This is a genomic window from Ideonella azotifigens (assembly GCF_021043325.1).
Classification (GTDB): Bacteria; Pseudomonadota; Gammaproteobacteria; order Burkholderiales; family Burkholderiaceae_C; genus Ideonella; species Ideonella azotifigens.
On record NZ_JAJNKD010000003.1, the window covers coordinates 1 to 111,605 of the forward strand.

The 111,605-nt window shown below is 68.0% G+C and carries 103 protein-coding genes, 1 tRNA gene and 1 riboswitch (1 of these 105 running past the window's edge); of the genes, 63 read left to right on the plus strand and 41 right to left on the minus strand.

Annotated elements, in window-relative coordinates:
- Nucleotides 1-270, plus strand: a 270-nt coding sequence (locus tag LRH25_RS08100) for a transposase (RefSeq protein WP_510591023.1), incomplete at its 5' end; no start/stop codon positions are given.
- A gap of 65 nt (nt 271-335) precedes the next feature.
- On the opposite strand, the gene LRH25_RS08105 is transcribed toward LRH25_RS08100, so the two are convergent.
- Nucleotides 336-731, minus strand: a complete 396-nt coding sequence (locus LRH25_RS08105; protein WP_141289342.1) for a VOC family protein — start codon at nt 729-731, stop codon at nt 336-338.
- Between the two features lie 70 nt (nt 732-801).
- On the opposite strand from LRH25_RS08105, the gene LRH25_RS08110 reads away from it, so the two are divergent.
- From LRH25_RS08110 to LRH25_RS08120, 3 genes are all read left to right on the plus strand, one after another.
- Nucleotides 802-1,251 (plus strand): CopD family protein, encoded by a 450-nt coding sequence (locus LRH25_RS08110; RefSeq protein ID WP_141289343.1) that lies wholly within the window; start codon nt 802-804, stop codon nt 1,249-1,251.
- Nucleotides 1,252-1,349: 98 nt separating this feature from the next.
- Complete coding sequence (locus tag LRH25_RS33030) at nt 1,350-2,189, plus strand: DUF5071 domain-containing protein (protein WP_141289344.1); 840 nt, start codon at nt 1,350-1,352, stop codon at nt 2,187-2,189.
- Nucleotides 2,190-2,268: 79 nt separating this feature from the next.
- Nucleotides 2,269-2,664, plus strand: a complete 396-nt coding sequence (locus LRH25_RS08120) for an ankyrin repeat domain-containing protein (RefSeq protein WP_141289345.1) — start codon at nt 2,269-2,271, stop codon at nt 2,662-2,664.
- 133 nt (nt 2,665-2,797) lie between these two features.
- Here LRH25_RS08120 and LRH25_RS08125 read toward each other — a convergent pair whose 3' ends face one another.
- The 5 genes from LRH25_RS08125 to LRH25_RS08145 are packed head-to-tail and all read right to left on the minus strand — an operon-like array spanning nt 2,798 to nt 7,761.
- A complete protein-coding gene (locus tag LRH25_RS08125) occupies nt 2,798-4,045 on the minus strand; it encodes an MFS transporter (protein WP_141289346.1) in 1,248 nt (415 codons plus the stop codon).
- Between the two features lie 10 nt (nt 4,046-4,055).
- Nucleotides 4,056-4,280 carry a 2TM domain-containing protein gene (locus LRH25_RS08130; protein ID WP_141289347.1) on the minus strand — a complete coding sequence of 75 codons (225 nt, stop codon included), beginning with the start codon at nt 4,278-4,280 and terminating at the stop codon, nt 4,056-4,058.
- A 27-nt stretch (nt 4,281-4,307) separates the two neighbouring features.
- Nucleotides 4,308-5,099 carry an alpha/beta hydrolase gene (locus LRH25_RS08135; protein WP_141289348.1) on the minus strand — a complete coding sequence of 264 codons (792 nt, stop codon included), beginning with the start codon at nt 5,097-5,099 and terminating at the stop codon, nt 4,308-4,310.
- Between the two features lie 35 nt (nt 5,100-5,134).
- On the minus strand, nt 5,135-6,310 hold the full coding sequence (locus tag LRH25_RS08140) for an SMP-30/gluconolactonase/LRE family protein (protein ID WP_231010790.1): 1,176 nt from the start codon (nt 6,308-6,310) through the stop codon (nt 5,135-5,137).
- Entirely contained in the window at nt 6,307-7,761 is a 1,455-nt protein-coding gene (locus LRH25_RS08145; protein WP_231010792.1) for a carotenoid oxygenase family protein, read from the minus strand. The genes LRH25_RS08140 and LRH25_RS08145 overlap by 4 nt, the downstream gene beginning before the upstream one ends.
- A 145-nt stretch (nt 7,762-7,906) precedes the next feature.
- Here LRH25_RS08145 and LRH25_RS08150 point away from each other — a divergent pair, with 145 nt between their 5' ends.
- Nucleotides 7,907-10,435, plus strand: coding sequence for an ATP-binding protein (locus tag LRH25_RS08150; RefSeq protein ID WP_231010801.1), 2,529 nt, complete (start codon nt 7,907-7,909; stop codon nt 10,433-10,435).
- Nucleotides 10,436-10,508: 73 nt separating this feature from the next.
- Here LRH25_RS08150 and LRH25_RS08155 read toward each other — a convergent pair whose 3' ends face one another.
- Nucleotides 10,509-10,913, minus strand: coding sequence for a VOC family protein (locus LRH25_RS08155; protein WP_141288074.1), 405 nt, complete (start codon nt 10,911-10,913; stop codon nt 10,509-10,511).
- 68 nt (nt 10,914-10,981) lie between these two features.
- Between LRH25_RS08155 and LRH25_RS08160 the strand changes: the two genes are divergently transcribed.
- Nucleotides 10,982-11,431 carry a CopD family protein gene (locus LRH25_RS08160; protein ID WP_141288075.1) on the plus strand — a complete coding sequence of 150 codons (450 nt, stop codon included), beginning with the start codon at nt 10,982-10,984 and terminating at the stop codon, nt 11,429-11,431.
- Nucleotides 11,432-11,485: 54 nt separating this feature from the next.
- On the opposite strand, the gene LRH25_RS08165 is transcribed toward LRH25_RS08160, so the two are convergent.
- The 3 genes from LRH25_RS08165 to LRH25_RS08175 all read right to left on the minus strand — a co-directional run bounded on the left by LRH25_RS08165 (nt 11,486) and on the right by LRH25_RS08175 (nt 15,047).
- The gene (locus LRH25_RS08165) at nt 11,486-13,237 is read right to left on the minus strand and encodes a tannase/feruloyl esterase family alpha/beta hydrolase (RefSeq protein WP_141288076.1); all 1,752 of its coding nucleotides are present in this window, start codon (nt 13,235-13,237) and stop codon (nt 11,486-11,488) included.
- Between the two features lie 167 nt (nt 13,238-13,404).
- A complete protein-coding gene (locus LRH25_RS08170) occupies nt 13,405-13,827 on the minus strand; it encodes an Lrp/AsnC family transcriptional regulator (RefSeq protein WP_141288077.1) in 423 nt (140 codons plus the stop codon).
- A 293-nt stretch (nt 13,828-14,120) separates the two neighbouring features.
- Nucleotides 14,121-15,047, minus strand: coding sequence for a LysR family transcriptional regulator (locus tag LRH25_RS08175; protein ID WP_141288078.1), 927 nt, complete (start codon nt 15,045-15,047; stop codon nt 14,121-14,123).
- 131 nt (nt 15,048-15,178) lie between these two features.
- Here LRH25_RS08175 and LRH25_RS08180 point away from each other — a divergent pair, with 131 nt between their 5' ends.
- Entirely contained in the window at nt 15,179-15,823 is a 645-nt protein-coding gene (locus LRH25_RS08180; RefSeq protein WP_141288079.1) for an NADPH-dependent F420 reductase, read from the plus strand.
- 28 nt (nt 15,824-15,851) lie between these two features.
- Here LRH25_RS08180 and LRH25_RS08185 read toward each other — a convergent pair whose 3' ends face one another.
- Complete coding sequence (locus tag LRH25_RS08185) at nt 15,852-16,781, minus strand: LysR family transcriptional regulator (protein WP_141288080.1); 930 nt, start codon at nt 16,779-16,781, stop codon at nt 15,852-15,854.
- A 107-nt stretch (nt 16,782-16,888) separates the two neighbouring features.
- On the opposite strand from LRH25_RS08185, the gene LRH25_RS08190 reads away from it, so the two are divergent.
- The 6 genes from LRH25_RS08190 (at nt 16,889) to LRH25_RS08215 (ending at nt 24,549) form a co-directional block, all read left to right on the plus strand.
- The gene (locus tag LRH25_RS08190; RefSeq protein ID WP_141288081.1) at nt 16,889-17,797 is read left to right on the plus strand and encodes an MBL fold metallo-hydrolase; all 909 of its coding nucleotides are present in this window, start codon (nt 16,889-16,891) and stop codon (nt 17,795-17,797) included.
- A 5-nt stretch (nt 17,798-17,802) separates the two neighbouring features.
- Nucleotides 17,803-18,492 (plus strand): DsbA family protein, encoded by a 690-nt coding sequence (locus tag LRH25_RS08195; protein ID WP_231010811.1) that lies wholly within the window; start codon nt 17,803-17,805, stop codon nt 18,490-18,492.
- Between the two features lie 13 nt (nt 18,493-18,505).
- Entirely contained in the window at nt 18,506-18,898 is a 393-nt protein-coding gene (locus LRH25_RS08200; RefSeq protein ID WP_141287793.1) for a nuclear transport factor 2 family protein, read from the plus strand.
- A gap of 651 nt (nt 18,899-19,549) precedes the next feature.
- Complete coding sequence (locus LRH25_RS08205) at nt 19,550-20,935, plus strand: leucine-rich repeat domain-containing protein (protein ID WP_231010813.1); 1,386 nt, start codon at nt 19,550-19,552, stop codon at nt 20,933-20,935.
- 271 nt (nt 20,936-21,206) lie between these two features.
- On the plus strand, nt 21,207-22,148 hold the full coding sequence (locus tag LRH25_RS08210; protein ID WP_141287796.1) for a PIN domain-containing protein: 942 nt from the start codon (nt 21,207-21,209) through the stop codon (nt 22,146-22,148).
- Nucleotides 22,138-24,549, plus strand: coding sequence for a hypothetical protein (locus LRH25_RS08215; protein ID WP_141287797.1), 2,412 nt, complete (start codon nt 22,138-22,140; stop codon nt 24,547-24,549). The genes LRH25_RS08210 and LRH25_RS08215 overlap by 11 nt, the downstream gene beginning before the upstream one ends.
- A gap of 367 nt (nt 24,550-24,916) precedes the next feature.
- Here LRH25_RS08215 and LRH25_RS08220 read toward each other — a convergent pair whose 3' ends face one another.
- Nucleotides 24,917-27,232, minus strand: a complete 2,316-nt coding sequence (locus LRH25_RS08220) for an ATP-dependent DNA helicase (RefSeq protein ID WP_141287798.1) — start codon at nt 27,230-27,232, stop codon at nt 24,917-24,919.
- A gap of 4 nt (nt 27,233-27,236) precedes the next feature.
- Complete coding sequence (locus LRH25_RS08225) at nt 27,237-28,043, minus strand: hypothetical protein (protein WP_231011121.1); 807 nt, start codon at nt 28,041-28,043, stop codon at nt 27,237-27,239.
- Between the two features lie 260 nt (nt 28,044-28,303).
- On the opposite strand from LRH25_RS08225, the gene LRH25_RS08230 reads away from it, so the two are divergent.
- From LRH25_RS08230 to LRH25_RS08255, 6 genes are all read left to right on the plus strand, one after another.
- Nucleotides 28,304-30,205: a sigma-54-dependent Fis family transcriptional regulator gene (locus LRH25_RS08230; RefSeq protein WP_231010815.1), complete on the plus strand. Its 1,902-nt coding sequence runs from the start codon at nt 28,304-28,306 to the stop codon at nt 30,203-30,205.
- Between the two features lie 148 nt (nt 30,206-30,353).
- Nucleotides 30,354-32,171, plus strand: a complete 1,818-nt coding sequence (locus LRH25_RS08235; RefSeq protein ID WP_141287147.1) for an NAD(P)/FAD-dependent oxidoreductase — start codon at nt 30,354-30,356, stop codon at nt 32,169-32,171.
- Nucleotides 32,172-32,447: 276 nt separating this feature from the next.
- The gene (locus tag LRH25_RS08240) at nt 32,448-32,663 is read left to right on the plus strand and encodes a hypothetical protein (RefSeq protein ID WP_141287149.1); all 216 of its coding nucleotides are present in this window, start codon (nt 32,448-32,450) and stop codon (nt 32,661-32,663) included.
- Between the two features lie 117 nt (nt 32,664-32,780).
- Nucleotides 32,781-33,125: a hypothetical protein gene (locus tag LRH25_RS08245; protein ID WP_141287151.1), complete on the plus strand. Its 345-nt coding sequence runs from the start codon at nt 32,781-32,783 to the stop codon at nt 33,123-33,125.
- A 158-nt stretch (nt 33,126-33,283) separates the two neighbouring features.
- Nucleotides 33,284-34,603: an MFS transporter gene (locus tag LRH25_RS08250; RefSeq protein ID WP_141287153.1), complete on the plus strand. Its 1,320-nt coding sequence runs from the start codon at nt 33,284-33,286 to the stop codon at nt 34,601-34,603.
- Between the two features lie 70 nt (nt 34,604-34,673).
- Complete coding sequence (locus LRH25_RS08255) at nt 34,674-35,369, plus strand: substrate-binding domain-containing protein (protein ID WP_231010816.1); 696 nt, start codon at nt 34,674-34,676, stop codon at nt 35,367-35,369.
- 103 nt (nt 35,370-35,472) lie between these two features.
- Here LRH25_RS08255 and LRH25_RS08260 read toward each other — a convergent pair whose 3' ends face one another.
- Nucleotides 35,473-36,291, minus strand: a complete 819-nt coding sequence (locus tag LRH25_RS08260; RefSeq protein ID WP_141287155.1) for an alpha/beta fold hydrolase — start codon at nt 36,289-36,291, stop codon at nt 35,473-35,475.
- Nucleotides 36,292-36,323: 32 nt separating this feature from the next.
- Nucleotides 36,324-36,599, minus strand: coding sequence for a DUF4242 domain-containing protein (locus tag LRH25_RS08265; protein ID WP_141287157.1), 276 nt, complete (start codon nt 36,597-36,599; stop codon nt 36,324-36,326).
- A gap of 222 nt (nt 36,600-36,821) precedes the next feature.
- Here LRH25_RS08265 and LRH25_RS08270 point away from each other — a divergent pair, with 222 nt between their 5' ends.
- The 5 genes from LRH25_RS08270 to LRH25_RS08290 all read left to right on the plus strand — a co-directional run bounded on the left by LRH25_RS08270 (nt 36,822) and on the right by LRH25_RS08290 (nt 40,534).
- Nucleotides 36,822-37,886 carry a GlxA family transcriptional regulator gene (locus LRH25_RS08270; RefSeq protein ID WP_141287159.1) on the plus strand — a complete coding sequence of 355 codons (1,065 nt, stop codon included), beginning with the start codon at nt 36,822-36,824 and terminating at the stop codon, nt 37,884-37,886.
- A gap of 211 nt (nt 37,887-38,097) precedes the next feature.
- The gene (locus LRH25_RS08275) at nt 38,098-38,409 is read left to right on the plus strand and encodes a BufA1 family periplasmic bufferin-type metallophore (RefSeq protein ID WP_141287161.1); all 312 of its coding nucleotides are present in this window, start codon (nt 38,098-38,100) and stop codon (nt 38,407-38,409) included.
- 4 nt (nt 38,410-38,413) lie between these two features.
- Nucleotides 38,414-39,319, plus strand: a complete 906-nt coding sequence (gene bufB / locus LRH25_RS08280) for an MNIO family bufferin maturase (RefSeq protein WP_231010819.1) — start codon at nt 38,414-38,416, stop codon at nt 39,317-39,319.
- A complete protein-coding gene (locus LRH25_RS08285) occupies nt 39,267-40,061 on the plus strand; it encodes an HvfC/BufC N-terminal domain-containing protein (protein ID WP_141287165.1) in 795 nt (264 codons plus the stop codon). The genes bufB and LRH25_RS08285 overlap by 53 nt, the downstream gene beginning before the upstream one ends.
- 20 nt (nt 40,062-40,081) lie before the next feature.
- A complete protein-coding gene (locus tag LRH25_RS08290) occupies nt 40,082-40,534 on the plus strand; it encodes a DoxX family protein (RefSeq protein ID WP_231010821.1) in 453 nt (150 codons plus the stop codon).
- 19 nt (nt 40,535-40,553) lie between these two features.
- Here LRH25_RS08290 and LRH25_RS08295 read toward each other — a convergent pair whose 3' ends face one another.
- The gene (locus LRH25_RS08295; protein WP_231011122.1) at nt 40,554-41,741 is read right to left on the minus strand and encodes an MFS transporter; all 1,188 of its coding nucleotides are present in this window, start codon (nt 41,739-41,741) and stop codon (nt 40,554-40,556) included.
- A gap of 93 nt (nt 41,742-41,834) precedes the next feature.
- Between LRH25_RS08295 and gcvA the strand changes: the two genes are divergently transcribed.
- Both gcvA and LRH25_RS08305 read left to right on the plus strand, forming a co-directional pair.
- Complete coding sequence (gene gcvA / locus LRH25_RS08300) at nt 41,835-42,782, plus strand: transcriptional regulator GcvA (protein ID WP_141289702.1); 948 nt, start codon at nt 41,835-41,837, stop codon at nt 42,780-42,782.
- 126 nt (nt 42,783-42,908) lie between these two features.
- Entirely contained in the window at nt 42,909-43,880 is a 972-nt protein-coding gene (locus LRH25_RS08305; protein WP_141289701.1) for a Bug family tripartite tricarboxylate transporter substrate binding protein, read from the plus strand.
- A gap of 29 nt (nt 43,881-43,909) precedes the next feature.
- On the opposite strand, the gene LRH25_RS08310 is transcribed toward LRH25_RS08305, so the two are convergent.
- The gene (locus tag LRH25_RS08310) at nt 43,910-44,815 is read right to left on the minus strand and encodes a LysR family transcriptional regulator (protein WP_141289700.1); all 906 of its coding nucleotides are present in this window, start codon (nt 44,813-44,815) and stop codon (nt 43,910-43,912) included.
- Between the two features lie 120 nt (nt 44,816-44,935).
- On the opposite strand from LRH25_RS08310, the gene LRH25_RS08315 reads away from it, so the two are divergent.
- Nucleotides 44,936-46,237, plus strand: coding sequence for a gallate dioxygenase (locus tag LRH25_RS08315; protein WP_141289699.1), 1,302 nt, complete (start codon nt 44,936-44,938; stop codon nt 46,235-46,237).
- Between the two features lie 36 nt (nt 46,238-46,273).
- On the opposite strand, the gene LRH25_RS08320 is transcribed toward LRH25_RS08315, so the two are convergent.
- Entirely contained in the window at nt 46,274-48,016 is a 1,743-nt protein-coding gene (locus tag LRH25_RS08320) for a tannase/feruloyl esterase family alpha/beta hydrolase (protein WP_231010823.1), read from the minus strand.
- A gap of 225 nt (nt 48,017-48,241) precedes the next feature.
- Here LRH25_RS08320 and LRH25_RS08325 point away from each other — a divergent pair, with 225 nt between their 5' ends.
- Nucleotides 48,242-49,342: a porin gene (locus tag LRH25_RS08325; RefSeq protein WP_141287772.1), complete on the plus strand. Its 1,101-nt coding sequence runs from the start codon at nt 48,242-48,244 to the stop codon at nt 49,340-49,342.
- Nucleotides 49,343-49,396: 54 nt separating this feature from the next.
- Entirely contained in the window at nt 49,397-50,494 is a 1,098-nt protein-coding gene (locus LRH25_RS08330; RefSeq protein ID WP_141287773.1) for an NAD(P)/FAD-dependent oxidoreductase, read from the plus strand.
- 112 nt (nt 50,495-50,606) lie between these two features.
- Here LRH25_RS08330 and LRH25_RS08335 read toward each other — a convergent pair whose 3' ends face one another.
- The 4 genes from LRH25_RS08335 to LRH25_RS08350 all read right to left on the minus strand — a co-directional run bounded on the left by LRH25_RS08335 (nt 50,607) and on the right by LRH25_RS08350 (nt 52,228).
- On the minus strand, nt 50,607-50,813 hold the full coding sequence (locus tag LRH25_RS08335) for a hypothetical protein (protein ID WP_141287774.1): 207 nt from the start codon (nt 50,811-50,813) through the stop codon (nt 50,607-50,609).
- A 162-nt stretch (nt 50,814-50,975) separates the two neighbouring features.
- Nucleotides 50,976-51,233 carry a hypothetical protein gene (locus LRH25_RS08340; RefSeq protein ID WP_141287775.1) on the minus strand — a complete coding sequence of 86 codons (258 nt, stop codon included), beginning with the start codon at nt 51,231-51,233 and terminating at the stop codon, nt 50,976-50,978.
- 399 nt (nt 51,234-51,632) lie between these two features.
- Nucleotides 51,633-51,703: transfer RNA gene (locus tag LRH25_RS08345), tRNA-His, on the minus strand.
- Between the two features lie 363 nt (nt 51,704-52,066).
- Complete coding sequence (locus LRH25_RS08350; RefSeq protein ID WP_231010825.1) at nt 52,067-52,228, minus strand: hypothetical protein; 162 nt, start codon at nt 52,226-52,228, stop codon at nt 52,067-52,069.
- 187 nt (nt 52,229-52,415) lie between these two features.
- Here LRH25_RS08350 and LRH25_RS08355 point away from each other — a divergent pair, with 187 nt between their 5' ends.
- Entirely contained in the window at nt 52,416-52,778 is a 363-nt protein-coding gene (locus LRH25_RS08355; protein WP_141287776.1) for a hypothetical protein, read from the plus strand.
- Between the two features lie 9 nt (nt 52,779-52,787).
- On the opposite strand, the gene LRH25_RS08360 is transcribed toward LRH25_RS08355, so the two are convergent.
- Entirely contained in the window at nt 52,788-53,015 is a 228-nt protein-coding gene (locus LRH25_RS08360; RefSeq protein ID WP_141287777.1) for a hypothetical protein, read from the minus strand.
- Nucleotides 53,016-53,295: 280 nt separating this feature from the next.
- Nucleotides 53,296-53,535, minus strand: a complete 240-nt coding sequence (locus LRH25_RS08365) for a hypothetical protein (RefSeq protein ID WP_141287778.1) — start codon at nt 53,533-53,535, stop codon at nt 53,296-53,298.
- Between the two features lie 455 nt (nt 53,536-53,990).
- Between LRH25_RS08365 and LRH25_RS08370 the strand changes: the two genes are divergently transcribed.
- From LRH25_RS08370 to LRH25_RS08395, 6 genes are all read left to right on the plus strand, one after another.
- Nucleotides 53,991-54,209 carry a DUF3563 family protein gene (locus LRH25_RS08370; protein ID WP_141287779.1) on the plus strand — a complete coding sequence of 73 codons (219 nt, stop codon included), beginning with the start codon at nt 53,991-53,993 and terminating at the stop codon, nt 54,207-54,209.
- A 191-nt stretch (nt 54,210-54,400) separates the two neighbouring features.
- A riboswitch (glycine riboswitch) is annotated at nt 54,401-54,526 on the plus strand.
- A 52-nt stretch (nt 54,527-54,578) separates the two neighbouring features.
- On the plus strand, nt 54,579-55,907 hold the full coding sequence (locus LRH25_RS08375) for a D-amino acid dehydrogenase (protein ID WP_343997028.1): 1,329 nt from the start codon (nt 54,579-54,581) through the stop codon (nt 55,905-55,907).
- A gap of 37 nt (nt 55,908-55,944) precedes the next feature.
- Nucleotides 55,945-56,571, plus strand: coding sequence for a LysE family translocator (locus tag LRH25_RS08380; RefSeq protein WP_231010828.1), 627 nt, complete (start codon nt 55,945-55,947; stop codon nt 56,569-56,571).
- A 202-nt stretch (nt 56,572-56,773) separates the two neighbouring features.
- On the plus strand, nt 56,774-59,023 hold the full coding sequence (locus tag LRH25_RS08385) for a M1 family metallopeptidase (RefSeq protein WP_231010835.1): 2,250 nt from the start codon (nt 56,774-56,776) through the stop codon (nt 59,021-59,023).
- The gene (locus LRH25_RS08390; RefSeq protein WP_141290157.1) at nt 59,020-59,931 is read left to right on the plus strand and encodes a hypothetical protein; all 912 of its coding nucleotides are present in this window, start codon (nt 59,020-59,022) and stop codon (nt 59,929-59,931) included. The genes LRH25_RS08385 and LRH25_RS08390 overlap by 4 nt, the downstream gene beginning before the upstream one ends.
- A 143-nt stretch (nt 59,932-60,074) precedes the next feature.
- Nucleotides 60,075-60,791, plus strand: coding sequence for a YoaK family protein (locus LRH25_RS08395; protein WP_231010837.1), 717 nt, complete (start codon nt 60,075-60,077; stop codon nt 60,789-60,791).
- 15 nt (nt 60,792-60,806) lie between these two features.
- On the opposite strand, the gene LRH25_RS08400 is transcribed toward LRH25_RS08395, so the two are convergent.
- Nucleotides 60,807-62,078 (minus strand): MFS transporter, encoded by a 1,272-nt coding sequence (locus LRH25_RS08400; protein ID WP_231010838.1) that lies wholly within the window; start codon nt 62,076-62,078, stop codon nt 60,807-60,809.
- 65 nt (nt 62,079-62,143) lie between these two features.
- Nucleotides 62,144-63,277: an FAD-dependent oxidoreductase gene (locus LRH25_RS08405; protein ID WP_141287919.1), complete on the minus strand. Its 1,134-nt coding sequence runs from the start codon at nt 63,275-63,277 to the stop codon at nt 62,144-62,146.
- 102 nt (nt 63,278-63,379) lie between these two features.
- Between LRH25_RS08405 and LRH25_RS08410 the strand changes: the two genes are divergently transcribed.
- Nucleotides 63,380-64,060, plus strand: coding sequence for a TetR/AcrR family transcriptional regulator (locus LRH25_RS08410; RefSeq protein WP_141287918.1), 681 nt, complete (start codon nt 63,380-63,382; stop codon nt 64,058-64,060).
- Between the two features lie 19 nt (nt 64,061-64,079).
- Here LRH25_RS08410 and LRH25_RS08415 read toward each other — a convergent pair whose 3' ends face one another.
- The 4 genes from LRH25_RS08415 to LRH25_RS08430 all read right to left on the minus strand — a co-directional run bounded on the left by LRH25_RS08415 (nt 64,080) and on the right by LRH25_RS08430 (nt 67,278).
- Nucleotides 64,080-65,411, minus strand: a complete 1,332-nt coding sequence (locus tag LRH25_RS08415) for a dicarboxylate/amino acid:cation symporter (protein ID WP_141287917.1) — start codon at nt 65,409-65,411, stop codon at nt 64,080-64,082.
- A 77-nt stretch (nt 65,412-65,488) separates the two neighbouring features.
- A complete protein-coding gene (locus tag LRH25_RS08420; protein ID WP_170200881.1) occupies nt 65,489-65,665 on the minus strand; it encodes a hypothetical protein in 177 nt (58 codons plus the stop codon).
- Nucleotides 65,666-65,790: 125 nt separating this feature from the next.
- Nucleotides 65,791-66,321: a DUF1203 domain-containing protein gene (locus tag LRH25_RS08425; protein WP_211361395.1), complete on the minus strand. Its 531-nt coding sequence runs from the start codon at nt 66,319-66,321 to the stop codon at nt 65,791-65,793.
- A 183-nt stretch (nt 66,322-66,504) separates the two neighbouring features.
- The gene (locus LRH25_RS08430) at nt 66,505-67,278 is read right to left on the minus strand and encodes a GntR family transcriptional regulator (RefSeq protein WP_141287916.1); all 774 of its coding nucleotides are present in this window, start codon (nt 67,276-67,278) and stop codon (nt 66,505-66,507) included.
- 129 nt (nt 67,279-67,407) lie between these two features.
- Between LRH25_RS08430 and LRH25_RS08435 the strand changes: the two genes are divergently transcribed.
- The 4 genes from LRH25_RS08435 to LRH25_RS08450 are packed head-to-tail and all read left to right on the plus strand — an operon-like array spanning nt 67,408 to nt 72,397.
- On the plus strand, nt 67,408-68,205 hold the full coding sequence (locus tag LRH25_RS08435) for an ABC transporter ATP-binding protein (RefSeq protein WP_141287915.1): 798 nt from the start codon (nt 67,408-67,410) through the stop codon (nt 68,203-68,205).
- Entirely contained in the window at nt 68,202-69,197 is a 996-nt protein-coding gene (locus LRH25_RS08440) for an ABC transporter substrate-binding protein (RefSeq protein ID WP_141287914.1), read from the plus strand. Before LRH25_RS08435 ends, LRH25_RS08440 begins: the two co-directional genes overlap by 4 nt.
- Nucleotides 69,198-69,222: 25 nt before the next feature.
- The gene (locus LRH25_RS08445; RefSeq protein WP_231010840.1) at nt 69,223-70,017 is read left to right on the plus strand and encodes an ABC transporter permease; all 795 of its coding nucleotides are present in this window, start codon (nt 69,223-69,225) and stop codon (nt 70,015-70,017) included.
- Nucleotides 70,018-70,027: 10 nt separating this feature from the next.
- Nucleotides 70,028-72,397: a hypothetical protein gene (locus tag LRH25_RS08450; protein ID WP_231010848.1), complete on the plus strand. Its 2,370-nt coding sequence runs from the start codon at nt 70,028-70,030 to the stop codon at nt 72,395-72,397.
- Nucleotides 72,398-72,515: 118 nt separating this feature from the next.
- Here LRH25_RS08450 and LRH25_RS08455 read toward each other — a convergent pair whose 3' ends face one another.
- Both LRH25_RS08455 and LRH25_RS08460 read right to left on the minus strand, forming a co-directional pair.
- A complete protein-coding gene (locus tag LRH25_RS08455) occupies nt 72,516-74,408 on the minus strand; it encodes a caspase family protein (protein WP_141289287.1) in 1,893 nt (630 codons plus the stop codon).
- A complete protein-coding gene (locus LRH25_RS08460) occupies nt 74,405-75,040 on the minus strand; it encodes a hypothetical protein (protein ID WP_141289286.1) in 636 nt (211 codons plus the stop codon). Before LRH25_RS08460 ends, LRH25_RS08455 begins: the two co-directional genes overlap by 4 nt.
- 184 nt (nt 75,041-75,224) lie before the next feature.
- Between LRH25_RS08460 and LRH25_RS08465 the strand changes: the two genes are divergently transcribed.
- Both LRH25_RS08465 and LRH25_RS08470 read left to right on the plus strand, forming a co-directional pair.
- Nucleotides 75,225-75,998: a DUF5984 family protein gene (locus tag LRH25_RS08465; RefSeq protein WP_231010850.1), complete on the plus strand. Its 774-nt coding sequence runs from the start codon at nt 75,225-75,227 to the stop codon at nt 75,996-75,998.
- A 219-nt stretch (nt 75,999-76,217) separates the two neighbouring features.
- Nucleotides 76,218-76,742: a GNAT family N-acetyltransferase gene (locus LRH25_RS08470; protein ID WP_141289284.1), complete on the plus strand. Its 525-nt coding sequence runs from the start codon at nt 76,218-76,220 to the stop codon at nt 76,740-76,742.
- A 113-nt stretch (nt 76,743-76,855) separates the two neighbouring features.
- Here the strand turns inward: LRH25_RS08470 and LRH25_RS08475 are convergent, their stop codons facing one another.
- Both LRH25_RS08475 and LRH25_RS08480 read right to left on the minus strand, forming a co-directional pair.
- Nucleotides 76,856-77,626, minus strand: coding sequence for an SDR family oxidoreductase (locus tag LRH25_RS08475; protein WP_231010852.1), 771 nt, complete (start codon nt 77,624-77,626; stop codon nt 76,856-76,858).
- Between the two features lie 124 nt (nt 77,627-77,750).
- Nucleotides 77,751-78,698 carry a LysR family transcriptional regulator gene (locus tag LRH25_RS08480; RefSeq protein WP_141288191.1) on the minus strand — a complete coding sequence of 316 codons (948 nt, stop codon included), beginning with the start codon at nt 78,696-78,698 and terminating at the stop codon, nt 77,751-77,753.
- Between the two features lie 56 nt (nt 78,699-78,754).
- Between LRH25_RS08480 and LRH25_RS08485 the strand changes: the two genes are divergently transcribed.
- Entirely contained in the window at nt 78,755-79,264 is a 510-nt protein-coding gene (locus tag LRH25_RS08485) for a RidA family protein (RefSeq protein WP_141288190.1), read from the plus strand.
- 159 nt (nt 79,265-79,423) lie between these two features.
- On the opposite strand, the gene LRH25_RS08490 is transcribed toward LRH25_RS08485, so the two are convergent.
- A complete protein-coding gene (locus tag LRH25_RS08490) occupies nt 79,424-80,512 on the minus strand; it encodes a porin (RefSeq protein ID WP_141288189.1) in 1,089 nt (362 codons plus the stop codon).
- 354 nt (nt 80,513-80,866) lie between these two features.
- On the opposite strand from LRH25_RS08490, the gene LRH25_RS08495 reads away from it, so the two are divergent.
- The 5 genes from LRH25_RS08495 (at nt 80,867) to LRH25_RS08515 (ending at nt 85,519) form a co-directional block, all read left to right on the plus strand.
- A complete protein-coding gene (locus LRH25_RS08495; RefSeq protein WP_141288188.1) occupies nt 80,867-81,691 on the plus strand; it encodes an NAD-dependent epimerase/dehydratase family protein in 825 nt (274 codons plus the stop codon).
- 5 nt (nt 81,692-81,696) lie between these two features.
- Nucleotides 81,697-82,599: an SMP-30/gluconolactonase/LRE family protein gene (locus tag LRH25_RS08500; RefSeq protein WP_141288187.1), complete on the plus strand. Its 903-nt coding sequence runs from the start codon at nt 81,697-81,699 to the stop codon at nt 82,597-82,599.
- A gap of 67 nt (nt 82,600-82,666) precedes the next feature.
- Nucleotides 82,667-83,638, plus strand: coding sequence for a TRAP transporter substrate-binding protein (locus LRH25_RS08505; RefSeq protein WP_141288186.1), 972 nt, complete (start codon nt 82,667-82,669; stop codon nt 83,636-83,638).
- 118 nt (nt 83,639-83,756) lie between these two features.
- Nucleotides 83,757-84,245 (plus strand): TRAP transporter small permease, encoded by a 489-nt coding sequence (locus LRH25_RS08510; protein ID WP_141288192.1) that lies wholly within the window; start codon nt 83,757-83,759, stop codon nt 84,243-84,245.
- Entirely contained in the window at nt 84,236-85,519 is a 1,284-nt protein-coding gene (locus LRH25_RS08515) for a TRAP transporter large permease (RefSeq protein ID WP_141288185.1), read from the plus strand. The genes LRH25_RS08510 and LRH25_RS08515 overlap by 10 nt, the downstream gene beginning before the upstream one ends.
- 113 nt (nt 85,520-85,632) lie before the next feature.
- On the opposite strand, the gene LRH25_RS08520 is transcribed toward LRH25_RS08515, so the two are convergent.
- The 4 genes from LRH25_RS08520 to LRH25_RS08535 all read right to left on the minus strand — a co-directional run bounded on the left by LRH25_RS08520 (nt 85,633) and on the right by LRH25_RS08535 (nt 88,071).
- The gene (locus tag LRH25_RS08520) at nt 85,633-86,175 is read right to left on the minus strand and encodes a DUF3455 domain-containing protein (protein WP_231010854.1); all 543 of its coding nucleotides are present in this window, start codon (nt 86,173-86,175) and stop codon (nt 85,633-85,635) included.
- Nucleotides 86,176-86,239: 64 nt separating this feature from the next.
- Nucleotides 86,240-87,046 carry an alpha/beta fold hydrolase gene (locus LRH25_RS08525; RefSeq protein ID WP_141290758.1) on the minus strand — a complete coding sequence of 269 codons (807 nt, stop codon included), beginning with the start codon at nt 87,044-87,046 and terminating at the stop codon, nt 86,240-86,242.
- Nucleotides 87,047-87,049: 3 nt separating this feature from the next.
- On the minus strand, nt 87,050-87,457 hold the full coding sequence (locus LRH25_RS08530; protein WP_141290760.1) for a VOC family protein: 408 nt from the start codon (nt 87,455-87,457) through the stop codon (nt 87,050-87,052).
- A gap of 44 nt (nt 87,458-87,501) precedes the next feature.
- Nucleotides 87,502-88,071: a GNAT family N-acetyltransferase gene (locus tag LRH25_RS08535; RefSeq protein WP_141290762.1), complete on the minus strand. Its 570-nt coding sequence runs from the start codon at nt 88,069-88,071 to the stop codon at nt 87,502-87,504.
- A 303-nt stretch (nt 88,072-88,374) separates the two neighbouring features.
- Between LRH25_RS08535 and LRH25_RS08540 the strand changes: the two genes are divergently transcribed.
- The 13 genes from LRH25_RS08540 to LRH25_RS08600 all read left to right on the plus strand — a co-directional run bounded on the left by LRH25_RS08540 (nt 88,375) and on the right by LRH25_RS08600 (nt 109,397).
- The gene (locus tag LRH25_RS08540) at nt 88,375-92,280 is read left to right on the plus strand and encodes an acyltransferase domain-containing protein (protein WP_231010862.1); all 3,906 of its coding nucleotides are present in this window, start codon (nt 88,375-88,377) and stop codon (nt 92,278-92,280) included.
- On the plus strand, nt 92,273-95,590 hold the full coding sequence (locus LRH25_RS08545; RefSeq protein ID WP_231010864.1) for a polyketide synthase family protein: 3,318 nt from the start codon (nt 92,273-92,275) through the stop codon (nt 95,588-95,590). The genes LRH25_RS08540 and LRH25_RS08545 overlap by 8 nt, the downstream gene beginning before the upstream one ends.
- Nucleotides 95,587-97,155, plus strand: a complete 1,569-nt coding sequence (locus tag LRH25_RS08550) for a class I adenylate-forming enzyme family protein (RefSeq protein ID WP_231010873.1) — start codon at nt 95,587-95,589, stop codon at nt 97,153-97,155. Before LRH25_RS08545 ends, LRH25_RS08550 begins: the two co-directional genes overlap by 4 nt.
- Entirely contained in the window at nt 97,152-97,841 is a 690-nt protein-coding gene (locus LRH25_RS08555; protein WP_231010876.1) for a methyltransferase family protein, read from the plus strand. The genes LRH25_RS08550 and LRH25_RS08555 overlap by 4 nt, the downstream gene beginning before the upstream one ends.
- Before the next feature lie 25 nt (nt 97,842-97,866).
- The gene (locus LRH25_RS08560; protein WP_231010879.1) at nt 97,867-98,517 is read left to right on the plus strand and encodes a methyltransferase family protein; all 651 of its coding nucleotides are present in this window, start codon (nt 97,867-97,869) and stop codon (nt 98,515-98,517) included.
- Nucleotides 98,514-99,503 carry an NAD-dependent epimerase/dehydratase family protein gene (locus LRH25_RS08565; protein ID WP_231010888.1) on the plus strand — a complete coding sequence of 330 codons (990 nt, stop codon included), beginning with the start codon at nt 98,514-98,516 and terminating at the stop codon, nt 99,501-99,503. The genes LRH25_RS08560 and LRH25_RS08565 overlap by 4 nt, the downstream gene beginning before the upstream one ends.
- A 10-nt stretch (nt 99,504-99,513) precedes the next feature.
- A complete protein-coding gene (locus LRH25_RS08570; protein WP_231010890.1) occupies nt 99,514-102,297 on the plus strand; it encodes a PEP/pyruvate-binding domain-containing protein in 2,784 nt (927 codons plus the stop codon).
- Nucleotides 102,294-103,220, plus strand: a complete 927-nt coding sequence (locus tag LRH25_RS08575) for a UbiA prenyltransferase family protein (protein WP_231010892.1) — start codon at nt 102,294-102,296, stop codon at nt 103,218-103,220. The genes LRH25_RS08570 and LRH25_RS08575 overlap by 4 nt, the downstream gene beginning before the upstream one ends.
- Before the next feature lie 126 nt (nt 103,221-103,346).
- Nucleotides 103,347-104,567 carry an alanine transaminase gene (gene alaC, locus LRH25_RS08580; RefSeq protein WP_141289867.1) on the plus strand — a complete coding sequence of 407 codons (1,221 nt, stop codon included), beginning with the start codon at nt 103,347-103,349 and terminating at the stop codon, nt 104,565-104,567.
- A gap of 517 nt (nt 104,568-105,084) precedes the next feature.
- Nucleotides 105,085-106,200: a S41 family peptidase gene (locus LRH25_RS08585; RefSeq protein WP_141289866.1), complete on the plus strand. Its 1,116-nt coding sequence runs from the start codon at nt 105,085-105,087 to the stop codon at nt 106,198-106,200.
- Between the two features lie 597 nt (nt 106,201-106,797).
- Nucleotides 106,798-107,397 (plus strand): TetR/AcrR family transcriptional regulator, encoded by a 600-nt coding sequence (locus LRH25_RS08590; RefSeq protein ID WP_141289865.1) that lies wholly within the window; start codon nt 106,798-106,800, stop codon nt 107,395-107,397.
- A gap of 4 nt (nt 107,398-107,401) precedes the next feature.
- The gene (locus LRH25_RS08595; protein WP_231010894.1) at nt 107,402-108,163 is read left to right on the plus strand and encodes a Rossmann-fold NAD(P)-binding domain-containing protein; all 762 of its coding nucleotides are present in this window, start codon (nt 107,402-107,404) and stop codon (nt 108,161-108,163) included.
- The gene (locus LRH25_RS08600; protein ID WP_231010896.1) at nt 108,156-109,397 is read left to right on the plus strand and encodes an MBL fold metallo-hydrolase; all 1,242 of its coding nucleotides are present in this window, start codon (nt 108,156-108,158) and stop codon (nt 109,395-109,397) included. The genes LRH25_RS08595 and LRH25_RS08600 overlap by 8 nt, the downstream gene beginning before the upstream one ends.
- 3 nt (nt 109,398-109,400) lie before the next feature.
- Here the strand turns inward: LRH25_RS08600 and LRH25_RS08605 are convergent, their stop codons facing one another.
- Entirely contained in the window at nt 109,401-110,312 is a 912-nt protein-coding gene (locus LRH25_RS08605; RefSeq protein ID WP_231010897.1) for a LysR family transcriptional regulator, read from the minus strand.
- Between the two features lie 94 nt (nt 110,313-110,406).
- Here LRH25_RS08605 and LRH25_RS08610 point away from each other — a divergent pair, with 94 nt between their 5' ends.
- Nucleotides 110,407-111,396: an MBL fold metallo-hydrolase gene (locus LRH25_RS08610; RefSeq protein WP_141290028.1), complete on the plus strand. Its 990-nt coding sequence runs from the start codon at nt 110,407-110,409 to the stop codon at nt 111,394-111,396.
- Nucleotides 111,397-111,596: 200 nt separating this feature from the next.
- On the opposite strand, the gene LRH25_RS08615 is transcribed toward LRH25_RS08610, so the two are convergent.
- Nucleotides 111,597-111,605, minus strand: the 3' end of a protein-coding gene (locus LRH25_RS08615) for a LysR family transcriptional regulator (protein WP_141290029.1). It continues 918 nt past the right edge of the window; only the last 9 of its 927 coding nucleotides appear in the window; its start codon lies beyond the right edge, outside the window; it ends in the stop codon at nt 111,597-111,599.

Genomic DNA, 111,605 nt, shown 5'->3' on the forward strand with positions numbered 1-111,605 from the left:
AAGCGGCGCCAGGCCATCGAGCCGCTGATCGGCCACACCAAGGCCGACCACCGCATGGACCGGTGCTGGCTCAAGGGTGCGGAGGGCGACGCGCTGCATGCGGTGCTGTGCGCGGCGGGCTTCAACATCCGCTGGCTGCTGCGGGCCATTGCCCGGCTGGGCCTCGGCGGCCTTCTGTTGGCCCTGACCGCGCTGGCGCTGTATGCGGCGGCCATGGCCAACCTGCTGCGTCACCCGCGTTCTGGCTTCGATGCCCCGTCCGCAAAGTGACCGCTGCGGCTCAAGGAATCAAATGACTGCTGTCGCTGCGCTTGAAATGGATTTTGCAGGGCCGACTAAGAAGCTTCCGTCTCATGGCACGCCACCCCGATCTTGTTGCCTTCCGGGTCGCGCAAATAGGCGCCGTAGTAATCCGGGTGGTAGTGCGGCCGCAGGCCCGGTTCGCCTTCGCAGGTGCCGCCGCTCGCCAGGCCGATGGCATGCGCTTGGCGCACCGCCTCGGTGCTGGGCGCGAGGAAGGCCACCATCTGGCCGTTGCCGGGGGCATGGGTGCCGTCGTGTGGCGCGGCAATCACGAACAGCGGGCGGGGCTGGCCGGGCACCTGCCAGCCAGCCCAGGGGCGCGAGGGATCGACGAAGCGCTGCTGCAGGCCCAGCGAGGCCAGCAGCGGCCGGTAGAAGGCCAGGGCGCGCTCGAAGTCCTGCACGCCTGTGAAGTGGTGGGAAAACATGGCGCCATCTTGCCAGCCGCGGGCCGGCAACAATGCGGCTCCTGCCAACGCTTGCGAAGAGACCGCCGCCATGCTTCATCAATCACTGCTTCTGCTGCATTTGCTGGCGGCCATGGCCTGGATGGGCGGCATGTTCTTCGCCTACTTCTGCCTGCGCCCGGCGGCCGCCGAGGTGCTGGAGCCGCCCCGCCGACTGCCGCTGTGGGTGGCGACCTTCTCGCGTTTCCTGTCTTTCATGGCGGTGGCCGTGCTGCTGTTGCTGGGCTCCGGGTTGGCGATGCTGCTGCCGGTGGGCTTTCGCGCCGCGCCGCCGGGCTGGCATGCCATGTTCACGCTGGGCCTGGTGATGGCCGCGGTGTTTGCCTACCTGTACCTGCTGCTGTTCCCCAGGCTGCGGGCGTTCTGCGATGCCTCGGCCTGGCCGGCTGCGGCGCAGGTGCTGAGCCGCATCCGCCAGCTGGTGGCGCTGAACCTCAGCCTGGGCATGCTGGTTGTGGTGGCGGCGGTCTCGGCGCGCTGAGCCGCCTTCCGGCGTGGACGAAGGTGGCAGGGCTGGCAACTCCTCACTCCATCGGGGCGCCGCTGGGCCCCGATGAATTCAAAACTTAGGCGGCCCGAGTGATCCCAAACAAGGTCTGTCCCGTCGTCTTTCGACCTGCAGGAGAAGCCCTCAAGGTTCTCGCGTTTCGACATCCGCTCGCCGGCTTTCAACTGGTCAAAGGAACCATCGAGCCAGGTGAGTCGGTACAAGCGGCGGCGCTTCGCGAACTGGCGGAGGAGTCGGGGATCGCCGCTGCCGAAACGGTGCGGAGTCTGGGCACATGGCAGTCGGGATTTCAGGGGCAGGTCTGGGAGTTCATTGAGTGCGCATCGCTACTGTCTCTTCCGGACTCGTGGACCCACGAGGCCGCGGATGATGGCGGGCACCTTTTTGAATTCTTCTGGCATCCGTTGGCCGAGGCCGCGGAATCATCGCAGTGGCACCTGGTCTTCATAGGCGCACTTGAGGTCATCCGGAATGCTGCTAACTGTTCCATGGGACGCGTCACGTTGTCGGCCAGTTCAAACTTTGCCAATCTGGATCTGGAAAATCCATTGCCGCGCCACAAGTCCGACCTGTTTGCGGCTGAGGCAGCAGTCAGGCTTGGCTGGCCTTCGGTGAAGCCGATGGCCATGCAACTGTTGATGTGGCTGCAAGACATCAACTGGCCCGTCGCTCAAGTGCTCGCGCCATTTTTTGAGCGCATCGGCGCTGACTTGGCTCCGCATGTTGGGCAGATTCTCCAGACCCAGGATGATGTCTGGAAGTACTACGTTATCTCGGCGGTCGTCGCCCGCTCCAAGCCACTTGCCGAAGCTCTCGAGGGCGAACTGCGCCGGATCGTCCAGTGCCCAACCGATTCGGAGCACACAGAGGAGGTCGACCGCGTCGCCGCTGAAGCTTTGGCGCAACTTTGAAACACATGAATGATCTTCCCGTCACGGCGATTGCTTCTGCCGAGACGCAGGCCGCTTCTTGTATCGAACATGCCGCACCATGAGTGACACACCACAATCCTGGTACGCGTTGCGTGATGCGCTCTACGCGGGCGACTTCGACGCTGCGGCCCATCTTCTGGACATGCAGCCGGCCTTGCTGCACCACACCGATGGCATCGGCGAGACCGTGCTTCACTTTTTGGCCGTGGAGAACGCTCTGGACGGTGTGGTGTGGCTTCACGCCCGAGGCGCTGATCTCGACACCAAGAATAAGTTCGGCACGCCGGCGCTGTTCGAGGTCGCGTCGCTGGAATACAAGGACTTGTTCGATTGGTTCCTGGCCAATGGGGCCGACGTCAAGGCCCTCGACGCTGAGGGGCAAGACATCGTGCAGCACCTCCTGGAGTTCGACCGTCAAGACATGGCCGAATGGGTCCGCGGCCGCGGTACCTGACCCTGCAGCCGAGCGCGAGGCAGGCCACCTTCTGGCCTTTGCTTGGCGCATGGGTACCGTCGTGCTGCGCGGCAATGCTGGACAGGGGCCGGCCTGGGACCGCGGACGTATCATCTCGCGTGAGGGTGGCCGCCTACAGCGGATAAAGCGCGCGCGCCGGCTGGCCGTCGGAGGGCTTGCGCGCCACCAGCAAAAACAGCAGCAACCCCGCCAGCGTCAGCGCGAAGCCGGCCCAGACGGCGGACAGCAGGCCGTGGCCTTGGGCGATGGTCTGGCCGCCGGCCCAGGCGCCGATGGCGTTGGCCACGTTCAGGGCGGCGAGGTTCATCGCGCCCATCAGCGTTGGGGCGTCGGGCGCGGCCTGGGTGAGGCGGATCTGGATGGTGGGGATGGCGACCATCATCGTGGCGCCCACGGCGAGCATGCCGGCCATCAGCACCCAGGGGTTCTGACCGCCCACGGCCAGCAGCGCCAGCGCGATGAGCGCGCTGCCGAAGCCCGCCGTCAAACCCTGCGAAGGGTGGCGGTCCGACAGCCAGCCGCCGAAGACGTTGCCTGCCGTCATGCCGACGCCGAACAGGCCCAGCGCGATGGGGATCCAGGACGCGTCCAGCCCGGCGCCATCCGTCACGAAGGGGCCGATGAAGGTGTAGACCGCGAAGATGCTGGCCACGCCCAGCGCGGCCACGGCCACCATGGCCCACACGGCCGGGCGGTTCAGGGCCCGCAGTTCCTGCAGCACCGGCCCGCCATCCAGCGCGCTGGAGCGTGGCACCAGCAGCCACAGCGCCAGGAAGGACAGCACGCCCAGCGCCGACACCGCCAGGTAGGCATTTCGCCAGCCCAGTGTCTGGCCCAGCAGCGTTGCCAGCGGCGAGCCGAAGATGGTGGCCACGGTGAGTCCGGTCATCACCATGGCAAACGCCCGGCCGCCCTGGCCAGGGCCGACGATGTAGGACGCGACCACGGCGCCGGCACCGAAGTACGCGCCCTGCGGAATGCCGCTCACGAAGCGGGCCAGCGCGAAGCTGCCCAGGCCGGTGGCCAGCGCTGATAGCAGGTTGCCGACGATGAAGATCGCCATCAGGGCCAGCAGCAGATGCTTGCGGTTGAGCTTGGCGGCCAGGATGGTGATGGCCGGGCCGCCCAGCACCACGCCGAAGGCATAGGCCTCGATGGCGTGGGTGGCGCTGGCGAGGTCCAGCCCCAGGCTGGCGGCGAACAGCTGCAGGATGCCCATGCTGGCGAACTCGGACGTGCCGATGCAGAAGGTGCCCAGTGCCAGGGCCAGCAGGGTGAGCCGGCGGCGGCGCAGCTGGCGGGCGTCGGTGCAATGGGCCTTGGTGGCCCGGCATTGCGGCTCATAGGCTTCGTTGAACATGCTGGTCCTCCTAGCGTCTGGCGCTTCCAAACTCGTTGCGAGCCCCTGCACCCAGCACGGCCCACCCATGGGCCACCAGGCCGATGCCCCAGCCCGGCAGCACCCACAGCACCCAGTACGGCGGGCCCGTCCAGAGCAGGTTGATGCCGGCCAGCAGGGCCATGCCCAGCACGAACACCAGCGCATGCACACCGAAGCCGCGCCGTCTTTCAGAAGGGCTGCCGTGTCGTCTCATGTCGGGCTCCTGTCGTGCGCGCTGCGCTCAGCGGACCAGGGCGCGTGCGGCCTCGTCGATGGCCTCGGCCACCGCCACGGGCTGCGAGACATACGCGGCGTGGCTGCCGCGCACCTCCTTGACGGCCGCATTCGCGCGGCCGGCCATCTTGCGTTGCGCGGCCGGCGGGATGATGCGGTCCTCGGTGGACAGCACGTACCAGCTGCTGTGCGTGCGCCAGGCCGGCTGGGTGATCCTGGCCTCGAAGGCCGCTGCGGCCGGCGGGATCTGCGCGGCAGCGAGGAAGGCGGCCTGCGCCGGTGGCAGGTCCTGCGCGAAGGCCTGCGGGAAGATGTTGGCGTCGAAGAACAGGTAGCCATCTTCTGACGGCTGCACCGGTGGCGCGGCACCACCGTCGAGCAGTGAGGTGACCGATTCGCCCGCGTCCGGAACGAAGGCCGACACGTAGACCAGACCCGCCACGTTCGGCACGTTGCCGGCTTCGGTGATCACCACGCCGCCGTAGGAGTGGCCCACCAGCAGGGCCGGGCCGTTCTGCCGCGCCATCACGCGGTGCACGGCCGCCACGTCGGCCGCCAGCGAGGTCAGCGGGTTCTGCACGATGCTGACGGCGTAGCCCTTGGCACGCAGGATCTCATGCACACCTTGCCAGCCCGAGCCGTCGGCCCAGGCACCATGAACGAGGACGATGTTTTTCACTTTGGCTTTCTCCTGGGTGGGTTGGGTTTGCTGTGCCGAGGCGGGGGCGACCGCCAGCAGCGGGAGGGCGAGCAGCGCCATCAGGCGCAACAAGCGATGGAGGCGGTTGAAATGCGTCATGTCAAGGGCTCCTTGTTGGGGGTTGAGAAACAGGCTCAGCGCGCGAGCCAGCCGATGGCCGGTGCATGCAGGCTGTGGATGTAGAGACGCTGGGCGGTCTCGGTGGCGCCTGTGGTTTGCGGGTAGGCACCGGTCGGGTCTTGCAGGTCCTCGACGACGCGGCCGTCTTCGGTGATGGCAAAGACGTGGCCATAGGGCTGGCCCAGCGGCAGCCAGGCGCGCGGCAGCCGCAGCAGCAGCTTGCGCAGGAAGGGGTGTTGCGCGAGGCTGTCGGCCGCCGGGTTGCGCGGCTTGAACAGGCCCACCCAGATGCGACCTTCGCGGCCGCGCATCAGGTTGTCCGGGTAGCCGGGCAGGTTGTCCAGCAGCACGCGGGCCTGCGGCGTGCCTTGTTGCACGTCCAGGTCGCGCGCGGCCAGGTCCAGCTTCCAGACCCGGTAGCGGCCGGTCTCGGCGACGAACAGCGACTGCCCGTCCGCCGAGAGTGCCAGGCCGTTGGCAAACGAGAAGCCCCGGGCGACCACGTGCGTGCTGCGTGCCACCGGGTCGTAGGCCAGCACGCGGCCGGTGGCGGCCTGCTCCAGGATGTCCAGCACGCTGGCCTCGTAGGTGCCGCCCCATTGCGACGGCGCGAAGCGGCCCGAGGCATCGGTGAAATACACCGTGCCGTCCGGTGCCACCACCACCGAGTTGGCATAGCGGATCGGGTCGTCCGGGCCCACGTGGTCGGCCAGCACTTCCACCTTGCCGTCCGTGCCGATGGCGAGCAGCCCGCGCATCGCATCGGCGGCCAGCAGCCGGCCCTGGCGGTCGAAGTCGAAGCCCAGCACCCGCCCGCCCGTGCGGGCCAGCACCTCGCGCTGGCCGCCATCGGCGTCCATGCGCAGCAGCGTGCCGCTGGTCATCGCGGCGTAGAGCTTGCCGTCCGGCCCGAACGCGATGTGCTCGGGGCCGTACTCGGTGCCGATGGCGATGGTGTGCAACCCGGCCAGCCGCGTGTTCGCGGCATGTGGCCCCACGTAGCCAGGTGGCGTGGGCGCCACCCAAGCCACCGGCTCGGCCGGCACTGGCCACAGGCAGAGGTAGGCCACGGCGGCGGCCACGACCAACGCGATCGCGCCGGCCAGCCGCCTGCCCGCAGACCCGTGCTGGGTCGGCAGCGGTGGGCGCAGGCCGGGCCCGCGCGCAGCCCCGGTGTTCGCGGCGCTCATGTGTTGGCCCCCTGTGCGTGGACGAAGGAGCCGTGGAAGCCCAGCGGGATGGCCGCAGGCACCTCCACCGAGGCCAGCAGCGCCATCGTGCGGGCGTCCAGGATGGCCAGCGCCGAGCTGCGCTGCTGCTGGCTGCAGCCCACCGAGAGCAGCACGCCGTCGTCCTCGTCGGTGCCGCCGGGCCGGGCGACGAACACCGGCTCGCCGTAGATGCGTTCGCCATCGCTGAAGCTGCGGCCCATGCCGCTGTGCAGGTCCACCTTGACGATGGACGAGGCATAGCCGCCGCTGCCGTCATTTGTCGCGGGGCCATCGGCCGCGCCCCAGGCGAAGCGGTAGTCGCTGCCGCTGTGCCGGTGGTAGTGGATGCAGGGGAACTCGAAGCCGGCTTCGCTCAGCGTCTGCAGCTCGGCGCGTGGCTGGCCCGGCCGCATCGTGATGCGCACCAGCGAGGGCCGCAGGTCCGGCAGCCGCTCGACCATGCGGGCTACGCGCAGGTCTTCCATGATCGCGGCGTCCGGATAGGCCAGCACGTCCAGCACCGTCTCGCTGCCACGCTCGAAGGCGTTGACGGTGTGGAAGACGAACATCGCGTCGGTTTCGTATTCGGTCGTGGCACCGGTCGCGCGGTCCATCACCACCAGCCGCGTGCCGTCCTGCGGGCGCCACTCGAAGTGGTCGATGTAGCCGCGGTTGGACCACAGCATGGCCAGCGGCTTGACCGAGAAGGGGTGGGCCAGCAGCACCGCGCGCGAGGGCGTGAGGCCGAAGGAATGCAGGTAGGGCACGCGCTCGGTCCGCCAGGACCCGACGACCCGGCGCGTGTGCTCGCCGTCGCCATGTTCGTAGAGCGAGACGACCCCACCGCTGCTGCCGAAGTTGGTCGCCAGGTTCACGACCTGGCGCCGCGCGAAGTCGCGGTGCGGGTGTGCGCTCATCAGGTTGCCGTCCAAGCCGTCCTGCCCGTAGGGCCGCACGCCCAGCGAGCGCAGGGTGGCCGCGTCGATGCGCAGCTGCTGCGCGCCTTCGGTCATCGCGACCAGCTCGTCGCCCATCTGCACGATGTTGACATTGGTGTTGTCGGTGCTGCGCTGCACAGGCTGCAGCAGGCGCTGCCAGGGCGTGCGGCCGGTGGGTGTGCCAAACGAGGAGCGCTGCGCCCGTCCGGCCGCCACCTCGCGCGCGGCCTCGCTGTCCAGCAGGCGCGACTGGAAGCTCACGGCGCCGCTGCCGATGCGGAAAGCGTAGACCTGGCCCAGCCCGTCGAACCAGTGGCGGGCCTGCCAGTCACCTTGCGCAAACACGGCCGGGCAGGTGCGCAGCAGGTCGCCCTGCAGCCATTCGGGCACCTTGCCGGTGACGGCGGCCTCGTGCGGCCGGTGCACATCGGGCGAGCGCCGGAACGGCGCCATCGACTCGATCTCACGGAAACGGGTTTGGACCTGAGGCATGACGTCGCTGCTCCGAGCTGGGAGGACGTCGGGATTGTTTTGCCGCGTGGCGGACCGGAGCTGAAGCTATCCTGAAGCTTTCCTGATGCGCCGGGTTTCAGAGATTTAGACTCGGTGCACCCACCTTCCCCAGGAGCTTGCAACGATGCCTGCTTCGGCTGCACCGGTTCGTTATCGCTTTGGCCGCTTCGAGCTTCAGCTCGACGAGCGGCGGCTGCTGAGCGCCGGGGCCGCCGTGGCGCTGCGCCCGCTGGCGTTCGACGTGCTGACCGTGCTGGTGGAACGCGCCGGGCACCTGGTGACCAAGACCGAACTGCTGCGGCGGGTCTGGGGCCAGGTGGTGGTCGAAGAGAACGCGCTGCAGGCGCATGTTTCGGCGCTGCGCAGGGTGCTGGGGGTGCCGGCCATCGCCACCGTCAGCGGGCAGGGCTACCGGTTCACGCTGGCCGCGGCGCCGGTCGAGGCACTGTCCGCGCCGGCCACGCCGCACAACCTGCCGCACGCGTTGACGAGCTTCATCGGCCGCGAGCGCGAAATCGCCGACATCCGGCGCTGGCTGGAAAGCACGCGGCTGCTGACCTTGACTGGCGCAGGCGGGTGCGGCAAGACGCGGCTGGCGCTGGTGGTGGCCGGCGCCATGCTGGAGCAGCATCCCGATGGGGTCTGGCTGGTCGACCTGGCGCCGCTCGGTGACCCGAAGCTGGTGCCCTGGGCCGTGGCCAAGGCCCTGGCCATCCAGGCGCCACCGGGTCAGGAGATTGCCGACACGCTGATCGGCTGGCTGGCGTCGCGCTGCGTGCTGCTGGTGCTGGACAACGCGGAGCACCTGCTCGATGCCTGCGCGCAGCTGGCCGACCGGCTGCTGCGCCAGTGCGCCCGGCTCGCGCTGCTGGTCACCAGCCGCGAACGGCTGGGCATCGAGGGCGAGCTGAACTACCGGGTGCCGTCGCTGTCGATTCCAGCCGATGACGCCAGCGACGGCCTGCTGGCCAGCGAGGCCGTGCGCCTGCTGGTCGACCGCGCCAGGCTGCAGCGGCCCGACTTCGAGGCCACTGCCGCCGACGCGCCTGCGCTGGCGGCCATCTGCCGCCGCCTCGACGGCATCGCGCTCGCGATCGAGCTCGCTGCGCCGCGCGTGCGCGTGATGTCGCTGGAGGCCTTGAGCCAGCGCCTCGACGACCGTTTCCGTGTGCTGACCGAAGGTTCACGCACGGCGCTGCCGCGGCATCGCACGCTGCGCTCGCTGATCGACTGGAGCCACGAACTGCTGAGCGAGCCCGAGAAAGCCGTGCTGCGCCGCGCGTCGGTCTTTGCCGGCGGCTGGACGCTGGCGGCGGCCGAGCAGATCGCCAGCGGCGAAGGCGTGGCGCCCGGCGACCTGCTGGACCTGCTGGCCGCGCTGGTCGACAAGAACCTCGTCATCACCCAGGCGACCCAGGCGAGCGATGGCGACCCCCGGTTCAAGATGCTGGAGACGGTGCGCCACTACGCGCAGGACCGGCTGCGCGAAAGCGGCGAGGAAGTGGCGGTGCGCGACCGCCATGTCCAGTACCTGATCGGCCTGGCCGGTGCGCTGGACGGTTCGCTCGACGCGGTCTTGCAGCAGACGCTGCCGCAGCTGGATGCCGAGCAGGACAACCTGCGCGCGGCCCTGGCCTGGTGCGAAGGCGAGCCCGCCCGTGCCGTGCAGGGCCTGCGGCTCGCGAGCCTTCTCGTCACGTTCTGGCAGACGCGCGGCAACTATGGCGAGGGCGTGGGGTGGCTGGAGCGCCTGCTGGCGCTGGCGCCGGCCGACGAACGCGGCCCGGCCCGCGCGATGGCACTGCACGGGGCCGGCGCGCTGGTGGCCTTCAACGGCGACCAGGCCGCGGCGGAGGCCAGGCTGCGGGAGGCGGCCGACCTGTGGCAGCAACTGGGCGACCGCCAGCGGCTCGCGGCCTCGCTCGCCAACCTGGCGGAAGTGCTGGCCTACAGCAGCGAGCTGGTGGCGGCACGGGCCATGGCCGAGGAGGCCTTGTCGATCGCGCGCGAGTTCGGTGACCTGCGGACCATCTCGTTTGCGCTGGCCGTGCTGGCGCAATCGTCCTTGTCGTCCGGTGACCTGCCCACGGCAAGAACGTGGCTGTCGCAGTGCCTGGCGGTCGCTCGCAGCATCGGGCCGTGGAATACCGCGGCCACGCTGACGATGTGGTCGCTGCTGATGCAGGAACTCAAGGACCTCGATGCTTCGCGGGCCGCGTTGCAGGAGAGCCTGCAGGGTTTCATCGCGTTCGGCGATCGTGGCGGTGCTGCGTATGCGCGGATGCAGCTGGCGAAAGTCGCGCAGGACCTCGGGGACCTGCCCGCCGCGAGGGCGGAATTGCGCCAGGCCTTCGATGGGCTGCCGCGCGGGCAGTACAACGAGTTGCTGGAATGGCTGGACGTGTTTGCGGGCGCGCTGGAGGTGCCCGGCCACGCTGTCGCTGCAGCGGGCGTGTGGGGCTGCGTGCAGCGCCACCGGGAAGAGCGGGCCCTGTTCTCGATGCGCCCCGCGCGGCTGCAGCGCCTGCGCGAGGTCGCGCGACACGCCCTCCAGGACGACGACGCCTTCGACCGTGCCTGGCAGGAAGGCCGCAGATGGTCGCTAGAAGAGGCCCGGGAGCAAGCCCGCAGCCTGCTGGCCGTGGGGGACTGAAGCCGCCGCTGCTCGCCAAACGCCAGGCGCCAGCTGCCTCCGATGAAGCCACCCCCTGCCTGGCGGCATGGCTTCAGCTGCCGGCTTCGGCCTCCGGGGCATGGCATGCCAACCCGATCTTGTTGCCCTCCGGATCACGCAAATACGCGCCGTAGTAGTCCGGGTGATAGTGCGGCCGCAGGCCCGGCTCGCCTTCGCAAGTGCCGCCATTCGCCAGGCCAATGGCATGCGCCTGGCGCACCGCCTCGCGGCTGGGCGCGAGGAAGGCCACCATCTGGCCGTTGCCGGGGGCATGGGTGCCGTCGTGCGGTGCGGCAATGACGAACAGCGGGCGGGCTTGGCCGGGGACTTGCCAGCCGGCCCAGGGGCGTGAGGGGTCGACGAAGCGTTGCTGCAGCCCGAGCGAGGCCAGCAGGGACTGGTAGAAGGCGAGCGCGCGCTCGAAGTCCTGCACGCCGGTGAAGTGGTGGGAAAACATGGCGCCATCTTGCCAGCCGCGGGCCGGCAACAATGCGGCTCCTGTCCAACGCCTGCGAAGAGACCACCATGCTTCACCAATCACTGCTCCTGCTGCATTTGCTGGCGGCCATGGCCTGGATGGGCGGCATGTTCTTCGCCTACTTCTGCCTGCGCCCGGCGGCCGCCGAGGTGCTGGAGCCACCACGGCGGCTGCCGCTGTGGGTGGCAACCTTCTCGCGTTTCCTGCCTTTCATGGCGGTGGCCGTGCTGCTGTTGCTGGGCTCGGGGCTGGCCATGCTGCTGCCGGTGGGCTTTCGCGCCGCGCCGCCGGGCTGGCATGCCATGTTCACGCTGGGCCTGGTGATGGCCGCGGTGTTCGCCTACCTGTACCTGCTACTGCTCCCCAGGCTGCGGGCGTTCTGCGATGCCTCGGCCTGGCCGGCTGCGGCGCAGGTGCTGAACCGCATCCGCCAGCTGGTGGCGCTGAACCTCGCGTTGGGCGTGCTCGTGGTGGTGGCTGCGGTCTCGGCACGCTGAGTCGGCTGCCGCAGCCTTGAACCGAGAGGCCGGGCCCCTCGCGTTGTTACTGACTCAATCGCCGGTGTCGCAGGCGATCTGCGTGCCCAGCGCGGTGCAATGCACCTGCGGGAAGTCGGCCGAATAGAGGTAGTCGCCAGCGTTGGTGACCTTCACACCGGACTTCTTCTTCGGCGTGAAGGGCTTGAAGTTGGCCGCGTCGTTGGTGCTGCCGCTGCCGACGTAGCGCGCCACGGTCGGGTACGGATACACCGGGCGGGACACGCCGGTCGTCGCGTTGTTGGCCACCAGTGCATAGGGCGCGGTGCCGGTCTCGACCCAGGACATCATCGGCGTGAGCACGTCGAAGGTGTTCGGGCCCAGGCCGCTGCCGCAGTGGCCCATGCCGGGGAACAGGTAGAAGCGGGCGAAGTCGTCGCTGTTGGCGGTGGTGCTGGTCATGGTCTCCCAGTACTGCAGCGTGCCCTGCGGAGAGATGTGCTGGTCGGCCCAGCCGTGCCACAGCATCAGCTTGCCGCCGGCTGCGGCGAAGGGCGTGAGGTTCGGGTTGGTGGCCGAGTACAGCTGCGAGGACTTGACCGTCTTGCGGTAGGCCGGCACTTTCCATGTCAGGTCGTTGATGGTGCGCGGGGTCGACGTGGCTTCGTCCAAGTACGGCTCATTGAGGTAGGTCTTGTACAGCCAGCTGGTGACGAAGTTCTCCGAGGAGGCGGTGCCGCCCTGCGCGTCGGGCATGTAGAGCGTCCAGTCCAGCTCGGAGCCCCATTCGCTGGCGATTTCCGGTTCCAGCCGGTGGCCGGCGACGGATTTCGCGCCGTCGTGGATGCGGAAGGCAGCGTCGGCCTGGGCCTGGGTCAGGCAGCCGGATTCATTGCCGTTGTTGGCGCAGACGAGGGTGTTGGTGTCGAACTTGCAGGCCCGCGGATCGTCGATGATGCCGTCGCTGACACCATCGAGCGCGTCGCAGGCGGCCACCACCTTGGCGTGGATGTACGGCAGGTTGCCACGCAGCAGCAGGTAGGTGTTGCGCGCGGGCAGCGGGATGGTGCCTGGCGTGCTCTGGTTGGTCAGCAGCCGGTTGGCATGGTGGTACGTGTTCTGCACGTCCATGTTGTTGGCCGGCGCGCCTGCGGTGATGCCGTTGAAGTCATTGGGGTACCTTTGTGCGGACATCAGTGCCTCGCGGCCGCCGTCGGAGCAGCCGTCGAAGTACGAGTAGGTGGCCGGCTGGCCGTAGAACTGCTGGATGACCGCCTTGGCCACCTGTGCGGTGACGTGCACGCCGCGGTAGGCGAAGTCGATCGCGGCCCAGGGGTTGTTGACGATCCAGGCAGAGCCTTGCGCGCTGGTGTGGCCCATGTTGGTGGTGGCCGTCACCAGTTGGCCCTTGACCACCGGCACGCAGCCGCTGGATTGCGTGGGGGCGCCGAGGTTGTCGTTGCCGCATTCGCCGCCGCAGCCGTTCTGCACGTAGCGTTGGGTCCAGGTTGCCATCGGCAGGTTCATCACGATGGAGCTGGCGCCCGGGCTGATGACGCCGCGCACCGCGCAGTACGCGGCCGGGTTGCTGGACGACACGTCCACCAGCGTCGCGCTGCTGAAGCTGACCTGGCCGCCGTCGTCGGCCACGCCGCTGAGGTTCAGAGCCTGGAAGGCCGGCAGCGAGCACTGCATCAGCGCCGGCACGGCCGGCAGGTTGGCAATCGGCGGGGCGGCGGTGGCAGACAGCGGCAAGGCCGCCGCGAATGCCGTCGTCAGGGCCCACCAGCTTGCGGCGCGCCGGCGCAGCATCGTTGTCTTCTCCATCTGTGTCTCCTTTGTGGTTGGACTTTCCACCGCGCCAGCCGGATCGATGACTGCGGGGTGGTCGGTCGAGGAGACTCTAGCGAGCGGCCTGCCCGCCTTGAAGATGACGCGAACCGGGGCGCGATAACCGATCCATCTCGTGGAAAACAAGCATGCGCCGAAGCGCTTCAGAGCTTGTGCGTGGACAGCAGGATGCTGGTCTCGGTGCTGGAGATGCCCTCGATGGAGCGGATGGCGTTGAGCACGCTGTCGAACATCTCCAGCGTGTCGGTGCGCAACTCGGCCATCAGGTCCCAGCGGCCATTGGTGGTGTGCAGGGCGATCACGTTGGGGTGGCCACGCAGCTGGCGTCGCACTTCTTCGGCGTGGTGGCCTTCGATCTCGATGCTCATGATGGCGCGGATGCGGTGCGCCTCGGCTTCGGGCCGCAGCCGCACGGTGTAGCCGACGATGGTGCCGTCGGCCTCCAGCCTGGCGATGCGGTTCTGCACGGTGGCCCGCGCCACGCGCAGCTTCTTGGCCAGGGCCACGACCGGCAGGCGGGCGTTGTCGCGCAGCAGTGCAATCAGCTGGCGGTCGGTGTCGTCCATGGGCGGGTACGCGCGCAGCAGTTTGCGCAGATCAGATGAAACACCTGGCGAAATGTAGGGTGGACCGTGCATTCTGCAAAAGACGGGTTTGCACGCGGCAAACCTCACAGGCCGCATTGATTTCGGCCATGCCTGCAACCCTGCGTTGGGGTACCCTGTGGGCTTCAGCAAGCTGCGAAAGGAGGTGATATGTCTTCATTCTCTTGGTCCGAGAGGGATCTCCCTACGTGATGTAGCCAGGTCCCAACCGACCCGCGGGCGCTGCCTCCATGTGAGCCAGCGCCCGTGCTTTTTTAAGGCTTTGCGGCCGTGTCCGACAGCTCACCGAACTTGTCGGCCACCAGCTCGATGAACGCGGAGACGGCCGAAGGCAAGTGGCGGCGACTGGCATAGACCAGGTGCACGCCGTGTCCCCTCCGATGGAACTGCGGCAGCACCGGCAACAGGCTGCCGGCGCTCAGTTCACGGCGCGTGATCGCCGCCGGCAGCAGCGCAATGCCCAGGCCGGCCAATGCCGCCTTGCGCAAGGCCTGCGATGTGTTGCCGCTGAACCGGCCGGCCACTTGCACCTCGGTGTCGGCGCCATCGCGCGCTGAGAGCCGCCAGGTCGCACGCCCGCTCGGGTGCGCGAAGACAAGGCAGTCGTGCTTGGCCAAGTCCTGCAAGGTGGCGGGTGCGCCCCTGGCTGAGAGGTAGGCCGGGCTGGCCACCAGGCCGTCCAGCCCGGCGTCCAACACCTGGCGCGCGAAGAGCCCCGAGTCTTCCAGCACCCCGCCCCGGATGGCGACGTCGATGCGGTCTGCAATCAGGTCGGCCCGCGCGTCGCTGAGGACGAAGTCCACGCGCACCAGTGGGTGCTTGGCGAGGAAATCCGCCAGGCATTCCATTGGAAAGAAATCGAAGAACTCGGCCGGCGCCGCGACCCGCACCAGCCCGCTGGGCACCTCGTTGCCAGACATCAGTGCCTGGCCCGCATCACCCAGGGTTTCCACGGCGCTGGCGCACCGGTCGTAGAAGTCCTGACCGGCGTTCGTCAGCGACAGCTTGCGGGTGGACCGCTGCATCAACCGCGTGCCCAGCCGCGCTTCGAGTTGCTGCACCCGGCGGCTCAGGGTATTGGGCGGTATGCCCAGGCGCCGCGCGGTCTCGGCAAAGCTGCCGCTGCGCACCACTTGCACGAAGACGGCGACATCGTTCAAGTCAAGCGCGGTCGAATTCATTGCATTTCTGGATGAGTTCAATCCGATTATGCCGCCTAGTCAATCAAAGATGGCTTTTCTATGCTTCTGCCATCGCATCACGGCTTCGCGACCCGCGGCGAAGCAGAAGTCAACCAACGAAGGACAACATCATGAACATCGGCATCATCGGTTCCGGCGGCCTTGGCAGCAACGTGGCTCGGGCCTTGGCGAAAAAGGGCATCGCAGCCACCATCGCCAACCGCCGCGGACCGGCCTCACTGGCCCCGCTGGTGGCGGAACTCGGCGCCAGCATCACGGCCGGCACAGTGGCAGAAGCTGCCTCGGCCGACATCGTGCTCGTCGCCGTGCGCTGGACCGACCTGGGCACCGCGTTGACGGGTCTGCCTGCCTGGAACAAGCGCATCGTCATCGACGGCACCAACCCCGTGGAGTTCCTCGATCCGAACTCGCCCGACGCCAAGGACCCGAGCAATCCGCTGGCCGCCTATGGCATCAAGGCCATCGACCTAGGCGGCCGCTCGTCGAGCGAAGTCTTCCAGGAACACGTGCCCGGCGCCCGCGTCGTCAAGGCGCTGAATCATCTGGACGTGAACGTGCTGGCGCAGCCCGAAGTGTCCGGCGGCCAGCGCGTGCAGTTCTATGCCGGCGACGACATGGAGGCCAAGCTTGCCGTGCGCAAGGTGCTGGAAGCGATCGGCTACTTCCCTGTGGACCTCGGCTCGCTGGCAGCAGGCGGCCGTTTGTCACAGCTGCCCTTCGGCGCCCTGTCGGCAACGAACTTCATCAAGATTTGAACCTGCCGCGGGGCCGCCATCCTTGCGCTCAAGCCGGCTTTTGAGATTCCTCAATCGCCAGGTCCCAGGGCGCTCGCTCACCGGCAAAGCGCGCTGCCAGGAAGTCCACCAGCAGGCGCAGGGCCAGCGGCTGGTGCTGGCGCGACAGATAGATGGCATGGATGCCGAGCACGCCGGGCTCGTGGTCCGGCAGCAGGTGCACCAGGCGACCGGTGCGCAGCTCATCGCCCAGGTAGTAGGTCGGCAGCATGCCGATGCCGGCACCGCTGAGCACGGCCCGCCGCAGCACCGCCGTCTCGTTGGTGTGAAAACTCCAGTTGACCGGCACCGTGATCGTCTCGTTGCCTCGGGTGAAGCGGTACTGCTTGCCGATGCCGAAGGCATGGGCGATGCAGCGATGCTGGCGCAGGTCTTCTGCGCTGTGCGGCTGGCCGTGCTGCGCCAGATAGGCAGGTGAGGCGCACAGCATCGAACGGCACAGCGCCAGCGGCCGCGTGATCATCGCCGGGTCCAGCGTGTTGGTGATGCGCACCGCCAGGTCGACCCGCTCCCCCACCAGGTCGCTGGCCTTGTCGCTCACCGACAGCACGATCTCCACCTGCGCGTGCAGGCGCTGAAAGTCGACCAGGGCGGCGGTGAGCTCGGCCTCGGCAAAGGAGCTGGAACTGGTCACGCGCAGCACCCCCGCCGGCTCACGGCCGCGCTCGGCGGCGATGTGCGTGGCCTCGTCCGCCAACTCCAGCAATTGCCGGCAGGAGGGCAGGGCGGCGGCCCCGGCATCGGTCAGGCTGACCTTGCGCGTGGTCCTGTGCAGCAGGCGGGCGCCCAGCCAATCCTCGGCGGCCGAGAGGTAGCGGCTGACCATGGCCGCCGACATCTCCAGATGCTCTGCCGTCTGGGTCAGGCTGCCGCGGTCGGCCACTTCCACGAACACGCGCGCGGCGGTCAAACGATCCATTGCGTCGATCCAGGCAACAAACAATCAATTGATATGGGCTTTATCAACCATATCGCAAAAAACTAAAGTCCATTCCGTTCCTTGCTTCCACCCACGGAGATCCCACCATGTTCCAGCCCCGCAGCCTTTCCCGCGGACTCACCCGTTTCTTCCTGCCCGCCTTGACCCTGGGTGTCGTTGCCGCCGCAGCCACAGGTGCCGCTGCTCAAACTGCCGCGCCGCTGACCGTGAAGGTCTACAACGCCGATGGCAACAGCTTCAACGTCAACGCCGTGGTGGTCAGCGGCAAGACCGAGGCGATGGTGATCGACAGCGGCTTCACCCGCGCCGACGCGTTGCGCGTGGCCGCCAATGTGCTGGACAGCGGCAAGACGCTCAAGACAATCTTCATCAGCAACGCCGACCCGGATTTCTACTTCGGCGCCGAAGTGCTGAAGGCCTATTTTCCGCAGGCCCAGGTGCTGACCACCCCGGCCGTGCGCGACAAGATCCAGGCCAAGCTGGCCGGCAAGCTGGCCTTCTGGTCGCCCAAGATGGGTGCCAACGCGCCGCAGAAACCCATCGTGCCTGAGCTGCTGCAAGGCACGACCTTGAGCGTCGACGGTGAGACCCTCGAAGTGCGCGGCACCACGGGCGAGCTGGCGCATCGGCCTTATGTGTGGATTCCGTCCATCAAGACCGTTGCCGGCAACATCGCCATCTTCGGCAATCTGCATGTGTGGACGGCCGACACGCAAAAGCCCAGCGAGCGCAAGGCCTGGCTCGCGCAACTGGACGAAATGGAGGCGCTGAAGCCCGCCACCGTCGTGCCCGGCCACATGGCCGCCGGTACCGCCCTGGACGCCAGCGCGATCCGCTACACCCGCGACTACCTGCTGCGCTTCGATGCGGAAGCCGCCAAGGCCAAGACCGCGGCCGAGCTGATCGAGGCCATGAAGAAGGCCTACCCGCAGGCCGGCATGGGCTTGGCGCTGGACATCGGCGCCAAGGTCAACAAGGGCGAGATGCAGTGGTGAGCCCCATGACCGCCATCCTGCATTACGTCTACGACCCGCTGTGCGGCTGGTGCTACGGCGCCGCGCCCCTGGTGAAAGCGGCCCGCGACGTCGTCGATGTGAAGGCACACGGTGGCGGCATGATGACCGGCGCGCGCCGCCAGGCCGTGACGCCGCAGCTGCGTGGCTTCGTGATGCCGCATGACGCCAGGATCGCGCAGTTGAGCGGCCAGCCCTTCGGCGACGCCTATGCCAACGGCCTGCTGCGCGATACCACGGCGGTGTTCGATTCCGAGCCACCCACCGCCGCCATCCTCGCCGCCGAGGCCCTGGCCGGCCGCGGGCTGGACCTGCTCGCCGCGCTGCAGGTGGCGCACTATGTCGAGGGTCGCCGCATTGCGGACCGCGCGGTGCTGATCGACGTGGCCGGTGCCATCGGCCTGCCGCCCGCCCCATTCGCCGACGCGCTGGACCGGCAAACCGGCGCCGCGGTGCAAGCCCATTTCGAAGCCACCCGCAGCCTGATGGCCCAGGTCGGCGCGCAAGGCTTCCCCAGCTTCGTGCTGGACATCGGCGGTGTGATGACCCGCGTGGACGCCTCGCGCCATCTGGGCCGGCCGCAGGAGTTCCAGGACTGGCTGCGCGAGCAGACGCCGCCAACCGCCATTTCCGCCGGCCACCGCTTCGCCTGCGACGCCGACGGCTGCGCCCTCTGACCCCGGAGCGTCCATGAGAACGAACCTGCAAATCGTTGCCGACCACTGTGCTGCTTCGGCCCGCCAGGACATCGCCGGCATGATGGCCGACGTGTCGCCCGACGTCGCCTGGACCGAGATGGCCGGCTTCCCCTGCGCCGGCACCTGGATCGGCCCCGACCAGATCGTCGCCCAGGTGTTCGCCGTGCTCGGCAGCGCGTGGGAGGGCTACCGCTTCGAGCTGGAGAAACTCATCGATGGCGGCGAGCAGGTGGTGGGCGTTGGCACCTATTCAGGTACCTACCGCAAGACCGGCAAGTCGATGCAGGCGCGCGCCACCCACGTGTGGCGCCTGGCCAGCGGCAAGATCGTCGGCTTCGAGCAGTTCACCGACACCTTGCTGGTCGCGCAGGCCATGCAGGACTGAGCGGCTTTTGCCATCAGGCAGGAAACAAACGCCTGGACCTTATTCTCTTGGCCCGAGAGGGACCTCCCTACGTGATGTAGCCAGGTCCCAACCGCCCCGCGGGCGCTGCCACTTCGTGTGCCAGCGCCCGTGCTTTTTGTGGGTTCCATCTTGCCGTCGTCGTTGGCGGCCTGCGTTCACGCGCTGATGCGTCGCCGCAGGGCGGCGCTGCTGCTTCGGAGGCAGCGCTCCCAGGTTCCGAGGTTGAGCGTTGCGCCTTGAAGGCCCGGCCAGGAAGCCTTCGGCTGGGCAAGCCATCGCAGTGGCTTGTCGGCGGTGATGTCGGGGAGGTGGGTAGTCAGTGTCTGCTTGAGGCTGATCTCGGTCGTTCGACTATGGCGCTGCCAGTGATTGCTGCTTCCAGAAGCGGTCGAACGACCTGTAGCAGTCTGGCTGACAGCTTCGCCAGCGGAGCCAGCCGTTGGGCCCGGCGTTCGCATCCGGACCGGTCGAGTGGTCCGCTGATGCGTCACGCGACCGTAGCAGATCGCTGCAGACCTGCCACCCGGCGCGAGGCGTTGGCTTCAGGCTGAACTGAGTTATTCGGGATGCGCCCCCCTTAATGGCCAGTAGCATGCGGCGAACAAGACCAGTTCAGGAGGCGTGCGGCCCATGGCAGTTTTTCTCACTGACGAGCGACGCGCTCGCAGCTTGGCCAAGGGGCCGGGCGTGATTGAAACCCAGCTGCGCATCCTGCGGGCGCACCGCCAGGCGGCGCAGCCGCAGTCCGTGCAATTTGGCTTCGCCACCAACGAGCAGCGCAATGCCGAGCAGATTGCGGCGGTGCTGAACCAGTTGGGGCACCACGTCGAAGCCAAGCCCGCCACGGGCCACCTCGCTCCCCGGAGCAGCCGCTACCTGGAGCACGAAACCTGGGTTGTTGGAGGCCGTTCGGCACCGCTGATCACGGAAGAGGCGGCGCTGTCCGAGTGGGTGGCGGCGATGCAGGCGCTGGGCGAGACGCATGACTGCGTGTTCAGCCACTGGCGCTGGCCGGCACCCGACCTGCTGGCACGCAATGACGACTATTGCCTGACGGTCGACCCGTTCGATGGGCACCTCGACCTCACGATGTTCCGCTGGACCGCAGCGACCGAGGCGGCCCTGGTCGAACATGCTGTCGACTGCGTCAGCCCCGGGCGCGGCGTCCCAAGCCTCAAGGCGCTGGCTCCGCATGCCCACCAGATCAAGAAGCTGCGGAGCCCGTCGGACGAAATCTCGCTTGCCGATCTCCCGCTGCTGAGTGAATTGGAGGAGATCTGGCTGCCCAGCGCGCCGCCGGTGCATGGCGACTACCGCCAACTTACCAAGCTGAAGACCTTCTCCTGCCTCGATGCCGAAACCCTGTCACCGCAACTACTGCAGAACCCGGGCCTGCAGCGCCTGCGGCTCTACCGGCCGCGAAAGCTCAAGAGCCTGAACTTGCTGGCAGCATGCAGCCAGCTCCAGTCCCTGCATTTGCGCGGTGCGCCCCTTGCCAATCTTGCCGGCATCGAAGCCTGGCGCCAGTTGAACACCTTGAGTCTGGTGAACTGTCGAAGCCTGAGCGACATCTCCGCCCTCCGTAGCTCGGATCGGCTGGAGGTGCTGGAGGTGTTCAAGTGCCCCAAGCTCACGATGCTGCAGGGGGTCGAAGGCCTGAGAGCGCTGCGCTGGGTCTTCATGCTCGACGTAGCAGGCCCGTTCGACTCCTTTGGCGCCCTCAGGCACTGGCCGCATCTGGAGAGCGCCGAACTGCTGCTGCCGGCAACCACGGTGGACTGGGCGGCGCTCGCCGGCCACCGCGAAGCGGCCCGGATCATGCTGGACACCCAACCCGGCTTCAAGCTGCCCGACGAAGCAGAGCTCCGTCGAATCTTCGCTGCACAGGGACGTCAGGTTCGCAGCCTGCAGTTGTACCCCAAGGGTGACTGCCCCGCGGTGGAAGTGACCTTCGAGTCGCCTTACTGGCACCTGCCACAGCCGCCCGCGGGCCACAACAGGACTGCTGTGAGCTAGCGTGCGGGGCCCAGTGCTGGCTTGTTGAGCCGAGGCCATGCGAACAAGGTGGAGCCGCCGATCGCCAACGGACGACTGCAGCAGGCTGAACTGGGTCATTCAAGGTCGAAGATCCGAGCGTCCGCTACCGCAAACACCGGTAGTTGAAGCACCTAAACTGCAACAGAAACAGAGCCTCAGATTGAACCGGTGAACTTTCAAGCAGCATCAGCCTGCGGCCCTCCTATCATTCCGGTCAGGACATTCACACGCGTTCTTGCCTGCGCTGCCCATGGACCTGTTCCACGTCTATTTCGACACCAACTATCTCCACGACACCCCGTTTGGACACCCGAATTTCGTCCGCATGCTTCGCCGGGCACAGCAGGGTGTGGCGAGACTGTATCTCCCGCAGATCGCGTTGGAGGAGCGCCGCACGCAGCTTCTCGACGATTTTGATCAGCACATCGGGGCGGCGGTGACCCGGCTGAACGAGTTGAGCAAGGGTCAACTGGGCATGTTGCTCGCCGGACTGCCGAAGGTAGAGCTCATCGTGCCCACGCGAGAAGATGCGGATCGTCAGTCAGTTATCGCGTTGGCCAAATACCTGGCTGAACACAAGATCGAGGTGCTTCCTCACACTGGCGAGCATGCAGAGAAGGCTTGGCAGCGCTATTTCGGTACGAAGCCCCCCTTCAACCCGCGGGAAAAGCGTGAGAACCGTCGCAAGGATCTGCCTGACGCTTGGATCTTGGAAGCTGTGCTGGCCAACACCGATAGGCCAGGTCGTCATTGCGTTGTGACCAAAGACAAGCGACTCGCCGCGACCCTCACCGACTCTGGTGTGGAGGTCTGGGACGACCTGGAAAAGCTCGATGTCGAGATCGACGTCAAAACCGCGGTAGTGCCGATTCGCGCTGCTGCGCCGGCAGTCCAGCCTGCCGTACCGCTAGATCAGCTGCGAAGCAAGGAGTTCGTGAACCTTGATCGCATCCTGCTCGGCGTCATTGAGACCTGGAAGACGCCTGGCAAGGAGGTCCTGCTCTCTCGCCTGGAAACTCTCGGCATCCGCAGGGCCGTTGTTGAAGTTGAAGCCAAGGCCCTAGAGGTATCAGGCGCGTTGACCGACACCGGCAGCCACTGGGTGCCGACGAACCGGGAAACGGCCAAATTGGCCTCGTTGGACGCAATCGTCCAAGAACTTCTGTTGAAGGCGCTTGACCATGGATTCTGATCTGCGCCGGGCCACCCTGGCCAAGTTGATCGACAACCCGTCGCCGGCGGTAGAGAAACGTCTCAGCGAGGAACTGCGCAGCGTAGAGAACGTGCTCGCGGGTGACGCAGAGTTTGATCGGCTTCAGGACGCGCTCAAGACCCTGGCGGTTCTGGCGCCCCGGTTCCACGGCGCCGTGGTGCCGATCGTTTCGGGCTTCGTCCGGTCAGTCGCCACGCGAGTACTTCTGCACGAGGGCCAGCCCATCGAGGAGCAGGAGTACCGCTACCGATCGGCGGGCCATCTGATCCGCGAGGCGATCGAAGTTCCGAACACGATCCGGTATGCCCACATTCCGGAAGTCGTGGACTTCCTGCTCGAGTTGTCGCGCTCAGCTGACGCCGAAGTTCGCCAGAAGGCCGAGGGCGCACTGGAGGACTTCGCAAAGTTCAACCTTCATCACTTCAATAGCCTTGGCGCACAGCCGCAACTGGAAATCGTGGCTCGGCTGGGTAGTCTGGACGACGACCAGTTGCGCGATAACGCCGCAGCGGTCCGCCGTGTGTTGAATACGGTGTTGTCGTCTGCGATGGAGGGGCAGACCTGGACATACAACACGTTGACCCTTTCCCGCGGTTCAGTGCCCAGCGAGGGCGGCGTTGCCGAGATGCGACTGTCGGCGATCGAGTTGTTGAAGCGCATGTATCCGCTGAAGGCGGATGTGGCGTACAGGAAGTCGATTCTCAACGCGCTCGGTTCTGCCACCCATAGAGAGCGCGTTTCCCAGAGCGCTGAGAGCAACCGAATGTTCGAGCGAGACGCTCGCGTGGTCCTGGAGTTCATGTGCGACCTCGTACCGACAGAACCTTTGCCCGTCGTCCAGACCATCGAGCATGACGCCTATTGGGACTTCCACCATGCTCCTTCTGCCGACGTGGAAGCCGCCGCTCTGAGAGTCCGTGATGCAGTGGCGGGGCACGCCCAGTATCAGATTTACAAGAAATTGGTCGGCTTCGACGGAATCTTCGGCGACTGGGAAAAGCTGCGCTCCCACGATGAGGAATGGGACCACTCGAACACCAAGCGTCAGGAGGCAGCTCGAGCGTACGTGCAGTCGATCAACGATGAGAATCAAGCCGAATGGCATGAGCGGATTCTCGAGTTCGCCAAGACGGAGTCGGACGATCTCGCGACCTTCCCGGTGTTCTACGACTTCCTGGAGTTGCTTGCCCAGCGCAAGCCTGATCTGGTGATGGCATTGATCGAGGGCCATGAGGCGCGTATGCGCCCGTTCCTCATCCCCATGCTCATCGGGCTGCATTCGAGCTCGCGCAAGGCGGATGTTGAAGCTTTGGAGCGACGCTGGATCGTTGCTGGAGAGCATCTGATCGCAATCGCCAAATCCATGTTCAAGGACAACGGTGATCGTGTGCAGACGCTTGCCGCCATCGTCCGTCGTGCCACAGAGATAGACGATCGAGACACGCTGGCCATGTCAATGGGCGTCGCCGCAAGTTTGTACGTCCATGGATCTGAGCCGGCCAAGCAGGTGTTCATGGACGGCTTGCGTGCACTGGCGCTGCATCATGACGCGCGTTGGGCCCGCCGCTACTGGTTCGGCAGCGACTTCAGGGCGCTGGCCGTGAAATTGGAACCTCACGAACGGGCCGAGGTGTTGAGCAGTCTCAGTTCTCTGCCTGAGCTGGACTACCAGACCGAGGAGGTGCTGCGTGCCATCGGTGAGCATGACATCGAATCCATCCTGAGCTTCTTGTCCAAGCGCCTCGAAGCCGAGACCCAAGAACGTGCTGACCGTCGTGCTCAGGGTCGCAGCGCGCTGGAGGACAAGTTCGAAGCCATCCCCTATAGCCTGCACGGTTTGCAGAAGCTCCTTTCGCAACATCCAAAAGAGCTCCTGACAATGGTGCGTGAAAGCTTCAAGGATGAAGAGGCTCGCGTGATGTTCCCGTATCGAGGTGGAGGCAGGCTGCTGAAGGGCGCCTTCCCGAACTTCGAGCATCAGCTTCAGGCACCGCTGCTCAGGTTCGTCGCGAGCGGGGATGAGCAGGACCTCGAGTTCGCGCTGGCAGTACTTCGTACCTACGGCGGGAACGCGCCCATCCTGGATGTCTGCAAGGCGATCGTGAGGGTTGTGCCTGAGAACTCGCGAGCGTGGCGAGAACTGGCTGCTGCTCTGGAGACAACGGGCGGCGTTTGGGGCGAATACGGCTTGGCGGAGGCGTATGAACGCAAGCGCGACGAGCTTGCCGCATGGCTGACAGATCCAGACGACAAGGTTCGCTCATTCGCGCTATGGCTGTCTGCACAACTGGACAGCTTGAGCGCCGCTGAGCGTCAGCGCGCTGATGAGGGCATCGCGCTCAGGAAGTATCAGTACGGCGAGGGCAATCTGGACGGTTGACGCATATGCGCCCACCCTATGGCGGTTGGGATGCCAGGCGACGCAGCGCCTGTTCGCAGGAGTGAGCACAACGCTCGCTTGGAGCGAGGGTGGTCGCGCCTGTGCGCCACCGCAAGCTACCAGCACAGCACCTAATTGTGCGCTCCTAGGTCATCACGTCCAGTGGCCGCTTTATGGCAGTCAACGTGAGTACGGCTGTCCCAGCGAAGGACAGCAATCGCTGCAATTCGGCCCTTGCCCGCGGTTTGCGGTCTATCGACTCTGGTGGCAGCTCAAGCTACTACGGATTGGGTAATTTGATCTCTAATTGCCCCAATAAATCGATGATTACCCCGTTGCGCTCCGGTTACGGTTTTGCAGGCTCGGCTCAAGCCTGCGACGCCGCTGCCCTCGACCACCACCCCGGCAACAAGGCCTGCACCTCGCGCCGCGCAAACCGGTCGTCAATCAAATGCACCACGCCCTGGTCCTCCGGCGTGCGGATCACGCGGCCTGCGGCTTGCACGACCTTTTGCAGGCCGGGGTAGAGGTAGGCGTAGTCGTAGCCGGCGCCGAACAGGGTTTGCAGGCGGTGGCGGAATTGTTCGTTCACCGGGTTGACCTGGGGCAGGCCGAGGGTGGCGACGAAGGCGCCGATGAGGCGGCGGCCGGGGAGGTCGATGCCTTCCGAGAATGAACCACCCAGCACGGCGAAGCCGATGCCTTGGCCGGCTTCGGTGAAACGGGCGAGGAAATCGTGTTGCGCGGCTTCGCTCATCTGGCGGGTTTGCTGCCACTGCGGCAATTCCGGCTGCTGTGCGGCCAGCAGTTCGGCCACCTGCTGCAGGTAGTCGTAGCTGCTGAAGAAGGCCAGGTAGTTGCCGGGGCGCTCAGCATATTGCCTGGCGATGAGCGAGGCGATGGGCTGCAGCGAGGACTGGCGGTGTGGGTAGCGGGTGGAGATGTGGCGGGCGACCTGCACCTGCAGCTGCGCGGCTTCGAACGGGGCTTCGACGTCGATGAAGCGGTGGTCTTCCGGCAGGCCAAGCAGGTCGCCGTAGTAACGGGCGGGCTGCAGCGTGGCGGAGAAGAGGGTGCTGCAGTGCGCGGCGGCAAAGCGCGGGGCCAGGAAGGGGGCGGGCAGCAGGTTGCGCAGGCACAGCAGGCTGGCGGGGCCGCCACGCGGTGCCGCTGCCCCGCGCTGCCGGGTCAGGTCGAACAGCGAATGGCTGTCCATGCTTTCGGCCAAGCGGGTGAAGTGCAGGGCTTCGAAGTAGAAGGCCTGCAGCGCGGCGTCGGACTCGGCGGCGTGTTCGGCGAAGTGATCGTTCAGCACGCTGGTGGCCTGCTGCAATGCGTCCAGCAGCGGCTGGGGTGGCGTGGCCAGGCAGCGGTAGTCCTCGGCTTCGGGCGTGTCCAGCGCGGCCCAGCAGCGGCGCAGCTTGTCCAGCACGCGCTTCAGCGGCGCGCGGGCCTTGGTGGCGGGTGAGCGCCGGGCCTGGGCCAGCGTGAGTGGCTGCAGCTCGGCGGTGTACATCTTGCGGCCACGTTCGACCAGGTTGTGCGCCTCGTCCACCAGCAGCGCCACGCGCCACTGGTTGGCCTGTGTGAGGTGGTGCAGCAGCGCGCTGCTGTCGAAGTAGTAGTTGTAGTCGCCCACCACCACGTCCACCCAGCGCGCCAGCTCCTGGCTCAGGTAGTAGGGGCAGACGGCGTGCTGCTGCGCGACGCTGCGCACGCGGGCCTGGTCCAGCAGGCCGGCTTCGGCGACGGCTGCTGTGCGCGCCGCGGGAAGCCGGTCGTAGAAGCCCTTGGCCAACGGGCAGGCTTCGCCGTGGCAGGCCTGGCCGGGGTGTTCGCAGACCTTGTCGCGGGCGACAAGCTCCAGCACGCGCAGAGGTGGTGATTCAGGCACCTCTTTGGTTGGCGACAGCGCACGCAGCGCCTGCAGCGCGAGCGCGCGCCCGGAGGTCTTGGCGGACAGGAAAAACACCTTGTCCAGCTGCTGCGTGGGCGCTGCCTTCAGCAGCGGGAACAGCGTGCCCAGCGTTTTGCCGATGCCGGTGGGTGCCTGTGCCAGCAGGCAGCCGCTGGCGGCTGCCGTCTGGTAGACGGCCTTGGCCAGGGGGCGCTGGCCGCGCCGGAACTCGCCGAACGGGAAGCTGAGGCTTTGCAGCGCAGCGTCCCGCGCGGCGCGGTGCGCCAGCTGGGCTTGCGCCCACAGCAGGAAGCGCTGGCAGTGCAGTTCGAAGTGCTGGCGCAGCTCGGCGGCGCTGCAGCGCTGCAGCAGCACGGTTTCCTGCTGGCTGCCAATGTGCAGGTAGACGAGGGCAAGCTCCAGCTCGGCCAGGCCTTGCTGCGCGCACAGCAGCCAGCCGTAGACCTTGAGCTGCGCCCAGTGCAGCTGCCGGTGCGAGTCAGGCTGCAGTTCGAGCCGGGTCTTGTGGGTCTTGATCTCTTCGAGGCGCTGGCGGCGGGCATCGAAGCCATCGGCCCGGCCGCGCACTTGCAGCGTCACGCCGGCTTGCTCGTACTGGCCGCTCAGGCTGACTTCGGCCTCGTAGCCTTCGCCGCGCCGGCCGGCCACCAGCGCGTGGCCGGCAATGCCTTCGGCCGCGGTGGGTGCCGGCGTGAAGCGCAGGTCCAGGTCGCCTTGCTTGGCCGTGAATTCACACAGCTCGCGCACGGCGACGGTGTAGATCATGGGGTCACGGCTGCAGGCCCGCCGCGGGTGGGTCGCCGGCTTCGCCCAGCGTGGCCTGCGGCGCCTCGAGTTCGTCGGCCCGCAGCGGCGTGGCCTTGGCCAGGGCCAGCCAGACCGGGAAGGGCAGCGTGCAGCCCATGTGGCGGGCCGGGCGCAGCAGCTCGAAGCGGCCTTCCTTCAGGCTGCCGTGCAGCACCCAGACGCCGAATTCGCTGGGGATCTCGTTGGGCTTGGCCACGCCCGCCGGGAACACGTAGTAGCACTCGCAGCACAGCCACTGGTAGGCCTGGCGCTTGGCCTCGTGGCGCAGGTCGGACAGCAGGTCGGCACGGCTGAACTTGATCTCGTGCACCATCGGCTGCAGGTAGGCCTCGACCGAGGTGTTGCGCACCGAAAAAAGGTCGGGCCTGGCCATGCGCCAGGTGTTCTTCGCGGCCTTCTGCTGCGCTTCTTCGTCGGCCCACAGCGGCAGCGGCTCGGCGGCCAGCAGGGGGGCGGGCGCGTCGCCGGTGCCCAGGGCCGCCGCGGCAGGCGGCGGGGTTTCGATCTGGGCCCGCAGCGACAGCTCTCGCCAGACCACGCGGCCGGATGCCAGCAGGTGCTCGGCGAACTTCTGGGCCAGCCGGTCATGGCCGCTGAGCGCGCGGGTGTTCTGCTGGCGCGACTCGGCCAGCAACTGGATGCCGGCGTCGGTCAGCCGCAGCGCCTCGCGGCCATCGGCATTCACCTGCAGCACCAGCAGGCCGGCGGCCAGCAGGTCGATCTCTATGCCGTCCTTGCAGGGCCAGCCGGCCGAGCGCCAGACCTGCATCAGCCGCGTGCGGTGCACGCGGGTCAGTGAAGGCGGCGGGGGGACTGGGGCCGAAGTAGGCGGGAGGGTCATTGGCGTCGAGGGAGCCAGCAGGCTCGGCGAAGGCGGCAGCAGGGCCGCGGCGGCAATGGACAGGTCCGACATGGACACTGATTATAAATACAGTATTCCACGCTTCGCGAGCACTGCTTGGGCCGTCCCGGTCCGGAAGGTGGAAACCCCGCGTTGACAGCATCGCGGGCCGGGGCGATGGTCCCCCCATGCACTCTGCCCAACGCGAGCACATTGCCACCGTGATGCAGGTGGCCGACCTGGGGGTGCAGGCGCAGGCTGCGCTGCGCCACGAACAGGTCATCCGCGACTCCTGGCACCGCTGCGTGCACGAGCACCAGCTGGACCCGACGCGCATGCAGGAAGCGGTGATCCTGCCGCAGGGCCAGTTGCGCGAGCACCAGGACCAGATGGAGGCCTTCATCCACATCGCCCGGCGCGGGCTGGAGACGCTGTACCAGCAGGTCGCAGGCCTGGGTTATGTGGTGCTGCTGACGGACGCGCGCGGCGTGACGGTGGACTTCATCGGCGACCTGCAGATGGAGCCGGGCCTGCGCAAGGCCGGGCTGTACCTGGGTGCGGACTGGAGCGAGCAGCATGCCGGCACCTGCGGCGTGGGCACCTGCATCAGCACCGGCGAGGCGCTCACGGTGCACCTGGACGACCACTTCGACGCGACCCACATTCCGCTGACCTGCACCACCAGCCCGGTCTATGACGCGCGCGGCGAGCTGGCGGCGGTGCTGGACATCAGCGCGCTCAGCGCCGCCGGCCCCAAAGGCAGCCAGGGCCTGGCGCTGCAACTGGTGAAGCTGTACGCGCAGCAGATCGAGAGCGCGGCCTTCCTGCAGCGGCACCGGCAAGACTGGGTGCTGCGCCTGTCGGCCGCGCCGCAGTTCGTGGACGTGAACCCCGAGTACCTGCTGGCGCTGGACAGCGCCGGCCGCGTGGTGGGTCACAACCGGCGCGCGCAGCAGGCGCTGCAGGGCACGCGGCCGTTGGTCGGCCAGATGTTCGATGCGCTGTTCGAGGTCCGCTTCGAGCAGATTGGCCGCTTCGTGATGGCCCAGCCCTCGGACCAGCGCGCGGTGATGCGCAGCGGTGGCCGCGAGCTGCTGTTCCTGTCGGCCACGCCGCCACCGCCCAGGCCGGCGGCACCGCGCGGCCAGCCCGAGCGGCCGGTGCCGGCACCGCTGGCGGCGCTCTCCGCTGGCGACCCGGCTTTGGACCGGCAGATCGAGCGCGCCGCGAAGCTGGTGAACTCGCCGGTGAACCTGCTGATCACTGGCGAGACCGGCTCGGGCAAGGAGTATTTCGCCAAGGCTGTGCATGCCAGTGGCGAGCGCCGCACGCGACCCTTCGTGGCGGTGAACTGCGCGGCCATCCCGGAGAGCCTGATCGAGAGCGAGTTGTTCGGCCACCTGCCGGGCAGCTTCAGCGGCGCGGCGCCCAGGGGCAAGCGCGGGCTGATCCCCGAGGCCGATGGCGGCACGCTGTTCCTCGATGAGATTGGCGACATGCCGCTGCCCTTGCAGGCACGGCTGCTGCGCGTGCTGTCCGAGCGCGAGGTGCTGCCGGTGGGCGCCACGCGGCCAGTGCCTGTGAACATCCGCGTGATTGCCGCCACGCATGCACCGCTGGAAACGCTGGTGCGCGCTGGCCGCTTCCGCGACGACCTCTACTACCGCCTCAACGGTGCCCACATCGCCTTGCCGCCACTGCGCGAACGCAGCGATTTGCCGGCGCTGCTGACGCGCTTCCTGCACGGCCGCACGCTGCTGCCCGAGGTGCGCGCGCGCCTGCTGGCCTACGCCTGGCCGGGCAACCTGCGAGAGCTGAAGAACGTGCTGGACTGCGCCGCCAGCGTGGCCGGTGATGGGCCGATTTCGCTGCAGGACCTGCCGGAGCTGGCGAGCGTGGCGCACGTGCCGCTGCGCCCCGTCGAAGCGCATTTGCCAAACCAAGGCGACGACGCGCTGCTGCAGGAATTGCGCGCCGCGCAGTGGAACGTCAGCCTGGCCGCGCGGCGCCTGGGTGTCGCCCGCATGACGCTGTACCGCCGCATGAAACGCGCGGGCATCGTCGCGCCGAATCACCAAGGCTCAGAGTGACAGGTGTCACATCACCCGAGTGTGACAGCTGCCCCGCTGTGACACCCCAGTCGCACGCCCATTTCCTTGCTTGACAAGGACTTGCGCGCGCCCCCGCGCCGGCACGGCTCTTGAGTAACTCCTGTCCGATCGGCCCATCCCGAGGCCGATGACACAGGAGACAACTTTGACGACAGACACCCAACCGACCGCCACCGCGCAGCGCTGGCTTGCCGACTTCGGCACAGCGCTGGGGGCAGGCCACATCGACGCCGCCGTGGCGCTGTTCCAGCCCGAGGGCTACTGGCGCGACCTGGTGGCCTTCACCTGGAACATCCGAACCCAGGAAGGCGCGGGCGCGATCCGCGAGATGCTGCAGGCCCGGCTGGCCGACACGGCGCCGTCGAACTTCGCCATCGACGGCGAAGCCACCGAGGCCGACGGCGTGACCGAAGCCTGGTTCAGCTTCGAGACGAAGGTGGCGCGCGGCCGCGGCCACCTGCGGTTGAAGGAGGGCAAGGCCTGGACGCTGCTGACCACCATGGTCGAGCTGAAGGGCTTCGAGGAGAAGAAGGGCACGCGCCGCATCAAGGGCGCCGAGCACGGCGTGCACCCGGGCCGCAAGAGCTGGCTGGAGCGGCGCCAGGAGGAACAGGCGCGGCTGGGCTACGAGGATCAGCCGTATGTGGTGATCATTGGCGGCGGGCAGGGCGGCATCATCCTGGCCGCGCGGCTGCGGCGCCTGGGCGTGCCAACCATCGTGGTCGAGAAAAACGAGAAGCCGGGCGACAGCTGGCGCAAGCGCTACAAGAGCCTGTGCCTGCACGACCCGGTCTGGTACGACCACCTGCCTTACCTGCCCTTCCCGGACGACTGGCCAGTGTTCGCGCCCAAGGACAAGGTGGGCGACTGGCTGGAGATGTACGCCAAGGTGATGGAGCTGAACTACTGGGGCAGCACCGAGGCGAAAAAGGCCAGCTTCGACGAGGCCACGGGCGAGTGGACCGTGCTGGTCAACCGCGCGGGGCAGGACGTGACGCTGCGGCCCAAGCAGCTCGTCTTCGCGCTGGGCGTCTCGGGCTATGCCAACGTGCCCAAGTTGCCTGGCGCCGATGGCTTCCAGGGTGAGCAGCACCACAGCAGCCGGCACCCCGGCCCCGAGGCCTACCGGGGCAAGAAGGTGGTGGTGCTGGGCAGCAACAACAGCGCGCACGACATCTGCGCCGCGATGGTGGAGCAGGGCGTGGACGTGACCATGGTCCAGCGCAGCAGCACGCACATCGCCCCGTCGGACTCGCTGATGGAGCTGGCGCTGGGCGGGCTGTACAGCGAGCAGGCGGTGAAGAATGGCATTGACCACCACACCGGTGACCTGATCTTCGCCAGCGTGCCCTACCAGATCATGCACACCTTCCACATCCCCGTGTACGAGGAGATGAAGCGGCGCAATGCCGATCTCTACGGGCGGCTGGAACAGGCCGGCTTCATGCTGGACTTCGGCGACGACGGCTCGGGCCTGTTCATGAAGTACCTGCGTCGTGGCTCGGGCTACTACATCGACGTGGGCGCCAGCGAGCTGGTGGCCAACGGCAGCGTGAAGCTGAAGAGCCGCACGACCATCGAGCACATCAACGCCAGGAGCGTCACATTGACCGACGGCACCGAGCTGCCGGCCGACCTGATCGTCTACGCCACCGGCTACGGTTCGATGAACCAGTTCCTGGCCGACCTGGTGTCGCCCGAGGTGGCCAACAAGGTGGGCAAGGTCTGGGGCCTGGGCAGCGGCACCACCAAGGACCCGGGCCCCTGGGAAGGCGAGCTGCGCAACATGTGGAAACCCACGCAGCAGCCCAACCTGTGGATCCACGGCGGCAACCTGCACCAGAGCCGGCACTATTCGCAGTTCCTGTCGCTGCAGCTGAAGGCCCGTTACGAGAGACTGGACACCCCCGTCCACGGGCTGGCGCGGGTGCACCACCTGCGCTGAATCCAAACAGCGCACGTGCCGTTTCATGACGGCCGCAGCGCCGTGCCAGCCTCAAATCAATCGGGCTGGCACGGCGTTCTTCATTGGACCGAATGGGGCTGGGCCCGGGCATGCTTCGGGCTGTCTGCTTCGAGCTGTGGCCCTCGCAATCAGCGCGCACCTACAAGGTCGCCGCGCATCGACTGACGCTGCTGCAATCTCCGAGATCAGATGCTGGCTCCAGCCGCATCGCCGAGTTCCTCGGCGTCTTTCATCTCCCTCACTGTTTGGTTCCTCATGATTGCTTTGCAAGCCTCTATGCCTTCGGAAATGTGGAAGCTGCGCTTCCTGGCGAGCTGGCGCGAGCTGGCCGATGGCATCGCCCACGACCCGTTGGCAGACCACCAGATCGACTCGCTGCACCTGCGCTTTGGTGCGTCCTCGCCGGACAGCGCCGCCAGCCGGCTGTATTTCGAAGCCAGCCAGCAGCGCCGGATCGCCGAACTGTCGTGAAAGGCCTGACAGCCTGCGCGTGGCCACCGATTCAGGCGGCTTGGCAGGCCTGTCGCGGCACTTTCTCAAGGTCTGGGAAAATCGCGGATTCCTTCCCAACGAAAGACCCCGCACAAGATGGCTTTGGTTCAAACAAGAAACCTCACCGGCCTGGCCCTTGAGTACGCCCTTGGTGTTCACCTCTCGTACCCGGTTGGCTACCAGTTCGACACAAAAGGCTTCAGCCTCTACATCGAAGATGAACGCGGCCAGCGCCAGCCCTGGGCTGCCAGCAAGGACAGGCAGATCCGGGCGCTCTGCAAGGAAGTCACCGCCTACCACCTCGCCGGAGAGTGGAACGCCAAGCACGCACACAGCGACCTGAAGGTCGAAGGCGCCCGCGATCAGCAGACCGCGGAACTGCGTTGCGTTCTGCTGGCCGTCGGCGTGCAGTCTTTCGATACACCCCGCGAGCTGCTGTAGCCGCTGCGATAACGCGCCGTTATTGCGGTCTCCTCCCAGGCATCTTCTGTCGCCACACCCCGTTGCCTAGACTCCGCGCCGGCTTGCCGAAGGTCGGCAGCGCGGACAACAAGGTGGCCCGTCCAGCAGTTTCGGGCCGCCCATTGATGGAGACGGGTGTGGCGACTTTGCGCAGTGTGGATGTCAGGCAGTTCATCAACGAACGGCCGATGTCCAGGTACCAATGGCTGATCCTGGCCTTGTGTTTCCTGGTCGTGGCGGTGGACGGGGTGGACGTTGCCATCATGGGCTTCATCGCCCCGGCGGTGCTGAAGGAATGGAGCCTCTCGAAGGCTGCGTTTGGTGTGGTCATGAGTGCAGCGCCGTTTGGCCTGGTGCTGGGCGCGCTGGTCGCGGGGCCCACGTCCGACAAGCTGGGCCGCAAGACGGTGCTCGCCGCCTCGGTCGCGGTCTTCGGCCTGTTCACGCTGTGGACGGCCGCGGCCAGCAGCGTGACCGAGATGGCGGTGCTGCGGCTGTTGACCGGCGTGGGACTGGGCGCGGCCATGCCCAATGCCTCCACGCTGCTCAGCGAATACGTGCCAGAGCGTTCGCGCTCGCTGCTGGTCACGCTGATGTTCACCGGCTTCAACCTCGGCTCTGCCGTGGTGGGCTTCATGGCCGCTGCGGTGCTGCCTTCGCACGGCTGGCGCGCGGTGCTGCAACTGGGCGGCGTGATGCCGCTGGTACTGCTGCCCTTGCTGCTGCTGTTCCTGCCCGAATCGTGCCGCTTCATGGCCGTGCGAGGCATTCGCCGCGACAGGATCGCCAAGGTGCTGGGCAAGGTCAGCGGCCAGCGTTTCGGTGAGGACGTGAGTTTTGTCTCGACCGAGTCCGTCAGCGCCATCAAGGCCCCCGTCTCGCAGCTGTTTGCCAAGGGCTACCGGCTGATGACGCCGGGCCTGTGGGTGACCTATTTCATGGGCCTGATGGTCATCTACCTGCTGACCGGCTGGCTGCCCACGCTGTTCAAGGAGTCCGGCCTGGACATGGCCGACGCCGCGCGCATCACCGCGATGTTCCAGATCGGCGGCACGGTGGGCGCCATCGTCGTCGGCTGGTTCATGGACCGCCGCAAACCCACCGCGGTGATCAGCCTGGCCTACCTGGCCGGTGCGATCAGCATCGTGGCGCTGGGGCTGACCGGCGGCGTGGGCGGCAGCCTGGCGCTGATCGTCACCCTCGTCGGCTTCTGCATGAGCGGCGCACAGACCGGACTGAACGCCTACGCCCCGTCCTGCTACCCGACGGCGGCGCGCGCCACGGGGGTGAGCTGGATGCTGGGCATGGGCCGTTTCGGCAGCATCCTGGGCTCGCTGGTGGGCGGCGTGCTGCTGGGGCTGAACTGGCAGTTCGGCGCCATCGTGATGCTGCTGGCCATTCCCGCGGCGCTGGCCGCCGTGGCGGTGCTGGGCAGCCGGCAGCGCGGGCTGGTGTAGCCTGTCGGGCTGCAAACGAAACCCGCCCGACGGCGCGCCGAGCCCCGGCAAGCGGGGCACTGGAGCCCGAATGAACTGCATTTCCTCGATGGCCACGCGGCAACTGCTGGCCGAACTGGTGGCCGACTTTGCCAGGCAGGGCGGTGCCGCCGTCCAGGTCGAATCGGTGGGTGGCGTGGACGCTGCCAAGCGCGTGCGCGCCGGCGAGGCGTTTGACCTGGTCGTGCTGGCCTCGGACGTGATCGACAAGCTGGTCGCCGAGGGCCACCTGCTGGCCGGCAGCCGGGTCGACCTGGTGCGCTCGGAAGTGGCCATCGCCGTGCAGGCGGGCGCGAGCAAGCCGGCCGTGGACAGCGAAGCTGCGTTGAAGGCCGCGGTGCTGGCGGCGCCCAGCATCAGCTATTCGACCGGCCCCAGCGGCACCGCGCTGCTGCAGTTGTTCGAGCGCTGGGGCATCACCGAGCAGCTGCAGGGCCGGCTGGTGCAGGCGCCTGCCGGCGTGCCGGTGGGCTCGCTGGTGGCGCGCGGCGAAGTGGCGCTGGGTTTCCAGCAGCTGAGCGAGCTGATCCACCTGTCCGGCATCGAGATCCTCGGCCTGATGCCGGCCCCGGTGCAGGTCGTCACCGTGTTCTCCGGTGGCGTGGGCGCCAAGGCCGCCGATCCCGCCGCAGCCCGCGAGGCGCTGCGCTTCATGGGCAGCGATGCCACAGCCGAGGCCAAGCAGCGCCAGGGCATGGCACCGGCCCATCGCATCACTCCGCCTTGATCCCCAACTTCTGAAACTGCGATGGATGCAGCGCCCCATCCCACCGCACGACCTCGTTGAAGCTTTTTCGCGGTGTGCATGTTCGCGCAGCCTGTCTTGAACGCTAATTTGCCTGAGAGATCGATCTGGCTGCTGTCAGGATCGTGTTGACGACCACCTCTGGCTTGGCTTGCGGCACGTCGTGCCCCGAATGGGTCTTCACGATGGTGGCCTGGGCCCGCTGTGCCATGAAGATCTGCGCCTTGGTCGGGATGGCGTTGTCCTCCAGGGCCACGATCTCCCACTTCGGGATCGAAGCTGGCGGGTTGACGGTGGCCGCATCCGACAAGGCCGACGCCTGGATGGGGCGCTGCACGGCGGCAGCGATGCCGATGGCGCGCGGGGACAGACCGCCTGCGTAGACCTGGCCGAAGGTGGCGGGATTGACGTAGATGTCGGTCCCGGTCGGCTCGGTGCGGGTGACGAGGTTGCTGTCGGCCAGCAGCGAGCCGGGGTACATGTAGGTCAGCGTCGCAGGCGTTTCGCCCTGCATCGGGATGTAGGCGGCCACGTAGACCAGCGCACTGACGGCAGGCACTTCTGCGGCCGCCTGGCTGATGAGGAAGCCCGCGTAGGAGTGCCCGACCAGGACGATGGAGCCCTGGATGGTCTGGAGAACGCTGGCCAGGTAGGCGGCGTCCGATCCAACGTCCCGCAACGGATTGGCCACCGCGATGACCGGATAGCCCTCCTTCTGCAGGGCAGCAATCTCGTGGCGCCAGCTCGATGAGTCGGCGAAGGCGCCATGTACCAGCACGATGGTCGGCTTGGGCGCCGATGACTGGATCACCGTGGGGGCGGCCTGCGCGGCAGGTGCGCCAGCCCCGGCCAGGATGCCTGTCGCCAGCACGGATGCCACGAGGGCTCGAATGCGCAATGTCATTGGTAAATCTCTTTCGTTGATTGAGCCGACCATCAGCCGATGCCCGTGCCGGGTTCGATCACGCTCGCCACTTCGGTGATGCGCGTGATCGGGAAACCGGCCAGGCGGGCGTGCTCGTGCAGCGTGGCCTCGCAATCGGCCTTGAACACGCAGAAGGTCTTGTCGGCGACGACAAACGACTGCTCCCACTGGGCCTTGCCGGCCAGGGCTTCGGTGGCAGCGTTGCCGGCCCGGGCCGTGCCTTTGAGTTGCTCGCTGTTCAGGGTGCCCACACCGGGCAGGTCGCGTTCGATCAGGTAGCGCTTCATGGAAGCTTTCGAGGGAAGTGAATGAGGTGCCGATGATGGGCAACGCCGCGCGGCCTGGGTAGACGGCATTCGGGACAAATGCCGGGGGCATTCGGGCTGCGCAGCGCGCATGTCGGGTTCACCCCCGATGCTTGTCCGGATCGCCTCTTCAGCCTGGCGCATTCAGCCTGCATCATGGGCACCCATGACACATCCCGCGCCAAGACCCAAACGGAGGGCCGCATGAACGATGCCGCCGCGCTTTCCATCGCCCGCCGTGCCAAGCCGGTGATCGACGTGACAGTGGTGCTGACCGAAGCCAGCTTCGCCTCCACTTCCGTCGCGCCGATCGAGATCTTCCATTCCGCCGGCACGCTGTGGAACCTCTTCCACGGCCTCAGCTCCGAGCCGCGCTTTCGCGTGAAGGTGGCGTCGGTGGACGGCGCGCGTGTCACCACGCTGTGCGCACTGGGGCTGACACCCGAATGCGGCATCGAGGACATCGAGGAGACCGACCTCATCATCCTGCCGGCCTCCGGGCTGGACGTGCAGGACCGCATCGCCCGCACCACCTCGCTGCTGCCCTGGCTGCGCAAATGGCACGACCGCGGCACCTACATCGCCGGCATCTGCACCGGTGTGGCCTTCCTGGCCGAATGCGGCCTGCTGGACGGGCGGCAGGCCACCACGCACTGGGCCGTCGCCGACACGCTGAAGGCGCGCTATCCGCAGGTGCTGTGGCGGCCGGACCAGTTCGTCACCGAAGACGGCCACGTGTTCTGCAGCGGCGGCGTGTATGCGTCCATCGACCTCAGCCTGTTCCTGGTGGACAAGTTCTGCGGCCACGAGATTGCGCTGAAGTGTGCCAAGTCGCTGCTGCTGAGCATGCCGCGCAGCAGCCAGGCCGGCTACGCGGTGCTGCCGCTCTCGCTGCCGCATGCGGACAGCAAGATCCGCGAGACCGAGGAATTTCTGCTGGCCCATCTGGCGGAAGACATGGCCACCGAGACGCTGGCCGAGCGCATCGGCATGGGCGCGCGCAGCTTCATCCGCCGCTTCAAGGCGGCCACCGGCCAGGCGCCGGGCGCGTACACGCAGGCGCTGCGCATCGCCTCGGCCAAGGAGATGCTGGAAAGCGGCAAGGTGCCGGTGGCCTTGATCGCCGAGAAGGTGGGCTATGCCGACCTCGCCTTCTTCCGCCGCCTGTTCAAGCGCCACACCGGCCTCACGCCTTCGGACTACCGCGAGCGCTTCGGCCGCATGACCTTCGAGCGCGGGGCTCTGATGCCAGGACGGCAGGCGAGCTGACGCCGCTTCCCCGCCCCCACACGGCCGCTTTTCAGCGGCCGCTTTTGTTGGTGCAGCGAACCTCGCCAGGCCGCTTGGCAGGATCGCCTCGCCAAGTCGGCAGCTTTGCCGTCTTACGAGATCGGGCGCCGGATCAGAAGATTCGCTTGCGGTGTGGGACCTGACACCCACACCGGATTCCTCTCTCACCAACTCCATTTCTGGAACCCTCATGAAGAACCGATTTTTCTCCGTCTCCCTGCTGGCTGCCGCGGCCGGCATTGCCGCTCCGGCCTTGCTGCTGTCGACCGCGCACGCGCAGGACAAGGAGTACCCGCAGGTCGTGAAGGACAACATCGCCCGCGCCACCGCGCAGCACCTGGAGAAGTGCTATGGCGTCAATGCCGTGGGCAAGAACGACTGTGCGGTGGGCAAGCACTCCTGCGCCGGCCAGGCCACGCAGGCGCGGGACCCGCAGTCCATCGTGCTGGTGCCGGCCGGTGTGTGCGCCAAGCTGGCCGGCGGCAACACGCAGGCGAACTGACGCGATGGCGGCCGCGCTTGCCCAGGCCAGCGCGAGGCGTGGTCGCGTGCCGGCTGCCGCCGGCATCGGGCTGCGCTTCCCGCATCAGTCGCAACTGCTGCAGCAACTGCCTGCCGTGGCCTGGCTGGAAGTGCACACCGAGAACTACATGGGCGGCGGTGCCGCCATCGCCGCGCTGGCCGGCATCCGACAGCACTACCCGCTGTCGCTGCACGGCGTGGGCCTGTCGCTGGGCAGCGCCGAGGGCATCGACCTGGTGCACCTGCGGCAGGTCGCCGAAGTGGCGGAGCGGGTGGCGCCCGGGCTGATCTCGGAGCACCTGAGCTGGAGCCAGGCCGGCACCACCTGGCTGCCCGACCTGCTGCCGCTGCCGATGACGGAGGAGTCGCTGGCCGTGGTCTGCCGCAACGTGGACTGCACGCAGGCGCTGCTGCGCCGTGCCATCCTGCTGGAGAACCCGTCCTCTTACCTGCGCTTTGCGCACTCGCCGATCCCGGAAGCCGAATTCCTGGCCGAGGTCTGCCGGCGTACCGGTTGCGGGCTGCTGCTGGACCTGAACAACCTGCAGGTCAGCGCGATGAACCACGGCTGGGACACCGCCGCCTACCTGCAGGCGCTGCCCACCGAGGCGGTAGGCGAGATGCACCTGGCTGGCCACAGCGTGGTGGAGATCGACGGCCACACGCTGCGCATCGACGACCACGGCTCGCCGGTGCCGCCCGAGGTCTGGGCGCTTTACCGGCAGGCGCTGCAGCGCTTCGGCCGCGTGCCCACGCTGATCGAGTGGGACACCGACTTGCCGCCACTGGCCACGCTGCTGGCCGAGGCCGACAAGGCCCAACACCTCCTGGACCACCATGCAAGCCTCATCGCCGCCCAGCCTGCGCGAACTGCAGCAGCTGTTCTCTGACGGCTTGCTGCGGCCCACCACGGCAGCCCAGGCCTCACTCAGCCGGCACCTGTGCAACGAGGGCCTGCCCGCCGCGCAGCGTCTGCAGGTCCACCGCCACACCATCCAGCAGGCCCTCACCACGTCGCTGCAGCTGATCTTCCCCGCGGTGCAAGCCCTGGTGGGCGCGGACTTCTTCGCGTTTGCCGCCACCGAGTTCGCGCACGCTCATCCGCCACGGCATGGCTGGCTGGACGACTATGGCGACGCCTTCCCGGCCTTCATCGCCGCGTTCAAGCCCGCCGCTGGCCTGCCCTACCTGGCCGAGTTGGCGCAACTGGAACGCCTGGTCAACCAGGTGCTGCGGGCGCCGGACGAGCCCCATTGCGATGCGGCCGCGCTGGCCTTGCTGGACGAGGCGGACGCGATGCTGGTGCGGTTCGCACCGCGCGCTGCGTTCCGCCTGCTGGCGGTGCGCCAGCCCATCGACCAGCTCTGGGCCGCGGTGCTGGCGGACGACTCGCAGGCCTTGCACACGCTGGACCTGGACGCCGGCCCGGCCTGGCTCTTCGTCTCGCGCGAGGCGGAAGGCCTGGTGGTGCAGCGTGTGCCAGCGCACGCGTGGCAGTTCGCCCACGCCCTGTGCCAAGGCGAACCGGTAGGCGCAGCTGCGGCCGGCGTGGCCGATGCGGCACCAGCGCTGCTGCAGGCGCATCTGCTGCGCCGGCATTTCCGAGCCTTCTTCCTCTCTTCCCAAACATGACTCAGAACCTCTTCTCACCCATGCCCGCGACACGTTCGCGCCCTGTCTACCGCTTGATTCAGCTGGTCCGTCAGCTCGACGCCGTGCCATACGCCGCGCTGGCCATCCCGCTGCGCTTGGCCGTCGCCTGGGTGTTCTGGAGCTCCGCGCTCACGCACCTGGCCAATTGGGAGACCACGCTGTTCCTGTTCGCGGACGAGTACCGCGTGCCGCTCGTGCCCCCGGAAGTGGCAGCCTGGCTGGGCGTGGCGCTGGAGGTGGCCGCACCCATCGCGCTGCTGCTGGGCCTGGGCACCCGCTTCGCCGCAGCCGCGCTGCTGGGCATGACGGCGGTGATCGAAGTCTTCGTCTACCCGCAGGCCTGGCCCACGCACCTGCAATGGGTGGCCATGCTGCTGGTGCTGCTCTGCCGCGGCCCGGGCGCGTTGTCGCTGGACGCCTGCCTCGCCCGCCGGTTCATGCGGGCGGGTTGAGGGTTCCGGCAGGGCCGAGTCAAGCGGCCTGCAGGCGCGACCGCAGCGCCATCGCCAGCGGAAAGATGGCCAGCGCGGTCAGCGCGGTCGCGAAGGTGGCGCCCTGCACGCCGATGCCGTCGCCGAGAAAGCCGTAGAGCACCGGCGCGACCGCGCCTGAGCCGATGGTGCCGGTGTAGAACAGCGCGAAAGCCCGCTCGGTCTTGTCCGGGTGCGAGAGTTCCGGCACCGTGCCGTACAGCACGGACGAGGTGCCGTTGAGCATCAGGCCCAGCAGCGGCAGCAGCACCAGCGTGGGCGCCAGCGGCGTGAACATCACCGCCACGGTCAAGGCCGCCGTGCCGCCTTCGGTCGCCAGCACGGTGCCGACCACGCCCATGCGCGCGCCCAGCCAGCCACAGAGGAATTTGCCTGCTGCACCGCCTGCGAAGACCAGTGCCAGGGCCGTGCCCACCATCGGTGTCGATGCGCCCTTGGCCTGCAGCAGGAAGGGCAGGAAGGTCAGCAGGCCCATGCGCACCGCGGTGTCGAGCACACCGATGGTGAAGAGCAGGGCGAAGCCTGTGCCGGCACCCCGGTGACCCTCGCTGGCGGGCGCCTCGGCAGCGGCCTGCTTTTGGGGGATGGCGGGCAGCAGCAGCGCAATCGCGGCGGCGGCGATGCAGCCCAACGCTGCCATCACCCACAGCGCGTGGCGCCAGGGCATCAGCGTGATCAGCAACGAGACGGCAGCGGGCAGTGCCGCCTTGCCCAGGTCACCCGAGAAGTTGTAGATGCCCAGGGGGCCACGTGCCTCCCGGCCGTAGACACGCGAGACGGCGCCCGAGGCCAGCGGATGTTGCGTGCTGGATCCGGCGCCCGAGAGCGCCAAGGCCGCGCACAGCCCGAGCAGGCTGCCCGAGGCGCCTGCCGCCGCATAGCCGGCTGCGGCCAGCAGCGTGCCAAGGGCCAGCGTCGCCCGGCTGCCCAGGCGGTGGGCCAGGCGGCCGGCCGTGAGCTGCAGGCTGGCCATGGTGCCGGCATACAGGCCACGCAGCATGGCCAAGGCCCCATAGCTCAGGCCGAAGTCGGCCTGCCATGTGGGCAGCAGCACGTAGATCATGTCGGTGTAGCCGTCATGCAGCGCATGCGCGGCACACGAGACCCACAGCACCCGGGAACGCGAAGCGGCGCTTGGCGAGGGCTGCGCCGCGGTGGACGGTGGCATCGAGGTCGAGTCAAGCATGCGGCCACTCTAGGGCCGCGCTGGCGGCGCTTCAACGGACAATATTTCGCGGCAGCCGGGAGTTAAAGTCACGCCATGAACGGCGAGCCAAGCAGCGAGGGCAGGGACAAGCTGCCGCCCTTGAATGCGCTGCGCAACTTCGAGGCGGTTGCCCGGTGCGGCAGCTTTGCCGCTGCAGCCGCCGAGCTGCACGTGACCCACTGGGCCGTGGGCAAGCAGATCCGGTTGCTGGAAGACTGGTTCGGCGTGCCCTTGTTCGAGCGCCAGGCGCGCGGCGTTGTGCTCACTGACGCAGGCGCGGCGCTGCTCAACGACGTGACCCACGCGTTCGAGCGCCTGGCCGACGGCGCTGCCCGGCTTCGCCACGCTGACATCGTGCGCCGCGTGTCGGGCACCGTGCGAGTGAACGTGCTGGCCAGTTTTGCCCTTTGCTGGCTCCTGCCGCGCCTGGCGGACTTCCATGCGCGCTACCCCGACATCGAGGTCCGGGTGTCCACCACCTCGCGCAAGCTGCGCTATGTCGGCGATGCATTCGACATCGGCGTGCGTTCCGGCAACGAGGACGGCGCCGGCCTGGTGTCACGCCCGCTGATGGCCGACCTGCGCCTGCCGGCCTGCAGCCCGGCGCTGCTGCGCCAGCGCCCCATCCAGGGCGTGGCGGACCTGCGGCAGCACACGCTGCTGCATTCCGCCAGCACACGCACGTCCTGGTCACATTGGCTGAAAGCGGCGGGCATGCCCGAGCTCCGGGTGGTTCGCCATGTCGAATACGACCATGTGTTTCTCCAGCTGGCCGCCGCTGTCGAAGGCCTGGGGGTCACGCTGGCATCGCTGCCGCTGATCGAGAGAGACATCGCGGCGGGCCGCCTGGTGTGCCCGATCGCAGCGCCCACTTGGCGCGCGCCGGACTACACCTTGGTGCTCAACCGCGACCGCGCCGGCGACGATGCCGTTGCCGCCTTCGAGCGATGGATCACGACGGTGGCCGAACAGGGTCCGGTGAACTTGCAACTGCCAGGCTGAGGCATGCCGGATCGGCATAGCAGCTATCGGGACATTGCGCTTGCTCGGGCCGAAACGGGCCACAGAATCGCCGCAGCCACCGGGCTGGCCTTGCGGCGAGCGCGGGACACAAACCCTGGAGACCTCATGACGAAGTTCAACCGCCGGCGGGCCGTGCTGGCCACCTTGGCGCTGGCCGCTGGCACCGCGGTCCGCGCCGCGGAAGCCTGGCCGAGCAAGCCCATCCATTTGATCGTCGGCTACAGCGCCGGAGGTGCGGTGGACACGATTGCCCGCGCGCTGGCGGCGCAGTTGCAGCGTGAGCTGGGCCAGCCGGTGATCGTCGAGAACAAGCCGGGGGCCGGCACCAACCTGGCGATCAAGTCGCTGATCGACAGCCCGCCTGACGGCCATGGGCTGATGCTGGCCGCCAACGCGCTGGCCGCCAACGTGACCCTGTTCCAACCTGCGCCGTATGCGCTGGACAAGGTGCAGGCGGTGTCGCTGGTCGGCCGTGTGCCGGTGGTGATCGCGGCCAATGCGCAAGGCGGTGTGGACTCGATCAAGACGCTGATCAGCCAGTCCAAGGCCAAGCCCGATTCGATCGACTACGGCTCGCCCGGCAATGGCTCGACGCCGCACCTGGCGATGGAACTCTTCGAGCGCGCTGCCGGCATCCGCCTCAGCCATGTGCCGTACAAGGGCGGGGCGCAGGCGGTGACCGACGTCATTGGCGGCCACATCCAGACCGTGGCACTGAATGCGCTGGAAGTGCTGCCACATGCCAAGGCCGGCAAGCTGAAGGTGCTGGCGGTGCTGAGCACGCAGCGCTCGGCCATCTTCCCGGAAGCGCCGACGATTGCCGAGTCCGGCTTCCCGGGTTTCGAGGCCTCGGTCTGGTACGGCCTGGTCGCACCCGTCGGCTTGCCGCCGGCGGCGGCCACGCGCCTGCATCAGGCGGTGCAACACGCATTGGCGCAGGCCGAAGTGCGGGACCGGCTGACCTCGGCCGGCGGCGACGTGGCGCCGGGCAGCACCGCGATGTTCGCCGAGCTGCTCGGCAGCGAGCAGCAGCGCTACGGCAAGCTGATCCGCGAGGCCCACATCCAGCCGGAATGAGCAGCTGAAATGAGCGACTGAAGACAGGCTCAGGGCTGCAGGCTGGTCAGGTGGTGGGCTGCGCGGTGCAGGTGCGCGAGGAAGTGGCGCACGCTGGGCTTGAGCGCAGCGTCCGAGCGGGCCAGCGCCACCAGCTTGGCTTCCAGCGGGCCTTCGGCCACCGGCACGATGTCCAGGAAATCTGCGGCGAACGGATGCGTGGCGATCTGGTGGGGCAGCAGGCCCACGCAGTTGCCGCTGGCGATGATGGACAGCAGGCCCAGCGTGGAGTTGACCACTGCGCCAGCGGGCGGCGGCTTCAGGCCGTGCATCTCGAACAGGATCTTCGCGTAGCCGGTCTCGACGTTGGCACCGGTGTAGACCCAGGGTGCATTCGCCAGGTCTGCCAGCCGGCGCGCACGCGCCAGTGGATTGCCCTTGCGCACCACCACCACCATCGAGATGGGGATCAGCGGCTCGACCGTGAACTCGCCGGGCGGCAGGTGCTCGGGCAGCGGGCCGAGCGCAATGTCCACCTCGCCCTTGCGCAGCCTCGTGAGCTGCGCGATGTAGAGCTCCTCGATGATGCGCAGCTGCACCTGCGGGAACTCCTGGCCGAAAGTGCGCAGCGTCTCGGGGACCAGCACCATCACGGCCAGCGGCACCGCGCCGATGGTCAGCTCGCCGGTCATGCGGCCATCGAGCTGCTGGATCTGGTCCACCGCCTGCGAGAGCTCGCGGTCGGCCGCCACGGCGCGCTCGTAGAGCACCATGCCTTGCGCGGTGGCAAACACACCGGTGGTGGAGCGCTGCAGCAGCGTGGTGGCCAGCTCACGTTCGAGCTCGCGGATCATCTTCGTCAGGGCCGGCTGGGACAGGTGCAGGCGGCGTGCGGCGGCGCGCAGGCTGCCTTCTTCGACGGCGGCCACCAGGGCGCGCAGGCTGGTGAGCTTCATCGGAAAATGATAACCACGCGTTATTGCGCTGTGTGTTGCGACATCTTCTGAATCGCGGGGGCGATTTGTAAAGTCCGCCGACAGTCAACACAGTGGCCGCAGTGCGCGGCAGCAGCCCTCATGGCGACCATCATCGGCGGCATTGCCGCGTCCCACACGCCGACGATCGGCTTTGCCTACGACCGCGACAAGCGCGACGACCCGGTCTGGGCGCCGATCTTCGCGGCCTTCGATCCGGTGCGGGCCTGGCTGGCCCAGCAGAAGCCCGACGTGCTGCTGTTCATCCACAACGACCACGTCACCTCGTTTTTCTTCGACCACTACTCGGCGTTTTCGCTGGGCGTGGGCGGGCAGTGGGAGGTGGCAGACGAAGGTGCCGGCGCACGCGACCTGCCAGCCATTGGCGGCGACCCGGCATTCGCGGCCCACCTCGGCCGCTCGCTGATGGCCGACGAGTTCGACATGTCCTTCTTCCAGCGCCGGCCACTGGACCACGGCTGCTTCTCGCCGCTGTCCATGTTGTGTCCTCACGAGCAGGCCGGCGGCTGGCCGGTGAAACTGGTGCCGCTACAGGTCGGCGTGCTGCAGTTCCCCATTCCCACCGCGCGCCGTTGCTTCCGCCTGGGCCAGGCGCTGCGCCGCGCCGTCGAGAGCTACCCCGAGCCGCTGCGCGTGGCCATCGTCGCCACCGGCGGCCTGTCGCACCAGGTGCATGGCGAGCGCGCCGGCTTCAACAACACCGAGTGGGACCAGCGCTTCCTCGACCTGTTCGAGCGGGACCCGGAACGCCTGGCCCAGATGACCCACGCCGAATACGCCGAGCTCGGCGGCGTCGAAGGCGCGGAAGTCATCATGTGGCTGGTGATGCGCGGTGCATTGTCCTCACAGGTGCGCTGCTTGCACCGCAGCTACTACCTGCCGTCGATGACCGGCATTGCCTCTGCCGTCTACCAGAACCTGGCGCAGCCGGCCACCGCGGCCGAGCAGCAGCGCCAGGCGGCGCACGTGAATGCGCAGCTGGCCGGCGTCGAGAAGCTGCAGGGCAGCTACCCGTTCACGCTGGAGCGCAGCGTCGGTGCCTACCGCATCAACCAATTCCTGCACGCGCTGATCGAGCCGGTGCACCGCGCCGCCTTCCTGGCCGACGAGGAGGCCGAGTTCGCGCGCGCGGGCCTGTCCGACACCGAGCGCGAGCTGCTGCGACGGCGAGACTGGCGTGGCCTGATGCACCACGGTGCGATCTTCTTCGTGCTGGAGAAACTGGGCGCGGTGATCGGCGTGTCCAACCTGCACATCTACGCCGCAATGCGCGGCCAGTCGCTGGAGGAGTTCCAGCGCACGCGCAACGCGCCGGGTGCGCTGTATTCGGTGGCCGGCAAGGAAGCCACCGGCCTGAGCTGGGCGAGCAGTCCTACCGCGTAGGGCCGCGTCGCTCAGCTCGGCGGCCGTGCCGGGCCTTCAGCGCACGCTGGGCGCGTAGGGCCGGAAGAAGTCGTCGCCACGCCAGGCCGGCAGCGCCGGCACGCTGGGCGGCAGCACGCCGCTGTAGCTGCTGGCGGTGTTGGGATCGCCCTTGCCGTCATGCACTGCCATGGCGGGGTACGGGAAGACTGGGCGCAATCGCGCGTTCGGGGCCACGGTGGTGGCAGGCGGCGCACCGGGCGCTGCGGCGGCTGGCGCTGCGCTGGCACCGGCGGCAGTGGGTTGGCCGAAGTTGCTTTTGGCCTCCTTGGGACTGGGTGCGCGGGCGACGACGGCCTGCGGCGCCACGCCGCGTTCGACCCAGTCCAGCAGCGGCGTCAGGAAGTCCACCGCACTCGGGCCTTCGCCACTGCCGCAGTGGTACACGCCGGGCAGCAGGTACAGGCGGGTGAAGGCCTCGGCCTGCGCGGCGCCCATCACGCGCTGGACGGCGTTGAGGTAGGCGACCGTGTTCAGCGGCGAGATGTGCGGGTCTGACCAGCCATGCCACAGGATCAGCTTGCCGCCGGCCTTGGCAAAGGCCGAGAGGTCGGGGTTGGTCGCGTCGAACAGCGGGCGCCGTGCGCGCAGGCGGTCGAAGGTGGCGCCGTCGAACGGCAGGTCGGCGAGGCGGAAGTCGGCTGGCGGGTCGGTCTCGAAGCTCAGGTTGCGCAGCGCGTCCAGTGCGATGCGTTCGCTGAAGATGGGCTGGCTGGCGCTCTCCGGCACGAACACGCCGGCCCAGGCCAGCTCGGAGCCCGGCATGGGGCCTGCCACGGTCAGGCGCTCGCCGGTTTCGGGGTCGCGCGGGCCGTCGTACAAGCGGCGCACGGCTTCGAGCTCGGCTTCGTTCAGGCATTTCGCACTGGCGGCCACGCCGGGTTCGCAGCGCAGCGGGGCCAGGTCCACGTAACAGGCGCGCGGGTTGGCGATCAGGCCATCGGCCTGGCCGTCGAGCTTGTCGCATTGCGCGAGCACGGCCTGGTGCAACAGCGGCAGCTTGGAGGCCACGAGTACGGCCTTGCCGTCCAGGCCGGTGTTGCTACGCGCCTGCCAGGCGTGGTACATGCTGTTCTGCACCTGGAAGTTCAGCGCGCCGGCACCGGCGATGATGCCGTCGAAGTCTTCCGGGTAGCGCTGGGCCTCGATCAAGGCTTCCCGGCCGCCGTCAGAGCAGCCGGTGAAATAGGACCTGGCGGCCGGCTTGCCGTAGAAGCTGCGGATCAACTGCTTGGCGGCCAGTGCAGTGAGGTGCACCGCGCGGTGCGCGAAGTCCGCGCGTTGCTGCGGGTCACGGCCAAAGTCACCGCTCATGCCCTGATGGCCCATGTCGGTCGAGGCGATGGCAAAGCCGCCCGCCTGCAGCGGCAGGCAGCCCTCGGCGGCGCCCACTTCCAGCGACGCGCGGCCGCACAGCCCGCCGCAGCCGACCTGCAAAAAGCGCCCGGTCCAGGTCTTCAGCGGCAGCGTCATCACGAAGCCGACGCTGGGCGCCAGCTGGCCTTCCACCGCGCAGACGAGTGCGCCGCCGTTGGTAGTTTCCCTGGCGCTGGTGACGCGGCTGCCATCCCCGCCGATGGCGCTCAGGTCCGCCTTCAACAGGCTGCTGCAAGCCTGTGCCGGCTTGAGGGGTGCAGGCTTCGCAGCAGTGGCCGCCAGGGCCTGGATGGACGCGAAGACAAGGCAGCCGAACAGCAAGGTCGATGCGGTCCTCAGACGGACAGGTAAGGGCAGGGTCATGGTGTGAGCGAGTGGCCTCAGAGGTCGGTCAGGGCTGGCCATGATTGGCGCATCAACGGGGCATGTCAACCGCCGGCACGGGTGTGGCTGACGCGATAACGCCGGGTAATTGCGCCACCGGTTCCGCCATCTTCTGACGCTGGGGCCGGCTTCCTACACTGCGGCGCTCATTCAATCAGCACGGTGGCGCCACGATCACCGCCAGCCCTACCGGAGACAGCCGACATGCATCGATCCCTGCTGAACCTGGCCGCCTTGGCCATGCTGGCCTCTGCCAGTTTCGCCACCCAGGCCCAGACCGTGACCATCTACGGCCTGCTCGACCAGTCGGTCGAACACCTGACGAACGTGGGCGCAGCCAGCACCGGCACCAACCGCCTGCCGGGCCTGACCGGCACGGTGCCTTCACGGCTGGGCTTCCGTGGCACCGAGGATCTGGGTGAGGGGTTGAAGGCGGTGTTCACGCTGGAGCAGGGCCTGGGCCTGGACACCGGCACCTTCAACCAGGGCGGGCGGGTGTTCGGCCGCCAGGCTTTCGTGGGCCTGACCGGCAACTGGGGCAGCCTGACGCTGGGCCGCCAGTACACGATGCTGTTCTGGTCGCAGCTGGATGCCGACATCCTTGGCCCCAACGCCTATGGCTCGGCCTCGCTGGACAGCTACCTGCCCAATGCGAGGGCCGACAACGCGGTGGCCTACCGCGGCACGTTCAACGGCTTTACGGTGGGCGCCACGTACAGCCTGGGCCGCGACTCTGTCAACGTGCCCAGCCCTTCGGGCACCAACTGCGCCGGCGAAAGCGCGGCCGATGCGCAAGCCTGCCGCGAATGGTCCGCGCTGGCCAAATACGACGCGCCGAACTGGGGCCTGGCGCTGGCGGTCGACCAGATCCGCGGCGGCACCGGCGCCTTTGCCAGCCTGACCAGCAGCACGCTGACCGACCGGCGCGCCACGGCAGCCGGCTGGGTCAGGTTCGACGCACTGAAGCTCGGCGCCGGCGTGATCTCGCGCCGCAACGAAGGCAGCGCCACCACGCCGCGCAGCGGGCTCTGGTATGCCGGCGCGGCCTATGCCGTGACGCCAGCCTTCACGCTGGACGGCGAGCTGTTCCGGCTGAGCTACAAGGACAGCGACAACAAGGCCACGCTCTACGCGCTGCGCGGCGCCTACAGCCTGTCCAAGCGCACGGCGATCTACGCGACAGCCGGCCGCATCGGCAACAGTGGCACGCTGGCGCTGGCGGTCAGCAATGCAGCCGCGGGCAACGGCCCGGTGGCTGGTGGTGTGCAGGTGGGCATTGCGGCGGGCGTGCGCCACGCGTTCTGACCATCGCCCCTGAACCTGCGAGACTGGGCGCCAGTCTGCAGGAACGGGTGAGTGATGGAACGAGTGGATTGCATCGTCGTCGGTGCCGGCGTGGTCGGGCTGGCCGTGGCCCGCGCGCTGGCCCTGCGTGGCTTTGAGACCGTGCTGCTTGAGCGCGAGCACTGCATTGGCAGCGGCACCAGCTCGCGCAACAGCGAGGTCATCCACGCCGGCATCTACTACCCCACCGGCTCGCTGAAAGCCGAGCTGTGCGTGCGCGGCAAGCAGCTGCTGTACCACTACTGCGCCAGCCACGGCGTGGCGCACCGGCGCTGCGGCAAGCTGATCGTTGCGACCTCGGCCGAGCAGCGCGACACGCTGGAGAAGCTGCAGGCCACTGGCCATGCCAATGGTGTGAGCGAGCTGGCGATGGTCAGCGCTGCGCAGGCGCGGGCTGCCGAGCCGCAGCTGCGATGCATGGCCGCGCTGGAGAGCAGCAGCACCGGCATCGTCGACAGCCACGGCCTGATGCTGGCGCTGCAGGGGGACTTCGAGCAGGCAGGCGGCATGCTCGCCTATGACGCGCCGGTGCTGGGCGGTGAATGCGGGGCCGAAGGCATCACGCTGCAAGTGGGCGGCGAGCAGCCGATGGCGATCCACGCGGGCCTGGTCGTCAACAGTGCTGGTCTGCACGCACAGGCGCTGGCCAGCGGCCTGGCCGGCTTCCCTGCGGAACAGGTGCCGCCGCTGTACCTGGCCAAGGGCAACTATTACAGCCTGGCCGGCCGCTCGCCGTTTTCGCGGCTGATCTACCCGGTGCCCGAGCCGGGCGGGCTGGGCGTGCACCTGACCATCGACCTCGGCGGCCAGGCCCGTTTCGGGCCGGACGTGGAATGGGTGGACACGCTGGACTACCGGGTCGACCCGGCACGCGCCGATGCGTTCTACGCGGCCATCCGGCGCTACTGGCCCGGCTTGCAGGACGGCGCCTTGCAGCCGGGCTACGCCGGCATTCGCCCGAAGATCAGCGGGCCGGGCGAGGCGGCGGCCGGCTTCCTGATCCAGGGCGAGGCCGCGCATGGCGTGCGCGGCCTGGTCAACCTGTTCGGCATCGAGTCCCCGGGGCTGACCGCTTCGCTGGCGATTGCAGAGCGGGTGCTCGCGGCGCTGTAGCGCGCAGGCGAAAAAAAGCCCCGCGGTTGCGGGGCGAATGAGTGGTCAGTGGGACCAGTCGATCAACTTGACATTCGGACAGCCACATCACACCGGCACATGGCCGGGGCGCTCAGCCGTTGATGCTGCGCTTGCCGGTGACCACGACCACCTGGGTCGGGGCGCTCGGCGTGGCCTGGGCGAACTGTTCGGCCTGGACCTGCCGGTCGGCGTAGTGGCTCAGGCTGGCCAGCACGGTCAGCGTGACGGTGGCGGCCAGTGCCAGGAAAGGGGCGCGGGTGCGAAGGCTGGTGGTGTTCATGAACGTGAAGGGGGTCATTTGGGGCTCCTTGCGGTGTGCGGTGGGTGTCGATGGATGTACTTTAGGCAGCCGCGATCCCCGCCGCGACCGTCTTGCGACAGGCGGGGCCGGCAGGTGATTGAGTTGCCTTTGCAGGCGATGAGTGGTGGCCAGCTGGCCACTGCCGTGTGGCGCAGAGCGTCAGGTGCTCAAGGGCTTGCCGGGCGGCGGCACGGCCGAGGCCGGGGCTTCCGGCGCATCGTCCAGAAACAGCGCCGGCACGGCGGCAGCCGCCTCGGGCAACTGCGCGTCAGCCAGTTGCGAGCCCTGGCGCTGGGCTTCGGCCACCTGCACCAGGCCGGCCAGCAGGCTGAAAGTCATCACCGCGGCCATCAGCAGCAGGCCACTGCCCAGGCTGTCCAGCAGGGCGTTGGCAAGGGAAGAGATCCGGGTCTTCATCGGAAACTCCTTTCAATGGTTGAACCGCCAAACCGTGGCTCACAGCCTCGGCCCGGCGCTTGTCTGCGGTGTTGCGCGCTTGCCGGTGTCGGGTGAAGCTGCGCCTCAGTCGCGGAAATAGTCCTGGCGCAGTGCGCCGTCAAAACGAGCCGCTGCGCAGGCAGCACTGCATGAAACCGGCGCGCCGAACCGCAGGGGCAGGGGTCTTGGCGCCCCAGCTTCTCCAGCAGTTCCTTGTCGCCATGCACCACCCGCGCGCCGCGCTTGACGCCGGTCTCGGACGGGTAGCCTTTGCGGCGCTTACGGGTGGGTTCGAAAGCTGAAGGCTTCAGCCGCCTGTGGGTTGTACTTCTTCATGATGTCCTCCTGTTTTTGGGGTGAAAGCGCGATGCGCTCAGGGGTGGCCGGCCGGGATCGAACCGACATCAGTGGCATCACAAGCCACGGCTCTGCCATTGAGCTACGGCCACGCCTGAGCGCACTTGGTGAAAGGTTCCGGTGACGGGTTCCGGTGCCGCCCAATCTTTGCGGCCGATTTCCGCCTTCGAAGCGTGAGCTCGACGAAGGCTTCGTGAAACATGGGTCTTCAGTCCCATCACGGTTGTGCTCCAGCGCGAACGCAAGACCCCGAAGGCTTGCGCCGTGTTCTCGCTGCACGACACGGGCGTCCCCGTGGCGCACATCCTGGCCGCTCTCACACAGAGAAAGCGCACTGCTCGGCCGTTTTGCCGAAACACACCCGTGATGGGACAGAAATTCAGAAGGTCAAAAGCAACAAGGCCCGGATCCTTTCGGATGCCGGGCCTCGATGGATTCGAGTAGGAGGCAACGCGCTATGCGCTGGCCTCGCCCGGGGGCATGTTGTGGCTGTGATCACCGGCCTGGCTGTTCAAACCGCAAACGTTTGCAGACAAGCCTGCAAACCCTGCACCCATGCCGGTGCACTGGCCCGAAAGGGGCAGCGAACGCTTGGCGATGAAGGTGGCGGAGTTCACGGTGAGACTTCGGTTGGGTTGGAACGAAAGACCTGGTGATCGGTGGAACCCGAAGGTTCCGGTGCCGTGAGCAGTGGAAGCCACTCAGCAGCGAATGGGTGAACTGTAAAGAGTCTTCACTTCTGCGTCAAGCGGGTGCGACAATCTTTGTGTTCCAGATCGTGTCTTCGCCGCCACAACCGCTTTCGTGTCAGACAACCTCACCGTGAATCGCCGCCAGAACGTGCTGGCCTTGTTTCAACGTTATGCCGAGTCGCAGATGCGGGCTGGCGTGCCGCCCAAGGGCATGGAGCAGGCCTTTGCGCAACAGCTGCAGATCAGCCCCAGCATGTGGAGCCAGATCAAGAGCAGCCGGCCCATCGGTGACAAGCTGGCGCATCAGATCGAGGTGGCGTGCGAGCAGCCGCTGGGCTGGCTGGACGGCGAGCATGTGCCGCAGTCGCCGAGTGCCGCCGAGCAGCAGTTCCTGGCCTTGGCGCAGGAAGTCTGGCGCGGCACGAATGCAGAAGGGCGCAAGCGCCTGAAGCAGTTGCTGAAGGAACTTCGCTGAGCGCTTGGCTCAGACGGCGCTGCGCTTGCCGCAGACCACGACGACCTGCACCGCGCCTTGCGAAGCGGCCTGTGCGACCAGCGCATCGTCCGCCTGGGCATTGGCGATCTGCGACATGCCGGCCAGCACGCTGAAGGTCACCATCGCGGCCAGGCTGAGGAAGCCGGTGCGGGCGGCCTTCGAGCTGGCTTGGAATTCGCGGGTGTTGACGTTGGCGGTGCTGTTGGGGGTGGTCATTTGAGGCTCCTGCTGGGCTGCAAATCGTGTTTCGATGGGTGGACTTTAGGCAGCGCCGCTTGCGCTTGCGACCGGGATGCGACGAGTTGCCGCAGCGCCTGGCCAAACTGCTGCCCGCAGGGATGAACGGCAGCGGCTGAACTGTGTGGAGAAGGTCTACCGGGACGTCTACTCAGTGGTGCGTCGACCGGCTGCTGCAGCGGCCCGCTGGCGTTCGGCGCCACAACGAAAAAGGCCCCGCAGTGCGGGGCCCTCGGCGCGGGATCGACGCGACTGGGTGTCAGACCCGCTTGCCGGTCACGACGACGATCTGCAGCGGCATTTCGTTGGCCGGCACGGCGCTGGCGAGCATCGTCGCGGCGTTGCTGCGGGCCTGGGCCAACTGCACGTCCTGGACTTGCTGGCCGGCGATGTGGGTCACGCCCGCCAGCACCGTCAGTGTGACCACGGCGGTCAGACCGGCGAAGCCGGCGCGGGCGGCGTTGGAAGCAGCGGCGAAACGGGTGGCGGTGGCGGTCATGGTGGGCTCCTGGTGCGGTTCGGGGTGTCGATGAGTGGACTTTAGGAAGCCGCGGCCTGCGGTGCGACCGGGATGCGACGAGTTGCCGGTTTGGCCGTGCAGAAGGTTCGATTTGCTGACGAAACGTCGGTGGCCGGCAGCGAATTCGCGTTTCGCGTTCTGCGATTGGGGCACTCAGTGAGCGGTGCTGGGCGGCATGTCAAAGTCATGCTGTTTGTGCATAACCCGATGCGAAGGCACTTTGGATCTGGTCTGGTGAAAAGGCGGTTTTGCCAATGAAAACAAGGCTTTGCGTCGTGAAATGCGGCCGTTTCTAGGGCCTTGTTAACCGATCCCTCGCCAGCACGATTGAGTGGAAACCCTTAGACTACATTGCATACAAAAACCAAACCGGGCTGTCCGGAGCCACCGCTCCGAGAGATGGCCCTCCATCAGCCCCAAAAAGGGTACAGACCATGACCTCCGTTCAAAACACCTACGCAACTGTCCGGCGTTTCATCGCCCAACTGACTACCCCTTCGCAACGCGGCCAGGACGCCAGCCGTGAAGACGACGAGCGCTACCTGTCGCAAGCCGTCGACATGGGCGACCTGGAGCGGCGCATTCGCCGGCTCGAGCGCGGCACCGTCGAGAGCGCGCACACGCAGCTCAGCATGATGAGCTGGAGCCACTGAATGCGTTCCGACCTGATCCTGGCGATCCTGGGCGCCTTCCGTGCGGCATTTGCCGCGCCGGTGCGTCCCGCGGCTCCCGTGCCGCGTCGCCCGCTGTAAACTGATCTTCTTCCAGGAGAAGCCGAAGCACTTGTTGCTGAAGCTGCCGAAGGCGTACCCCTCAGAACGCTCAGGCCCAAAGACTGGAACCATCTCGACAAACTGGAGAGCGTTGCACGGCAGGCCTTGAAAGCTTCGCCGATGGCAGCCGCCGAAGGGGCAAGCGCCGCGGGGAACCGCGGCGTGAATCTCTCAGGCAAAAGGACAGTGGGGGCAGTGGCCGGAATCTTGCGAGCAGATCGCAAGGCTTCGGCCACTGCCCCTTTCTTTTTGCCTGAAAGAAAGCGCTTTCCCATGAAAGTCATCGTTCTCGGCGCCGGCGTGATCGGCGTGTCCACGGCCTGGTACCTGGCGCAGGCCGGGCATGAGGTCACCGTGCTGGAGCGCAATGCTGGTGCGGCCCGCGAAACCAGCTTCGGCAACGGCGGCCAGATTTCCGTCAGCCATGCCGAGCCCTGGGCCAACCCCAGCGCGCCGCTGAAGCTGCTGAAGTGGCTGGGCAAGGAAGACGCACCGCTGCTGTTCCGCCTGCGGGCCGACCCGGCGCAGTGGCGCTGGGGCCTGAAGTTCCTGCTGGAATGCCCGGCCGCGCGCTCCAGGCGCAACATGATCCAGCTGCTGAACCTGGGCACCTACAGCCGCAGCTGCCTGCAGGCGCTGCGCGCCGAGACCGGGCTGCAGTACGACCATCTCACCAAGGGCATCCTGCACTTCTACACCAGCCAGCAGGAGTTCGACCTGGCGGTGGAGCCGGCGCGCGTGATGCGCGAACTGGGCTGCGAGCGCGAGGTGATCGGCCGCGACGAGGTCGTGAAGCTGGAGCCGGCGATGGCCCACATCGCACCGCAGCTGGCCGGCGCCACCTACACCAGTGCCGACGAATCCGGCGACGTGCACAAGTTCACCACCGGCCTGGCCGCACTCGCTGCCGAGCGCGGCGTGAAGTTCCGCTACGGTGTGCGCGTGCAGAAGCTGCGCAGCGAAGGCGGCGAGATGACCGGCGTGGAGTTCGCCAACGAAACCGGCATGTACGAGGTGCTGAGCGCCGACGCCTACGTGCTGGCCGCCGGCAGCTTCAGCCCGCAGCTGGCCAAGCAAGCCGGCCTGACGCTGGACATCTACCCGGCCAAGGGCTATTCGGCCACGTTGCCGGTGCTGGACGCCGCCAAGGCCCCGCAGGTCAGCCTGACCGACGACGAGTACAAGCTGGTCTTCTCGCGCTTCACCTCGCCCGAGGGCGACCGCCTGCGCATTGCCGGCACGGCCGAGCTGAACGGCTACGACCTGGCGCTGAACCCGGTGCGCTGCGAGGCCATCGTGCGCCGCACGCTGCAACTCTTCCCCGGCGTGAGCCGGCCCGAGCTGGCCAGCTACTGGACGGGGTTGCGTCCGGCGACACCCGGCAACGTGCCCTACATCGGCGAAAGCCGCGTGCGCAAGCTGTTCCTCAACACCGGCCACGGCACGTTGGGCTGGACCCACGGTGCGGGCTCCGGCCATGCGCTCGCGCAGCTGATCGACGGCCGCCGGCCCGAGGTCGACTTCGCCTTCTGCGGCCCGCTGCCGGCCAGGCAAAGCCTGTCGCTGCAACCGGCCTGAGTGGGGCCCGCTGTCTGTCGGCCTCTAACATTGGTCGATGGACATCTCACTTTTCAGCCAGGCCATGTTGGTCGGCCTGTCGATCGCCGCGCCGGTCGGGCCCATTGGCCTCTTGACCATCCAGCGCACGCTGGACCAGGGCCAGGCCGCCGGCCTGGCCACCGGCTTGGGCGCCGCCGCGGCGGACGCCTGCTATGGCGCACTGGGCGCGTTTGGCGTCACGCTGGTGATCGACTGGCTGGTCGGCGCGCGCGTGCCGCTGGCCCTCGTCGGCGGCGCGGTGCTGGCCTGGCTCGCATGGCGCACCTGGCAGGCGCCGGTGGCCGAGCGCGCGGCTTCAGCGCCCGGCGCCGGCAGCCTGCTGGGCTCTTTCGCCGGCACCTTCCTGCTGACGCTTTCCAACCCCGCCACCATCCTGTCCTTCCTGGCCATCTTCGGCGCGCTGGCCGGCAGCTCGGCGCAGCCGGCTTCGCCGGGCTGGATGATCCTCGGTGTGGGTTGTGGCTCGGCGCTGTGGTGGTGGCTCTTGACGGCAGTCGTCGGCCGGCTGCGCCAGCGCTTCGATGTGCGTTGGCGGCGCCGGGTGAACCAGGCCTCGGCGCTGCTGCTGCTGGGGTTTGCCCTGTGGCAGTGGGTCTCTCTGGCGCGCTGGACGCTGGGCTGAACGCTTCTGCAGTTCGTCGCGCCAGCCTGCAACTGGTCGGCGCCAGCGGCATCCTGTCGCAACCGAGGCTCATTCGGCGAAGGCCTTCCTACAGTCCGCCGCGCCGGCTGCGCGGCGCCTCGCCAGCGCGGACGCCTAACATCCGGCCTCTTGCCCAATCCCGGACTCAACCCCAACCAACTCGAAGACTGAGCTCATGCGCATGTCGAGACTCCTGACCGGACTGGCCGCCTCATCGGCGCTGGTCCTGGGTGGCCTGGCCCTGACAGGCTGCCACCCCTCCGCACCGCCGGGCGCCACCAGCGCCGCGGCGACCGCGGCGCCCGCAGCTGCCAGCGCGGCCCTCGTGCCACCGTCGCCCGACGGCATTGCGCTGGCCTCGCCACATGCGGCCATGGTGCGCGAGCCCAGTGCGCCCGGTGCCTGGGGCGGCCCACGCCAGCCCGGCGCGGCCACGCTGTCCGACCGCGTTGTGGACTACCGCATCCAGGCCAAGCTGGACCCGGAGAAACACACCATCGAAGCCCAGCAGCAGATGACCTGGCGCAACCGCAGCGACCGCGAGGTGCGCGCCGTCTACCTGCACCTGTACATGAACGGCTTCGAAGGGCAGGGCAGCACCTTCTTCAGCGAGCAGCGCAACCTCGGTTTCGGCTTTCGCAGCGAGGTGGATGCAAACGAAGGCCAGTGGGGCCACATCGAGCTGAAAAAGGTCCAGCAGGCCGGCGCTGCCGTGCCCTGGTACTTCGTGCACCCGGACAACGGCCCGGAGACCGACCACACCGTTGTGCGGCTGGACCTGCCGCAGCCGGTGGCGCCCGGTGCCAGCACCCAGCTGGACATTGACTTCTTCGACCAGTTGCCGCGCGTCATCGCGCGCACCGGCTACTTCGGCAGCTTCCACCTGGTGGGCCAGTGGTTCCCCAAGATGGCGGTGCTGGAACTGCCGGGTGAGCGCGGTGCCACCGCGCCGCGCTGGAATGCCCACGAGTTCCACCTGCACAGCGAGTTCTACGCCGACTTCGGCCAGTACGACGTGGCCATCACCGTGCCCAAGGGCGTGACGGTGGGCGCCGTGGGTGAGCTGCAGGGCGCCCCGGTGGAAAAGGACGGCTGGGTCACCCACCGCTATGTGCAGGGCGATGTGCATGACTTCGCCTTCACCGCCGACAAGCGTTTCGACACGCCGCTGGAGGCGGATTGGTCCGGCCCTGGCAGCCCTCCGGTCAAGGTGCGGGTGCTGTTCCCGCCCGAGTACGCGCACAACGCGCAGCCGGTGCTCAAGGCCACGCTGGATTCGCTGACCTACTTCTCGCAGACGCTGGGCGCCTACCCGTACAAGACGGTGACCGCCGTGGTGCCGCCGTACAACGCAGAAGAAGCGGGTGGCATGGAGTACCCCACCTTCTTCACCGCCGAGGGCTACAAGGACCTCAGCCCCGGCACTGCGAATGCCTACGGCCTGGACTTCGTGACCATCCACGAGTTTGGCCACGGCTACTTCTACGGCATCCTGGCCTCGAACGAGTTCGAGGAGCCGATGCTGGACGAAGGCATGAACGAGTTCTGGGACATGCGCATGATCCAGGGGCGCGGCCAGCTGAACTCGCTCAGCAGCCGCGGCATGCAGCGCCTGGGCGTGCGTCTGGAAGCACCGACGTTCGAGGTCGAGCGCCTCTTCTCGGTGCTGGGCGAGCCGGCGGACGGCACCGGCGAGAACAGCTGGGACCGCCTCTCCAGCAACAGCTACGGCAGCGTTTACGGCCGCAGCGCCACGGCCTTCCATGAACTGGAGACGCTCATCGGCAGCGAGGCCCTGGCGCGTTCCTTCAAGATCTACTACGACCGCTGGAAATTCCGCCACCCCGCCATTGGCGATCTCCAGGCCGCGCTGATCGAAGGCTCGGGCAAGCCCGAAGTCGTCAACCGCATCTTCGAGCAGCAGGTCTACGCGGCGCAGAAGGTGGACGACCGCGTGAGCAAGCTGGTCAGCGAAGAAGAGCGCCCGCAGCCCGGCACCGTGCAGAAAGACGGCCGCTGGGTCGAGCGCACTGAAGGTGAGATCGACGAGCAGCTGGCGCAGGACCGCAAGGCGTGGGACAAGGCCCATCCCGATGCCAAGCCCGATGCCGCAGGCCCCTTGCCCTTCCGTACCACCGTGACGCTGCGCCGTTACGGCGCCTCGGCGCCCCAGACCCTGGTGGTGCGCTTTGCCGATGGCAGCAGCGAGACCGTGCGCTGGGACGACCAGCGCCGCTGGGCCCGCTACAGCTGGGTCAAGCCGGCCAAGGCTTTGTCGGCCGAGCTCGATCCGCAGGACGAGCATGCGCTGGACACCCACCGGCTGGACAACAGCCAGGTGCTCAAGGCAGAGCCCGCGGCGGCCCGCCGCTGGGCTTATGAAATCGCGGCCCTGGTCCAAACCTTTTACGCCCTGGTGAGCACGCTATGAGTGACGCGGCTGTTTCTTCTTCCTCCGTCCGGGCCACGCTGTGCCTGGCGGCCCGGCAGGCCCTGCAATGGCGCTTGCTGCTGCTGTGGTGGGCGGGCTTGAGCCTGCCGGCACTGCTGCTGTTCCTGCCGCTGTGGCGGGCGCTGGCCTCTTTCGTGGACCATTCGTTGCGCGCGCCGCAGCTGGCCAGCGGCTTCTCGCTGCCGCTGATTGCCGAGATGGTGGTCACCTTGGTCCAGCAGGCGGGCACCGTGCTGCCCGCCGTGGGCCTGGCCGGCCTGGCGCTCACGCTGCTGCTCTCGCCCTGGCTCACCGGCCTGGCCGTGACGGCGGCGCGCCAACCGGCACCGCAAGGCTTTGGCGCGCTGCTGCGCGGCGGCCTGGCCGACTACGGCCGGCTGTTCCGCATCACGCTCTGGGCCTTGCTGCCGTTGGGCCTGGCCATTGCCATCGGTGTTGGCTTGAACAAGGCCGCCGGCCACCATGCCGAGCAGGCGGTGCTGGAAGCCTCTGCCGGCCATTGGGAGACCGCCGCCACGCTCATCGCCGTGCTGCTGGTGCTGCTGGCCAATGCCACGGTGGACGCGGGCCGCGCCCAGTTCGTTCTGCAGATGCGCAAGCGTTCGGCCGTCAAGGCCGGCTGGCGCGGCCTGCGGGTGCTGGCCCCGCGCCACTGGCGCTCGGTGCTGAGCTACCTGCTGATCACGCTGGCAGGCCTGGTGCTGCTGGCCGTCTTCAGCTGGCTTCGCCTGCAGGCCCCAGGCCTGCTGGTGCCTGCCTGGCACCTGCCCGGTTGGCTGGGCACGCTGATCGCGCTGCTGGCCGGCCAGGCAGCGGTGCTGGCGCTGGCCTGGATGCGCTGCGCCCGCCTCTTTGCGCTGGTGGCGCAGGGGCGTGCGGCTGGCTGAGGCGTTCGCGCCATGCCCCTCCCATCTGGGCGAGGGGCGCGCGGCCGCACGGGCGATGTGCGGGAAGTTGAGCGGGACAAAAATGGGCGGCATGCGTGTCTTGCGCTCTGTCTCCCTCACATTTTTCCTCGAAGGACATGCCCATGAGCGCCTTGGCACCCAGCCCCATGAGTTCAACCCGGGCCACCGCGCTGGGCGTCGGCCTGGGTTTTGTGGCGGGCCATGTGGACACGGTCGGTTTCGTCGCGCTGTTCGGCCTGTTCACCGCGCACGTCACCGGCAACTTCGTGCTGATCGGCAGCACCCTGGCGCATGCCGGCGGCAGCGTGACGCTCAAGCTGCTGGTGTTTCCCGCGTTCGTGCTGGCCGTGGCGGCTACGCGGCTGCTGAGCCTGGCACTCGGCCGCCGGGGTATGCCACTGCTGCGGCCCTTGCTGAGCCTGCAATTGCTGCTGCTTGCGGGTTTCATGGTGCTGGGCTGGGCGGCATCTCCGGTGGAACAGCCGCCGGGCGCCCTGGGCATGTGGGCCGGGGTGCTGGGCGCTGCGGCCATGGGCGTGCAGAACGCCGCGGCCAAGCTGGCACTGGGCCAACTCGTGCCCACCACGGTGATGACGGGCAACGTGACCCAGTTGGTGATCGACGCGGTGGACCTGCTGCGTGGCGCCAGCGACGCCGTGCTGCGTGAGCGCATGCGCCGCTTCGTCGGCCCCATCCTGGCCTTCACCGTGGGCGCGGTGGGCGGCGGTTTCGGCTACCTGGCGCTGGGCTTTGCCTCGCTGCTGCTGCCCATCGGGCTGCTGGCCGCACTGGCGCTGACGGAGCGCACGGCGGCCGCCGCGCCGGCAGCGCCCCGGTAGGCGCTGCTGCCAGGCTCAGCCCGCGGCACTGGCCGGCCCGGCCGCTGCCCGTTGCAGGTCGCGCTGCAGCCGCCACACCAGCGTCGCGGTCACCACCGAGGTCGCGGCCACCACGTAGCCGACGACCGGGAAGTGCAGCAGCTTGCCATCTGCACCAAAGGCCACGATGTGGCCGGCCAGCAGCGAGGCCAGGCCGCCGGCCAACTGCTGGATCGCCGCATTCACCGCATTGAACGAGCCGCGCTGCGTGGCCGCCGGCACGGCGCTCACCAGCGCCTGGAACGGGATCATGCGCGAGAAGATGCCGACGAACATCAGCACGTTGACCACGATCACCCACGGCAGCGACACCGCCTGCAGGTGGGTGTAGACCAGCACCATGACGATGGTGACGGCCGTGCCGGCCATGAACACCGGCAGCTTGCCCAGCCGGTCGGCCAGCTTGCCCACCAGCGGGCCGATGAAGATGGTGCACATGCCGGTGACCAGGTAGATCGTCGGCAGGCTTTCCAGCGGAATGCCCAGCGTGTGCACCACGAAGGCACTGCTGAAGGGCATCAGCATGAAGCCGCCGGTGGTCAGCAGCGCGGTGGTCGCGAAGGCGGTCACATGGCGCGGCTCGACAACGGTCTGCAGCAGGTGCTTCAGCGCACCGTGCTGGGCGCCTGCCTTCAGGTGGTCCGCCACCGGCCGCATGCGCCAGGCAATCACCAGCCCGCCGGCTGCGCCAAACGCGGCCATCGCAATGAAGGGCGCATGCCAATCCCAGCGGTTGGACAGGTACAGCCCCACCGGCAGGCCCAGCACCTGGCTGGCCGCAAACGCGGTCTGGATCACGCCCATCACCCGGCCACGAAGGCGCAGCTCGAACAGGTCGGTCGCAATCGCCATCACCACCGAGCCGATCACGCCGGCGAACACGCCGGTGACGATGCGCGCCATCAGCAGCGTGTGAAACGTCTGCGCCAGGCCGCACCACAGCGTGCTGGCGACAAAGCCGGCGTAGAAGAACAGCAGCAGCTTCTTGCGGTCGAAACGGTCCGCGAATCCTGCGGTCAGGATGCCGACCACGCCTGCGCTGAAGGCATAGGCCGAGACGACCAGGCCGAACTGCTCGGTCGTGATCTTCAGGTCCGGCATGATCACCGCGCCCAGCGGCGACATGATCATGAAGTCCAGGATCACCGCAAACTGCAGGCAGGCCAGCAGTCCGGCGACAAAGCGCTGGTAGCCGGTGAACAGCGGCGGTGCGGCGGCCTGTGGCGCGGAGGTGTCGGGCGGTGGCATGCGGTACCGGCTCGGGTAGTGGGTTGGCGAGGCTGGGTGATTGTGGATGCAAGCTTGCCAGCGCTCTATGTCGCACCCTTGGCCTGGTCCAGGAACTGCACCAGGCTGTGTGGCGCGGCGTCGCCCAGGCAAATGGCCAGCACTTCGGTCGAGCCCGCGGCGGCCTCGGCGCTGCGCGGGAAGAGCTTCGCCTCGTAGGCCTGCAGCGCGGCCTGCAGATCGCCGGGGCGCGCCGCGATGGCTTCACCCAACTCGGCGCCGTCGACCATCGCCAGATTCGCGCCATCGCCTGCAGGCGCCATCAGGTGCGCCGCGTCGCCCAGCAGCGTCACGCCGGGAATGCGGTCCCAGCGGTGGGCCGCGGGCAGGGCGTGGATCGGCCGCAACACCGGCGCTGTCTCGCCATCGGTGATGAGCGCGGTGAGCGCCCGGTCCCAACCGTCAAATTCCAGCGCCACGCGGGCCAGCGCGACGGAAGCATCGGCGGCCTCGACCTCCGCCACCCAGGCCATCGGCTTTTGCAGTGCCGCATAGGTGTGCAGCACGCCGTCCGGCTCGCGGTGCGCAAAGATGCCTTTGCCTGGCGCCATCGCGAACAGCGCGCCGCCGCCGACGGCTGTGGCGCTCGCCGGATGGCGGGCGTCGGCATCGGACAGGTAGGTTTCGACGAAGGTGGTGCCGATGTAGGCTGGCACAGCGGCCGATACCAATGGCCGGATCCTTGACCAGGCGCCATCGGCGCCGACGAGCAGGTCGGTTGTGACGCTGCCGCCGTGGGCGAAGCTGAGGGTGTGGCGACCATCGCCCAGTGCTTCGACCGATGTGAGCTTGTGATCCCAGCGCACCGTGCCGACGGGCAGCGAATCCAGCAGCAGGCGGCGCAGCTCGCCTCGGCGAACTTCGGGCCGGCCACCGCTGCCGTCATCGGGCTGATCCAGCAGCACCGCGCCGGTCTTGTCCAGCACGCGCGAGGCCTGGCCGCCGGGATGGATGAGCCGCACAAACGCCTCATGCAGCTTCGCGGCCTTCAATGCGAGCTGGCCGCTGTCCTCGTGAATGTCCAGCATGCCGCCTTGCGTGCGAGCGGTGGGCGAGGCCTCGGCCTCGTAGACGGCGCAGGCGATGCCGTGCACGTGCAGCACCCGGGCCAGCATCAGCCCGCCAAGCCCGGCGCCAACGATCGCGATCATGCGTGTCATCTCGAATCCTTCATGAGTGGGGCGCGACATCGGCCGACGGATGATGCGTGGAACGTCATTCCATGATGATGGAGCGCCGTTCCAGTTGTGTCAACATGCGGCATGGTCAACAAGACACGTTCTCCTCAACGGCGCGGGGACGCCCTCTCGCGGGACCGCATCATCGAAGCGGCCATCGGCCTGCTGGACAGCACCGGCGAAGCCGGGCTGACCTTCCGTGCGCTGTCAGAGCAGCTGGCGACGGGGCCTGGTGCGATCTACTGGCACATTGCCAACAAGGGCGAGCTGCTGGTGGCCGCCTGTGACGCGGTGATCGCCGCCACGCTGGCGGCTTGCGCGGACGGCGAGACGCCCGAGGCCACGGTCCGCGCGCTGGCGGTCGGCATGTTCGATGCGATGGACGCGCATCCCTGGATCGGCTCGGCACTGATCCACGCCGCCGGCCAGCTGCCGACGGTGCGCCTGTTCGAAAGCATCGGGCAGCAGGTGCAGGCACTGGGCGTACCCGCGGGCGGGCAGTGGGCGGCGGTGTCAGCGCTGTGGCACTACATCCTCGGCGTTGGCGGACAGAACGCCGCGAACCGGCGCTCGGCCCAGGCGCGCGATATCGGCCGGGAGGACTTTCTGGGCGAGGCTTCCGCAGCCTGGGCTGCGCTCGACGAGGCCAGGTACCCGTTCACACGGTCACTCGCGGAGCAACTGCGAAACCACGATGACAGCGCCGACTTCCTGGCCGGCATCGACCTGATCCTGGGCGGCATCAAGGCGCAGGCGCAGTCCTGAACACACGCCTCGCGGGCCTTCAGGGCTGTGCCGCGGTCTCCGCCTGCACAAGCTGCTCTTCTTCAGGCATCGGCACCTGCTGCACCAGCGCGGCGTCCAACTGCTGCGCGTCCAGCTGGCCGCACCACTTGGCCACCACCAGCGTGGCCACCCCATTGCCCACCAGGTTGGTCAGCGCGCGGGCTTCGCTCATGAAGCGGTCAATGCCCAGGATCAGCGCCAGCCCGGCGACCGGCACGTGGCCCACCGCGGAAAGCGTGGCCGCCAGCACGATGAAGCCCGAGCCGGTGACGCCTGCCGCACCCTTGCTGGTCAGCAGCAGCACCGCCAGCAGCGTGAGCTGCTGCAGCAGCGTCATCGGCGTGTCGGTGGCCTGGGCGATGAAGACCGCGGCCATGGTCAGGTAGATCGAGGTGCCGTCCAGGTTGAACGAATAGCCGGTCGGGATCACCAGGCCGACCACCGACTTCTCGGCGCCGGCATGTTCGAGCTTGCGCATCATGCGCGGCAGCACCGATTCGCTGGACGAAGTGCCCAGCACGATCAGCAGCTCCTCGCGGATGAAACGCACGAACTTCAGGATCGAGAAACCGTGCAGCCGGGCGACCCCGCCCAGCACCACCAGCACGAAGATCAGGCAGGTGGCGTAGAACGCGCCCATCAGCTGCGCCAGCTGCAGCAGCGAGCCCACGCCGTACTTGCCGATGGTGAAGGCCATGGCACCGAATGCGCCAATCGGCGCCAGCTTCATGATGGTGCCGACGATGGCGAACAGCACATGCGAGAGCTTGTCGATGAAGCTGAAGACGATGTTGTTCTTGCCGCCGAACTTCTGCAGCGCAAAGCCGAACAGCACCGAGAACAGCAGCACCTGCAGGATCTCGCCCTTGGCGAAGGCGTCCACCACGCTGCTGGGGATGATGGCCAGCAGGAAGTCCACCGTGCCGGTCATCTTGCCCGGGCCCACGTAGTTGGCCAGGCCCTTGGTGTCCAGCGCGTTCGGGTCCACGTGCATGCCGGCGCCTGGCTGCACCAGGTTGACGATCAGCAGCCCGATGATCAGCGCCACGGTGGACATGACCTCGAAATACAGCAGCGCCAGCCCACCGGTCTTGCCGACCTTCTTCATGTTCTCCATGCCGGCAATGCCCAGCACCACGGTGCAGAAGATGATGGGCGCGATGATCATCTTGATCAGCTTGATGAAGCCGTCGCCCAGCGGCTTCATCGCCTCGCCCCATTGCGGCTGGAAGTGGCCCAGCAGCACGCCAATCGCAATCGCGATCAGCACCTGGGCATAGAGGGAGCGGTACCAGGGCGCGCGCGGCGCAGCAGCAGCAACAAGGGGCATGGCGGTATCCGGCGAGGGCAGTGAGGGAAAACCAGGATTCTTCCGCCCCGGCACGTTTCCCGCCATGTGGCGTCTACTTAGCCCTTTTGGGCAGGGCTCTTGCCGGTCTTGCTCGCCTTGCCGGCCGTCTTGCGCACCTGGCTTGCGTTCTTCATGGCCACCGGCGCTGGCTTGCCCAGCTGCACGCTGGCCTGGCGGATCAGGTCGCGGAAGAACTCTGCCGCCGGCGTCAGCGGCAGGCTGGCGCGGCGCACGATGCAATGCCGAGCGCACTGGCTGGAAGAGGCGCCGCGCGCGCATGCGCAAAGCCTGCCCACTGGGCGCGCAGTGCCAGCAGGCGCGCCGGGCCTCCGATTCAGGCGCCTCAAATAGAGAGCGATCAAAAGCGGTCCACCCGGCACTGGAAGCAGTTGAACTTCGAGCGGATGTGCACATAGGCCACGTCAACATCCGCCAGGATGTTCTCGCAAGCCGCCGCCAGCTCACTGCCGGCTACCACTGCGCCGGTCTCGTACTTGATCCAGTCCTTGCTGTCATACCCGCGAACAAGCGCCGGCTGCAGATGGGCAAACCAAGCCGGCAGCCGGTCCGCCTCGCAGTGCGCGCAGTCCTGCGCATGCAGAAAGATCGGCCCCGTCTCCGCATATGGCTGCACCAAACCAAAAGGCCGGTACGCCAGCACCAACATCTCGTCCCCCTCGGCAATCAGCTGCAAGCAATGTCGGCAAGGATTGGCCCCACCCTGCGCCACCCGCCGCAAAGCCGCCTGCCCATTCGCATCCGGCCCGCCCTCGCGGAACTGCCGCACCTCATCACTCGAAATCCCCCGTACCCGAAATCTCATCGCATGCGCTCCTGTGTTGTATTCGCCGCTGGAGGCGATGACAGGATTGCAGCGCGTTCTGTGCATCAACGCTGGTTGGAATCGGACTCGTGATTTGGGTGACGTGGCGGCAGACGGTCTGATCGGGGTACCGCGGGCGGATCGCCGCGACGCGCGCAGGGGTGCATCTTGCTCACCAGCCACCCGTCAAGTTGCCTGCGCGACCGATCACCGGCCTCATCTGGCGTGATGAAGGCCCCACCCACCTTCTCAGGACTCGACCCGGAACGCGCTGCTCATTGTGAACGCATAGCGCTCTGGCCGGATGTAGAAGCAGGAGTGGTCGCAGCAGCGGCCGTCGCTGAGAAAGGAGCTGCGTTCCATGACCAGCAGCGCGGTGCCGGGCGGCACGGCGAGGGCTTCAGCCAGTGCTGCGTCGGCGCCGCGGGCGCTGATGGCGATGTCCGCGCGAGCCGGGCGCTCGCCCATCAACTGGGCGATCAGCGCGTAGGCGGGCTGGGCTTCCAGGGCTTGCCAGCTGAGCTGTGACAGCGCGCTGGGCAGGTGGCTGAGGCCCAGCGCAACGGGCGTGCCGTCCACGCTGTGCAGGCGCTTGAGCAGCGTGAGCTGGCGCGCCGGGGCGAAGCGCGCCGCAAGTTCGTCCGGCACTTTCACGCGGCGCTTCTCCAGCAGCTGCATTTGCGCGTCCAGCCCCTGCAGGCGCAGCGATTCATGGAAGCTGCGCAAGGTGTCCAGCCCGTGGCGGACCTGCTTGCCGGCCACATAGCTGCCCTTGCCCTGGCGCCGCACGATGCGGCCTTCGCTGGCCAGCTTGTCGAAGGCCAGGCGCACGGTGACGCGGCTGACCTGGAAGCGCTCGCCGATCTGCGCCTCCGAGGGCAGGCGGCCACTGGGTTCGAACAGCCCGGCCTCGATCTCCTCCTGCAGCCGCGCGGCGATCTGCGCATAGAGCGAGGTCGCGTTTTCGCGTTTCAGGCGGGTCCGAACTTGCGGGCTGGTGGAGGTGGCTGCAATTTCCGTCATAAGCACAGTCGCAATTCGCGTTTGGCTAACTTGCATTAGAACGTATTATTTTAAGCATCATGCAGCCCCATCCGTGTGCCTTGCATGCCACACCCCGCCTGTTGCGACCCGCTGTTTGAGACCGCACCAATGTCCTCGCCTTCACCCTCTGGTTCCGCCGCCGGGCAGCTCGCGCTGCAGGCCGTGGACTTCGCCTATGCCGACGGGCGCAGCATCTTCCGCCAGCTGTCGCTGACGGTCACGCCCGGCGAATTCGTCGTGTTGCTGGGGCCTTCGGGCTGCGGCAAGTCCACGCTGCTGAACCTGCTGTCGGGCTTCATCCAGCCGGACCGCGGCACCGTGAGCATTGACGGCGAAGCCGTGCGCCCCGAGATGGACGCGCTGGGCTATGTCTTCCAGTCGCCCAACCTGTTCCCGTGGCTGACGGTGCTGGACAACGTGCGCTTCGGCCTGCGCATGCGCGGCGACCTGACGCCTGCGGCGCAGCAGCAGCGCGCCCGCCAATACCTGGCGCTGGTGGGCCTGGCCGACGCGGCGGAGCAGTTCCCGCACCAGCTCTCGGGCGGCATGCGCCAGCGCGTGGCGCTCGCCCGTGCGCTGGCACCCGAGCCCAAGCTGCTGCTGGCCGACGAGCCTTTTGGCGCGCTGGACGCGATCACCCGCCGGCACCTGAACGAAGAGCTGCTGCGCCTGTGGAGCCAGCTCGGCCAGACGGTGGTGTTCATCACGCACGACATCGACGAAGCCGTGTTCCTGGCCGACCGCGTCGTCGTGCTCGGCCGAGCGCCGCAAGGCATCGACACCCAGCTGACCGTCGACCTGCCCCGGCCGCGCAGCTTCGCAACCACGCCCCGATTGCCGCGTTTCCTCGCCTGCCGCGAGCAGCTGATGGATCGCATTGCCCACGTCATGGAGAGAGCAGTATGAACAACCGCCGCCAATTCCTTGGGGCTGCGGCCCTGTTGTCTTTGCCCGCCTTGCCTGCGCGCGCACAACCGCGGCCGCTGCGTGTCGGCTGGGTCTATGCGATGGCCAATGCGCCGGTTGTCGTCGCCGACCAGAAGCGCTTTTTCGCCGAAGAAGGCCTGCAGGTCGAGGTCAAGCAGTTTGGCGACGGGCCGGTGCTGGAGCAGGCCATGGCAGCCGGCGAGGTGGACGTGGCCTACGTCGGCGCGCCGCCGGTCTACCAGTGGTTCTCGCGCGGGCTGGACGCGCGCATCCTGGCCAAGGTGAACTACGGCCAGGCGGCGGTGATCGCCAGCCAGGCCAGCGGCATCCGCAGCGTGGCCGAGCTGCGGGGCAAGCGGCTGGCATCGGTGGCCAAGGGCAGCGGCATGGACGTGCTGCTGCGCGGCATTGTGCTGCCCGAGCATGCCAAGCTGGACCCGGAGAAAGACCTCAGCATCCAGTCCATGCCGGTGGGTAACATGAATGCCGCGCTGGACCGCAACATGGCCGACGCGGCCTTCACCTGGGAGCCGTTTGTCAGCCAGGCCTTGCTGCGTGGCAGCAGCCGCTTGGTGCTGGATGTGAATGCGGTGCTGCCGTCCTATCCCTGGTACGTGATCGCCGCGTCAGCTGCAGCGCTGAAGGACCGCGGCCCGGAACTGGTCAAGCTGCTGCGCGCGCACCGCCGCGCCATTGCCTTCCTGCAGGGCAACGCGGCCGAGGCCGACAAGCTGATCGCCCAGACCTTCAAGCTGGAGACGGTGCAGGCGGCGGACGGCCGCACGATTGCCGCCGAGGCCATCGTGCAGGAAGCCCGCAAGCGCCTGGGCTGGGCCGACAAGCTGGAAGCGCGCGACCTGCAGTTCATCCAGCGGCTGATGGATCGCTCGCAGGAGCTGGGCTTCACCGCACGGCCGCTGAAGGTCGAGCAGGTGGTGGACCTGGGCCTGTGGCAGAAGTCGGTTGGCTGAGATGAACACCGCATCCCATCCTGCCATGCAAGCCGTCGCCACGCCTGTTGCCCGCCCTGGCCTTGCGGCGCGACTGTTCGCCCGCGTGCTGCCCTGGGCGTCCTTGCCGCTGTTGGTGCTGGCATGGACCATCGCCGCCAGCCGTGTGCCCAGCTATGTGCTGCCGCAGCCCTGGGAAGTGCTGGGCGAAGGCCTGCGCTGGCTCAAGGACGGCAGCCTGTTGAGCAACCTCGGCCACAGCCTGCTGCGCGAATTCATGGGCTTTGGCCTGGCCGCGGTGCTGGCGCTGCTGCTGGGCGTGGGGCTGGGCCTGTCGGCCAGGCTGCGCAGCTTCATGAGCCCGCTCAACAGCCTGTTCATGGCGATCCCGCCCATCGCGTGGACGCCGCTGATGATGATCTTCCTCGGCCTGGGCAATGCGTCCATCGTCGCGGTCATCGTGCTGGCGGCCATGTTCCCGATGGCGCTGACGATCCAGGACGGCGTGCAGTCCATCCAGGGCGGGCTGGTGCGCGCCGCGCGCACGCTGGGCGCCGGCCGCGCGCAGCTGCTGCGCCACGTCTACCTGCCGGCCTGCCTGCCCTGCGTGACGGCCGCGCTGCGCATCGGCTTCAGCCAGGCCTGGCGGGCGCTGGTGGCGGCCGAGATGATCGGCGCGTCACAAGGCATTGGCTGGATGGTCTCGACCGGCGGGCAGATCGGCAACAGCAGCCAGGTGCTGCTGGGCATCTGCCTGATCGGCCTGATCGCCTGGCTCACCGAGCGGCTGGTCTTCCGCCGCCTCGAAGCGCACTACACCCACTGGCTGGGCCAGTCTTGAGGAACCTGAAATGACACTCGCTTTCAACCCAGCCGATGCCGGCGACTACATCGCCCCGGTGGGCCTGTATGCGCGCAACAAGTCGCTGCCTTTCCTGGGTCGCGTGCAGTGCGAGCGCAGCCAGCTGGTGGCCGGTGAATGGACCGAGCTGACGCTGGTCTACGAAGTGGGCGGCTCGGGCCTGGCGGACGGCGCCTGGCTGAAGCTCGCGTTCAAGTTCTATTCCGATTGGGCGCTGTTCCAGACCAGCGACCCGCGCGGCGCGGACTTCGTCTCGGCCGAATACCAGGCCGGCCCACTGGTGCCGGGGCAGAGCCCGGCCACGGTGCAGCACCTGAAGGTGCGCTTCGACCAGAAGGGCCACGAGCGGCCGTTCCAGAAGGCGGTGCTGATCGACATCGTGGACGGCTACCTCAACCCCGGCGACCGCATCGTGATCCGCCTGGGCGACCGGCGGCATGGCGGGCAGGGCACGCGCGTGCAGAGCTTCGTCGAAGCCGGTTTCCGCTTCCGCATGTTCATCGACCCGCTGGGCAGCTCGAAATTCGCCGAGGTGCCGGGCGACTGCGTGTTCGACATCGTGCCCGGCCCGCCTGCGCACCTGGGCCTGATCGCCCCGCGGCTGATCGGCACCGAGGAGTCGTTCGACGCGGTCGTGCGCCTGGACGACGCCTGGGGCAACACCTGCCGCGAACTGCCGCGCGCCGGCACGCTGAAGCTGCTTGGTCCGGACGGCAGCCAGCAGGAACAACACTTTGCGCTGGCCGATCAAGGCTGGGCGGTCGCGCGTGTGGCGGGCCTGTCGTTGGCGCAACCAGGCGAATGGCGGCTGGAAGCCGCGCTGGACGGCACGCCAGGCCTCAGCACACGCGCATTCGTCAACATCGCCCAGCGCGATGGCCTTCGCCCGCTGTATGCCGACCTGCATGTGCACTCGGACGACACCATCGGCACCAACGACACGCTGTACAACCTGAGCTACGGCCGCGACGTGGCCGGGCTGGACGTGCTGGGCTACACCGCCAACGACTTCAACATCACCGAGAAGCGCTGGGACGCCGCGGTCGAACTGATCCATTCGCTGAACGAGTCCGGCCGTTTCGTCTGCTACCCCGGCACCGAGTGGTGCGGCAACTCGGCTGCGGGCGGTGACCGCAACGTCGTTTTCCTCGGCCACGGCAAGCCGCGCTTCCCGTTCGATGCGCAGGGCCGGCTGGTGCGCAGCTTCGAGTGGAACGAACACACCGCCGGCACGCTGAAGCCCGGCGCCTGGCCGGTGGACGAGCTGTACGCCGCCTATGCCGACGACCCGGACGGCCACCTGATGATCCCGCACGTGGGCGGCCGGCGCTGCAACCTGGACTGGCACCACCCGCAGCTGGAGCGCCTGGTCGAAGTGGGCTCGGCCTGGGGCCAGTTCCACTGGGTCTACGCCGAGGCGCTGGAGCGCGGCTACCGCGTGGGCGCCGCCGCCAACAGCGACGAGCACCAGGGCCGCTGCGGTGGCGGCGTGCCGGCCACGGCGGTCTTCGGCTCGCGCGGCGGCATGACCGGCGTGCTGGCCGAGCGCTTCGACCGCGACGGCGTAGGCCAGGCGCTGCGCGCGCGGCGCACCTTCGCCACCATCGGCGAACGCAGCTACGCCGCGCTGCAGCTCGGTGCGCACTGGATGGGCGAGGTCTGCCGCAGCGCCGGCGGGCAGCCGCTGCGCTACCACCTGCTGGGCGATGCGGGCTGGGAATCGGTGCAGCTGTTCCGCGGCGAAAACGCCGTGTGGGAGCGCAACCTGCACCAGGAGCTTGGCTTCTCGCTGCAGCGCATCCGCATTCGCCTGGGCGGCGCTCGCATCAAGGACCGCTATCGCGCCGCCTGCTGGCGCGGCACGGTGGAAGTCAAAGGCACCCCAATAGGCGGCTTCGAGTCCTTCGGCTTCGACAACCCTGAGCAGACCTGCTGGCGCGAGAACACCACCACGCTGGCCTTCCGCACCGCCACGCATGGCGACACCGACAGCATCGAGCTCACGCTCGTCGCGCTGGTGAACGCCGAGATCACCGTGCGCGCCCAGATCCACGGCTACGTGAAGGTCGGCGACCCATTGGACCCACCAGCCCACCCTTACGCGCCAGACGTGGAACTGAAGATCAGCGGCCGGGACTTGTTGGAGCAGCACGCCCTGGTGCGCGAACTGCCCGGCGCCGAACTGCGCGTCAGCATCGAGCGCATCACCGAACAGCCACTGCCCCGCGACCTGCAAGGCGAGATCGACCTGGCCTCGCTGGCGCTGGACGCAGACCGCGAACACCCGCTGTTCATCACCGCCCGCCAGCGCGACCAGTCGCGGGTGTGGACTTCGGCGTTGTTTGTGCGCTTGGGTTGAACATGCAGGCGGCTGGCTTGCCACCGCTTGCAAAGGGGTCGCTTCCAGGCGACCTGCGGAGCCTTTCGGATAAGCCTGAGGGGCGGCGCCCTTGTGGTCGTTTGGTGGAACTCAGTGGTCATCCCTGAAGCGGTCGCTCGTCGGAGGTGGTGGCATCCAAGAGGAACCAGGGTTGTCTGTCCGGTAGCGTCAGTGCAGCGAGTACAGAAAGCGCCTTGGTGACCGCTGTGGCGGGCGCGGGCATCATTGACGGCCAAGTCGCCAAGAAGTCCGTTGTTCGGAACACGTCACGCCCGATTGCCCATACAACGTTCTCGCCGCCGCGCATGACTTCGTCGTTGAAATGCGCCAGGTTGGCGGGCATATATGCGGAGAGGCTAACCCCGTCGAGCCGCCACAGCGCTTCGTCAAAGACCTCATCAAGGTCGAATAGTCGCGCGGCCTTGAGCAGCACTGCAATGGTTGCCATCGGCCGCTCGATTAGCTCCGCGACCCCCGAATAATCGCCAGACATCTTGGCCAGGAGGTAAGCCAGCGCATCCTCTGCAGGCAGATCGCCGCGGGCGACCCGTCCACCTGAAGCGGCCAAGGAATAGAACAGCAGTCCGGCGAGGCGCTCGCCTTCGTCCATCAGCCCGACCTCCGATGCCTGGGCAAGACAGATGCACCAGGCACTTGCTTGCGAGTCATTCAGTGCCACCAACGATCGCTCATAGTGCTCAAGGATCAATGGCAGCAGCACCTTGATCTGATCGACCGCCTGCGCTCTCTGTTCTTCCGTTCGGGCGACGTAGGGACCGGCCGCCGCCCACCCCAGCGCCTGTGAGACCCGCAGCGGAAGGAAGTACAAGTCCGCCAGCCCGCCATTTCTCGATGACAGCAGCGCGAACCGATCAGCTGACAAGCTCGAAATGAGGCGAGCGTTGGCATCCAGCAGGGCCTTTGCCACTTCTCCCGTCAGTCTTTCGGCGACTGCGTGAGCCGCGGGATTCTCGACGTGGGGCAGTAAAGAGGCGGCGAGGATTGCCGCCGCTAGAACGCTCCGGTAGGGGTCTTCGCACTGGGCCGCCCGCTGCAGGAAGGCCGCGGCGAGACGTTCGATGACGGTAGCGATCTGGTCGGAAGGCAGGTTGGGAGCCTGAACAATCGACCACACCAGACGCTGGAATCGCTTCTGGCTCCAATCACCGGATACGGACAAATATGTGGTCCAAAGCGCGTCCTGGTTCGCTTTAACGATGTCATCAGTCTGGGTCGGCCAGGTCTGCACGAAGTCGCGCATGCGCTCAAGTCCGTCATTGCTGAAGCGTGGGTTGCGGCAAAAACTTGGCGGCCCGTAGAGATTGAGTCCCCAAACGACGGGGTTTTGCCCCTCGGGTTGAAGCTTGGCAGCAACTCTGCGGCCAATGTCCACCAGGTCCAGAGCACTGACTGTGTCGTTGATCACCTCTCTGCCCTCTATGCAATCGAGCAGCGCGTTGGTTCCCAACCCGCCGGCGGCGGTCTCACCGGCGTACTGGTTACGTCCGGACGTTGCGACGAGTGTGAGGGCGGGGGTACCAACGTCCCCGAGCAGCTCGGGCTTGAGCAACACGCCAAGATCGTCCACCAAGCCGCCACTTTCGCAGGCATCAATGATGATGTTCGTCTGCCGAGGTGCGGCCTCGTTGATGCTACGGAACAAGTCAGCCAACGCCAACGCCGAAACAGACTGCGCGGCTTTCATCGTGTCCTTCAACCACATGTAGAAGCTGCCAGCGTGTACCCCTCCGTGGCCCGCGAAGAAGAAGGTGAAGGTCTCAATCTCTGGACCCTTAAACAGCATGTCGCGCAGCACTGCTCGAACGTCATCGAGCGTCGGAGACCGCAAGAGGCGAGATCTGCCACCGTCATACCACGGTGACTTTGCACTCACGAGTGCATCGAAGATGCGCTGGGCGTCAGGCTCTGCGCCGGTTAGTGGACCCGCTTCGTTGTACTCGTTGCAGCCGATAGCCAGCAAAACTCTCACGGCGCCTCTCCGTAGCGTGCGAACCGAGCCTTGCGCTGGATTTCCTCCTCGATGGCCTGGGCGGATCGAATCTCATCCAGTTGCTGGATACGCTGAAGCAGCTCTGGCGGTGCCGACTCCTGCGCTCGCCGAAAGCGCTCAAAGGCCTCCGGAGACAGATGAATCTGAGGCCGTTGCACATTTCCGTGTTTGTCCGCGCTGAAGCGGATGGTCTCGAGCATGGCCGCAAAGCCCTCGATCGGCCCGCCTGCCGATAACGCGTCGACCACGTTTCCGCTCTGGTCACAGGCCGCCGAAATGGTGGCGTACATCATTCGCTGGAACTGAGCGTTCAGGTCCTCGACAAGTTTGTCCACGTAGCGCGAGATGGCCGAAAGGTCGTGGTTCACCAGCTCATCGAACTGAATGGCGACTTCGGAGGAGTGCTGTTGCATCCCAGCGTTGTACGCATTGGGCAGTCCGGGGTGACTCCAGTCGCCCCCGTGGCGGAACCGCTGCACGTTCTCGGCTGGGATGAGCTGGGACATTCGCAGTTTGAGGGCGTCGCCTAGAAACTTCATGAACTCTCGCTCGAACGCCTCTGTCGCGGACTTGTCGTGAAGGAAATCGACTCGGTTGGGCGATGAACTCATAGCATTTGGGGCTGGCTATTACCTGTGCTTGAACTGCCTCTTGCATCTTGGCGTGCAGCGGCCATGGCGCCTTTGCGTTTTCACGCACGGGAAGCTGCCACTGGGGCTGACCGCTCCTGGACGCTCACCGACACCGGCCGGCGGTGCTGTGCATGGCCTCAGTCGCGCAGCTACATTCTGGGCCATGCTGTTTAACTTCGAACTTCGACCGCTCGCTGAGATCAGGCCCTGGGGTGAGCCAGGGGCTCAGCGTCTTCACTGGTATGGGCTGACCGATAGTGAGTTCTGGATCGAAGTAGGTGGATCCAGGCTCCTGGAGTACAGCGAGGACGCTCAGCGGCACGGGACTCCGCGGTTCTGTGACTACCAGGCAGCGCGGTTGTACGAAGACGTCATCGCGCTTGCTACGTACGCTCTCGAGCGTATCCCTTTCGACTTGGTACCTTACATCTCCGGCCAAGGCCGCGATGCAACGCTGGCCAAGTTTTCGACTTGGTGTGACAAGAACGCCGAACGAGATGACGATCAGTATTGGTCGACCATCGACTGCGCGAGCAGTTGGATAGGCAAACGCGAGCTGGATACTGCGTACCTGACTCCTTCAGCGGACGTCTTGATGTGGTCAGACATCTCGATGGTTCACATTGAATGGGACAACCGGGAGAAGCTTTTCGATGGTCTCGGCGCATGGTCGGCGCTGTTCGGCAACTACAGTCTGGCCCGATCGGACTTCGTGGCGGAGTGCATCAGCTTCCATGAGCGGCTCATGAGCAGCATGGCGGAACGGGTTGGGCGCGTAGCGGCGGGCGCACTCTCGCCTGAGATCCACGTCGACCTAGAAGGGCTGCATCGTGAACACCAGATGCGGATGCGTCTCTCGGAGGTGCAATTCGGCGAACTGCCTTCGCCGACCGATTGGCAGGCTGTACGACAAGCGCTGAAAGCGATTGGCGCATAAGCGGACCGCCCAACCCATGCTGCTCCGAAGCAGCCCGTTGCGGGCGTCTGAAAGTGGCCGACCAGCGACGCCGGCAGCACTGCTGCTCATAATTGACCACCATCCGCACGGCCGCGATCATAGGCGCCACGACATTGCTCCGCATCGAAGCGGATGCCTCTTTGTATGGGCAACAGCCCAACCGCGCTGGAAGCTCGCAGCCATCAATCGCCTTGCACGATGCCCACGCTCACCACCGCCCGCTTGCGCCTGGAACCTTTCACGGACAGCCACGTGGCGGGGCTGAATGCCTTGAACGCTGACCCGGAAGTCATGCGCTACATCTCGGGCCGGCCCGAGACGATGGAAGAGACCGTGGCGGTAGTGGCGCGGGTCAAGCAGCGCTGGGTCGAATTTGGCTATGCGTGGTGGAGCTTTTTTGATGTGGCCAGCGGCGAACTCGTGGGCGCGGGTTGTCTGCAGAACTTGCGCCGGGAAGCGAGCGTGCACCCAGACCCGGCCTGTCCGCTGGAGATTGGCTGGCGGCTTCGTCGTGATCGCTGGGGCCAGGGGCTGGCCACCGAGGCTGCGCAGGCCATCGCCTGCTTTGCATTCGACGACCTGCACGCCGATGAGCTGTATGCGGTCTGCGACCCCGCCAACCTGGCTTCGGCCAATGTCATGAAGCGCCTGGGCATGCACTTCCGCGGCCTTCAGCGTTGGTATGGACAGGACCTGTCGACATACAGCATGACCCGCCGCTGAATGGGCCTTCGGGGGCAGCCGCGCGAAGACTGCGTGTGCGCGGCCAGCCGGTGTCGACAGAGGCTGTTGTGCCCGCGTTCAGGTCTGCTCGCGGCGCGCCAGGGTCCAGTGGCTCACACCCCTTCCTTCGTCGGCATGATGACCACCTGCTGCAGGTTCACGTGCTTGGGTTGGGAGACGATGAAGCCGACGACCTGGGCCACGTCTGCGGGTTGCAGGAAGTCGATGCTCTTGGCGGCATTGGCCAGCCAGTCCTTGGCGCCCTGGAAGGTGACGTGGTCCTGCAATTCGGTGGCGACGATGCCGGGCTCGATCATCGAGACGCGGATGTTCTTCGGGCCGAGCTCGATGCGCAGGTGGCGGGTCAGGTGGCTGACGTAGGCCTTGGTGGCAGAGTACACGGCGAAGTACGGGAACAGGTACTGGCCGGCGATGGACGAGGTGTTGATCAGGTCCACGGTTCCGCCCTTGGCCGCGGCCTCTTCGAGCTGCGGCACGAAGGCCTGGATCACGCGCATCGCGCCGCTGATGTTCAGGTCGATCTGCTGCTGCCATTCGGCAGTGTCCTGCTGGCCGATGGCGCCGGGCAGCATCACGCCGGCGTTGTTGAAAACCAGGTCGATGCAGCCCCAGGTCTTGCGGATGGTGGCTGCCGCGAGGTCCAGTGCGGCTTGGTCGGTCACGTCGACCGCGAGGGCAAGCGCCTGGCCGCCAGCCGCGCGGATTTCGGCGGCGAGTTCGTCGAGCGCGGATTGGCGCCGCGCCAGCAGCGCGACCTTGGCGCCGCGGGCGGCGAGCAGGGTGGCCGAGGCGCGGCCAATGCCGCTGGAAGCGCCGGTGACAACGGCCACGCGGCCGGCGAGATCCTGAAGAGCGGAAGTCATGAGTGTGTCCTTGAGTTCGTTGAGCGTCGGAAGGTCGACGGGATGAACTCTAGGATTCGGCACTCGCTACCGGTAGTGAGCGGCGGGCCACAACACTCGCAACCAATGGTTGTGAATGCTGCGGCTACGTCCCGCGCTTCGAGCGTGTTTTCAGCTCGGCCAACGGGACGTTGAAGTCGGTACTGTCCTTCAAGCGCTCGACCGTGAAGTCGATGAAGCGGCGCAAGCGGCCCGGTATCTCGGCGCGCTGCGCGTAGTAGAGGTACAGGCCCATGCGTTCGCTGAGCTGGTTCGTCAGCAGCGGCACCAGCAGGCCGGCGCGGATGGGCGCCGCGGCGTTGATGCTGTCGATCTGGCCAATGCCCAGCCCTGCGATGACGGCCTGCATTTCCGCCTCCGGGTCGTTGCTGCAGAGCACGGCAGGCACGGTCTCGAAAACGGTCTCGCCCTTGACGCTGAACTCCCACAGGAACGGCCGCCCGGTGCCGGGCTGGCGGTAGCCGGTGCAGCGGTGCTGCAGCAGATCCGCCGGCTTTTTCGGTGTGCCGTGCTGCGCCAGGTACGCTGGCGACGCGCAAACGATTTGCTGGATGGTGAACAGCCGGCGCGCGATGACTTGCGCCGTCGGCGCGCTGCCAGCCCGAAAGCCCACGTCGATGCGTTCGCTGACCGAGTCCGTCATGCCGTCTTCCAGCAGCAGGTCGAACTCGATGGCAGGGTGCAGCTCGCAGAACGCTGCCAGCAGCGGCACCAGCACCTTGCGGCCGACCGCGCCGCCGGCGCTGACGCGGATCAGGCCCTCATCCTCGCGCACCGCGCTGCGCGCTTGCGCCAGCGCGGCGGCCAGCCCATCCAGGTTGCCCCGCACCGCCTCGAACAGCCGCTGGCCTTCTTCGGTCAGCGCGCTCTTGCGGGTCGTGCGGTGGAACAGCCGCACGCCCAGGTGCTGCTCCAGTTGCCGCACCGTCTTGCTGACGGCCTGCGGCGAGCTGCCCTGGGCCAGCGCGGCCTGGTTGAAGCTGCCGAGTTCAGCGGCGCGCACGAAGGTGGACAGGGCTCTCAGTTCGTCCATGGGCGGGATGGCGAGGTTGGATGGAGGCGGGTGGCGGGCCGCGGTATAACGCGCCAATGACCATAGCAGCCTCCCCAATTTCTCCCGCTGACCAACGCTTCCAGCAGGTGGCGGCCCGGCTCGCTGCCGAGCTCGGCCAAGGCTTCGATGGCGAGATCAAGATCGGCGGACATTACGTGCCGCTGCTGCAGCACGGCGACACCGTCCACCTCAGCGGCCAGATTCCGCGCCTGGGCGACACGGTGATGGTGACCGGCCGCGCGGGCGATGACGTGTCGCTGGCCCAGGCGCAGCAGGCCGCGCGCATCTCGGCCATGCGCTGCCTGGTGCTGCTGCAGCGCCACCTGGGCAGCCTGGCGCGTGTGGCCACGCTGCTGCGCATGGGCGTGTTCGTGCAGTGCGGCGCTGGCTTCACGCAACACAGCGAGGTGGCGGACGCGGCTTCGGACCTGTTGCACGAGGTGCTGGGCGACGCGGGCCTGCACACGCGCACCTCGGTGGGCGTCTACCAGTTGCCGAAAAACGCGACGGTGGAGATCGAACTGTCGGCCGCGGTGCTGCCGTGAACGGACTCGCGTGACCAACTGCGCGGACGGGGACTTCGAGCACCCTGCGGTGCCCGAGGGCGACCCGCTGCGGCCGCATTGCCTGTACCGGTTGACGCAGGCCGAGTGGCGGCAGCGGCAGCCGACGATGCCGCCGGCCGCCTTTTCCTCAAGGCGCTTTTAGAACGCCTTGCGCAGGCCCAGCTGCACCGTGCGTTCCTGAGAGATGTAGTCCTTCAGGTCGCCGGTGGACATCGAGGCCGAGGCGTACAGGAAGGTCATCTTCGAGAAGCCGTAGCGCACGCCCAGGCCTGCCTTGCCCAGCGTGGCGCTCACGCTGCCGCCGTCGTTCTTGTACTTGACGTTGGAGTAGTTGCCGCCAAAGGTCCAGTTGCCCACAGGCGCTTCGAAGCCGACGGTGTAGTTGTCGGTGTCGTGCGCGACGAAGCTGGTGTCGGTGGCAACGGTCAGGTTGGTGCCGGTGAAGGCGCCGTTGCCGCTGGTGGTCGTCAGGTTGCGGTTGCGCTGCACGCCGCCCAGCAGCTTGACCGGGCCGAAGTTGTAGTTCGCGGCAATCGTCAGCGACTCGTTGCTCTTGTCGTCACCGCCGTTGCGCGGCTTGTTCCATTCATACGAGACGCCGGCGTAGACCGCGCCCGCCTGGTAGACGCCGCCAATGCCGTGGAAGCGGTCAGCCGTGCCTTCGCCCGGGGCGATCTGGAACTGCATGCTGAAGCCGGAGAAGTCCGGCGTGCGGTATTGGACGATGTTGTTGGCGCGCGGTGCGTTGAGCCAGAAGGGCAGGGACTTGCCCTTGTTGGTCACGGCCGTGCCGGGGTTCAGCGAGAGCGCATTGCCGAACGGGTCGGACTGCCACATCACGCTGTCTTCCAGGATGTACTGGCGGCCGACGCGGATCTCGCCCAGCTTCGCATCGCTCAGGCCCACGTAGACCTGGCGGCCGAAGGCGAGGCCACCCTGGCCCAGCGTGCCGGTGTCGGCGTTCAGGCCGGCTTCGGCGACCACGTTGGCCTTCAGGCCGCCGCCCAGGTCCTCGATCGTCTTGATGCCCCAGCGCGAGCCGTTCAGGCCGTTGACCACACCGTCGTTGACCATCCAGTTGTCGTCCGCACCGGACTTGCTGCCGGCCATGTAGCGGGTCACGTTCACGTCGATCAGGCCGTACAGCGTGACAGTGGAGTCGGCATGTGCCGCACCGGCCGCCAGCGCCGCGGCGCCAGCCAGGGTCATCAGGGAAATCTTCTGCATGTGGGAGTCTCCATCCAGTGGGGTAGTTGTTGTAAGTCATCGTACAAGTGGCCGCTGTCTGCAACAAGATGCGCCATCTAGAGACATTCCCGCAGGCTGTCGCGTGAAAGCCGCAAGCCCGCTGGCGCGTCGGTTCAGCGCCATGTCAGTTTCAGCGTGCTGGCTGGGTTTTTACCTGGGAACAGTGGCCCGATGGGCGGCCGGTTTTGTCTCGGGGTAAACCAGCGAATCGCGGGGAAACCCTTGCCTTGTGTCGTTGACAAGCGCTCACGCATTTCCGACCATGTTGTACGACAACGGATGACATCAGACGACACATCCGTAGCGCCAAGTTTCCCGAGATCGTTTCCCCACATGCTTGCCACCCCTGCCACCTCGTTGCGTTTTCCCCGTTTGCTGTTGACCGGCGCCGCCGGCGGCCTGGGCAAGGTGCTGCGCCCGCGCCTGAAGGCCTATTGCGACCAGCTCAGGTTGTCTGACATCTCCGACCTGGGCGAAGCCGGCGAGGGCGAGGAACTCGCGCCGGTGCGCCTGGAAGACCGGGCCGCGATGCTGCAACTGCTCGAAGGTGTCAGCGCGGTGGTGCACCTGGGCGGCGTGTCGGTCGAGGCGCCTTTCGACCCCATCCTGCAGGCCAACATCGTCGGTGCCTACAACCTGTACGAAGCGGCGCGCAAGCAAGGTGTCAAGCGCATCGTGCTGGCCAGTTCCAACCATGTGATGGGCTTCCATCGCCAGGACCAGGTGCTGGATGTCAACAGCCCGGCGCGGCCCGATGGCCTGTACGGCGTGTCCAAGGCTTTTGCCGAAGACCTGTCGCGCTTCTACTTCGACCGCTACGGCATCGAGACGGCCTGCCTGCGCATCGGCTCCTCCTTCCCCGAGCCGCGCGACCGCCGCATGCTCAACACCTTCCTCAGCTACGACGACCTGGAGCGCCTGGTGATGGCCTGCCTGTCGGCACCGGTGGTCGGCCACAGCATCGTCTACGGTGTCTCCGACAACCTGCGCACCTGGTGCGACAACCGCGGGGCCGCGCACCTGGGCTATCGCCCGCAGGACAGCTCCGAGCCCTATCGCGCCGCCATCGAGGCGCGCCAGCCCACCATCGACCTGAGCGATCCTGCCGCGCTGTACCAGGGCGGCGCCTTCGTGCGCACTGGCCCGTTCGAGGGCTGAGCGGCATGGCGTTGAACATCGAGGTGCTGGGCCCGCAGCGCCACCAGGTGGGCGAGAGCCCGTTGTGGAGCGTGGCCGAACAGGCGCTGTACTGGGTCGACATCGATGCCTGCCGGCTCTGGCGCTGGGACGCGGCCAGTGGCCGCATCGAACACTGGTCCACGCCCGAGCGGCTGGCCTGCATCGCGTTGCGCACCGAAGGCGGGCTGATCGGCGGGCTGGAAACCCAGCTGGCCGCGCTGCTGCCACAGCCGGGTGGCGAGCTGCAGACGCTGCCGCTGGCCAGCGTCACCCACCCGCAACCCGGCATGCGCTTCAACGACGGCCGCGCCGACCGGGACGGCCGTTTCTGGGCCGGCACCATGGTGCGCAACATGGCGCTGGCCAGCCCGGCCGGCCAGCTCTACCGCTGGGACAGCCACGGCCTGAGCGCGCCGCTGATGGATGGCTTCATCACGCCCAACGGCCTGGCCTTCAGCGCCGACGGCCGCATGATGTACATCTCCGACAGCCACCCCAGCGTGCAGGCCATCTGGCGCTACAGGCTGGACGCCGACGGCCTGCCGCGCGGCGGCCGCGAGCTGTTCGTCGACATGACGCAGCACCCCGGCCGGCCCGACGGCGCGGCCATCGATGTCGACGGCTGCTACTGGATCTGCGGCAACGACGCCGGCCAGGTGCACCGCTTCCGGCCGGATGGCAAGCTGGACCGCAGCATTGCATTGCCCATCAGCAAGCCTTCGATGTGCAGCTTCGGCGGCCCGCAGCTGGACCAGCTGTTTGTCGCCTCCATCACGCCGGCCAAGCCAGCGCCCGGCTTCGACGCTTCGCTGGACGGCGCGGTGCTGGTGCTGTCGCCCGGCACGCAAGGCCTGGCCGAGCGGCCCTGCTCGGCGCCGGTGGCCTGAAGCCGCCATTCCGTGTGATTCCTGTTCCTCTTTCTCCGCCCCCACAAACCAACACCGAGACAAGCGCATGACCTTCTTCCATCGCACCCTGCTGGCCGCTGCCAGCCTGCTGCTGGCCGCCACCGGCGCCCAGGCCGTCGAATTCCGTTCGGCCGACATCCACCCCGAGGACTACCCGACCGTGCTGGCCGTGCGCCACATGAGCGAGACCCTCAGCAAGTCCACCAACGGACGTCTCACCATCAAGGTCTTCGCCAAGGGCGCGCTGGGCATCGAGAAGGATGCCATCGAGCAGACCAAGCTCGGTGCCATCGCGATGACGCGTGTCAATGTTGCGCCGATGAACAACATCTGCCCCGCGACCATGGTGCCGACGATGCCCTTCCTGTTCCGCAGCAAGGAGCACATGCGCAAGGTGCTGGACGGCGCGATTGGCGACGAGATCCTGAAGGACTGCGAATCCCAGGGCTATGTCGGCCTGGCCTTCTACGACTCCGGCGCACGCTCGATCTACACCGTCAAGAAGCCGGTCAAGACCCTGGCCGATGCCAAGGGCCTGAAAGTGCGCGTGCAGCAGAGCGACCTGTGGGTCTCGCTGCTGGAAGCCATGGGCGCGAACGCCACGCCGATGCCTTTCGGCGAGGTCTACACCGCGCTGAAGACCGGCCTGGTGGACGGTGCCGAGAACAACTACCCGTCCTACGAAAGCTCGCGCCACTTCGAAGTGGCCAAGTACTTCAACAAGACCGAGCACTCGATGGCGCCGGAAATCCTGCTGTTCTCCAAGCGCGTGTGGGACACCCTGACGCCGGACGACCAGAAGCTGATCCGCGCGGCCGCCAAGGAATCGGTCGGCTTCATGCGCAAGATCTGGGACGAGCGTGAAGAGAAGTCGCTGGCTGTGATCAAGGCTGGCGGCGCGCAGATCATCGAGGTCGACAAGGCCAGCTTCCAGGGCGCGATGAAGCCGGTGTACGACAAGTTCATCACCGACGCGCACCTGAAGGACCTGGTCGCCCGCGTGCAGGCCACCCAGTAAGCCAACGCCTCCTCACGCCGCTGCCGTCAAAGTTGTTTCCATCATGAGCCAGGCCCGTCCCATGCCACCTCCCAACGGCGCTCCCGTCGCCGCGCCGCCCTCCGGCGGCTTTTTCGAGCTGTACACCCGGCTGTGCACCGGCATTGCCCGGGGCTGCCTGGTCATCGGCGTGAGCGGCCTGGTGCTGCTCATCGTCGCGGTGCTGTACCAGGTCATTGGCCGCTACGTCTTCAATGACACGCCCACCTGGGCCGAGAGCGGCGCGGTGCTGCTGGTGCTGTACGTGACCATGCTGGGCATGGCGGTGGGCGTGCGGGACGCCGGCCACATCGGGCTGGAGTCCTTCCTGGTGCTGGCACCGGACTGGCTGCGCCTGAAGATGGAACTGCTGATCCACGGCCTGGTGCTGGTCTTCGGCATCATCATGTCCTGGCAGTGCGCGCTGCTGGCCGAGTCCGTCATGGGCTACAAGATCCCCACGCTGGGCCTGTCCGAAGCCTTCAAGTACGCCCCGCCGGCACTGGCCGGCGTGCTGGTGGCCATGTTCTCGCTGGAACACATTTTTGCGCTGCTGCGCGGTACCGAGGTGGAGCCGGCATGGCACTGACCATTCTTTGCGTGAGCTTCACGCTGTTGCTGCTGCTTGGCGTGCCTGTCGCGTTTTCCATCGGCCTGTCTTCGCTGGCCACCTTGCTGTACGAAGGCCTGCCGCTGGCGGTCGGCTTCCAGCAAATGATCTCGGGCATGAACCCGTTCTCGTTCCTGGCGATCCCGTTCTTCATCTTTGCCGGCGAGATCATGATGTACGGCGGCATTGCCGACCGCATCGTGGGCCTGGCCAAGAGCCTGGCCGGCCATGTGCGCGGCGGCCTGGGCATGAGCAACGTGCTGGCCTGCACGCTGTTCGGCGGCGTCTCCGGCTCGCCGGTGGCCGACGTGTCGGCCATGGGCGCGGTGCTGATCCCGCAGATGAAGAAGGAAGGCTACGACGCCGACTACGCGGTCAACGTCACGACGCATGCCTCGCTGGTCGGCGCGCTGATGCCAACCTCGCACAACCTGATCATCTTCACGCTGGCCGCCAGCGGCAAGGTCAGCATTGCGGCGCTGATCCTTGCCGGCATCGTGCCTGCCATCCTGCTGACGCTGTGCAACCTGGCCGCGGCCTATGGCGTGGCCGTCAAGCGCGGCTACCCGGCCGGCACCTTCCCGGGCTGGGCCATCGTCTGGTCCTCGTTCCGCTCTGCGGTGCCTGGCCTGGCCGTGGTGCTGATCATCATCACCGGCATCCTCTCGGGCGCGTTCACGGCGACAGAGTCGGCCTCGGTGGCGGTGCTGTGGGCACTGTTCCTGTCGGCCATCGTCTACCACAAGCTGACGCGTGAGCAGTTCTTCAAGGCCGCTGCCAAGGCCGTGAAGACCACAGGCACCGTGCTGCTGCTGATCGGCATCTCGTCGATGTTCGGCTACCTGATCGGGCTGTACGGCGTGGCCGAGCTGACCGGACAGATGCTGAGCCAGGTGAGCAGCTCGCCATGGGTGATCTTCCTGTGGGTCAACGTGATCCTGTTCGTGCTCGGCACCTTCCTGGACATGGCCGCCACCATCCTGATCTGCACGCCGATCTTCCTGCCGATCTGCCAGCAGTTCGGCATGAGCACCGAGCAGTTCGGCATCGTGATGCTGATCAACTGCGCGCTGGGCCTGAACACCCCGCCGGTCGGCACGACGCAGTTCGTCGGCTGCACCATCGGCGAGATCTCGGTCGGCGCCGTGATGAAGACCATCTGGCCGTTCTACGGCGGCCTGATCGTCGCGCTCGGCCTGGTCACCTACGTGCCAGGGTTCTCGATGTGGCTGCCCAACCTGCTGCTGAAGTGAACTGATTGTCGATTGGACCCTGGGTCAGGTCGCTTGCAACAGCGGCGCTGAAAAACCAGTTCGGGCGGCCCTGCGGGGTCGCCCTTTTTGATGGTGGCTGGCCACCCCGCGGCTCAAGGCGCGGCGCGGTAGAAGTAGTAGCTCGCGGTGTAAGGCACGCGCGCCACCTGGCCGACACTGGCGGCGGTGCAGCCGCTCGCGGCCGGCGCCGGGCCGCCCACCGTGGCCACGCGCTGGATGCTTGTTGCGCTGGCGAACAGCCCCGTGCCGGTGTTGGCCTTGGCCGCCAGCAGCAGCCAGGGAATGGCGGTCGCATCCGGCCCCGGGTCGCGGGCCTTGACCTCGCCCACCACCGTGCTGCCATCCAGCGCCTCCCAGGTCGGCCCCGCATAGTGCTTGCCCAGCGCACGTCCTGCGCGGTCGGCCAGCGTGGCTTCCGGCGCCTTGAACACCCACTCGGCCCCACCATCGGCCTTGGCTTTGCAGTCGTAGATCTGCACGCCGGTGGCCAAGGCTTCGAGGTAGAGCACCTGACCCGCTGGCGGCTGCAGTGCCAAGGGCACGTTGGGCGGCGTGGGTGCCGGGCTGCTGGCGCAGCCGGCGAGGGCGGCTGCCGCGGTCGCGGTGAGCAGGGTCAGGATCGGTTGCAAGCGCATGGTGGTGTGCCTCCTGTGATGACGGCGCAGTGTAGGAGGCCAGTGGCGGCCAGCATGCGTGGCCTCAGCCTTGCAGGAAGCGCGCGGCCTGATCGCCCCAGGTGGCGATCTCCGCGATGTGCTGGGCGACGTGCAGTTGCGCGTTGGGCAGCAGCGCGGCGAGCGTTTCGGCGGTGGACACCGGGTGCGCCGGGTCGGTGGCCCAGCCGAGGATCAGCGTGGGGGTGTGCAGGGTCTGCAGTACCGCCTCGCTGGGCAGGTCCGAAGCGCTGGCGCCGGCCAGCACCAATGGCAGCGTTGGCAGTGCGACTGCTTCCAGCGGCGAGGAGCGTGGGCTGTTGGCGAAGATGGGCGCCACCGGGGCCATGGCCACTGCTTTTTCCAGCAGCGCCACCTTGCCGCTGGCGGCCACGGCCGCGAGCTTCCGGTAGACCTGAACCTGCGCCGCGCGGGTGTGCCAGGCGGTGGGCGGTGCTGTCAGCACCAGCTTGCGAAAGCGCGCGGGCCGCTTCAGTGCGGCATGCAGCGCAGTGCCGGTGCCCATGGACAGGCCAATGACAGAGACCGGTGCGCCGGCCGAAAAGTGATCGGCCAGGGCCAGCAGGTCGTCGGCCAGCGAAGACCAGCGGAAGGCCTCGGCCCGTTCGCCGCCGCGCGAGTCGCCGTGGCCGCGGGCGTCGTACGCCACCAGCCGGCAACCCGCCTCGGCCACCGGAGAAAAATCGACCAGCCCTCGCTGACTGTCCACCGCGCGGCTGCAGAACAGGCCATGCGCGTACAGCACGACCGGGCCAGTCCCTTGCACGCTGCAGGCCAGCCGTGTGCCGTTGGCCTCGACAAACTCGGTGGCCTGCAGCTCGGCGGCGCCCATGCGTCAGGGCGCTGGCGGTGCCACCAGCGGCTGCACCAGGTGGATCAGGTTGCCGCAGGTGTCCTCGAACATCACCGCGATGATGGGCCCCATGTTGACCGGCTCGCCGCGAAAGCGCACGCTCTTGGCGGCCAGCCTGGCCTTCTCGGCATGCACATCGCTGGTGATGAAGGCGGTGGCCGGAACGCCGGCGTCGAACAGCGCCTGCTGGTAGACCTTGGCCGGCGGGAAGCCCATGGGTTCCAGCACCAGCTCCACGCCTGCCATGCCTTCCGGCGCCGTCACGGTCAGCCAGCGGTATTGCGGGCCCATCGGGATGTCGGCGCACTTCTCGAAACCCAACACCTCGGTGTAGAACGCCAGGGCCTTGTCCTGATCGTCCACCGGCACGCTGCTGAACTTGATCTGCAAGGTGGTCTCCTGTTGGTTCGAGTGAAAACAGAGGGGTGACCGTATCACGAGGCTGCGCGGGCGGCCAGCCACTCCCGCTGCAACAGGCCGTACATGGCCGTGTCCGACACCTCGCCGGCGACGAACCAGCGCTCGCGCAGCAGGCCTTCGCACTGGAAATCCAGTCGCAGCAGGCTGCGGCCGGAGGCGACGTTGCGCGGGTCGATGTCGGCCTCCAGCCGGTTCAGGTTCAGCGCCGGACCGAGTGCCCAGGCTATCAGTGCGCCAACGGCCTCTTGCACGTAGCCCTGGCGCCAGGCGTGAGGCGCGAGCGAATAGCCAAGCTCGGCGCGCCGGCTGTCCTGCACCAGGCTGAACAGCGAACAGGTGCCGATCATGGCCTCGTCGCTGCGCCGGATCAGGCCCAGGCGGATCGCCTTGCCTTCGGCCAGCTGGCGCTGGTCGCTGGCGATCATCGCGTCCGCCTGCGCCATCTCGGTCCATGGGCCGCTGCTCCAGTAGCGCATCACCTCTGGGTCGGAAAAAAGTGCGAACAGCGCGGGCGCGTCGGTGGGCTGGAGTGGGCGCAGCAACAGGCGCGGCGTGTCCAGCTGCAGGGCGGAAAAGTCGTGCATCGGCCGGACTGTAGGGCATGCGCTGGTGCCGTCGTCCGGCCGTCCGCCTGGCGCTGGCCCGGGTGCCATACAGCACCCCGTATGCACGGCTGGCGTGCGAAGTCGCACTCTCGCATGCGTCATGTAGATGACACATTCCACTTTTTTCTAGGGGGCTGACGCGTTTCATCCCTAGGTATCAGGGTGACGTGAGACAGATTTGTGACGAACATGTGACTACCCTGTAAACAGCAGTACGCGCCAGGAAGGCCTCGAAGTAGCTGTCTCGCTTCCAAAGGTCCCTCAATCAAAAGGGAGTGGTAGATGAGAGGGTTGGAGTCCCGCCTGCCGGCGCTGCTGTGCGTCCGCGGCGAACACGCCGGGCAGATCCGGCAGCGCCTGGCGGAGGTCGCCAGCGGTGCCCGTTCGCTGGCCTCGCTGGCCGACGAAACCGGCACCTGCGCGGCCGTGATGCTGGTACGCGATGCGCACCCCGAAGCGCTGCGCCGGCTGTTGGCCGATGCTGCCGCGGCGCTGCAGCCCGGCCACGCCATCGCCGATGCCCGGCTCGGCCTGTATTTCGATCCTTCGCCGCCGGGCGAACCGGCGCTGGCCTTCCTGTTCCCCGGCCAGGGCAGCCAGGCCCTGGGCATGCTGGCGCCGCTGAACGAGGTGTTACCCGGCTTCGCCGAACGTGTGGCAGCGCTGGACGCCGACGGCAGCTGGCGCGCGCTGATCAACGCCGCACGCAGTGCCACCGCCGAAGCCGCGCTGCGCGACACCCGCCACGCCCAGCCGGCCATCGGGCTGGTCTCGATCGCGCTGGCGCAGACGCTGCTGGCGCTCGGGCTGGCGCCCCGCTTTGCGGCCGGCCACAGCTATGGCGAGCTGCCCGCACTGGCGCTGGCCGGCGCCTTTGACGCCGCCACGCTGCTGCAGCTCAGCGTGGCGCGAGGCCAGCTGTTGGGCGAGGCGGGCGACGAGGCAGCCGGCGCAATGCTGGCCCTGCTGGCCGACACCGCCAGCATCGAGGCGCTGCTGGTCGAGGCCGGCCCGGGGGCCGTGCTGGCCAATCGCAACAGCCCGCGCCAGGGCGTGGTCTCGGGTGAGCTCGCGGCGGTGGCGCGTGTCGAGGCGCTGGCGCGGGCCCGTGGCCTGCGCTGCACGCGGCTGCAGACGGCCTGCGCCTTCCACTCGCCGCTGATGGCCAGCGCCGCCGCGCGCTGGCAGGCGGTGCTGGCCGCCGCGCCGGTGCAGCCGCCGGCCGGCCTCACGGTGCTGGCCAATGTCAGCGCCCGGCCGCACCAGGCCTCGGCCGCATCGGTGCGCGATCTGCTGGCGCGCCAGGTCGAGGCGCCGGTTTGCTGGCAGGCCTCGGTCGAGCACCTGCACGCCCTGGGCGCACGCGTGTTCGTGGAGGTCGGCCCCGGCCGGACCTTGACCGAGTTGGCCGGCCAGATCCTGAAGGACAGGCCGCATGTGGCGCTGGCCTGCGACCCCGGCAATGCCGACCCGCGCGAGCACCTGCTGCAACTGCTGGCGCGCCTGGTCTCGCTCGGTTTGCGACCTGCGCTGCGGGACTTTGCGCTGGACGTTCCGGCCTTCACGTCACCGCCGGCCGCCGCGCGCCTGCTGCCTTCCCCACCTCTTGCCACGGCCCTCCCGCCGCTTCCGCCCGTGAATGCCCTGAACCACTTCCTCGACGTCAACGGCCGGGTCATGACCCGCTTCTTCGAGCAACAGTCCTCGTTGGTGGACCTGTGTGCAGGCAGCCTGGCCGGCGAGCGCCAGCAGTTGTTCACGGCACTGGTGCAGGCCAACCAGCAGGCGCTGGAGAGCTACCTGCAGACGCAGCAGCAGGCGGTACTGGGCCGGCCTGTTGCGGAAGCGGCGCTGCCGGCGGCGGCATCGGCCGCATCGCTACCGCCGGTCTTGGCGCCAACGCCTGCACACACACATGAGGCACCTGTGCCGCCCTTGGTCACCGGACCGTTGACGCCCGCGGCCCCGGCCGGCAGCGAGCCCTGGTTTCGCTCGATGATCGCCAACCTGACCGGTTTCCCCGAAGCCATGGTGCGGGCTGACAGCGACTTCGAAGGCGAACTGGGGCTGGACTCGCTGACCATGGCCGAGGTCTGGTTTGCGCTGGTCGATGAATTCCCGCAGCTCGACAGCCAGCGCGACGCCTTCCGCCAGTGCCGCAGGATCTCGGACGCCGTGGCGCTGATCGCCTCACTGGGCGACATGCCACCGGCAGTGGCCGAGCCGCCGGTGCCTGAGCCCAGGCCTGTGGTCGTGGCGGCGCCGAAAGCTGCTGTGGCCATGACCCGTGCTGCACCGGCCGTGGTGCCCGGGGTGCAGGGGCCGCTGGCCGCGCTGCGCGACGAGATCGTCGCCCGCATTGCGGTGGCCAAGGGCCTGGCGGCGGACGCCATCGCGCCCGACGCCGACTTCGAGCGCGAACTGGGCCTGGACGTGTTCACCCGTGCCGAGCTGTGCGACGAGCTGGTGCAGCGTCGGCCGGCGCTGGCGGTGGCTGGCCGCGAGCTGGTGCATGCCAGCTCGGTCGCCGGCCTGCTGGCGCTGTGCGGCCGGGTGCTGGGGCTGGAAGACGCCGAGGGCCAGCCAGAGCGGCTGGGCCGCCACGTTCGCGTGGCGCTGCCGGTGCCGCTGCCGGCGCACGCGGCCTGGCCGGCCCATGTGCTGCTGGCCGGCGCCGCCGGCCCGCTGTTCGACCAACTGCACGCCACGCTGCTGGGCCACGGCGTGGCGGTCGATGCCTGGCATGTCTCGGCCACCGGTTTCAGGCCCAGCAGCGAGCCGGAGCTGCCGCCCATCGGCATGGACGAAGTGGACCGCCTGGCCGCGGCGCTGCCGGCTCCCGCCGGCGCCAGCGCGCTGCTGTTCGTGGCCGGCAGCGGACTCGCGCAGCCCGATTCTGATACCGACTGGTCGGCCGGCGTCGAAGCCGCGGCCACCGGCGCCTTTGTGCTGGCCAAGGCCTTGTGCCAGCGAGAGCTGGCCTGGTTTGGCGTGCTGGGCAGCGCCCATGCCGGCCCGGCCTGGACGGCCTCGCGCGGCGTGGCCCGCACGCTGGCGCGCGAGTGGCCGGCCACGCGGGTGCGTTCGCTTTGGCTGGAAGACGCGGCCCTGCCGGCCGGCGCGATGGATGCCGGCCTGCTGGCGCGCGCCATGGACGTGTTCTGTGCCGGCCCCAGCGAACAGGACCTGGTGCTGCGCGGCGGCAGGCTGTTCCAGCACAGCCTGCAGGCCCGCCCCAGCGAGTTGCGGCCGGCCCGGCCGCCGGCGCTCGGGCCGTCGTCCACGCTGCTGCTGCTCGGTGGTGGGGATGGCATCACCGCCGAGGTGGCGGTGGCGCTGGCGGCGCGCTACCAGTGCCGCATCGCCATCATCGGCCGCACCGCCTGCCCGGCGGCCTACCCCTATCCCGAAGCCGGCACCGAGGAGGCGCTGCGCGCGCTGCTGATCGCCGAGCTGCACGCGGCGCCGGACGGCAGCGGCCGGCCGGCGGCCGAACGGCTGCGCGAGCGCCTGCGCAGCGTGGCCAGGCAGCGCGCGGTGTTCGCCACCTGCCAGCGCATTGCCCAGGCTGGCGGCCGTTGCCACCACGAAGCGGCCGACGCGACGCAGCGCGAGCAGATGGTGGCCACGCTGGCGCGCATCCGCCAGGCCTGCGGACCCATCCACGGCGTGGTGCACGGCGTGGGCGTGACCGAGGACGCGCTGCTGGCCAGGAAGACGGTGGCCTCGTTCCGTCGTGTGCTGCGCAGCAAGACCGAATCGGTGGCCTTGATGCGCGAACTGCTGCAGGGCGAGCCGCTGGCTTTTGCCTTCCTGTTCAGCTCGCTCAGCGTGCATGCCGGCACGCCGGGCCAGGTCGACTACGTGGCGGCCAACGAGGTGCTGGGCGCCGTGGCCGAGGCATGGAACGCCGAGGCGAGCTACCCGGTGCGGGCGCTGCTCTGGTCGGTCTGGTCCGAGGCCGGGCTGGCCTCGGCCTCGCTGGTGCGGCAGATGGCCAGGCTGGGCCTGCCTGGCATCAGCACGGCGCAGGGCGTGGCCCAGCTGCAGGACGAACTGGCGCGGGGCGACAAGGACGAGCCCTGGGTGCTGCTGGCCCCCGAGGCGACGCTGGACTATGCGCTCAACGGCGATGCCACGCCGGTGCCGGCCCAGGTCGCGCTGGCCGAGGAGGGTGTGCATGCCTGAGCCAACCAACCGCCGCCCGCCGATGGCAGTGACCGGCATGGGCGGCCTGTTCCCCGGTGCCAATGATGTGGAGGCCTTCTGGCAGTGCATCCTGTCGGCCCAGGTCGCCCAGGCCGAGTCGCAGGAAGGCCGCTGGGGCGTGCCGCGGGCGCGCTACCTCGGCCCGCCCGGCACCCCGGATCGCGCCTATGCCGACGCGGCCTTCACGATCGTGCTGCCCGAGGCCGGCGATGGCGACAGCGCCGACCCGCAGGTGCGTGCCGGCCGCCACGCGGTGCGCGCCGCGCTGGCCGACGCCGCGCGCGCCGGCCAGCCGCTGCTGCTGGACGGCGTGGCCCTGGTCGCGGCCACTTCCTGGAGCGCCCCCAGCTACTTCGGCCACGACGCGGCGCAGCACCTGGGCCTGGCCGCGCCCGCCGGCCCGGCGCATGCGCCCGAGGCCCAGCTGGCCGCACTGGCGCCCGAGCTGGGCGGCCCGCGCCTGGCCGTGGACACGGCCTGCGCCTCCTCGCTGTATGCACTGGACCTGGCCGCCGGGCTGCTCGAAAGCGGCCAGGCGCGGGCCGTCGTGGTACTGGGCCTGAACGTGCTGATGCCGCCCTTCCTGTTCATCGGCTTTTCCAAGCTGATGGCCTTGTCGCCGGCCTCGCGCATTGCGCCGTTTGCCGCCGATGCATCCGGCATCGTGCCTGGCGAATGCGCTGCGGCGCTGGTGCTGGAGCCGCTGCACCTGGCGCGCGCCGCCGGCCGGCAGGTCGTGGGCCTGGTGCGCGCGGTGGGGCTGGCGGCCGACGGCGCCGAGCGTTCTGTTTTCGCGCCAGGTGCCGATGGCCAACGGCTGGCCTATGAGCGCGCCTTCGACGGCCTGGACCGGCATGCGGTGGACTACGTCGAGGCCCACGGCACGGCGACCACGGTGGGCGACGAAACCGAGATCCACACGCTGCAGGCCTTCTTCGGCGCCGGCCGCGACCGGCCCTTGCCCATCGGTTCGGTCAAGGGCCTGATCGGCCACACGCTGGCCGCGGCCGGCATCGCCTCGGTCATCAAGGGCCTGAAGATGCTGGCCACGCGCACGCTGCCGCCGCACCTGCCGGTCACACCGCATGCCGGCCTGGCCGACACGCTGCTGACGCTGGCCACCGCACCCCAGGTGCTGGGCGAGCTGGGCCGGCCGATGCGGGTGGGCATCTCGGGTTTCGGCTTTGGCGGCGCGAATGCGCATGTGGTGCTGGAGGAAGCGCCCACGATGGCCGCGGGGACCGTCGCCGTCGAAGCTGCCGCGCCCGCCGAGGCCCTGGCCATCGTCGACTTCGAGGCCGCCTTCGCCAGCGTGAACGGTGCCGCTTCGCTGGCCGTGGCGGCCCGCGGCGGCGAGTGGCCCGCCGGCCGTTTCCCGGCCACGCTGCGGGTGGACGCGCAAGGCCTGCGCATGGGCCCGAACTTCCTGCGCCGGCTGGACCCGCTGCAACTGCTGGCCACCCACCTGACCCGCGAGCTGCTGGCCCGCCATCCCGGCAGCAGCGGCTCGGCGGCCACCGGCATCGTGCTGACCAGCAACCTCGGCGGCGAGATGAGCCTGCGGCTGTCGCGCAAATACGCCGCGCTGTTCGCCGACCGGGCCGCCGCAGCCGACGCGCCGGAAACCAGCATCGAAGCGATTGCCTCGGCGCTGCCGACCATGTGCTCCGGCTACCCGGCCTATCACCTGGACTTGCGCGGCTTTCACGAAACCCTGGCCGGCGAGCCCGGCAGTTTCTGGACCTCGCTGCGGCTGGCGCCGCGCTGGCTGGCCGGCGGCTGCCAGGCCCTGGTGCTGGGCGCGGCGCGGCAGGTCAAGAGCCCGCTGGAGGCGCAGCAAGCCGGCGCGCAGGACGGTGTGGGCCTGTTCCTGCTGAAGACCGAGGCCCAGGCCCGCGCGGCGGGCGAGCCGCTGCTGGCGCTGCTGCGCCCGCTGGCGCCGGGGCTGGCGCTGCCGGCGGCCTGCGCGCAGGCCGGGCTGGACCTGGCCACCATTGCGCTGCGGCTGCGCTGCGAGCTGCACCAGGCCGCGCTGGCCGAGGCGGCCGGTGTCGAGCTGCTGGCCCAGGCGCTGCTGGCGCCCGAGCGCCGCGTGACCATTGAGGTCTGCCGGCAAGGCCAGCCGGTGCAGGCCTGGGTGCTGGATAAGGATGCGGCGTTCAGCGCCGTGCCGCGCCAGCCGCAGCTGCCGCTGGAGATCTGCTTTGCGCCGCATGGCCGCGCGGCCGATGTGAGCTTGCCGGCCTCGCCGGCGACTGAGTCGGGCGCATCGGCGGCGCGCTGGGCCCAGCAGGCCGGCCAGGCCTTGCAGGCGTTTTTCGCTGCCCAGCGCCGCGCGCTGGACCTGCTGCAGGGGCCGGGTGCGGCGCTGCGGCCGGGCCTGGTGCCGATGTCGGTGCCTGCGTTGCCGCCGGCCGTGGCCATGCCCGATTTCGGCGTGCTGCAAGCCATCGCCAGCACCGCGCAAGGCCTGTCCGCCGAGCTGCGGGTGGACGAGGAAGACCCGTATTTCTTCGACCATGCGCTGGACCATGTGCCCGGCATCCTGATGGTCGAAGGCATCGTGCAGCTGGCCCTGCACCGCGCGCCCGGCCACTGGGTGCGCCGGCTGGCGCTGAAGTTCCGCCGCTTCTGCGAGAAGCAGCATGCGGTGCGCATCGAGCTGCTGCCGCGGGCCGGTGGGCTGTGCTTTGGCGGCCAGGTGCTGCAGCACGGCCAGGCTGTGGGCAGCTTCGAGATCGAGCTGGGTGCGCCGCCGCTGCTGCCGGTGGGCATCGCGGCGCCGGTCCGCCCGGTGGACCAGCCGCAGCTGCTGCACAAGCGGCATGCGGCCAACGTGCTGGTCGGGCCGCTGGCCGAAGGCGCCCGTGGCCATGACACGGCGCTGGTGCCGCCACCGGCCGGCCACCGCTTCGCGCACGGCGCGCCAGGCTTCCATGGCCCGCTGTATCTGCTGGAGACCGCGCGCCAGGCGGTGATGCTGGGCGCCCACGGCGTGATGGGAATTCCGCTGGGCCTGCCGATGAACCTGTTGGCGCTGGAGCTGCGCCTGGCCGAGCCGGCCCCTCGCGCGGCCAGCCTGGCCTACCGCCTGCAGCCACAGCCGCTGCGCAAGGTCGACACGATGACGCTGGCCGACGTGCGCACCGTGCTGCTGGAGGGCGAGCGGGTGCTGGGCGAGGTGCTGATCAAGGCCCAGGTGGTGGACGCCGGCACCTACGAGCAGCAGCGCGGCCGCGAGCCGGCGCCGCAGGCCGGCGCTGCGGTGCTGGAACGGAGCGCGGGATGACGGCCGTCGCGGCAAGTCCGGCAGTACCCGCAGGCCCGATCGAACGCCTGCTGGCGCAGGTCGAGATCAGGCCGGATGCGCCGGCCATCGAGATGGAAGCCAGCGGCCAGGTGCTGAGCTACCGCGGCCTGCAGGGGCTGATCGAGGATGTGCGCGCGGCCTTGCAGGCGCTGGGCGTGGGCGAGGGCGACGCGGTGCTGGTGGCCCTGCCGGCCTGCCCGGAGCTGGTGGCGGCGTTCTACGCGCTGGCTTCGCTGTCGGCCTTGTTCGTGCCGGTGGCCGAAGACCTGACGCCCTTCGAGCTCGCCCCCGTGCTGGCCGATGCCAGGCCCAAGGGCGTGATCGTCGCCGAGGCCGGCATGCTGGCCCGCGTGCTGGGCCCCAGCGTGGGCTTTGCGCTGCTGCTGCAGGGCCAGGCGCCGGTGGTGCAGGCGATTGACGGCGTGCGCGTGGCGGTGCTGGCGCAGTGGGTGGGGCAACAGCAGGGCCGGCGCTGCGCGCTGCAGCCGCCGCCGGGCAATCCGCTGGTCAGCTGCCACTTCACCTACAAGGGACTGGGCTACCCGCTGGGCGTGCTGCACCGCTATGCCAGCTACGGCGCCTGCATCGAAGGCCTGCTGGCCAGTGCCGGCGTGCGGGCCGGCTCGGTGCATCTGGCGCTGCTGCCGCTGCACCCGATCTATGCGCTGTTGGCCAGCGTGTTGTCGCCGCTGTCGCTGGGCGCGCATGTGATCGTGGTCACCGGCTCGGGGCGGCGCCATGTGCTGGCGCTGCTGAGCCGGCGGCAGGTCGAATGTGCCTCGCTGGTGCCCACCATCTACCGCCTGCTGGTGGCGCAAGCGCGCTCGCCGGGCCGGCACAAGGCCGGCGCGCTGCATCCCGAGCTGCTGCTGGTGACCGGCGGCAGCCACATGAGCCCCGAGGCCATGGCCGAGGTGGAAGAAGCCGTGGGCGTGCGGCCCAGCCAGGGTTACGGGCTGACCGAGGCCTTGCTGGTGTGTGCCAATTTCCGCGGCAGTGCACAGCCGCATTCGCTGGGTTTGCCGCTGCAGGGTGGCCTGCGGGGTGGTGTGCAGGTGGCGGTGCTGGACGCGCAAGGCCAGCCGCTGCCGGCCGGCCGGGTCGGCGAGATCGTCGTCAGCGGGCCCTGCCTGATGCAGGGCTACCTGGGCCGGCCGCGTGAAACCGCGCGCTTCCTCAAGGGCGGCCGCATGCACACCGGCGACCTCGGCCACCTCGATGCCCAGGGCCACCTGCATTTCGACGGCCGGGCCATGCCTTTCACCAAGAGCGCGGCGCAGATGGTGGACCTGCCGGAGATCGAGGCGGTGCTGCGTCGCCATCCGCTGGTGGCCGACGCGCGCGCCTCGGTGCGCAACGACCCGCTGCGCGGCGAACGCGTCGACGCCTCGGTGGTGCTGCGTGCAGGCGCGGCCATCCAGGGCGAGGACCTGGTCACGTTTGCGCGCGGCTACCTGTCGCCCCACAAGGTGCCGCGCTCGGTGCGGCTGTTCCAGCGCGGCCTGGTGGCCACCGGCGCGCAAGACTTCCAGGAGAGTGCATGACCCAGGTTTCCGTGCCGACTGCGGCGGCTGCGGCCCGTGGCAAGGCCTTGCGCGCGGCCATGCCGCTGCTGCTGACCGTTGGCGGCTTCGTGCTGATCGGCGGGCTGTGCGGCTACAGGCTGTACCAGCTCGGGCCCACGCTGCAGGCCGGCTTTTGCGCGGCGGCCGTGACGCTGTATGCCGGCTGGCTGGGCTGGGAGTCGCGCGTGTCGGTGGCCGAGGTCGGCAAGCGCACGGCCGACCATGACCGCGGCACGATGGAGATGGCCGCCGCCGCCAAGATCACGCTGCTGCTGGCCGCGCTGATCCCGCCCAGCCACGTGATGGCCGTGGCCGCGCTGCCTGGCCTGGCGCTGATGGCGCTGGGCATCGCGCTGCGCACCACGGCCATTCGCCAACTGGGTGCCGCCTACAGCCACCGCATCCGCGTGCCGGCGCTGCCGCTGGTCGAGCACGGGCTGTATGCGCGCCTGCGCCACCCGGCCTACCTCGGCACCCTGCTGGCCCATGCCGGTGTTGCGCTGGTCTTCTTCAACCCCTGGTCCCTGGCCGCACTCGCGCTGCTGTGGGCGCCCGCGGTGCTGATGCGCACGCTGGTCGAGGACCGCTGCCTGATGGCCTTGCTGCCCGAATACGCCGCCTACGCGCGGCGCGTGCCCGCCCTGCTGTTGCCCGGGCTGTATTGACCAACCCCACCGAACCGGAGCCCCCATGAAACATCTGCAAGAGCGCTTGCCGCTGATCCTGTCGATCTCGTTTGTCACTGCCATCCTGGTGCTCACGCTGTGGCGGCTGTCGGCCTGGGCCGATCCGGCGCGGCTGCTGGCCTTTGCCTTTGTCGGCGCCTACCTGCTGTGGCTGGCGGTGGAGGCGCGGGTGGCCGTCGGTGAAATCGGCAAGGGCCAGACCGGGCTGGACCGCGGCACGCTGGAGCTGTATGCCTTCGGCCGGGCCGTCACGGTGCTGGCGGCGCTTGCCCTCGCGCCGGCCCAGCAGGCCATCGGCGCCCAGGCGGCCGGCGGCTTTGTGCTGTTTGTCGCCGCGGTGCTGTGGCGGCTCAACGCGATCCGCGAGCTGGGCCGCTTCTACTCGCACCGGGTGCGGCTGCGCGGCGACCACCAGATCGTCGACACCGGGCCTTACCGCTTCATGCGCCACCCGGCCTACACCGGAATGATCTTCGCCCACCTGGGGCTGGTGCTGTTCTTCTTCAGCTGGCCTGCTGCCGCGCTGCTGGTGCTGCTGTTCGTGCCGGCGGTGGTGCTGCGCATCCTGGTCGAGGAAAAGGCCTTGATGAGCACGCTGGCCGGCTACCGCGAATTCAGCCAGGGCCGGCCACGGCTGCTGCCGCTGGTGTGGTGAGCGGCGCGCGCATGGCCCCGCTGGCGCTGGCCATCACCGGCGCCACCGGCTTCACCGGCAGCGCGCTGCTGCGCCGGCTGGCCGCCGAGCCGCCCGGCAGCGTCAGCGCGCGGGCGCTGGTGCGAGGCGAGGGCAGCCGCGTGGCGAGTGCCTGCGTCACGCCAGTCATCGGCGCCTTGCCGGCGTTGGCGGATGGCGCTGCCGAACAGCTCTTTCCCGCGGGGCCGCATGTGCTGGTGCACCTGGCCAACCACAACGTGGGCGACGCGGCCAGCTTCGAAGCGGTCAACGTGGAAGGCACGCGGCGCCTGCTGGCTGCCTTGCCGGCCTCGTGCCAGGGCATTGTCTATGGCAGCTCGCTGTCGGTACTGGGCCAGGCCGCGCAAGAGGGCGTGGACGAGCTCGCGCCGGTGGCGCCGCAGACCGCGCTGGCGCACTCGCGGCTGGCGGCCGAGCAACTGGTGCTGGCCGCGGCGCAGGCGCGTGGCATTGGCGCCTACCTGCTGCGCCCGCGCTTCGTGCTGGGCCGCGGTGACGCGGCCACGCTGCCCGGCCTGCTGCGGCTGGCCAGGCGCGGCCTGGCGCTGGGCAGCGGCGCGCAGCGCTGGTCGGTGATCGACGTGGACGACTACGCCAACATCATGCTGCGCCTGTGCCACCGGCTGCAGGCTGGCAGCCAGGTGCGCGGCCCGCTGCACATTGGCTACGCGCGGCCGATCAGCTTCGACGAAGTGCGCAGCGCGCTGGGCGAAGCCTTTGCGCTGCCGCCGGTGCGCCGGCGAGTCCCGGTGTCGGGGCGGGTGACGCGCCTGATGTCGTCGCTGCCGCTGGCCGGGCTGCGCCGCCTGGCGACGCAGCTGGAGCTGGTCGGCCTGTCGCATTTCTCGGCCACCGACCGGCTGCAGGCCGAGGTCGGCACCGACCTGCTGGCCAAGGACCCGCGCGCCGTCGTGGCGCAGGCCGCCCGGCTTCTTTCACTGTCTTGAGGTCTTCGCCATGAGCGCATCCAGTCAGATCATGCAGGTCCCGTCCGGCCCGCCGCCGCGGTCGCGGCGCATCGGCGCCCGCATTGCCACCGAGGCCCAGTTGCGCGACGACCAGGCGGTGGGCGGCAAGCTGGCCCGCCAGCGCGTGATGCGCGAAAAAGGCCTGGCCGTGCCGCCGTTTTTTGCGCTGACCGCGGCCTTTTTCGACGAGGTCTTCTGGCCGCTGCGCGAGGAGGTGGCCCGCCTGCTGGCCAAGCTGGACTTCAGCGACGGCCAGGCCGTGCGGCAAGCGGCTGCGGCGATTCGCGAGCGCTTTGTCGCGCTGCCGCTGAGCGCCGAGCAGGAGGCCGCGGTGCTGGCCAGCTTCGACCGCCATTTCCCGGCCGACGCGCTGGTGGCGGTGCGCGCCTCGACCATCGGCCACCGGCTCGACGAGAGCGAGGACTCGGCCGACAACCCCTTCGCCGGCATGAGCGAGACTTTTCTCTACGTGCGACGCGAAGAGGTGCTGGCGAAGCTGCGGCTGTGCTGGGCCAGCGGCTTCAGCGCCGAGTCGCTGGTCTACCGCCAGGCCCAGGGCATGGACCTGCTGGGCTTCAGCGTCGGCGTGGCGGTGCAGCAGATGGTGCTGGGCCAGCGCTCCTTCGTGCTGTTCACCGTCAACCCGCGCACCGCCGCGCGCGAGACGGTGATTGCCGCCGGCCACGGCATCGGCGAGGGCGTGGTGCAGGACAAGGTTGCGACCGATCACTTCTTCGTGCACGGCAGCAGCGGCGAGATCCGCGCCGAGGTGGTCGAGAAGACCGAGATGCTGGGGCTGGACCCGGCGCTGGGCAGCGGGCTGGCGATGCTGGCCGTGCCGCTGGCGCTGCAGCAGGCGCCGGTGCTGTCGGACGACGAGGTCCGCGCGCTGGTGCAACTGGGCCGGCGCATCGAGGCGGTGTTCGGCGCGCCGCAGGACATCGAGGGCACGATAGACGCGCAAGGCCAGGTGCATGTGCTGCAGTCGCGCCCGATCGCGCTGGACTACCGCCGCATGCGCGTCTGGACCAATGCCAACGTGACCGAGAGCTTCCCCGGCGTGACCACCGCGCTGACCTACTCGTTCTCGCGCTACTTCTACCGCGTGATCTTTCACGACTGCTACCGCCGGCTGGGCATGAGCGAGCGCGGGCTGCACGATGAACACGAGGCGCTGGACCGCATGATCGGCTTCGTGGGTGGCCGCGTGTACTACTGCCTGACCCACTTCTACCACCTGCATTCGCGCAGCCCGCTGTTCCCGGTCTTCCGCGGGCACTGGGAAAAGATGATGGGTTTCCGCGCCTCCTACGAGGCGGCGCCCGCCGGCATTTTCGGCCGCGCGCTGCGCGCCACCGGCAAGGCCCTGGCCACCGCGTCTGCCGGCGCGGTGGTGCTGTACCGCTACTTTACGCACGAACGCGCGATGCGCCATTTCCACGGGTGGTGGGAAGGCCTGATCGCGCCGCTGCGCGGCCGGGACTTCGACGAACAGGACCTGCTGGTGCTGGAGCACGAGTTCCATCGCGTGTGGCGCGAGGTCGGCAATGAATGGGGCGTCACGCTGCTGAACGACACCTACCTGCCGGTGCTGTATGGGCTGACCGAAAACCTGTTCCGGAAATGGGGCCTGGCCGAAGACGAGGCGCTGATGAGCGACCTGCTGTGCGGCGACGAGGACCTGATGAGCGTGGAAATCGTGCGCAGCGCCGTGCGGCTGGCCGAGCGGGTGCGCGCGGTGCCTGCGCTGCGCCAGGCCTTTGCCCACATGCAGCCGCAGGCGCTGTGGGACGCGGTGGCAGCCGACGCGCTGGACACCGAGTTCTGCGCCGCTGCCAGGCGCCATTGCCACCGCTACGGCGACCGCGGCCTGCAGGAGCTGAAGATCGAGCAGCCCAACATGCGCCACACGCCGCAGTTGCTGATGCAGATGGTGCAGGGCTATGTGGGCGGCGAGGTCACGGTGCAGGGCTTGCGCGAGCGCGAGCAGGCGCTGCGCCAGGCGGCCGAGCTGCGGCTCAAGGAATTGCTGGCCGATGCGCCGCTCAAGCGCCTGGTGCTGGCCTACCTGCTGCCCAAGGTGCGCGGGCTGATCCGCCACCGCGAGAACAGCCGCTATTGCCGCAGCGAGCTGTTCGGTTTCAGCAAGAACGTGTTCCGGGCCATGGGTCGGCGGCTGGTGGCGCAAGGCGTGCTGCGCAGCGCCGACGATGTCTACCACCTGTCGCAGGACGACTTGTTCGGCTGGCTGGACGGCAGCGGCGTGACCCAGGACCTGCAGGCGCTGGCCGACCTGCGGCGGCGAGAATTCAGCCAGAACGAGTTGGCCGAAACCGCGATGGACCTGACCACGCTGGGCCCGCTGCGCGACAACGTGCTGCTGGCGCCCAGCCAGGAAACGCCCACCGAAGGCGAGCTGCGCGGGCTGGGCTCCAGCACCGGCAAGGTCCGCGGCCGGGCGCGGGTGGTGATCGACCCGAACAGCGTGGGCGCGCTGGGCGAGGGCGCCATCCTGGTCGCACGCGAGACCGACCCCGGCTGGCTGTTCCTGATGCTGTCGGCCAAGGGCATGGTGGTGGAGCGTGGCAGCATGCTCTCGCACACGGCGATCACCGGCCGCAAGTTCGGCATCCCGACCATCGTCGCGCTGGCGGGCGCGACCACGCGCATTCCCGATGGCGCGCTGATCGAGATGGACGGCGCCAGCGGCCGGGTCGAGATCATCGAGCTGCCGGTGGCCGGTGACGCACCCGCCATGGCCGAGGCCGCGTGACGACCACCACCAGTGCCGCCGGCCCGCGCTGGCCGCTGCTGGGCTTCCTGCGCGAGGTCTATGCACCCGGCCTGCACCTGGCCTATGCCGCCGCCTGGTACCTGGCGCTGGAGGGCACGCTGAGCGGGCTGGCGGGCCTGCCGTGGCGGCCTGACGCGCGCAGCCTGGTCTGCATCGCCACCTTCTTCCTGGTGCTGTTCTTCCTGCGCGTGGTCGACGAATGGAAGGACCTGGCCTACGACCGTGTACACAACCCGGATCGCCCGCTGGTGCGTGGCCTGGTCACGCTGCGCGACCTGTTCCGCTACATGGCGCTCACGGCGCTGGCGGTGCTGGCGATCAACAGCCTGCTGGCACCCTGGCCGCTGTTCATCGTGCTGGCCGACCTGGCCTGGGGGCTGGCGCTGGTGGCGCTGGAGCGCCGCTCGGCGGCGCTGCGTGACGGCATGCTGCTGAACCTGCTGCTGACCTACCCGGTGAACGTGGCCCTCAGCGTCTACGCCTACGCCGCCTTCCTGGCGCGCACCGGCGCGGCGCCTTCGGCCAGCGGCATGCTGGTGATGTTCGCGTTTGCGCTGGCCTTCCTGGTCTACGAACTGCTGCGCAAGATCGCCTGGCCGGCGCTGGCGCGGCCGGGCGAGCGCCTGTATTCGCAGGTGCTGGGCGGCGGTGGCGCGATGGCGCTGGTGCTGGCCTGCGCGCTGGGCGCCAGCTTCACGCTGTTCGCGCTGTGGCTGCAGCAAGGCATGGCCCCGGCGCTGGCGGCGCTCACCTTGCTGCCGCTGCTGCCGGCGGGCCGGGCCGCGTGGCGTTTCCTGCGTGAGCGGCAGCAGCGCGTGAAGCTCACCGGCCTGGGCATGCAGAGCCTGCTGCTGTTCTACGGCGGGCTGTGCCTGCTGGCGCTGTGGCGTGCGCTGGCCTGAACTGGGTTGGCGCTGGTGCGCCAGCCCCGCAACGGGACAGGCGCGGCTTGCGTTAGAGTCGTCCCCGGACCGGCAACATGCCGCCCACGTCGCTCGGACGGTTCCGGGCGCTCACGTGACAATTCAATGAGCACTTCTTCCTCTGCCACCAGCAGCGGCAAGCGCCGCTTCGCGCGCATCGACCGCCTGCCGCCATACGTCTTCAACATCACCGCGGAGCTGAAGCTCGCGGCCCGCAGGCGCGGGGAAGACATCATCGACATGAGCATGGGCAACCCCGACGGGGCCACGCCGGCGCACATTGTCGCCAAACTCAATGAGGTCTCTCAAAGGCCGGACACGCACGGCTACTCGGCCAGCAAGGGCATCCCGCGGCTGCGCCGCGCCATCTCGCACTGGTACGAGCGGCGCTATGGCGTGGCCATCGACCCGGACCACGAGGCCATCGTCACCATCGGCTCCAAGGAGGGCCTGGCACACCTGATGCTGGCCACGCTGGACCGCGGCGACACGGTGCTGGTGCCGGACCCCAGCTACCCCATCCACATCTACGGCGCGGTGATCGCCGGGGCGGACATCCGCGCCATTCCGGTCTCCAGCGAGGTGGACTTCTTCGCCGAGCTGGAGAAGACCATCCGCGGCAGTTACCCCAAGCCGAAGATGATGGTCTTCGGCTTCCCGTCCAACCCCACCGCGCAGTGCGTGGAGCTGAGCTTCTTCGAGCGCGTGGTGGCGCTGGCCAAGAAGCACGACATCCTGGTGGTGCACGACCTGGCCTACGCCGACATCGTGTTCGACGGCTACCAGGCCCCGTCCATCATGCAGGTGCCCGGCGCCAAGGACGTGGCGGTCGAATTCTTCACGCTCTCCAAGAGCTACAACATGGCAGGTTGGCGCATCGGCTTCATGGTCGGCAACGCGGACCTGGTGGCTGCGCTGGCGCGCATCAAGAGCTACCACGACTACGGCACCTTCACGCCGCTGCAGGTGGCCGCCATCGCTGCGCTGGAGGGCAACCAGCAATGCGTGCAGGACATTGCCGCCAGCTACCAGCGCCGCCGCGACGTGCTCTACAAGGGCCTCACCGAAGCCGGCTGGGCGGTGGAGTGTCCGAAGGCCAGCATGTACATCTGGGCGCCCATTCCCGAGCCCTACCGCGCGTTGGGTTCGCTGGAGTTCGCACGCCAGCTGCTGGAGAAGGCCAAGGTCTGCGTGTCGCCCGGCATCGGCTTTGGCGACCATGGCGACGGACATGTGCGCTTTGCGCTGATCGAGAACGAATCCCGCATCCGCCAGGCGGTGCGCGGCATCAAGGCCATGTTCAAGGCGGATGGCTTGATCAAGTAGGCGCCGGAAGCGTTGATGACCCGTCACGCATAGCTCCAACTCCTTGATCCCAATAGATTGTTCTTCTGTGACTGGTCACTGACGCTTCACTCGATCCGGAAGCGGCTTTGACCATGCGGCAGCCAAAGGAAGGGCGAACGGCCAGTTGGCAGCCGCGGTAAGCACGAATGACCAGCCGGCAGCCTGGAACACTCCCGTCGTTGCGGCGTGACTTCGAAGCAATTCACAGCGATACGTTGGCCGATCATCAAGCGCAACACTGGCCATTTGACGAGGGCATAGGCTTGACCAGCACAGGCTGCGGCAAGATGTCGCGATGATCACGCCGCGCATCAAGCCCTCGGGCTTCTCTCCTGAGGAAGCACCAGACGACATGTTCGTGCAGCGCCATTTCAAGCCAAAGATGGCCGCAGCCGTGGACGTCGTACGCCCGCGAGCGGACCGCAGCAAGGGCGGGCCGCCCGCCAGTACGAGCATCGGGTGCTCAACCGCCTGAGCTCCCAACCTTCATATCCACATGATCAAAACTCCGCGCTCCGGATTTCTTCTCTGCGTGATCTTTTGGATCGTTGCGCTCATGTCGCAAAGTTACGCGCATGCGGAAAGCACCCCATCTGCCGACGACAAAGTTGATGCAGCAAGTCGCGTCCAGATTGTAAATTCCCTCGCCGACAAAATGCGCGATCTTTACGTGTTCCCTGATATTGGAGAGCAAACGGCAATTGCACTGAAAAAGAAGCTCAATGATGGCGGCTACGATTCGGTGAAATATGCAGTAGGGCTTTCGACCCTATTGACCACTGATGTGCAAGCGATTTGCAATGACCTTCACCTTCATGTAGGGTACGGGGAAACTCTGCCGATCGACTCTGATATTGACAATTCAACGCAAGCCGAAAAAGACGCCTTCACAAGAAAACAAATCGAGGCCTTTGGTTCCGCGTTTGCTACCGTTGAAAGGCTTTCGGGAAACATTGCTTACCTTGACGTACATCAATTTTCTCCCCCAAATTACTCCAAGCAGGCAATCGCGGTCGCAATGGCTCAGGTGGCTGACAGCGCCGTGTTGATCGTGGATCTGCGAAATAACCACGGTGGCGACCCCGATACGGTAGCTTTGCTTTCCAGCTACCTCTTTGATAAGCGAACGCACCTCACCGATCTTTATTGGCGTGACGGTGCACGCACGCAACAGTTTTGGACAGATGAAAATGTATTCGGACCCAAATTCGGGCAGCTTAAGCCTGTGTTTGTCCTGACGAGCAGACGCACATTTTCTGCCGCCGAAGCATTCAGCTACAATCTGAAGATACTCAAGCGCGCGACAATTGTTGGAGAGGCCACGGGCGGCGGGGCCAATCCAGGCGATATTGTTCGCCTAAAGGGTAATTTTTCTGCATTTATCCCTACTGGCCGAGCAGTCAATCCCATAACCAATACGAATTGGGAAGGCACGGGTGTGACGCCGGATGTATTCGCTTCGTACCAAACTGCCCTTCTGGTTGCGCAAAAACTTGCAGTGCAAACATTGATTGCCGCCGAGAAAGATCAGCAAAGGTTACTGGAATTGCGTGGTAGATCGAACGAATTGGATGCACAACTTCTATCAGCTAAAGAAACCGCGGGAAAGTAGTTCAATAGCGTACAAGCATGAATTGGCGGTCTCAAGTCTGAAGTAGACCCCTTGCCAACCGGTAAGGTATGAGGATGACGGAGATATCGACATCCATAGCCTGAAGACCTGGTGACGCTGGTTGCGTTGCGGCAGCAGGGCCGAAGTCTTCGCGAAGTTGCCGCGGTGCTTGGCCGTAATCCGGCCAGCAGAGAAACTCGGGCGCAACGCGTCTCCGGGCGGCCTATGCGTCGAGCCTGGTGCAGTGCGCGAGCGTCGGCAGTCCGCCAGGCCGGCTAACAAGCTGGATGCTGACGGCCCGCTCTGGCCGGGAGTCACGCACGCACATGCTCGGCTGGCTTTTGTCGCCGCAGCAAATCGCGAGGACAGCCGGCGCCTGTCCTCGGCCCACTGCGACTGGCTCACAGCAGCGTTGCAACCAAAGGCGTACCGCCCGTAGCGGTTGGTCGGTTCGTAGGCGGACAGGCCCGTTGCATCCAACAGAGCTCCCAACGCTGCACGCGACCGCAACTCATCAAGTAAAGCCCATGCGGATTGACCGGCCATTCGGTGATGAATATGATTGAGTAATCACTCAACTAAATATTGCCGATTGCCATGGCTCGCCCCCGCAGCGAAGACAAGCGCAACGCCATCCTGCAGGCCGCCATTGCCGAGTTCGCGGCGCGCGGCGTGTGGCACACACCGACCTCGGCCATCTCCAAGGCGGCCGGCGTGGCCGAGGGCACGCTGTTCACCTACTTCGCCAGCAAGGACGAGCTGGTCAACGCGCTGTACCGGCAGCTCAAGGGTGAGCTGGCCGAGCGCATGCTGGCCGGCCATCCGGCCGGCGAGGGCGTGGCCACCGTGAAGGCCGGCTTCGGCCATGTCTTCAAGACCTACGTGCACTGGGGTGCGGCCAACCCGGCGCGCTTCAAGGTGATGACGCAGCTCAAGCACTCGGACCGGGTCACGGCCGAGAGCCGCGCCGCCGGCATGGCCGCGTTTGGGCCTTTGGGCGACGCGGCGCAACAGGCCATCGCGCAGGGCGTGCTGCGTCCGTTGCCGTTCGACTTCCTGTGCGCGCTGCTGGGCGGCATGGCCGAAGCGACGATGGGTTTTGTCGCCACCGCGAAGCCGGGCGACCCGGACCATGCGGAAGCGGCTTTCGAAGTCTTCTGGCGCGGCATCGTGATGCCTGCTGGTTCTGGAGCGTGAAACGATGCGATTGCTGATCATCGGCGCCACCGGCATGGTGGGCCAGGCGGTGCTGCGTGAGGCCTTGCTGGCCGCCGACGTGACCCAGGTGCACACACTGGGCCGCTCGCCAGCGGGCACCGCGCCGTGGGCCCGCACGCCGAACGCTGCCAAGCTGCGCGAGCACCTGCAGCCGGACCTGTTCGCGCTGTTCGGCGTGGGCGCGCCAGATGGCGAAGCGGTGCTGCCCGAGCCGCTGGCGGCCGAGCTGCGCGAGGTCGACGCCTGCTGCTTCTGCCTGGGCGTGTCGGCCGCCGGGCTGGACGAGGCGGCTTACGCCCGTTTCAACCATGACCTGCCGCTGGCCGCGGCGCGTGCGCTGCAGGTGCTGAACCCGGCGATGACCTTCCTGTACGTCTCGGGAGCTGGGACGGACACGACCGAGCGAGGCCGCTCGATGTGGGCGCGTGTGAAGGGCCGCACCGAAAACGCACTGCTGCGCGTTGGCTTCCGTGCCGTCTACCTGCTGCGACCGGGCGTCATCGTGCCGCTGGATGGCATCCACTCCAAGACCGGCTTCTACGACTGGTTCTATCGCCTCACCGGGCCCTTGCTGTGGTTGGCGCGGCATGCCTTGCCCGGCCAGGTCCTGGACACCCGCCGCCTGGGCCGCGCGATGCTGGTGCTGGCATCCCAAGGTGCTTCGAAGCCGGTGCTGGAGTCGCCAGATTTGCAGGCGCTGTCGCTGCTGCGGCCGGCCACTTCGGGAGGTGCAAGCCGTGGTTGAACGCAGCGCACCGAAGCGTCGGCTCTGGCGCTGGCTGCTGCTCGCCGTGGCGGGCACCGTCGTTGGCACCGTGGCGGGCCTGAGCGGCTGCGCCACGCTGGACCACTGGGGCACGCCGCACGACGAAGCGGCCCAGGCCGACGCGCGCAAGGCCGAGTCCCCGCAGTGGCATGACGGCGAGTTCCACAACCCGCAGCCGATGTGGAACAACACGCTCAAGGCGCTGACCGGCGTGCTGTTCAACCAGACCCCGGCCCGCGCGCCCGAGTCGCCCGTGCCGGTGCTGGCCAGTGACGGCGCCGCGCTGGCCCAGCCGCCGGCCACCGGCCTGCGCGTGACCTGGTTCGGCCATTCGTCCACGCTGCTGGAGATCGACGGCCAAAAGGTGTTGCTGGACCCGATCTGGAGCCAGCGCCCATCGCCCGTCAGCTGGGCCGGGCCGCAGCGCTGGTTCACACCGCCCATCGCGCTGGACAAGCTGCCGCGCATTGATGCGGTACTGGTTTCGCACGACCACTACGACCACCTGGACGCGCCGACCATCCAGGCGCTGAACGCGCGCCCCGAGCCGCCGCGCTTCATCGTGCCGCTGGGCATTGGCGAGCGGCTGCGCCTGTGGGGCGTGCCGGCCGGGCGCATCACCGAGCTGGACTGGTGGCAGGCCACCGCGCTGGGCCAGTTGCAGGTCACGGCCACACCGGCCCGCCATGCCTCGGGCCGCTTGAACCCGCGCAGCAATCACACGCTGTGGGCCGGCTACGCCTTCGTCGGTCCGCAGCACAAGGCCTGGTATTCGGGCGACACGGGGCTGCACGACACGCTGCGCGAGATCGGCCAACGCCTGGGCCCGTTCGACCTGACGCTGATCGAGTCCGGCCAGTACGACGCCGACTGGCCCGACTGGCACCTGGGCCCCGAGCAGGCCGTGCTGGCCAACCAGTGGGTGGGCGGCAAGGTGATGATGCCGGTGCACTGGGGTCTATTCGCGCTGGCCAACCACGGCTGGACCGAGCCGGCCGAGCGCGTGCTGGCCGCGGCGCGCTGCAACGGCACGCAGGTGCTGACGCCGCGCCCCGGCGAAACCGTGCAGCCCACGCTGGCCGGCGGCCCCGGCCACACGCCGTGGTGGCCCCAACAGCCTTGGCGCGACGCGGCCGAAAAGCCGGTGCGTGCCACCCAGACCGGCGACCCGGCGCAGCGCATGCCGCAGCTGGATTGCAAGCCCGGCGCTTGAGCGTCAGGTGCCGGGCACTGCTTCCACGAAGCGCTTGCGCAGCCAGCTCAAGCCCGGGTCCTGCTGGGCCCGCGGGTGCCAGGCCATGGCCAGGTTGAAGCGCGGCATCTCGAAGGGCAGATCCAGCACGTCGACGATGGCCGCGTAGCGCTGCAACAGCTGGCTGGGCAGCGTGGCCACGCAGTCGGTCTGCGCCAGCACCAGCGCCACCTGGTTGTAGCTGGGCACGGTGACGGCCACCTGGCGTTGGCGCGACAGCGTGGCCAGCACGTCGTCGGTCGGGCTGTGGAAATCCGCCTTCTGCGAGACGATGACGTGCGGCAGCCGGCAGTATTCGTCCAGCGTGGCTGGCTGCAGCCCGCGTGGGTGCTGCTTGCGCTGCGCCATCTGGAAGCCGTCGCTCATCAGGAAGCGGGCCTTCAGCGTGTCGGGCACCTTGCCCGAGTCGCCAAGGAACAGGTCCGCCTCGCCGCGCGCCATGCGGGCCACCAGCGTGCCGCCGTCGTCGGCCGGGATCACCGCCAGGCGCAGCGCCGGGTTCTGCTGCCGGACCACCGCGGCCATCACCGTCAGGCCGATGATGGTGAACACGCTGTCGTTGGCCGCCACGACAAAGGTGCGGCGCGAGGTGCTGGGGTCGAAGGCCGGCTCGCTGGCCACTGCGTCGCGCAGCATCGCCAACGCCTCGCCCAGCCGCGGCTTCAGCTCCAGCGCGCGTTCGGTCGGCACCATGCCGCGGCCGGTTTCCGAGGGCACCAGCAGCGGGTCGCCAAACGCCTCGCGCAGCCGCGCCAACTGGCCTGAGAGTGCCGACTGGCTGATGTTCAGCCGCCTGGCGGCGCGCGTCACGTTCAGCTCCGCCAGCAGTGCGTCCAGCGAAATCAGCAGCGGGAGCTCGGAGCGTTTGATATCCATATTGCCGATGCCTCGTATCGGAATAAGTCACTCACCATTGTGAATGGCGATGGGTAACCTGACGGACGTTCCCACTTCTTTCCGCCAGGTTTCCATGAACAAGACTTCTGCCATCCGTTCCGCTGCCTTTGTGCTGAGCACGCTCGTGGCCGCCGGCTTCACGTCTCTTGCCGCCGCTGCCGAGCCGGCCAGCACCGCCGTCACGCAACACGCACAGACCGGCCTTTACCGCTACCAGCTGGGCGACTTCGAGATCACCGTGCTGTCCGACGGCTCGGTGCCGCAGGACCTGCATGCGCTGCTCAAGGGTGGCAGCCAGCCTGAGGTGGACGGGCTGCTGGCCCGTTCCTTCCTCGCCAGCCCGGTCGAGGCCTCCATCAATGCCTTCCTGATCGACACCGGCTCGCGTCTGGTGCTGGTGGACGTGGGCGCCGGCGACTTCTTCGGCCCGGGCTACGGCGGCAAGCTGCTGGGCCGCCTGCGCGCTGCAGGCAAGTCCCCGGCCGACATCACCGACATCCTGCTGACCCATGTGCACACCGACCACAGCGGCGGCCTGGTGCACGAGGGCAAGGCGGTGTTCCCGAAGGCTGCGCTGCACGTGGGCCAGCCGGACGTGGACTTTTTCCTCGCGCCGGCCCACCAGCAAGGCGTGGGCGGCTACGACAAGGCCTATTTCGCGCAGGCCACCGCGGCGCTCACGCCCTACAAGGCCTCGGGCCAGCTGCAACCGTTCAGCGGCGTGACGACGCTGCTGCCTGGCATCACCGCGATTCCCACGCCAGGCCACACACCGGGCCATGCCTTCTACCGGGTGGAAGGCCGCGGCCAGGCCATCACCTTCATCGGCGACGTGGTGCACGTGCAGGCGGTGCAGTTCCCGCAACCGGCCATCACCATCACCTACGACGTGGACCAGCCGGCCGCCGCGCAGCAGCGCCAGGCCCAGTTCGAGAAGCTGGCCAGCGACCGCGCGCTGGTCGCTGCCCCGCACCTGCCGTTCCCCGGCCTGGGCCATGTGCGCCAGGAGAAAACCGGCTTCAGCTTTGTGCCGGTGGACCATCACGACCGGGACGGCCAGTGAGGGCGCTATTCAGGTGCCTTTTCGCGAGTGTCACCTGGGCTTGACCGGCACGCACAGCTCGCAGAGGAAGGCGCCCTCGTGCGCTTCGGCTTCCGCGCGGTCCGGGCTGGGGGCAGGGTAGGCCTCGGAGCAAAGCCGGGTCATGTCCATCTGCCACTCGGCGCTGCCGTCCACCCAGTGGGAGAGCGCCTGGACACCATTCAGCGAGG

Bases quoted from the DNA above. Each gene is read 5' to 3' on its own strand.
- LRH25_RS08480 (WP_141288191.1), bottom strand. From the start codon at position 78,698: ATGGACGAACTGAGAGCCCTGTCCACCTTCGTGCGCGCCGCTGAACTC.
- LRH25_RS08150 (WP_231010801.1), top strand. From the start codon at position 7,907: ATGCCTGCTTCGGCTGCACCGGTTCGTTATCGCTTTGGCCGCTTCGAG.
- alaC (WP_141289867.1), top strand. From the start codon at position 103,347: ATGAGCACTTCTTCCTCTGCCACCAGCAGCGGCAAGCGCCGCTTCGCG.
- LRH25_RS08390 (WP_141290157.1), top strand. From the start codon at position 59,020: ATGAGTGACGCGGCTGTTTCTTCTTCCTCCGTCCGGGCCACGCTGTGC.
- LRH25_RS08460 (WP_141289286.1), bottom strand. From the start codon at position 75,040: ATGAGTTCATCGCCCAACCGAGTCGATTTCCTTCACGACAAGTCCGCG.
- LRH25_RS08105 (WP_141289342.1), bottom strand. From the start codon at position 731: ATGTTTTCCCACCACTTCACAGGCGTGCAGGACTTCGAGCGCGCCCTG.
- LRH25_RS08470 (WP_141289284.1), top strand. From the start codon at position 76,218: ATGCCCACGCTCACCACCGCCCGCTTGCGCCTGGAACCTTTCACGGAC.
- LRH25_RS08235 (WP_141287147.1), top strand. From the start codon at position 30,354: ATGACACAGGAGACAACTTTGACGACAGACACCCAACCGACCGCCACC.
- LRH25_RS08545 (WP_231010864.1), top strand. From the start codon at position 92,273: ATGCCTGAGCCAACCAACCGCCGCCCGCCGATGGCAGTGACCGGCATG.
- LRH25_RS08430 (WP_141287916.1), bottom strand. From the start codon at position 67,278: ATGACGGAAATTGCAGCCACCTCCACCAGCCCGCAAGTTCGGACCCGC.
- LRH25_RS08515 (WP_141288185.1), top strand. From the start codon at position 84,236: ATGGCACTGACCATTCTTTGCGTGAGCTTCACGCTGTTGCTGCTGCTT.
- LRH25_RS08230 (WP_231010815.1), top strand. From the start codon at position 28,304: ATGCACTCTGCCCAACGCGAGCACATTGCCACCGTGATGCAGGTGGCC.
- LRH25_RS08605 (WP_231010897.1), bottom strand. From the start codon at position 110,312: ATGGATATCAAACGCTCCGAGCTCCCGCTGCTGATTTCGCTGGACGCA.
- LRH25_RS08555 (WP_231010876.1), top strand. From the start codon at position 97,152: ATGACCCAGGTTTCCGTGCCGACTGCGGCGGCTGCGGCCCGTGGCAAG.
- LRH25_RS08205 (WP_231010813.1), top strand. From the start codon at position 19,550: ATGGCAGTTTTTCTCACTGACGAGCGACGCGCTCGCAGCTTGGCCAAG.
- LRH25_RS08520 (WP_231010854.1), bottom strand. From the start codon at position 86,175: ATGCGCTTGCAACCGATCCTGACCCTGCTCACCGCGACCGCGGCAGCC.
- LRH25_RS08425 (WP_211361395.1), bottom strand. From the start codon at position 66,321: ATGCACAGAACGCGCTGCAATCCTGTCATCGCCTCCAGCGGCGAATAC.
- LRH25_RS08245 (WP_141287151.1), top strand. From the start codon at position 32,781: ATGGCTTTGGTTCAAACAAGAAACCTCACCGGCCTGGCCCTTGAGTAC.
- LRH25_RS08195 (WP_231010811.1), top strand. From the start codon at position 17,803: ATGACCGCCATCCTGCATTACGTCTACGACCCGCTGTGCGGCTGGTGC.
- LRH25_RS08305 (WP_141289701.1), top strand. From the start codon at position 42,909: ATGACGAAGTTCAACCGCCGGCGGGCCGTGCTGGCCACCTTGGCGCTG.
- LRH25_RS08340 (WP_141287775.1), bottom strand. From the start codon at position 51,233: ATGAAGACCCGGATCTCTTCCCTTGCCAACGCCCTGCTGGACAGCCTG.
- LRH25_RS08255 (WP_231010816.1), top strand. From the start codon at position 34,674: ATGAACTGCATTTCCTCGATGGCCACGCGGCAACTGCTGGCCGAACTG.
- LRH25_RS08540 (WP_231010862.1), top strand. From the start codon at position 88,375: ATGAGAGGGTTGGAGTCCCGCCTGCCGGCGCTGCTGTGCGTCCGCGGC.
- LRH25_RS08275 (WP_141287161.1), top strand. From the start codon at position 38,098: ATGAAGAACCGATTTTTCTCCGTCTCCCTGCTGGCTGCCGCGGCCGGC.
- LRH25_RS08595 (WP_231010894.1), top strand. From the start codon at position 107,402: ATGCGATTGCTGATCATCGGCGCCACCGGCATGGTGGGCCAGGCGGTG.
- LRH25_RS08415 (WP_141287917.1), bottom strand. From the start codon at position 65,411: ATGCCCCTTGTTGCTGCTGCTGCGCCGCGCGCGCCCTGGTACCGCTCC.
- LRH25_RS08210 (WP_141287796.1), top strand. From the start codon at position 21,207: ATGGACCTGTTCCACGTCTATTTCGACACCAACTATCTCCACGACACC.
- LRH25_RS08505 (WP_141288186.1), top strand. From the start codon at position 82,667: ATGACCTTCTTCCATCGCACCCTGCTGGCCGCTGCCAGCCTGCTGCTG.
- LRH25_RS08110 (WP_141289343.1), top strand. From the start codon at position 802: ATGCTTCATCAATCACTGCTTCTGCTGCATTTGCTGGCGGCCATGGCC.
- gcvA (WP_141289702.1), top strand. From the start codon at position 41,835: ATGAACGGCGAGCCAAGCAGCGAGGGCAGGGACAAGCTGCCGCCCTTG.
- LRH25_RS08240 (WP_141287149.1), top strand. From the start codon at position 32,448: ATGATTGCTTTGCAAGCCTCTATGCCTTCGGAAATGTGGAAGCTGCGC.
- LRH25_RS08400 (WP_231010838.1), bottom strand. From the start codon at position 62,078: ATGCCACCGCCCGACACCTCCGCGCCACAGGCCGCCGCACCGCCGCTG.
- LRH25_RS08485 (WP_141288190.1), top strand. From the start codon at position 78,755: ATGACCATAGCAGCCTCCCCAATTTCTCCCGCTGACCAACGCTTCCAG.
- LRH25_RS08440 (WP_141287914.1), top strand. From the start codon at position 68,202: ATGAACAACCGCCGCCAATTCCTTGGGGCTGCGGCCCTGTTGTCTTTG.
- LRH25_RS08450 (WP_231010848.1), top strand. From the start codon at position 70,028: ATGACACTCGCTTTCAACCCAGCCGATGCCGGCGACTACATCGCCCCG.
- LRH25_RS08315 (WP_141289699.1), top strand. From the start codon at position 44,936: ATGGCGACCATCATCGGCGGCATTGCCGCGTCCCACACGCCGACGATC.
- LRH25_RS08475 (WP_231010852.1), bottom strand. From the start codon at position 77,626: ATGACTTCCGCTCTTCAGGATCTCGCCGGCCGCGTGGCCGTTGTCACC.
- LRH25_RS08270 (WP_141287159.1), top strand. From the start codon at position 36,822: ATGAACGATGCCGCCGCGCTTTCCATCGCCCGCCGTGCCAAGCCGGTG.
- LRH25_RS08185 (WP_141288080.1), bottom strand. From the start codon at position 16,781: ATGGATCGTTTGACCGCCGCGCGCGTGTTCGTGGAAGTGGCCGACCGC.
- LRH25_RS08190 (WP_141288081.1), top strand. From the start codon at position 16,889: ATGTTCCAGCCCCGCAGCCTTTCCCGCGGACTCACCCGTTTCTTCCTG.
- LRH25_RS08330 (WP_141287773.1), top strand. From the start codon at position 49,397: ATGGAACGAGTGGATTGCATCGTCGTCGGTGCCGGCGTGGTCGGGCTG.
- LRH25_RS08590 (WP_141289865.1), top strand. From the start codon at position 106,798: ATGGCTCGCCCCCGCAGCGAAGACAAGCGCAACGCCATCCTGCAGGCC.
- LRH25_RS08175 (WP_141288078.1), bottom strand. From the start codon at position 15,047: ATGAATTCGACCGCGCTTGACTTGAACGATGTCGCCGTCTTCGTGCAA.
- LRH25_RS08495 (WP_141288188.1), top strand. From the start codon at position 80,867: ATGCTTGCCACCCCTGCCACCTCGTTGCGTTTTCCCCGTTTGCTGTTG.
- LRH25_RS08610 (WP_141290028.1), top strand. From the start codon at position 110,407: ATGAACAAGACTTCTGCCATCCGTTCCGCTGCCTTTGTGCTGAGCACG.
- LRH25_RS08395 (WP_231010837.1), top strand. From the start codon at position 60,075: ATGAGCGCCTTGGCACCCAGCCCCATGAGTTCAACCCGGGCCACCGCG.
- LRH25_RS08155 (WP_141288074.1), bottom strand. From the start codon at position 10,913: ATGTTTTCCCACCACTTCACCGGCGTGCAGGACTTCGAGCGCGCGCTC.
- LRH25_RS08335 (WP_141287774.1), bottom strand. From the start codon at position 50,813: ATGACCCCCTTCACGTTCATGAACACCACCAGCCTTCGCACCCGCGCC.
- LRH25_RS08145 (WP_231010792.1), bottom strand. From the start codon at position 7,761: ATGCCTCAGGTCCAAACCCGTTTCCGTGAGATCGAGTCGATGGCGCCG.
- LRH25_RS08445 (WP_231010840.1), top strand. From the start codon at position 69,223: ATGCAAGCCGTCGCCACGCCTGTTGCCCGCCCTGGCCTTGCGGCGCGA.
- LRH25_RS08310 (WP_141289700.1), bottom strand. From the start codon at position 44,815: ATGAAGCTCACCAGCCTGCGCGCCCTGGTGGCCGCCGTCGAAGAAGGC.
- LRH25_RS08290 (WP_231010821.1), top strand. From the start codon at position 40,082: ATGCCCGCGACACGTTCGCGCCCTGTCTACCGCTTGATTCAGCTGGTC.
- LRH25_RS08410 (WP_141287918.1), top strand. From the start codon at position 63,380: ATGGTCAACAAGACACGTTCTCCTCAACGGCGCGGGGACGCCCTCTCG.
- LRH25_RS08435 (WP_141287915.1), top strand. From the start codon at position 67,408: ATGTCCTCGCCTTCACCCTCTGGTTCCGCCGCCGGGCAGCTCGCGCTG.
- LRH25_RS08170 (WP_141288077.1), bottom strand. From the start codon at position 13,827: ATGGACGACACCGACCGCCAGCTGATTGCACTGCTGCGCGACAACGCC.
- LRH25_RS08265 (WP_141287157.1), bottom strand. From the start codon at position 36,599: ATGAAGCGCTACCTGATCGAACGCGACCTGCCCGGTGTGGGCACCCTG.
- LRH25_RS08135 (WP_141289348.1), bottom strand. From the start codon at position 5,099: ATGACGCATTTCAACCGCCTCCATCGCTTGTTGCGCCTGATGGCGCTG.
- LRH25_RS08160 (WP_141288075.1), top strand. From the start codon at position 10,982: ATGCTTCACCAATCACTGCTCCTGCTGCATTTGCTGGCGGCCATGGCC.
- LRH25_RS08295 (WP_231011122.1), bottom strand. From the start codon at position 41,741: ATGCCACCGTCCACCGCGGCGCAGCCCTCGCCAAGCGCCGCTTCGCGT.
- LRH25_RS08125 (WP_141289346.1), bottom strand. From the start codon at position 4,045: ATGTTCAACGAAGCCTATGAGCCGCAATGCCGGGCCACCAAGGCCCAT.
- LRH25_RS08365 (WP_141287778.1), bottom strand. From the start codon at position 53,535: ATGACCGCCACCGCCACCCGTTTCGCCGCTGCTTCCAACGCCGCCCGC.
- LRH25_RS08535 (WP_141290762.1), bottom strand. From the start codon at position 88,071: ATGCACGACTTTTCCGCCCTGCAGCTGGACACGCCGCGCCTGTTGCTG.
- LRH25_RS08120 (WP_141289345.1), top strand. From the start codon at position 2,269: ATGAGTGACACACCACAATCCTGGTACGCGTTGCGTGATGCGCTCTAC.
- LRH25_RS08140 (WP_231010790.1), bottom strand. From the start codon at position 6,310: ATGAGCGCCGCGAACACCGGGGCTGCGCGCGGGCCCGGCCTGCGCCCA.
- LRH25_RS08260 (WP_141287155.1), bottom strand. From the start codon at position 36,291: ATGACATTGCGCATTCGAGCCCTCGTGGCATCCGTGCTGGCGACAGGC.
- LRH25_RS08550 (WP_231010873.1), top strand. From the start codon at position 95,587: ATGACGGCCGTCGCGGCAAGTCCGGCAGTACCCGCAGGCCCGATCGAA.
- LRH25_RS08385 (WP_231010835.1), top strand. From the start codon at position 56,774: ATGTCGAGACTCCTGACCGGACTGGCCGCCTCATCGGCGCTGGTCCTG.
- LRH25_RS08560 (WP_231010879.1), top strand. From the start codon at position 97,867: ATGAAACATCTGCAAGAGCGCTTGCCGCTGATCCTGTCGATCTCGTTT.
- LRH25_RS08360 (WP_141287777.1), bottom strand. From the start codon at position 53,015: ATGACCACCCCCAACAGCACCGCCAACGTCAACACCCGCGAATTCCAA.
- LRH25_RS08465 (WP_231010850.1), top strand. From the start codon at position 75,225: ATGCTGTTTAACTTCGAACTTCGACCGCTCGCTGAGATCAGGCCCTGG.
- LRH25_RS08215 (WP_141287797.1), top strand. From the start codon at position 22,138: ATGGATTCTGATCTGCGCCGGGCCACCCTGGCCAAGTTGATCGACAAC.
- LRH25_RS08165 (WP_141288076.1), bottom strand. From the start codon at position 13,237: ATGGAGAAGACAACGATGCTGCGCCGGCGCGCCGCAAGCTGGTGGGCC.
- LRH25_RS08225 (WP_231011121.1), bottom strand. From the start codon at position 28,043: ATGCAGGTCTGGCGCTCGGCCGGCTGGCCCTGCAAGGACGGCATAGAG.
- LRH25_RS08200 (WP_141287793.1), top strand. From the start codon at position 18,506: ATGAGAACGAACCTGCAAATCGTTGCCGACCACTGTGCTGCTTCGGCC.
- LRH25_RS08585 (WP_141289866.1), top strand. From the start codon at position 105,085: ATGATCAAAACTCCGCGCTCCGGATTTCTTCTCTGCGTGATCTTTTGG.
- LRH25_RS08405 (WP_141287919.1), bottom strand. From the start codon at position 63,277: ATGACACGCATGATCGCGATCGTTGGCGCCGGGCTTGGCGGGCTGATG.
- bufB (WP_231010819.1), top strand. From the start codon at position 38,414: ATGGCGGCCGCGCTTGCCCAGGCCAGCGCGAGGCGTGGTCGCGTGCCG.
- LRH25_RS08570 (WP_231010890.1), top strand. From the start codon at position 99,514: ATGAGCGCATCCAGTCAGATCATGCAGGTCCCGTCCGGCCCGCCGCCG.
- LRH25_RS08490 (WP_141288189.1), bottom strand. From the start codon at position 80,512: ATGCAGAAGATTTCCCTGATGACCCTGGCTGGCGCCGCGGCGCTGGCG.
- LRH25_RS08370 (WP_141287779.1), top strand. From the start codon at position 53,991: ATGACCTCCGTTCAAAACACCTACGCAACTGTCCGGCGTTTCATCGCC.
- LRH25_RS08380 (WP_231010828.1), top strand. From the start codon at position 55,945: ATGGACATCTCACTTTTCAGCCAGGCCATGTTGGTCGGCCTGTCGATC.
- LRH25_RS08180 (WP_141288079.1), top strand. From the start codon at position 15,179: ATGAACATCGGCATCATCGGTTCCGGCGGCCTTGGCAGCAACGTGGCT.
- LRH25_RS08320 (WP_231010823.1), bottom strand. From the start codon at position 48,016: ATGACCCTGCCCTTACCTGTCCGTCTGAGGACCGCATCGACCTTGCTG.
- LRH25_RS08130 (WP_141289347.1), bottom strand. From the start codon at position 4,280: ATGAGACGACACGGCAGCCCTTCTGAAAGACGGCGCGGCTTCGGTGTG.
- LRH25_RS08325 (WP_141287772.1), top strand. From the start codon at position 48,242: ATGCATCGATCCCTGCTGAACCTGGCCGCCTTGGCCATGCTGGCCTCT.
- LRH25_RS08220 (WP_141287798.1), bottom strand. From the start codon at position 27,232: ATGATCTACACCGTCGCCGTGCGCGAGCTGTGTGAATTCACGGCCAAG.
- LRH25_RS08285 (WP_141287165.1), top strand. From the start codon at position 39,267: ATGCAAGCCTCATCGCCGCCCAGCCTGCGCGAACTGCAGCAGCTGTTC.
- LRH25_RS08500 (WP_141288187.1), top strand. From the start codon at position 81,697: ATGGCGTTGAACATCGAGGTGCTGGGCCCGCAGCGCCACCAGGTGGGC.
- LRH25_RS08525 (WP_141290758.1), bottom strand. From the start codon at position 87,046: ATGGGCGCCGCCGAGCTGCAGGCCACCGAGTTTGTCGAGGCCAACGGC.